General features: G+C 26.2%; 110 protein-coding genes, 3 tRNA genes, 2 rRNA genes, 1 other RNA gene and 2 pseudogenes (2 of these 118 only partly in view). 46 read left to right on the forward strand and 72 right to left on the reverse strand.

Going from position 1 to position 115,343, the window contains the following annotated elements; translation table 11 throughout:
* The 7 genes from cysN to mutS all read right to left on the reverse strand — a co-directional run.
* On the reverse strand, nt 1-1,069 hold the 5' portion of the coding sequence (gene cysN / locus AB4W64_RS02180) for a sulfate adenylyltransferase subunit CysN (protein WP_367677862.1). 353 nt of this gene lie to the left of the window's left edge; 1,069 of the gene's 1,422 nt are visible here — the first part of the coding sequence; its start codon is at nt 1,067-1,069; its stop codon lies beyond the left edge, outside the window.
* 21 nt (nt 1,070-1,090) lie between these two features.
* Nucleotides 1,091-1,999 carry a sulfate adenylyltransferase subunit CysD gene (gene cysD, locus AB4W64_RS02185; protein ID WP_367677863.1) on the reverse strand — a complete coding sequence of 303 codons (909 nt, stop codon included), beginning with the start codon at nt 1,997-1,999 and terminating at the stop codon, nt 1,091-1,093.
* A gap of 61 nt (nt 2,000-2,060) precedes the next feature.
* A complete protein-coding gene (cysG, locus tag AB4W64_RS02190; protein ID WP_367677864.1) occupies nt 2,061-3,437 on the reverse strand; it encodes a siroheme synthase CysG in 1,377 nt (458 codons plus the stop codon).
* A gap of 214 nt (nt 3,438-3,651) precedes the next feature.
* On the reverse strand, nt 3,652-4,392 hold the full coding sequence (locus tag AB4W64_RS02195) for a phosphoadenylyl-sulfate reductase (RefSeq protein ID WP_367677865.1): 741 nt from the start codon (nt 4,390-4,392) through the stop codon (nt 3,652-3,654).
* A gap of 15 nt (nt 4,393-4,407) precedes the next feature.
* A complete protein-coding gene (cysI, locus tag AB4W64_RS02200) occupies nt 4,408-6,117 on the reverse strand; it encodes an assimilatory sulfite reductase (NADPH) hemoprotein subunit (RefSeq protein WP_367677866.1) in 1,710 nt (569 codons plus the stop codon).
* Entirely contained in the window at nt 6,117-7,919 is a 1,803-nt protein-coding gene (locus AB4W64_RS02205; RefSeq protein ID WP_367677867.1) for an assimilatory sulfite reductase (NADPH) flavoprotein subunit, read from the reverse strand. The genes cysI and AB4W64_RS02205 overlap by 1 nt, the downstream gene beginning before the upstream one ends.
* Before the next feature lie 103 nt (nt 7,920-8,022).
* Nucleotides 8,023-10,437, reverse strand: a complete 2,415-nt coding sequence (gene mutS, locus AB4W64_RS02210; RefSeq protein ID WP_367678298.1) for a DNA mismatch repair protein MutS — start codon at nt 10,435-10,437, stop codon at nt 8,023-8,025.
* 151 nt (nt 10,438-10,588) lie between these two features.
* Here mutS and AB4W64_RS02215 point away from each other — a divergent pair, with 151 nt between their 5' ends.
* Together AB4W64_RS02215 and AB4W64_RS02220 are read left to right on the forward strand one after the other, a co-directional pair.
* Entirely contained in the window at nt 10,589-11,233 is a 645-nt protein-coding gene (locus AB4W64_RS02215) for a DsbA family protein (RefSeq protein ID WP_367677868.1), read from the forward strand.
* A 106-nt stretch (nt 11,234-11,339) separates the two neighbouring features.
* Entirely contained in the window at nt 11,340-12,197 is an 858-nt protein-coding gene (locus tag AB4W64_RS02220; RefSeq protein ID WP_367677869.1) for a 5'-3' exonuclease, read from the forward strand.
* Nucleotides 12,198-12,234: 37 nt separating this feature from the next.
* Here the strand turns inward: AB4W64_RS02220 and yihA are convergent, their stop codons facing one another.
* Entirely contained in the window at nt 12,235-12,846 is a 612-nt protein-coding gene (yihA, locus tag AB4W64_RS02225) for a ribosome biogenesis GTP-binding protein YihA/YsxC (protein WP_367677870.1), read from the reverse strand.
* A gap of 168 nt (nt 12,847-13,014) precedes the next feature.
* Between yihA and typA the strand changes: the two genes are divergently transcribed.
* Nucleotides 13,015-14,835: a translational GTPase TypA gene (gene typA, locus AB4W64_RS02230; protein ID WP_367677871.1), complete on the forward strand. Its 1,821-nt coding sequence runs from the start codon at nt 13,015-13,017 to the stop codon at nt 14,833-14,835.
* A 95-nt stretch (nt 14,836-14,930) separates the two neighbouring features.
* On the opposite strand, the gene gmk is transcribed toward typA, so the two are convergent.
* On the reverse strand, nt 14,931-15,554 hold the full coding sequence (gmk, locus tag AB4W64_RS02235; RefSeq protein ID WP_367677872.1) for a guanylate kinase: 624 nt from the start codon (nt 15,552-15,554) through the stop codon (nt 14,931-14,933).
* Nucleotides 15,555-15,701: 147 nt separating this feature from the next.
* Nucleotides 15,702-16,661 carry a tRNA-modifying protein YgfZ gene (gene ygfZ, locus AB4W64_RS02240; protein ID WP_367677873.1) on the reverse strand — a complete coding sequence of 320 codons (960 nt, stop codon included), beginning with the start codon at nt 16,659-16,661 and terminating at the stop codon, nt 15,702-15,704.
* 164 nt (nt 16,662-16,825) lie between these two features.
* On the opposite strand from ygfZ, the gene prfB reads away from it, so the two are divergent.
* The 12 genes and pseudogenes from prfB (at nt 16,826) to tusA (ending at nt 29,971) form a co-directional block, all read left to right on the forward strand.
* Nucleotides 16,826-17,924, forward strand: a protein-coding gene (gene prfB, locus AB4W64_RS02245; RefSeq protein ID WP_367677874.1) for a peptide chain release factor 2 whose coding sequence is annotated in 2 segments (ribosomal slippage) — nt 16,826-16,900 and nt 16,902-17,924 — 1,098 coding nt in all. Because the reading frame shifts where the segments join, the coding sequence is not laid out codon by codon here.
* 12 nt (nt 17,925-17,936) lie between these two features.
* Nucleotides 17,937-19,451: a lysine--tRNA ligase gene (lysS, locus tag AB4W64_RS02250; protein WP_367677875.1), complete on the forward strand. Its 1,515-nt coding sequence runs from the start codon at nt 17,937-17,939 to the stop codon at nt 19,449-19,451.
* Between the two features lie 54 nt (nt 19,452-19,505).
* Nucleotides 19,506-20,780, forward strand: coding sequence for a diaminopimelate decarboxylase (gene lysA / locus AB4W64_RS02255; protein WP_367677876.1), 1,275 nt, complete (start codon nt 19,506-19,508; stop codon nt 20,778-20,780).
* Nucleotides 20,781-20,818: 38 nt separating this feature from the next.
* Nucleotides 20,819-21,691 carry a prolipoprotein diacylglyceryl transferase gene (gene lgt, locus AB4W64_RS02260; RefSeq protein ID WP_367677877.1) on the forward strand — a complete coding sequence of 291 codons (873 nt, stop codon included), beginning with the start codon at nt 20,819-20,821 and terminating at the stop codon, nt 21,689-21,691.
* A complete protein-coding gene (gene thyA / locus AB4W64_RS02265) occupies nt 21,675-22,469 on the forward strand; it encodes a thymidylate synthase (RefSeq protein ID WP_367677878.1) in 795 nt (264 codons plus the stop codon). Before lgt ends, thyA begins: the two co-directional genes overlap by 17 nt.
* Nucleotides 22,470-22,527: 58 nt before the next feature.
* Complete coding sequence (miaB, locus tag AB4W64_RS02270) at nt 22,528-23,847, forward strand: tRNA (N6-isopentenyl adenosine(37)-C2)-methylthiotransferase MiaB (protein WP_367677879.1); 1,320 nt, start codon at nt 22,528-22,530, stop codon at nt 23,845-23,847.
* Nucleotides 23,848-23,862: 15 nt separating this feature from the next.
* Complete coding sequence (ybeY, locus tag AB4W64_RS02275) at nt 23,863-24,315, forward strand: rRNA maturation RNase YbeY (RefSeq protein ID WP_367677880.1); 453 nt, start codon at nt 23,863-23,865, stop codon at nt 24,313-24,315.
* A 92-nt stretch (nt 24,316-24,407) separates the two neighbouring features.
* Nucleotides 24,408-25,280: a CNNM family magnesium/cobalt transport protein CorC gene (gene corC, locus AB4W64_RS02280; RefSeq protein ID WP_367677881.1), complete on the forward strand. Its 873-nt coding sequence runs from the start codon at nt 24,408-24,410 to the stop codon at nt 25,278-25,280.
* 131 nt (nt 25,281-25,411) lie between these two features.
* Complete coding sequence (gene leuS, locus AB4W64_RS02285; protein ID WP_367677882.1) at nt 25,412-27,982, forward strand: leucine--tRNA ligase; 2,571 nt, start codon at nt 25,412-25,414, stop codon at nt 27,980-27,982.
* Between the two features lie 36 nt (nt 27,983-28,018).
* Nucleotides 28,019-29,041 carry a DNA polymerase III subunit delta gene (gene holA, locus AB4W64_RS02290; RefSeq protein WP_367677883.1) on the forward strand — a complete coding sequence of 341 codons (1,023 nt, stop codon included), beginning with the start codon at nt 28,019-28,021 and terminating at the stop codon, nt 29,039-29,041.
* Between the two features lie 3 nt (nt 29,042-29,044).
* Nucleotides 29,045-29,685, forward strand: a pseudogene (nadD, locus tag AB4W64_RS02295) (nicotinate-nucleotide adenylyltransferase).
* Nucleotides 29,686-29,734: 49 nt separating this feature from the next.
* On the forward strand, nt 29,735-29,971 hold the full coding sequence (gene tusA, locus AB4W64_RS02300) for a sulfurtransferase TusA (RefSeq protein WP_367677884.1): 237 nt from the start codon (nt 29,735-29,737) through the stop codon (nt 29,969-29,971).
* Between the two features lie 155 nt (nt 29,972-30,126).
* Here tusA and asd read toward each other — a convergent pair whose 3' ends face one another.
* Nucleotides 30,127-31,239 carry an aspartate-semialdehyde dehydrogenase gene (gene asd, locus AB4W64_RS02305; RefSeq protein ID WP_367677885.1) on the reverse strand — a complete coding sequence of 371 codons (1,113 nt, stop codon included), beginning with the start codon at nt 31,237-31,239 and terminating at the stop codon, nt 30,127-30,129.
* Between the two features lie 356 nt (nt 31,240-31,595).
* Between asd and AB4W64_RS02310 the strand changes: the two genes are divergently transcribed.
* The 7 genes from AB4W64_RS02310 (at nt 31,596) to recD (ending at nt 44,183) form a co-directional block, all read left to right on the forward strand.
* The gene (locus AB4W64_RS02310; protein WP_367677886.1) at nt 31,596-32,186 is read left to right on the forward strand and encodes a YhgN family NAAT transporter; all 591 of its coding nucleotides are present in this window, start codon (nt 31,596-31,598) and stop codon (nt 32,184-32,186) included.
* Between the two features lie 173 nt (nt 32,187-32,359).
* The gene (locus tag AB4W64_RS02315; RefSeq protein ID WP_367677887.1) at nt 32,360-33,538 is read left to right on the forward strand and encodes a phosphoglycerate kinase; all 1,179 of its coding nucleotides are present in this window, start codon (nt 32,360-32,362) and stop codon (nt 33,536-33,538) included.
* Nucleotides 33,539-33,574: 36 nt separating this feature from the next.
* Complete coding sequence (gene fbaA / locus AB4W64_RS02320) at nt 33,575-34,654, forward strand: class II fructose-bisphosphate aldolase (protein ID WP_367677888.1); 1,080 nt, start codon at nt 33,575-33,577, stop codon at nt 34,652-34,654.
* A 141-nt stretch (nt 34,655-34,795) separates the two neighbouring features.
* Nucleotides 34,796-35,665, forward strand: coding sequence for a small-conductance mechanosensitive channel MscS (gene mscS, locus AB4W64_RS02325; protein ID WP_367677889.1), 870 nt, complete (start codon nt 34,796-34,798; stop codon nt 35,663-35,665).
* Between the two features lie 43 nt (nt 35,666-35,708).
* On the forward strand, nt 35,709-38,861 hold the full coding sequence (locus tag AB4W64_RS02330; RefSeq protein ID WP_367677890.1) for an exodeoxyribonuclease V subunit gamma: 3,153 nt from the start codon (nt 35,709-35,711) through the stop codon (nt 38,859-38,861).
* Complete coding sequence (gene recB / locus AB4W64_RS02335; RefSeq protein ID WP_367677891.1) at nt 38,858-42,349, forward strand: exodeoxyribonuclease V subunit beta; 3,492 nt, start codon at nt 38,858-38,860, stop codon at nt 42,347-42,349. The genes AB4W64_RS02330 and recB overlap by 4 nt, the downstream gene beginning before the upstream one ends.
* Before the next feature lie 22 nt (nt 42,350-42,371).
* Nucleotides 42,372-44,183, forward strand: a complete 1,812-nt coding sequence (gene recD / locus AB4W64_RS02340; RefSeq protein ID WP_367677892.1) for an exodeoxyribonuclease V subunit alpha — start codon at nt 42,372-42,374, stop codon at nt 44,181-44,183.
* A gap of 55 nt (nt 44,184-44,238) precedes the next feature.
* Here recD and argA read toward each other — a convergent pair whose 3' ends face one another.
* Together argA and AB4W64_RS02350 are read right to left on the reverse strand one after the other, a co-directional pair.
* Nucleotides 44,239-45,567 (reverse strand): amino-acid N-acetyltransferase, encoded by a 1,329-nt coding sequence (gene argA, locus AB4W64_RS02345; protein ID WP_367677893.1) that lies wholly within the window; start codon nt 45,565-45,567, stop codon nt 44,239-44,241.
* A 182-nt stretch (nt 45,568-45,749) separates the two neighbouring features.
* Nucleotides 45,750-45,826: transfer RNA gene (locus AB4W64_RS02350), tRNA-Met, on the reverse strand.
* A 133-nt stretch (nt 45,827-45,959) separates the two neighbouring features.
* Here AB4W64_RS02350 and mltA point away from each other — a divergent pair.
* The 5 genes and pseudogenes from mltA to nusB all read left to right on the forward strand — a co-directional run bounded on the left by mltA (nt 45,960) and on the right by nusB (nt 50,170).
* The gene (mltA, locus tag AB4W64_RS02355) at nt 45,960-47,033 is read left to right on the forward strand and encodes a murein transglycosylase A (protein WP_367677894.1); all 1,074 of its coding nucleotides are present in this window, start codon (nt 45,960-45,962) and stop codon (nt 47,031-47,033) included.
* 33 nt (nt 47,034-47,066) lie between these two features.
* A complete protein-coding gene (gene ribE, locus AB4W64_RS02360; protein WP_367677895.1) occupies nt 47,067-47,543 on the forward strand; it encodes a 6,7-dimethyl-8-ribityllumazine synthase in 477 nt (158 codons plus the stop codon).
* A 50-nt stretch (nt 47,544-47,593) separates the two neighbouring features.
* Nucleotides 47,594-48,568 carry a thiamine-phosphate kinase gene (gene thiL / locus AB4W64_RS02365; protein ID WP_367677896.1) on the forward strand — a complete coding sequence of 325 codons (975 nt, stop codon included), beginning with the start codon at nt 47,594-47,596 and terminating at the stop codon, nt 48,566-48,568.
* Between the two features lie 53 nt (nt 48,569-48,621).
* A pseudogene (gene ribD, locus AB4W64_RS02370) lies at nt 48,622-49,725 on the forward strand (bifunctional diaminohydroxyphosphoribosylaminopyrimidine deaminase/5-amino-6-(5-phosphoribosylamino)uracil reductase RibD).
* Nucleotides 49,726-49,744: 19 nt separating this feature from the next.
* Complete coding sequence (gene nusB / locus AB4W64_RS02375; RefSeq protein ID WP_367677897.1) at nt 49,745-50,170, forward strand: transcription antitermination factor NusB; 426 nt, start codon at nt 49,745-49,747, stop codon at nt 50,168-50,170.
* Between the two features lie 45 nt (nt 50,171-50,215).
* On the opposite strand, the gene dxs is transcribed toward nusB, so the two are convergent.
* From dxs to AB4W64_RS02390, 3 genes are all read right to left on the reverse strand, one after another.
* Entirely contained in the window at nt 50,216-52,024 is a 1,809-nt protein-coding gene (dxs, locus tag AB4W64_RS02380) for a 1-deoxy-D-xylulose-5-phosphate synthase (protein ID WP_367677898.1), read from the reverse strand.
* Nucleotides 52,025-52,043: 19 nt separating this feature from the next.
* On the reverse strand, nt 52,044-52,937 hold the full coding sequence (gene ispA / locus AB4W64_RS02385) for a (2E,6E)-farnesyl diphosphate synthase (RefSeq protein WP_367677899.1): 894 nt from the start codon (nt 52,935-52,937) through the stop codon (nt 52,044-52,046).
* 83 nt (nt 52,938-53,020) lie between these two features.
* The gene (locus AB4W64_RS02390; protein ID WP_367677900.1) at nt 53,021-54,178 is read right to left on the reverse strand and encodes an MFS transporter; all 1,158 of its coding nucleotides are present in this window, start codon (nt 54,176-54,178) and stop codon (nt 53,021-53,023) included.
* Between the two features lie 71 nt (nt 54,179-54,249).
* Between AB4W64_RS02390 and AB4W64_RS02395 the strand changes: the two genes are divergently transcribed.
* Nucleotides 54,250-54,594, forward strand: a complete 345-nt coding sequence (locus AB4W64_RS02395) for a TusE/DsrC/DsvC family sulfur relay protein (RefSeq protein ID WP_367677901.1) — start codon at nt 54,250-54,252, stop codon at nt 54,592-54,594.
* Between the two features lie 20 nt (nt 54,595-54,614).
* Here AB4W64_RS02395 and cyoE read toward each other — a convergent pair whose 3' ends face one another.
* Genes cyoE through cyoA form a run of 5 tightly spaced genes read right to left on the reverse strand, consistent with a single transcriptional unit; the run spans nt 54,615 to nt 59,355 of the window.
* A complete protein-coding gene (cyoE, locus tag AB4W64_RS02400; RefSeq protein ID WP_367677902.1) occupies nt 54,615-55,472 on the reverse strand; it encodes a heme o synthase in 858 nt (285 codons plus the stop codon).
* Between the two features lie 17 nt (nt 55,473-55,489).
* Nucleotides 55,490-55,816 (reverse strand): cytochrome o ubiquinol oxidase subunit IV, encoded by a 327-nt coding sequence (gene cyoD, locus AB4W64_RS02405; RefSeq protein ID WP_367677903.1) that lies wholly within the window; start codon nt 55,814-55,816, stop codon nt 55,490-55,492.
* Nucleotides 55,816-56,433, reverse strand: a complete 618-nt coding sequence (gene cyoC, locus AB4W64_RS02410; protein WP_367677904.1) for a cytochrome o ubiquinol oxidase subunit III — start codon at nt 56,431-56,433, stop codon at nt 55,816-55,818. Before cyoC ends, cyoD begins: the two co-directional genes overlap by 1 nt.
* Entirely contained in the window at nt 56,430-58,430 is a 2,001-nt protein-coding gene (gene cyoB, locus AB4W64_RS02415) for a cytochrome o ubiquinol oxidase subunit I (RefSeq protein WP_367677905.1), read from the reverse strand. The genes cyoC and cyoB overlap by 4 nt, the downstream gene beginning before the upstream one ends.
* Before the next feature lie 4 nt (nt 58,431-58,434).
* Nucleotides 58,435-59,355: a ubiquinol oxidase subunit II gene (cyoA, locus tag AB4W64_RS02420; protein ID WP_367677906.1), complete on the reverse strand. Its 921-nt coding sequence runs from the start codon at nt 59,353-59,355 to the stop codon at nt 58,435-58,437.
* A gap of 259 nt (nt 59,356-59,614) precedes the next feature.
* Here cyoA and AB4W64_RS02425 point away from each other — a divergent pair, with 259 nt between their 5' ends.
* The 6 genes from AB4W64_RS02425 to AB4W64_RS02450 all read left to right on the forward strand — a co-directional run bounded on the left by AB4W64_RS02425 (nt 59,615) and on the right by AB4W64_RS02450 (nt 68,102).
* Nucleotides 59,615-59,917: a BolA family protein gene (locus AB4W64_RS02425; protein ID WP_367677907.1), complete on the forward strand. Its 303-nt coding sequence runs from the start codon at nt 59,615-59,617 to the stop codon at nt 59,915-59,917.
* A 170-nt stretch (nt 59,918-60,087) separates the two neighbouring features.
* Nucleotides 60,088-61,419, forward strand: coding sequence for a trigger factor (tig, locus tag AB4W64_RS02430; protein WP_367677908.1), 1,332 nt, complete (start codon nt 60,088-60,090; stop codon nt 61,417-61,419).
* Nucleotides 61,420-61,564: 145 nt separating this feature from the next.
* On the forward strand, nt 61,565-62,188 hold the full coding sequence (clpP, locus tag AB4W64_RS02435) for an ATP-dependent Clp endopeptidase proteolytic subunit ClpP (RefSeq protein ID WP_367677909.1): 624 nt from the start codon (nt 61,565-61,567) through the stop codon (nt 62,186-62,188).
* A gap of 120 nt (nt 62,189-62,308) precedes the next feature.
* Nucleotides 62,309-63,595: an ATP-dependent protease ATP-binding subunit ClpX gene (gene clpX, locus AB4W64_RS02440; RefSeq protein WP_367677910.1), complete on the forward strand. Its 1,287-nt coding sequence runs from the start codon at nt 62,309-62,311 to the stop codon at nt 63,593-63,595.
* A 183-nt stretch (nt 63,596-63,778) separates the two neighbouring features.
* Nucleotides 63,779-66,136, forward strand: a complete 2,358-nt coding sequence (gene lon / locus AB4W64_RS02445; RefSeq protein ID WP_367677911.1) for an endopeptidase La — start codon at nt 63,779-63,781, stop codon at nt 66,134-66,136.
* A 106-nt stretch (nt 66,137-66,242) separates the two neighbouring features.
* Entirely contained in the window at nt 66,243-68,102 is a 1,860-nt protein-coding gene (locus AB4W64_RS02450; protein ID WP_367677912.1) for a SurA N-terminal domain-containing protein, read from the forward strand.
* A gap of 84 nt (nt 68,103-68,186) precedes the next feature.
* Here the strand turns inward: AB4W64_RS02450 and queC are convergent, their stop codons facing one another.
* Nucleotides 68,187-68,882 (reverse strand): 7-cyano-7-deazaguanine synthase QueC, encoded by a 696-nt coding sequence (gene queC / locus AB4W64_RS02455; RefSeq protein ID WP_367677913.1) that lies wholly within the window; start codon nt 68,880-68,882, stop codon nt 68,187-68,189.
* Nucleotides 68,883-69,086: 204 nt separating this feature from the next.
* On the opposite strand from queC, the gene AB4W64_RS02460 reads away from it, so the two are divergent.
* Together AB4W64_RS02460 and AB4W64_RS02465 are read left to right on the forward strand one after the other, a co-directional pair.
* Nucleotides 69,087-70,832, forward strand: coding sequence for a SmdA family multidrug ABC transporter permease/ATP-binding protein (locus AB4W64_RS02460; RefSeq protein WP_367677914.1), 1,746 nt, complete (start codon nt 69,087-69,089; stop codon nt 70,830-70,832).
* Between the two features lie 23 nt (nt 70,833-70,855).
* A complete protein-coding gene (locus AB4W64_RS02465) occupies nt 70,856-72,598 on the forward strand; it encodes a SmdB family multidrug efflux ABC transporter permease/ATP-binding protein (protein ID WP_367677915.1) in 1,743 nt (580 codons plus the stop codon).
* Between the two features lie 4 nt (nt 72,599-72,602).
* Here the strand turns inward: AB4W64_RS02465 and ffs are convergent.
* An RNA gene (gene ffs / locus AB4W64_RS02470) (signal recognition particle sRNA small type) lies at nt 72,603-72,698 on the reverse strand.
* 164 nt (nt 72,699-72,862) lie between these two features.
* On the opposite strand from ffs, the gene dnaX reads away from it, so the two are divergent.
* The 5 genes from dnaX to adk all read left to right on the forward strand — a co-directional run bounded on the left by dnaX (nt 72,863) and on the right by adk (nt 77,781).
* Nucleotides 72,863-73,948 carry a DNA polymerase III subunit gamma/tau gene (gene dnaX, locus AB4W64_RS02475; RefSeq protein WP_367677916.1) on the forward strand — a complete coding sequence of 362 codons (1,086 nt, stop codon included), beginning with the start codon at nt 72,863-72,865 and terminating at the stop codon, nt 73,946-73,948.
* An 81-nt stretch (nt 73,949-74,029) separates the two neighbouring features.
* Nucleotides 74,030-74,659 (forward strand): DNA polymerase III subunit gamma/tau C-terminal domain-containing protein, encoded by a 630-nt coding sequence (locus AB4W64_RS02480; protein ID WP_367677917.1) that lies wholly within the window; start codon nt 74,030-74,032, stop codon nt 74,657-74,659.
* A 47-nt stretch (nt 74,660-74,706) separates the two neighbouring features.
* Nucleotides 74,707-75,039 carry a YbaB/EbfC family nucleoid-associated protein gene (locus AB4W64_RS02485; RefSeq protein ID WP_367677918.1) on the forward strand — a complete coding sequence of 111 codons (333 nt, stop codon included), beginning with the start codon at nt 74,707-74,709 and terminating at the stop codon, nt 75,037-75,039.
* Between the two features lie 127 nt (nt 75,040-75,166).
* Nucleotides 75,167-77,044: a molecular chaperone HtpG gene (htpG, locus tag AB4W64_RS02490; protein ID WP_367677919.1), complete on the forward strand. Its 1,878-nt coding sequence runs from the start codon at nt 75,167-75,169 to the stop codon at nt 77,042-77,044.
* Nucleotides 77,045-77,121: 77 nt separating this feature from the next.
* The gene (gene adk, locus AB4W64_RS02495) at nt 77,122-77,781 is read left to right on the forward strand and encodes an adenylate kinase (RefSeq protein WP_367677920.1); all 660 of its coding nucleotides are present in this window, start codon (nt 77,122-77,124) and stop codon (nt 77,779-77,781) included.
* A 16-nt stretch (nt 77,782-77,797) separates the two neighbouring features.
* On the opposite strand, the gene AB4W64_RS02500 is transcribed toward adk, so the two are convergent.
* A tRNA-Arg gene (locus AB4W64_RS02500) sits at nt 77,798-77,871 on the reverse strand.
* A gap of 150 nt (nt 77,872-78,021) precedes the next feature.
* On the opposite strand from AB4W64_RS02500, the gene folD reads away from it, so the two are divergent.
* Nucleotides 78,022-78,879 carry a bifunctional methylenetetrahydrofolate dehydrogenase/methenyltetrahydrofolate cyclohydrolase FolD gene (gene folD, locus AB4W64_RS02505; RefSeq protein WP_367677921.1) on the forward strand — a complete coding sequence of 286 codons (858 nt, stop codon included), beginning with the start codon at nt 78,022-78,024 and terminating at the stop codon, nt 78,877-78,879.
* 20 nt (nt 78,880-78,899) lie between these two features.
* Here the strand turns inward: folD and cysS are convergent, their stop codons facing one another.
* Nucleotides 78,900-80,288, reverse strand: coding sequence for a cysteine--tRNA ligase (gene cysS / locus AB4W64_RS02510; RefSeq protein ID WP_367677922.1), 1,389 nt, complete (start codon nt 80,286-80,288; stop codon nt 78,900-78,902).
* 253 nt (nt 80,289-80,541) lie between these two features.
* On the opposite strand from cysS, the gene ybeD reads away from it, so the two are divergent.
* Entirely contained in the window at nt 80,542-80,805 is a 264-nt protein-coding gene (gene ybeD / locus AB4W64_RS02515; protein ID WP_367677923.1) for a DUF493 family protein YbeD, read from the forward strand.
* A gap of 117 nt (nt 80,806-80,922) precedes the next feature.
* Here the strand turns inward: ybeD and cspE are convergent, their stop codons facing one another.
* The 7 genes from cspE to AB4W64_RS02550 all read right to left on the reverse strand — a co-directional run bounded on the left by cspE (nt 80,923) and on the right by AB4W64_RS02550 (nt 86,813).
* Nucleotides 80,923-81,132: a transcription antiterminator/RNA stability regulator CspE gene (cspE, locus tag AB4W64_RS02520; protein ID WP_025369112.1), complete on the reverse strand. Its 210-nt coding sequence runs from the start codon at nt 81,130-81,132 to the stop codon at nt 80,923-80,925.
* A 210-nt stretch (nt 81,133-81,342) separates the two neighbouring features.
* Nucleotides 81,343-81,458 (reverse strand): 5S ribosomal RNA (rrf, locus tag AB4W64_RS02525).
* 105 nt (nt 81,459-81,563) lie between these two features.
* Nucleotides 81,564-84,485, reverse strand: a 23S ribosomal RNA gene (locus tag AB4W64_RS02530).
* A gap of 169 nt (nt 84,486-84,654) precedes the next feature.
* Nucleotides 84,655-84,727: transfer RNA gene (locus AB4W64_RS02535), tRNA-Glu, on the reverse strand.
* A 159-nt stretch (nt 84,728-84,886) separates the two neighbouring features.
* On the reverse strand, nt 84,887-85,726 hold the full coding sequence (gene aroE / locus AB4W64_RS02540; protein WP_367677924.1) for a shikimate dehydrogenase: 840 nt from the start codon (nt 85,724-85,726) through the stop codon (nt 84,887-84,889).
* Nucleotides 85,719-86,246, reverse strand: coding sequence for a Sua5/YciO/YrdC/YwlC family protein (locus AB4W64_RS02545; protein ID WP_367678299.1), 528 nt, complete (start codon nt 86,244-86,246; stop codon nt 85,719-85,721). The genes aroE and AB4W64_RS02545 overlap by 8 nt, the downstream gene beginning before the upstream one ends.
* Before the next feature lie 93 nt (nt 86,247-86,339).
* Entirely contained in the window at nt 86,340-86,813 is a 474-nt protein-coding gene (locus tag AB4W64_RS02550) for a DUF494 family protein (RefSeq protein WP_367677925.1), read from the reverse strand.
* A 235-nt stretch (nt 86,814-87,048) separates the two neighbouring features.
* On the opposite strand from AB4W64_RS02550, the gene def reads away from it, so the two are divergent.
* On the forward strand, nt 87,049-87,555 hold the full coding sequence (gene def / locus AB4W64_RS02555; RefSeq protein ID WP_367677926.1) for a peptide deformylase: 507 nt from the start codon (nt 87,049-87,051) through the stop codon (nt 87,553-87,555).
* A gap of 19 nt (nt 87,556-87,574) precedes the next feature.
* Nucleotides 87,575-88,519 (forward strand): methionyl-tRNA formyltransferase, encoded by a 945-nt coding sequence (gene fmt / locus AB4W64_RS02560; RefSeq protein WP_367677927.1) that lies wholly within the window; start codon nt 87,575-87,577, stop codon nt 88,517-88,519.
* A 169-nt stretch (nt 88,520-88,688) separates the two neighbouring features.
* On the opposite strand, the gene rplQ is transcribed toward fmt, so the two are convergent.
* The 37 genes from rplQ to AB4W64_RS02745 all read right to left on the reverse strand — a co-directional run bounded on the left by rplQ (nt 88,689) and on the right by AB4W64_RS02745 (nt 110,494).
* Nucleotides 88,689-89,081, reverse strand: coding sequence for a 50S ribosomal protein L17 (gene rplQ, locus AB4W64_RS02565; RefSeq protein WP_367677928.1), 393 nt, complete (start codon nt 89,079-89,081; stop codon nt 88,689-88,691).
* A 40-nt stretch (nt 89,082-89,121) separates the two neighbouring features.
* Nucleotides 89,122-90,111: a DNA-directed RNA polymerase subunit alpha gene (gene rpoA, locus AB4W64_RS02570; RefSeq protein WP_367677929.1), complete on the reverse strand. Its 990-nt coding sequence runs from the start codon at nt 90,109-90,111 to the stop codon at nt 89,122-89,124.
* A 29-nt stretch (nt 90,112-90,140) separates the two neighbouring features.
* Nucleotides 90,141-90,761, reverse strand: a complete 621-nt coding sequence (rpsD, locus tag AB4W64_RS02575) for a 30S ribosomal protein S4 (protein WP_367677930.1) — start codon at nt 90,759-90,761, stop codon at nt 90,141-90,143.
* Nucleotides 90,762-90,786: 25 nt separating this feature from the next.
* Nucleotides 90,787-91,179, reverse strand: coding sequence for a 30S ribosomal protein S11 (gene rpsK / locus AB4W64_RS02580; protein ID WP_367677931.1), 393 nt, complete (start codon nt 91,177-91,179; stop codon nt 90,787-90,789).
* 17 nt (nt 91,180-91,196) lie between these two features.
* A complete protein-coding gene (gene rpsM, locus AB4W64_RS02585) occupies nt 91,197-91,553 on the reverse strand; it encodes a 30S ribosomal protein S13 (protein WP_367677932.1) in 357 nt (118 codons plus the stop codon).
* A gap of 95 nt (nt 91,554-91,648) precedes the next feature.
* A complete protein-coding gene (gene rpmJ / locus AB4W64_RS02590; RefSeq protein WP_367677933.1) occupies nt 91,649-91,765 on the reverse strand; it encodes a 50S ribosomal protein L36 in 117 nt (38 codons plus the stop codon).
* Nucleotides 91,766-91,803: 38 nt separating this feature from the next.
* The gene (gene secY / locus AB4W64_RS02595; RefSeq protein WP_367677934.1) at nt 91,804-93,123 is read right to left on the reverse strand and encodes a preprotein translocase subunit SecY; all 1,320 of its coding nucleotides are present in this window, start codon (nt 93,121-93,123) and stop codon (nt 91,804-91,806) included.
* 10 nt (nt 93,124-93,133) lie between these two features.
* The gene (rplO, locus tag AB4W64_RS02600) at nt 93,134-93,568 is read right to left on the reverse strand and encodes a 50S ribosomal protein L15 (RefSeq protein WP_367677935.1); all 435 of its coding nucleotides are present in this window, start codon (nt 93,566-93,568) and stop codon (nt 93,134-93,136) included.
* A gap of 4 nt (nt 93,569-93,572) precedes the next feature.
* Nucleotides 93,573-93,752, reverse strand: coding sequence for a 50S ribosomal protein L30 (gene rpmD / locus AB4W64_RS02605; protein ID WP_367677936.1), 180 nt, complete (start codon nt 93,750-93,752; stop codon nt 93,573-93,575).
* A 10-nt stretch (nt 93,753-93,762) separates the two neighbouring features.
* Complete coding sequence (gene rpsE, locus AB4W64_RS02610; RefSeq protein WP_367677937.1) at nt 93,763-94,266, reverse strand: 30S ribosomal protein S5; 504 nt, start codon at nt 94,264-94,266, stop codon at nt 93,763-93,765.
* Nucleotides 94,267-94,282: 16 nt separating this feature from the next.
* The gene (gene rplR / locus AB4W64_RS02615; protein WP_367677938.1) at nt 94,283-94,651 is read right to left on the reverse strand and encodes a 50S ribosomal protein L18; all 369 of its coding nucleotides are present in this window, start codon (nt 94,649-94,651) and stop codon (nt 94,283-94,285) included.
* A 1-nt stretch (nt 94,652) separates the two neighbouring features.
* Entirely contained in the window at nt 94,653-95,189 is a 537-nt protein-coding gene (rplF, locus tag AB4W64_RS02620) for a 50S ribosomal protein L6 (RefSeq protein WP_367677939.1), read from the reverse strand.
* A 20-nt stretch (nt 95,190-95,209) separates the two neighbouring features.
* Nucleotides 95,210-95,602, reverse strand: a complete 393-nt coding sequence (gene rpsH / locus AB4W64_RS02625) for a 30S ribosomal protein S8 (RefSeq protein WP_367677940.1) — start codon at nt 95,600-95,602, stop codon at nt 95,210-95,212.
* 30 nt (nt 95,603-95,632) lie between these two features.
* Entirely contained in the window at nt 95,633-95,938 is a 306-nt protein-coding gene (gene rpsN / locus AB4W64_RS02630; RefSeq protein WP_367677941.1) for a 30S ribosomal protein S14, read from the reverse strand.
* A gap of 15 nt (nt 95,939-95,953) precedes the next feature.
* Nucleotides 95,954-96,493, reverse strand: a complete 540-nt coding sequence (gene rplE / locus AB4W64_RS02635) for a 50S ribosomal protein L5 (RefSeq protein WP_367677942.1) — start codon at nt 96,491-96,493, stop codon at nt 95,954-95,956.
* A 14-nt stretch (nt 96,494-96,507) separates the two neighbouring features.
* Nucleotides 96,508-96,822 (reverse strand): 50S ribosomal protein L24, encoded by a 315-nt coding sequence (rplX, locus tag AB4W64_RS02640; RefSeq protein WP_367677943.1) that lies wholly within the window; start codon nt 96,820-96,822, stop codon nt 96,508-96,510.
* A 25-nt stretch (nt 96,823-96,847) separates the two neighbouring features.
* Nucleotides 96,848-97,216 (reverse strand): 50S ribosomal protein L14, encoded by a 369-nt coding sequence (gene rplN, locus AB4W64_RS02645; RefSeq protein ID WP_367677944.1) that lies wholly within the window; start codon nt 97,214-97,216, stop codon nt 96,848-96,850.
* Nucleotides 97,217-97,352: 136 nt separating this feature from the next.
* Nucleotides 97,353-97,607: a 30S ribosomal protein S17 gene (rpsQ, locus tag AB4W64_RS02650; RefSeq protein WP_367678300.1), complete on the reverse strand. Its 255-nt coding sequence runs from the start codon at nt 97,605-97,607 to the stop codon at nt 97,353-97,355.
* Nucleotides 97,604-97,801: a 50S ribosomal protein L29 gene (rpmC, locus tag AB4W64_RS02655; RefSeq protein WP_367677945.1), complete on the reverse strand. Its 198-nt coding sequence runs from the start codon at nt 97,799-97,801 to the stop codon at nt 97,604-97,606. Before rpmC ends, rpsQ begins: the two co-directional genes overlap by 4 nt.
* A complete protein-coding gene (gene rplP, locus AB4W64_RS02660; RefSeq protein WP_367677946.1) occupies nt 97,801-98,211 on the reverse strand; it encodes a 50S ribosomal protein L16 in 411 nt (136 codons plus the stop codon). The genes rpmC and rplP overlap by 1 nt, the downstream gene beginning before the upstream one ends.
* A gap of 19 nt (nt 98,212-98,230) precedes the next feature.
* Nucleotides 98,231-98,932: a 30S ribosomal protein S3 gene (gene rpsC, locus AB4W64_RS02665; RefSeq protein WP_367677947.1), complete on the reverse strand. Its 702-nt coding sequence runs from the start codon at nt 98,930-98,932 to the stop codon at nt 98,231-98,233.
* An 18-nt stretch (nt 98,933-98,950) separates the two neighbouring features.
* Nucleotides 98,951-99,283, reverse strand: coding sequence for a 50S ribosomal protein L22 (gene rplV / locus AB4W64_RS02670; RefSeq protein WP_367677948.1), 333 nt, complete (start codon nt 99,281-99,283; stop codon nt 98,951-98,953).
* 12 nt (nt 99,284-99,295) lie between these two features.
* Nucleotides 99,296-99,574, reverse strand: coding sequence for a 30S ribosomal protein S19 (gene rpsS, locus AB4W64_RS02675; RefSeq protein WP_367677949.1), 279 nt, complete (start codon nt 99,572-99,574; stop codon nt 99,296-99,298).
* A gap of 21 nt (nt 99,575-99,595) precedes the next feature.
* A complete protein-coding gene (gene rplB / locus AB4W64_RS02680) occupies nt 99,596-100,417 on the reverse strand; it encodes a 50S ribosomal protein L2 (protein WP_367677950.1) in 822 nt (273 codons plus the stop codon).
* A 15-nt stretch (nt 100,418-100,432) separates the two neighbouring features.
* Nucleotides 100,433-100,735 carry a 50S ribosomal protein L23 gene (gene rplW / locus AB4W64_RS02685; RefSeq protein ID WP_367677951.1) on the reverse strand — a complete coding sequence of 101 codons (303 nt, stop codon included), beginning with the start codon at nt 100,733-100,735 and terminating at the stop codon, nt 100,433-100,435.
* Nucleotides 100,732-101,337 carry a 50S ribosomal protein L4 gene (gene rplD, locus AB4W64_RS02690; protein ID WP_367677952.1) on the reverse strand — a complete coding sequence of 202 codons (606 nt, stop codon included), beginning with the start codon at nt 101,335-101,337 and terminating at the stop codon, nt 100,732-100,734. The genes rplW and rplD overlap by 4 nt, the downstream gene beginning before the upstream one ends.
* A 19-nt stretch (nt 101,338-101,356) precedes the next feature.
* Entirely contained in the window at nt 101,357-101,986 is a 630-nt protein-coding gene (gene rplC, locus AB4W64_RS02695) for a 50S ribosomal protein L3 (protein ID WP_367678301.1), read from the reverse strand.
* A gap of 35 nt (nt 101,987-102,021) precedes the next feature.
* Nucleotides 102,022-102,333 (reverse strand): 30S ribosomal protein S10, encoded by a 312-nt coding sequence (rpsJ, locus tag AB4W64_RS02700; RefSeq protein ID WP_009874476.1) that lies wholly within the window; start codon nt 102,331-102,333, stop codon nt 102,022-102,024.
* Nucleotides 102,334-102,669: 336 nt separating this feature from the next.
* The gene (tuf, locus tag AB4W64_RS02705; protein WP_367677953.1) at nt 102,670-103,854 is read right to left on the reverse strand and encodes an elongation factor Tu; all 1,185 of its coding nucleotides are present in this window, start codon (nt 103,852-103,854) and stop codon (nt 102,670-102,672) included.
* A 72-nt stretch (nt 103,855-103,926) separates the two neighbouring features.
* Nucleotides 103,927-106,035, reverse strand: coding sequence for an elongation factor G (fusA, locus tag AB4W64_RS02710; RefSeq protein ID WP_367677954.1), 2,109 nt, complete (start codon nt 106,033-106,035; stop codon nt 103,927-103,929).
* Between the two features lie 117 nt (nt 106,036-106,152).
* On the reverse strand, nt 106,153-106,623 hold the full coding sequence (gene rpsG / locus AB4W64_RS02715; RefSeq protein WP_367677955.1) for a 30S ribosomal protein S7: 471 nt from the start codon (nt 106,621-106,623) through the stop codon (nt 106,153-106,155).
* Nucleotides 106,624-106,683: 60 nt separating this feature from the next.
* Nucleotides 106,684-107,058 (reverse strand): 30S ribosomal protein S12, encoded by a 375-nt coding sequence (gene rpsL, locus AB4W64_RS02720; RefSeq protein ID WP_158359891.1) that lies wholly within the window; start codon nt 107,056-107,058, stop codon nt 106,684-106,686.
* 124 nt (nt 107,059-107,182) lie between these two features.
* Nucleotides 107,183-107,470, reverse strand: a complete 288-nt coding sequence (tusB, locus tag AB4W64_RS02725) for a sulfurtransferase complex subunit TusB (RefSeq protein WP_367677956.1) — start codon at nt 107,468-107,470, stop codon at nt 107,183-107,185.
* A gap of 11 nt (nt 107,471-107,481) precedes the next feature.
* Nucleotides 107,482-107,841 carry a sulfurtransferase complex subunit TusC gene (gene tusC / locus AB4W64_RS02730; RefSeq protein ID WP_367677957.1) on the reverse strand — a complete coding sequence of 120 codons (360 nt, stop codon included), beginning with the start codon at nt 107,839-107,841 and terminating at the stop codon, nt 107,482-107,484.
* Nucleotides 107,842-107,859: 18 nt separating this feature from the next.
* Nucleotides 107,860-108,246, reverse strand: coding sequence for a sulfurtransferase complex subunit TusD (tusD, locus tag AB4W64_RS02735; RefSeq protein WP_367677958.1), 387 nt, complete (start codon nt 108,244-108,246; stop codon nt 107,860-107,862).
* 57 nt (nt 108,247-108,303) lie between these two features.
* A complete protein-coding gene (gene fkpA / locus AB4W64_RS02740) occupies nt 108,304-109,065 on the reverse strand; it encodes an FKBP-type peptidyl-prolyl cis-trans isomerase (RefSeq protein WP_367677959.1) in 762 nt (253 codons plus the stop codon).
* A 211-nt stretch (nt 109,066-109,276) separates the two neighbouring features.
* Nucleotides 109,277-110,494, reverse strand: coding sequence for an aspartate aminotransferase family protein (locus AB4W64_RS02745; protein ID WP_367677960.1), 1,218 nt, complete (start codon nt 110,492-110,494; stop codon nt 109,277-109,279).
* A gap of 344 nt (nt 110,495-110,838) precedes the next feature.
* On the opposite strand from AB4W64_RS02745, the gene tsgA reads away from it, so the two are divergent.
* Entirely contained in the window at nt 110,839-112,005 is a 1,167-nt protein-coding gene (gene tsgA / locus AB4W64_RS02750; protein WP_367677961.1) for an MFS transporter TsgA, read from the forward strand.
* A gap of 80 nt (nt 112,006-112,085) precedes the next feature.
* Here tsgA and trpS read toward each other — a convergent pair whose 3' ends face one another.
* The 3 genes from trpS to aroB form a co-directional block, all read right to left on the reverse strand.
* Nucleotides 112,086-113,096: a tryptophan--tRNA ligase gene (gene trpS, locus AB4W64_RS02755; protein ID WP_367677962.1), complete on the reverse strand. Its 1,011-nt coding sequence runs from the start codon at nt 113,094-113,096 to the stop codon at nt 112,086-112,088.
* 21 nt (nt 113,097-113,117) lie between these two features.
* Nucleotides 113,118-113,804: a ribulose-phosphate 3-epimerase gene (rpe, locus tag AB4W64_RS02760; protein WP_367677963.1), complete on the reverse strand. Its 687-nt coding sequence runs from the start codon at nt 113,802-113,804 to the stop codon at nt 113,118-113,120.
* A gap of 498 nt (nt 113,805-114,302) precedes the next feature.
* Nucleotides 114,303-115,343, reverse strand: partial view of a 3-dehydroquinate synthase gene (gene aroB, locus AB4W64_RS02765; protein WP_367677964.1) — the 3' portion only. Its footprint extends 42 nt past the window's final position; 1,041 of the gene's 1,083 nt are visible here — the last part of the coding sequence; its start codon lies off the right edge, out of view — the gene reads right to left on this strand; its stop codon occupies nt 114,303-114,305.

The raw sequence follows: 115,343 nt of genomic DNA on the forward strand, positions 1-115,343 counted from the left end.
TTTTTCCAGACATCTTGACATTATATGATTCTCCTATTAATAATAGATTGTCTGTCATCCAAACTATATCAATAATAGCTTCTTGAGATGGACATAAAGAAGAATCAATATTTACAAAAAAATCTCCTCGATTAACGTCTATTTCATCTTTTAAAACTATTGTAATGGGTTCACCAATTTCAGCTTTATCTAAATTTTTATCAAAAGTAACGATTCTAGAAATAGAAGAATTTATATTAATAGGTAATATTTTAATGAATTGTCCAACATAAATTGTACCAGATAATAGCATCCCAGAATATCCCCGAAATTCTGAATTAGGACGATTGATATATTGAACTGGAAACCTTATTTCTTCTGAATTGTTTTTACGTTCAATTTTTATTGTTTCTAAAATTTTTAATAATGTTAAGCCATTATACCAAGGCAACAAATTATTTTTAAAAACAATATTTTCACCAACTAAAGCAGATATAGGAATAAAAAAAATATTTAAATCATCTGGAAGTTTTTTAGAAAAGAGAAGAAATTTTTTTTTTATATTAATAAATACTTCTTCTTTGTAGTTTACTAAATCCATTTTATTAATAGCAATAATTAAATATTTAATTCCCAGTAAAGTAGAAATAAAACTATGTCGGTAAGTTTGTTCTGATAAACCTTTTCTAGCATCAACTAACACAATAGATAAATCACAAGTAGACGCTCCAGTTACCATGTTACGAGTATATTGTTCATGACCAGGAGTATCTGCAATTATAAATTTTCTTTTGTTAGTAGAAAAATAGCGATAAGCTACATCAATTGTTATCCCTTGTTCTCGCTCAGATTGTAATCCATCAACTATAAGTGCTAAATCAATTTTATTTCCTTGTGTTCCATGACGTTTACTATCGCTCTTTAACGAAGATAATTGATCATCATAAATTTGTTGCGTATCATGTAATAAACGACCAATTAATGTACTTTTGCCATCATCTACACTTCCACATGTTAAGAATTTTAATAAAGTTTTCTTTTGATGCAAATCTAACCATTCTTGAAAATTATTTTTTTTGTTAATATTCATTTTTTAAATATATCCTCTTATTTAAAAATAACCTTGTCTTTTTTTAAATTCCATTGAACTTTTTTGATCATGATCAATAGCTCGTCCTGTTCTTTCACTAGTTTTAACTGTTAGAGTCTCTTTAATTACTTCTTCAAGAGTTTTAGCTTCTGATTCAATCGCACTAGTTAAAGGCCAACACCCTAAAGTACGAAATCTAACTAATTTTTCTTTTATTACTTCATTAGGAAGAATATTAATACGTTTATCGTCAACCATTATTAATGCCCCATTTCTTTCTAAAACTGAACGGATAGCAGCAAAATAAAGAGGAACAATTTCGATCTTCTCTATAAAAATATATTGCCAAATATCTAATTCAGTCCAATTAGAAAGTGGAAAAACACGAATATTTTCTCCTTTATTTATTTGACCATTATAATTCCACCATAACTCAGGACGTTGTTTTTTTGGATCCCATTGATGAAATGAATCACGAAAAGAATAAATTCGTTCCTTCGATCTTGATTTTTCTTCATCTCGTCTTGCTCCACCAAAAGCAGCATCAAAATTATATTTATTTATAGCTTCTTTTAAACTTTCTGTTTTCATGACATCAGTATATTTACTACCACCGTGTTCAAAAGGATTCAAACCTAATAATTTTCCTTTTAAATTACAATGTACTATTAATTCTACATTTGAAGTATTAGCAATATGATCTCTAAAAGTATACATCTCTTTAAACTTCCATCCAGTATCTATATGCAATAAAGGAAAAGGTACAGATCCAGGATAAAAAGCTTTTTTTGCAAGATGTAACATAACTGAAGAATCTTTTCCAATTGAATATAACATGACAGGATTTTGAAAATCTGCCATTACTTCTCGCATAATATAAATACTTTCTGATTCTAATTGACGTAAATGAGTAGTATTTTTTGTAAACATCAATTTTCCTTAAATAAATTTTATTATTATAAGATCTATTACACATATTTTTAAATACATTTTAATTTTGAAACCATGCAAATTTTTTATGTAAAAGTACGACCTCTCCAATAATTAAAAGAGACGGAGTTACACTGGGTGTAATCATTTTTTCAATATTATCTAAACGTCCTATCACAATTTTTTGATTAATTGTTGTACCTTCACTAATAATAGCTATTGGTGTTGATTTTAATCTCCCAAATTTAATAAGAGTTTTAGAAATTTCATTAGTTTGAAAGGTTCCCATATATATTACTAAAGTATAAGAAGCATCGCATAATATTTTCCAGTTATTTAAAAAACCATTAGTAGATTTATGACCTGTAATAAATATTACGCCCTGTGCATATTTACGATGTGTTAATGGTATTCCAGTATATGCTGCTATACCAATAGCAGAAGTAATACCTGGAACAATTTGAAAATCAATATTTGCATTCTTTACTGCTTCTATTTCTTCACCACCACGTCCAAAAATAAAAGGATCTCCACCTTTTAAACGTACTACTTTTTTGCCTTTTTGCGCTAAAGATATTAATAGTTTATTAATTTTATCTTGAGTAATATTTTTTAAACCAGCGCGTTTTCCAACACAAATACGTTTTGCATCACGACGAATTAAATCTAAAACTTCTTGGGAAATTAAATAATCGTATAAAACAACATCTGCTTGCTGTAATACTTGAAGACCTCTTAAAGTTAATAAACCACTATCTCCTGGACCAGCACCTACTAAGATAATTTCACCTTTTCGTGATGAAATGTCAATTTCATTTATACTTTTTTTTAAAACACTAATTGCTTGACTTTTTTTTCCGTTAAGTATATGTTCAACAAAAATACTCTTAAATAATTTTTCCCAAAAACGACGTCTATCTAAAAAATTAGTAAAATGTTTTTTAATTCTTTCTCTCCATTTACCTGCAATTTTAGCTACTTCTCCAATTCTTATTGGTAACATCGCTTCAATTTTTTCACGTAAGAAACGTAATAAAACAGGAGCTGTGCCTCCAGAAGAAATAGCTATAATTATTGGAGAACGATCAATAATAGAAGGAAAAATAAAAGAACATCTTATTTTTTCATCAACTACGTTTACTAATATAGAGGAATCATTACATACATTAAATATGTACTCATTTAATTGAATATTATTTGTAGCTGCAATGACTAAAAATATTTTATTTAAAAACAATGGTTTGAACTCTTTAGAGAGCCAAACTATTTTTTTTTGATCTAGAAGATGTTGTACTTCAGAAGACAATTCTTTTGCAATAACATTAACTATCGCTTTTGCTCGAAGCAATAGTGTAATCTTATTAAATGCCACTTCTCCAGCGCCAATAACTAAGATATTTTTATTTTTTAAATCTACAAAAATAGGAAGATAATTCACATTTACCTTATTAAAAAAATTTTGATAAATAGAAGGATGTTTAATTTATAAAAAATTTTTGTTATATCTAAAAAAATTGCAAACAAAAAATATTTTATTTTAAAACATAAATTAAAAAAATAGATATTTATAAAATATAGAAAAAAGTAAAAAAAAATAATTTAATATTTTAAAAAAATGAAAATATACTTATATTAAGAATTATTTTGAAATATTAAGGTTTATTTTCATGCAAACCACATTCACGTTTTAATCCAAAAAAACGAGTTTCCTCTTCTAGCATCCCAGATATATGCTTTGAAGTAGTATGTATATCTCCGAGAGAAGAGTATCCATCTTTTGACAACGGATGAACATCTAAATTTTTTGTTTTAAAATATTGATATATTTTATTATTAGACCAATCTAATATAGGTAATATTTTAAAAACTCCTTTTTGAATAGAAAGAAATGGTAACAATTTTCGACTTTTTGATTGATCACGACGTAATCCAGCAAACCATGTTTGTGCTGACAACTGCTTTAAAGCAAAATTCATTGGTTGTACTTTATTAATATCATTATAAAAATTAATACCTTTTATTCCTTTTGTCCATAATTTCCCATATCGTGCTTCTTGCCATGCTGGAGATATTGTTGATCTAAAAACTTGTATATTTAAATTAAATTTTTTGGTTAAAAAATCAATAAAATTATATGTTTGAGGAAATAAATAACCCGTATCAATTAAAATAATAGGAATATCAGGTTTTTGTGCGATTACTAAATCTAACAAAACTATTGATTGAATACCGAAACTAGATGACATAATATGTACAGAAGGTAAATTTTTTAATGCCCAAGAAATACGTTCTTCCGCAGAATAATTTGATATTAAACAATTCAATTCAGATAACATCTTATTTTTTTTTTGAGAATTTAATAATTCAATATTCTTAATATTCAATTTTGACATCACATTTTCTCCAAACTAATTCCAAAAATCATAAACGGGATTAATGATTTCTTTAACAACACCTTTTCTAATAACAAAATCTCCAAATGCTTCTTTTTTTATACGTTCTATAGACCATTCTTTAATTAAAGATTTTAAATAAATTAATATTTCTTTTTCAGTAATGTTTTCTTTATAAATTTTTGCAATACGGCTACCAATGCGATTGCCTCCTATATATAAATTATACCGACCCAGAGATTTTCCAATCAAACCAATTTCAGCCAATAAAGATCTTCCACAACCATTTGGACAGCCAGAAACACGTACAATGATACTTTCTTCTTCTAAACCACACTTAAACATAATATCTTCTAATTGACTAATAAAATGAGATAACATGCGTTCAGCTTCAGCCATGGCTAAAGGACAAGTAGGAAACGAAACACAAGACATAGAATTTTGACGTAAATTACTAATTTTATTAATTAATCCATATGATAAAGCTATTTTTTCAATTTTATCTTTTTTTTGTTCAAGTACTTCAGAAATAATAATATTTTGATTAGATGTGATTCTAAAATTACCGTCATGAATCTCTGCTATTTTAGATAATCCCGATTTTAATAATTGATTATCGTTGTCGTATATTCGTCCATTTTGAATAAATAATGTTAAGTTCCAATAATTATGAATATCTTTAATCCATCCAAATCTATCTCCTCTACTTAAAAAATGATAAGGACGAATCGGTTTAAAACTGACCTTAGCTCGTTTTTCCACTTCTTTTTTAAAAGATTCTAAACTGAATCTATTTATAGTGTATCTAGTTTTTGCATTAGATCGATCAGTACGATCACCCCAATCTCTTTGCGTTGTAACTATAGATTCAGCAAATAATAAAGTATTTTTTACAGATACATAACCCATTTCTGTCGCAAGAAATGGCCATGTGTTTTTATTCCCATGGATAAAAGACAATCCACCACCTATTAAAATGTTAAATCCTATTATTGTTTGATTTTTGACAATAGCAATAAAATTCATATCATTTGCATATAAATCTACATCATTATACGGCGGAACGACAACTGTTGTTTTAAATTTTCTTGGTAAATAAGTTTTTCCTAAAATAGGCTCTTTATCTGTTGTAGAAACTTTTTTTTTATCTAACCAAATTTCTGCATAAGCTTTAGTATGAGGCAACAATAACTCTGAAATTTTTCTAGCCCATTCATAAGCTTCTTTATGAATTAAAGATTCCATTGGATTAGAAGTGCAAAGCACATTTCTATTAACATCATTAGCTGTTGCCAATGAATCTAATTCTATGCGATGCAACATTTTGTGAACATCTTTTAATTTATTTTTTAAAATTCCATGAAATTGAAAAGTTTGACGATTTGTTAGTCTAATTGTACCATATAATGTATTTTTGCTTGCAAAATAATCAATATCCAACCATTTTTTTGCTTTAATAACACCTCCAGGTAACCGGCAACGAAGCATCATTGCATATCGGGGTTCTAATTTTTGTTCATGACGTTCTAAACGTAAATCTCGATCATCTTGCTGATACATACCATGAAATCGAATAAGAGAAAAATTATCTCCACTAAAACCATTAGTAATCTCATTTTTTAAATCTTCAACAATTGTCCCTCTAAGATAATTACTATTTTTTTTTATTCTCTCAGCATCAGTAAGTTTTTGAATAGGTTCTATTATTTTATTTTTTTTATTCATTAATATACATCTCTTTTATAACGTTGATTTAAACGTAAATTATTTAAAAATTCATCAGCATACTCAAGATTCATACCTGTATTTTTACTAATAACATCTAATAATGCTTTTTCCACATCTTTTGCCATTTTAGAAGCATTTCCGCAAACGTATATTTGAGCTCCATCTTGTATCCAAGACCATACTTCTTTACTATTTTCTTTAATTTTATCTTGTATATATACCTTATATTCTTGATCTTGTGACCAAGCCAAACTCATTTTAGTAAGAAGTCCTTTTTTCATATATTGTTGCCATTCTATTTGATATAAAAAATCTTCAGTAAAACAAGGATTTCCAAAAAAAATCCAATTTTTACCTTTAGATCCATCATTGTCTCTTTGTTGCATAAAAGCGCGAAACGGAGCAATACCTGTACCTGAACCAATCATAATAATCGGTGTATTCTGATCTATAGGTAAACGAAAATTATTGTTTTTTTCAATAAAAATTTTTATTGTATCGTCTGGTTTTAGAGACTGTGAAAGATAACCAGAAGCACCTCCTAAATACACATGACCAGAAATTACTTTTTTTACCACTCCAACTGTAATATGAATTTCTTCATCATTTTCATCTTGAGACGAAGAAATAGAATATAATCTAGGTGTTAATGGACGTAATAAATCGATTAATTCTTCTGAAGATATTTTGAATGGATGATCATAAAACATTTTAGATAAAGGAGTTTCAAGAACATAATTTTGAAAATAAATCTCGTTAGAAATAATATTTTTTAAAAATTTATTTTTTGTAAGAAACGCGTACTTTTTCACAATATTTTTAGTATTATTAGTTAATTCAAAATGATTTTTTAAAGCGTCAAAAATAGTGATAGTATTATTACTAATTGTAATTTTATTAAATTCTTTAATAGAAGTTAATTCTAGTATTTTCTTCACTAAATTAGTATCATTTTTATACCAAACACCAAGAGCATCACCTGGTTTATAGTGAATATTTAAATTACGGATATCAATTTCGATATGACGAATATCTTTATTAGAATTGCGACCAGTAATTTTTTGATTTATTGATATAATAGCCGTAGCAGGATTGTTTTTATTATAAACAGAATGTTTAGTTAAAGGATGAATTTCATGTTTTGAAGATGCAAAAGAAACATTATTATTTGAAATATATTTATTAATTGATGCCAGTAATTCTTTAGACCATTTAATATAATCATTTTCATATTCAATATCAGAATCAAATCGGTTAAGTAAAGATTTTCCTCCTAACTCTTGTAATCGTTTATCAAAATCTTTACCTGCTTGACAAAAAAAATTATAAGATGTATCTCCAAGACCAAAAATACTATAATACAAATTTTTTAATTGTGGAGCTTTTTTTGACATTAAAAATTTATATAAAGAAAATGCTTCTTCCGGAGGTTCACCTTCTCCTTGAGTTGAAATAATTAAAATTAATATTTTTTCATCTTGTATCTTTTTAAATTTATAATCAAGAGCATTAATTAAATTAACATTTTTATTGTTATTTTTTAAATATTCATACAGACGTTCAGATAATAACTTTGCATTACCAGTTTGAGAAGCGGATATAATAGTAATACGTTGTTCTGAATTATTTTGATTTATTTGAAGAGAAGGTAAATCAGGTAACTGATTTGCAATTTTCCAAAAATAACCTGACAACCAAGCACATTGAATATTTGAACATGTATTTTCAAGTTTTTTTAAATTATTTAATTGTTCTGAACTTAAGGGAAGTAAAATATCAAACATATTTTGATTTTTCATTGTACTAAATATCCAAATTTCATTTAATGAAACACTCAATGTTATTAATAAAATATAATCTTTTAAAAAATATTAAATTATTTATGAATTTTTTAATAAAAAATTACATATTTTTTTCCAGATCTATTAATTTTTCTTTTGCATGTTGTATGACAATATCAGGCAATCCAGACAATGAAGCTACAGATATACCATAACTTTTTCTTGATACTCCATTTTTAATTTTATATAAAAAAGCTATATGTGAATGATTTTCAAAAGCAGTAAAATGAAAATTTTTTACATATTTATTTGTCAATGACATTTTTGTCAATTCAAAAAAATGAGTGGACAATAATGTCATAGATTTAATTTTATCGATTAAATATTGCGTACACGACCACGCTAAAGATAATCCTTCATTTGTTGAAGTACCTCTACCTAGTTCATCTATTAAAACTAGACTATTACATGTTGCATTATGAAGAATGTTCGATATTTCTGTCATTTCCATCATAAATGTTGAATATCCATTACTTAAATCATCTGCAGAACCAATTCTCGTAAAAATTTTATCAATAACACCAATTAAAGCAAATTTAGCTGGAACGAAACTACCCATCCATGCCATTATTACAATAAGAGCGATTTGACGCATATAAGTACTTTTTCCACCCATATTTGGACCTGTGATCATAATCATTCTTTGATTTTTAGATAAAACAATAGAATTACTTATAAAAGGTGTATTTAAAAAACATTCTACAACAGGATGACGACTATCTAATAAAGAAATACCATATTTTTTAGTCATAATAGGACATACATAATTTAAAGATATAGAACGTTCTGATAAATTTGTTAATACATCTAATTCTGACAATGCTGATGCACTATCTTTTAACCTATCTAAAAACGGAGCTATAATATCAAAAATTTCTTCATATAATTTTCTTTCTAAAGATAGTGCTTGTGTTTCTGCATTCGCAACTTTTTCTTCATGTTTTTTTAATAATGGAATACTATAACGTTCTGTGTTTTTTAATGTTTGTATTCTAATATAATGCTTAGGAATTAAATTAATATGACGTTTATGAACTTGAATATAATATCCAATAATGTTATTAAATCTAATTTTAAACGACTCAATCATTAATTTATTTTTTTCTCGTTGTTCAAATTTTTTTATAAAATCTGCAGAACTTATCTTAATATCTCTTAATTTATCAAGATGAATATTATAATTAGAAGCTATTACACCTCCATCACGAATAAATCGAGATGGATTTATACTAATTGCTTTATTCAATAAAATCAAAATTTCGCTGAAATATCCAATAGATAAACGTATATTTTTAATATGCTTAAATTTTATTTTTTTTAAAATAACGTGTAATTTTGGTAAAATTTGCAATGTAGCACGCATGCGTATAAAATCATGAGGTGAAGCAGTACGTAAAGCCAAACGAGAATAAATTCTTTCTAAATCATTTACTTGACGCAAAATTGATTGAACTTCTTTGTAAAATAACTGTAAAATTTTTACACTTTCATGACGATTTCTTACAATTTTAAAATTTTTCAATGGAGAATGTAACCAACGATTTAACATTCTACTTCCCATAGAAGTCACTGTTTTATTTAATATAGAAGAAAGGGTATTTTTAGTTTCACCTGAAATATTTTGAGTAATTTCCAAACTTTTACGTGTACTAATATGCATGAAAATATTATCTTCCATGTAATTATTTTTTAAATTTCGAATATGAGGTAAAACATTCATGTGCATGAATTTAACATATTGTAGTAAGCATCCAGCAGGGCGTATGATAAAGTCACTTTTCTCTATTCCAAAGCCATTTAAACTACAAGTTTTAAACTGTAAGTTGAGTAACTTATATGCAGTTTCTAAATCAAATTCAAATAATGGACGTTGACGAATACACTTTCTATTCTTAATCAAAAAAACATCTGAAAAATTTTCAGGATACAGTATTTCTTTAGGATTCGTACGTTCAATTTCTGAAAGTAAAGAACTGGGATAAAAATGTCGGGATACACCAAAAAAACCCAAAGAAATATCTAAAATAGCATATGCAAATTGATTATTTTCTTTCCAAATCGCAGCTATAAAATTATCTTCATTTTCTTCTAAAAAAGCTTCATCTGTAATCGTTCCAGGAGTGATGACACGTACTATTTTTCGTGTAATCAATTTTTTTTTAGAAAAATCTTCTTTTACTTGATCACATACTGCAATAGATTCACCTAACTTTACAAGTTTTGATAAATAATATTCTGCCGTATGACATGGAATCCCGGCCATTGGTATAATATTTTTATTTGAATATCCTTTTTTTGTCAAAGTAATTTTTAATAGCTTAGAAATACGTTCTGCATCTTCATAAAACAATTCATAAAAATCCCCCATTTGATAAAACAATAACATATCCGGATATTGTGATTTTAAAGATAAATACTGTTTTATCATTGGTGTATGATTATTTAGATTAAGATCAATATTTATTTTTTTGTGCATCATATGCAATCCATATTTTTTATATGTATGTTTTTTTTTCAAAAAACATATGATATTTTATACAATGTATAAAACTCTATTAGTAATATAATATTTTTATTTTTAAAAACTGATAGTATAAAATCAATCAAAATACGCTTAGGTATAAAATATGAAAAAAATATTTATTATTTTATGGAGTATCTTTTTATCCTATAATGCTATAGCTCATGAATTTAATAATAGAAAAGAATACACTGTTAAAAATAAAAATATGACTCATGTTCCTTATGTAATGGAATTTTTTTCATTTTTTTGTCCATATTGCTATGAATTAGAAAAAACATACAACATAAATCAATTAATAAAAAAAAATATCCATCAAAATATTAAAATACAAAAATATCATGTTAATTTTTTAGGAGGAAAATTTAGTTATATTTTAACAAAATCTTGGATAATAGCACAACAAATAGGAATTGAAGAAAAAATTGTACTACCTCTTTTTAAAGGTATTCAAGAAACTCATACAATTAAAGATATAGATAGTATAAAAAAATTGTTTCAAAAAGAAGCTGGAATTAATCAAAATCAATTCAATAATTTTTGGAATAGTATAACTATAAATATACTAGTACAAAAAAAAAACCAATGTGTAGCTAAATCTCATTTAGATTATGTTCCCATAATGATTATTAATGGAAAATATGTCATTAACTATTCTACATTAGAAAAAAAATTTAAAAAAAATTTTTCTGAAAAATACATTAAACTTATTAAGTTTTTAATTAATAAAGACAGAAATAATAGTATATAATAATTATTTCTGTTAAATTTTTTTATATATAATCAAAAAAATATCTATAAAAAATTATTTTTAAAAAATACAAATATTAATTATTTTAAATTTCAAGAGAAAACATGTGCAGAAGAAAAAACATCCAATTATTATAATAGATGGAACTCTATATCTATATTATTATTATTATGGATTACGTCATTTTGATAATAACTCAGTTACACCATGTAGTGCTATATGGGGTATATTAAAAATGACAAGTAATCTTTTAAAAAAGTATAGTAGTTCAAAAAAAATTATTATTGTGTTTGATTCTTTTAAAAAAACTTTTAGAAACAAGCTGTTTGAAAAATATAAAAACAATAGACCTCCTATGCCAAATGCACTTTATATTCAAATTCAACCGCTTTTTAATATACTTAAAACGATTGGTATTAAAACACTTGCTATTCCAGGAATAGAAGCAGATGATATTATTGGAAGTTTAGCATATCAACTAGAAGAAAAAGGAGAAAAAATATTAATTGTTAGTCATGACAAAGATATGATACAACTTGTTACTAATAATATTAATATATTGCATAAAAAAAATAATTGTATTATTACTCCGGAGACAATAAAAAAAAAATATGGTATTCAACCTAAAGAATTTATTGATTTTCTAGCTTTAATGGGAGATTCTTCAGATAATATTCCAGGTGTTCCTAAAATTGGTATAAAAACTGCACTTTATTTATTAAGTCAATTTTCTAATATTAGAAACATTTATTATAATATTGAAAAAATACCATTTTTAAAATTACGAAATGCTAAAAATATTGCTATCCAATTAAAAAATAATAAAGAAATAGCTTTTCTATCATATCAATTAGCTACAATAAAATTAGATATTCCTATTCATATAACTTCAAAAGAAATGTTTTTAAAAAAATGTTCCATCCAAAATTTATTTAATTTTTTTAAAAACTTTAAACTTATGTAATAGAAGTATTTTTATAAAAAAATCATAATTTTCTCAACTAATTATTAAAATTTTGATTATACCAATCATTTAATTGCAACTCTAACTTTTTAATGCCTATCTTTTTAGTAGATGAAAATAATTCAATTTGAAAAAAATCTAATAATGAATCTAGTTGTTTATATACCATATGCAATTGAATTTTTTGCTGATTAACTGTAATTTTATCACATTTAGTTAAAAGAATTAAAATAGAAATTTTATTATTTTTCGCTATATTAATGATTTTTTGATCAAGTTTTTTTAAAGGATATCTAATATCCATTAATAATACCAAACTTTTTAATTGTATGCGTTGTTCTAAATAATTGTACACTTTTTTTTCCCATTTTTTTCTCACTAATATAGGTGCTTTAGCATAACCATATCCAGGAAGATCAACTATCCTAAAATCCGAAACTACTTTAAAGAAATTAATTAATTGTGTTCTACCAGGAGTTTTACTAAAACGAGCTAATTTTTTTTGACCAGTTAATGAATTAATAGCACTAGATTTTCCTGAATTAGAATAACCAACAAACGCAACTTCAAAACCATCTTGAGTTTCAATATCATGTATGTTGGAATAACTTTTAAAAAATTTTGTTTTTTTATAATCTAATGATTTCACAATTAAATCCTGTTTTCTGAATATTTTAAAAACTATTTTAAAAAATAAATTATTTTTTAAATGTAATATATATACTATTTCTTTAATAATTTATCTTTTTTCTAATTTTTCTATTTGAAAAATTATTTGTTTTATATCTTTTTATCTATAATATTTTAAGAGGAAAAAATGCATCAAAACATAAGAAATATTGCTATTATAGCACATGTAGATCACGGAAAAACTACATTACTTGATAAACTATTGCAACAATCAGGAACATTCCAAGATCATGAAGAAAAGACTGAAAGAGTTATGGACTCGAATGCTTTGGAAAAAGAACGAGGTATTACAATTTTATCTAAAAATACTTCTATAAAATGGGATAATTATAAAATAAATATAGTCGATACCCCTGGACATGCTGATTTTGGTGGTGAAGTCGAACGTGTAATGTCTATGGTAGATTCAGTGTTACTAGTGGTAGATGCATTAGATGGACCAATGCCACAAACACGATTTGTAACTAAAAAAGCATTTAAGTATGGCTTAAATCCTATTGTTGTAATAAATAAAATTGATAGAGTACATGCTCGTCCTGATTGGGTAGTAGACCAAGTTTTTGATCTTTTTGTTAATCTGGATGCTAATGATCAACAACTTGATTTTCCTATTATATATACTTCTGCTGTTCTTGGTACTTCAGGAACAGATTATCTTCATATGAAAGATAATATGATTCCATTATATGAAGCCATAATACAACATGCTCCAGCTCCTAATGTTGATCCTAACGAAAAATTTCAAATGCAAATTTCGCAACTAGATTATAATAATTATTTAGGAGTAATAGGAATTGGTCGTATTAAACAAGGATTTATCAAACCAAACGATCAAATAACTATTGTTGATAATAATGGAAAAAAACGTAATGGAAAAATTAGTAAAGTTTTAAATTACTTCGGATTAAAAAGAATAGAAATTGATAAAGGAGAAGCAGGAGATATTATTGCTATTACAGGGATTAATCAATTAAATATTTCTGATACTATTTGTCATCCTGAAAATTTAAAACCCCTGCCAGAATTAAGTATTGATGAACCTACTGTTAACATGTTTTTTTCTGTTAATACTTCACCTTTTTCAGGACAAGAAGGTAAATATATCACATCTCGTCAAATTTTAGATCGATTAAAAAAAGAACAAATTCACAATGTGGCTTTACAAATTAATGAAACAGAAGACGCAAATATTTTTTCTGTATCTGGACGCGGTGAATTACATTTATCTATATTAATTGAAAATATGCGTCGTGAAGGATTTGAATTAGAAGTATCTCGTCCTAAAATAATTTTTCGTGAGACAGATGGAATCAAAAAAGAACCTTTTGAAAACGTCACTTTAGATATTGAAGAAAAACATCAAGGAAATGTTATGCAGTTTATAGGAGTAAGAAAAGGTGAATTAAAAAATATGACTATGGACTCAAAGGGAAGAGTTCGTCTTGATTATATATTATCTAGTAGAGCGTTAATTGGTTTTCGAACAGAATTTATGAGTATTACTTCTGGAACAGGATTATGTTATTCGTCTTTCAATAAGTATGATGAAGCTCAAAAGAACGATATTGGACAGAGAAAAAATGGAGTTCTAGTATCTAATAATACGGGTGTAGCAGTTGGTTTTTCTTTATTTAATTTACAAGAAAGAGGAAAATTATTCATAGGACATGGTACAAAAGTATATGAAGGACAAATAATAGGGCTTCATAATCGAACTAATGACTTAACAGTAAATTGTTTGACCGGTAAAAAATTAACAAATATGAGAGCTTCTGGAACTGATGAAGCAATAGTTCTTACGACTCCTATTATTTTAACTCTAGAAGAATCATTAGGATTTATTAATGATGATGAACTTGTAGAAGTAACACCTTGTTCCATACGTTTACGTAAACGTTATTTGAAAGAAAATGAAAGAAAAAAAGCTAATCGTAATAAAAACATTTAATTTCAATAAAAAATTATAATATATTATATAATTCTATTTACTCAATAGAATTATATAAAATATATTTCTTTAATATTCTATATATTTCTAAAAAATTAACGTTCTAATAAATTAGAAATTAATATATGAAATTTATTTTTTTGGTGCATTAGACATAAATGCTCAGCAGAAATAATAGTTTTTAAATGCTTTATCGATTTTTTAAAATCATCATTAATGATCAAATAATCATATTCTGAATAATGTTGCATTTCATCTACTGCTTTTTCCATTCTTTTTGAAATTACTGTTTCGCTGTCTTGTCCTCTTGATTTTAACCTTTTATATAACGTATCTTTAGATGGTGGTAACAAAAAAATACTTTTTGATTCAGGCATTTTATATCGAATTTGCTTGGCCCCTTGCCAGTCAATATCGAGAAAAACATCAATTCCAGAAAATAACATTTTTTCAATAAATTGACGTGAAGTTCCATAATAATTATTAAAAACTTTAGCATATTCTAAAAAAGAATCTTTTTTGATCATTCTCTGAAACTCTTTTTTTGATATGAAATAATAATCTTTTCCATGTAATTCACCAGGCCGTATCATTCGAGTAGTATGAGAAATAGATACCTGACTATTATAGACAGACTTTAATTTTAATATTTCTTGAATTAAACTTGATTTTCCTGTTCCACTTGGTGCTGAAATAATAAAAAGAATACCTCGAGACATGATGTTTTAAAAATAATATTAGCTAAAAATTGTATAAAAACAAAAATCTACTTTTATAATTAAAAAAATATTTTATATATATAAAACATAAAATTTTTTTTTTACTTTTTATAAAAATATACACGTAAAAATATAATTTTTCTAAATTTAATTTTTTATTAAAAATATGTTTTCAAATCCATATATTCTAAATATATTATTTACATCTATAGATTGAGATAATACTGCTTGTATCCAAATCTCTTCTGATTTGATTTTCACTAAAGATAATAAAAAACCAATTTTATACCATTTATGCTCTACCTTAGTTTCAATAATAGAACCTATTTCAGGAGAAATATTACCTGTACCAGTTAAACAACATAAAAAACGTTTATTTAAATTTTTAAAAAATATTCGTGCTATAGTTTCTTGTCCATAATAACATCCTTTTTGAAAACTTATAGCTTTAAGCTTATCTAAATTGATTGCTTGAGGTGTAAATTTCTTAGAAGTGTTTATGTCAATCACAGGAAATCCGGCCTCAATATCTAATAGCAACCACTGTTCGCTATTATTTAAAAAAATTTTTTCATTAATTTTTTCTTTAAAAAATAAAAAATCTGATAAATTCAAAATTAATAAAAATCTTTCTGATGGTTCTGAAAACCATAATACTACTTTTTTATTTTCATAAACTACTGGACAATTTTTATCTGGTATTTTAATGAAAAATTTTAATAAAAACAATCTAGAATTTAATCCTGCAATTCCTATTAAATAAATATTCTTTAATTCAATTATTTTTATTTTTGAAAAAATAGAATACTTTTTTAATTCTTTGACTTGCATATTAGATATACTTTTTCTTTGAATGTAAGCGTATCCTTTATCATAATGAAATAAACGCATAGTACTCCATACCTTTCCATTAAAGTTACAATGAGCACAAAGTGTGTGATGTGCTTGAAACAATAAATTCATATCAATTGTCAATTGATTTTGAAGGTATTTTTTACTATCTGGACCCTCTATATAAATAAGAGACCACTCTTCTAATAATATCATTGTTAATGATAGTTCATTTGAAGGATAAACAATATTTTGAAACTTTATAAAAGATGACATTTTTTTTTCCTAAATTCTATTTAAAAATAATTTTTTATAAAACCAAAATAAATGCATCTAGGCAATATAAATATATATATAATAAAAAAATATATTTCATATATATCAAATATAAATCAAAATTATTATATTTTATATTAAATTAATAGAAGAATTATAAAGCTATGATAGAAAAAAAAATAATTATGAATCAAGTTAATAATTTAAAAAAACGAACACAATATCTTAAGAGGTATCTTTGACTATACTCAAAAAAAAATACGTCTTGCAGAAATTGATTTAGAATTATCATCACCTGAAATATGGAATAAAAAAATATTTTTAAAAAAACTAAACAAAGAAAAATATTTTTTAAATTCAATCGTTCAAAAAATTAACGACATAGAAAAAAATATTCAAGAAGTCATTATATTCTTTAAATTAGCGATAGAAACCTCAGATAAGGTAGTAATAAAAGATATTATTACAGATATAAAAAAAATAGAACAAGAAGTTAAAAAACTCGAATTTTATCGTATGTTTGCAAAAAAAAATGACCACTGTAATTGTTATATTGATATACAATCTGGATCAGGAGGAACAGAAGCACAAGATTGGGCTCAAATATTACTTAGAATGTATTTAAAATGGGCAGATAAAAAAGGTTTTAAAACAGAAATTATTCATGAATCAGTTGGAGATATAGTTGGAATTAAATCTTCTACTATAAAAGTATATGGTGAATATGCTTTCGGTTGGCTAAGAACAGAAACAGGGATACATCGTTTGATTAGAAAAAGTCCTTTTGATTCAGGAAAAAGAAGACATACTTCTTTTAGTTCAATTTTTATATATCCAGATATAGATGATAAAATTTGCATAGATATTAATCCTTCTGATTTAAGAATAGATGTTTATAGAGCTTCAGGTGCTGGAGGACAGCATGTAAATAGAACTGAATCAGCTGTTCGTATTACGCATTTACCTACTAAAATCGTCACTCAATGCCAAAATAATCGTTCTCAACACAAAAATAAAGAACAAGCAATACAACAAATGAAATCAAAATTATATGAAATGAAGGTAAGACAAAAACAAAAAGAAAAACAAAAACTAGAAAAAAGCAAATCGGATATTACCTGGGGCAATCAAATACGCTCATATATACTAGATAATTCAAAAGTTAAAGATTTACGTACTGGAATTGAAAAAAATCATGTGCAATCTGTCCTAGATGGTGACTTAGATGATTTTATTGAACAAAGCTTAATAATTGGATTATAAGGAAAAATAACATTGGAAACAAAAAATAATTATAAATATCAAAATATAGATCATAATGAATCAAAAATCAGAAAAATCAAACTTAATAATATGAAAAAAACAGGTTTTTCTTTTCCAAATAATTTTAAAAAAAACATTACTTTAAAAGAAATTCATGAAAAATACAGTAATAAAAATATCAGTGAACTTCAAGAATTAAATATTTCAGTTTCTATTGCTGGTCGTATGATGCAAAGACGCATTATGGGAAAAGCATCTTTCTTTAATCTACAAGATATAGAAGGAACAATACAAATTTATATACAAGAAAAAAAAATATCTTCTGATTTTTATAAAAATCATTTTAAAAAATGGGATATTGGAGATATTTTAGGTGTAGTAGGAACATTATTTAAGACTAAAACAGGAGAATTATCTATTTATTGTCATAATGTAGAAATACTTAATAAATCCTTAAAATCTTTACCGGATAAATTTCATGGATTGTCTAATCAAGAAATACGTTATCGACAAAGATATTTAGATTTAATTAGTAATAAAAAACTATATAATATTTTTAAAAATCGTTCTAATATTATTATGAAAATTCGCAATTTTATGGTAGAAAATCATTTCTTGGAAGTAGAAACTCCAATGTTACAAAACATTCCTGGAGGAGCTGATGCTCGTCCTTTCATTACTTACCATAATGAAATTAACACAGAAATGTATTTAAGAATAGCTCCTGAATTATATTTAAAAAAATTAATTATTGGTGGTTTCGAACGTATCTTTGAAATTAATAGAAATTTTCGCAATGAAGGGGTCTCTACTCGGCATAACCCAGAATTTACTATGATGGAAGCATATATTGCATATTCAAGTTATGAAGATATGATGGAATTAACAGAAAATCTTTTAAAAAACATTACAAAATTACTTTTTCAAGATACTAAAATTATATATGATACATATCATTTTGATTTTAGTAAACCTTTTCATAGAATAACTATGAAGGATGCTATCCTAAAATTCAATCCCACCGTTACATCATCTGATTTAGAAGATAAAAAAACAATTAAAAGCATTGCAAAGTCTATAGGTATAAAAATAAAAAAAAATTGGGAAAGTGGTAAAATAAAGACTGAAATTTTTGAAAAAACAGTAGAAAAAAAATTAATTCAACCCACTTTTATTACTGAATATCCAGTAGAAGTATCTCCTTTAGCCAGACGAAACGATATTAATCCAAACATAACTGATAGATTTGAATTTTTTATTGCCGGATATGAAATAGGAAATGGTTTTTCAGAATTAAATGATGCAAAAGATCAAAAAAATAGATTTTTAAATCAAATTAACAAAAAAGACAAAGAAAAAAATAAAAATACATTTTATGATGAAGATTATATCGAAGCATTAAAATATGGTCTACCACCCACATCAGGATTAGGTATTGGAATAGATCGTTTAGTGATGATATTAACTAATCAAATTAGTATTCGTGATGTGATTTTATTTCCAACACTTCGACCACACAAAAAATAATTTTTTATAAAAAATATATTTTTACATCGTTTATAATAACTCATAGGAAACACGATGTCACAATCTCAAACTAATACAAAAAATTTTGATATTAAAACTATCAAATATTTAATTAAAAAATATCAATCACCATTTTGGGTTTATGATTCTAATATTATTTATCAAAAAATAAAATTATTAAAAAATTTTGACGTCATTAGATTTGCTCAGAAATCTTGTTCAAATATTAATATATTACGTTTAATGAAAAACGAAAATATAAAAATAGATGCAGTTTCGTTAGGAGAAATTGAACGAGCATTATTATCTGGATTTCAACCTAATACAAATGAAATAATATTTACTGCTGATATTTTAGATAAAGAAACCTTATGTAAAGTTGTAAATTATAAAATACCAGTTAATGCTGGATCTTTAGATATGTTAAAACAACTAGGAAGCGCTTCTCCAGGTCATCATATTTGGTTACGTATCAATCCTAGATTCGGATATGGACATAGTCAAAAAACTAACACTGGAGGAGAAAATAGTAAACATGGAATCTGGGAGCCATCACTAGCAATACCTATTATAAAAAAATATAAACTCAAATTGATAGGTTTACATATGCATATTGGTTCTGGAGTAAATTATATACATTTAAAAAAAGTTTGTAAATCCATGATAGAAAATGTATATCAATTAAATCAAAAAATATCGTCCATTTCTGCTGGTGGTGGACTACCTGTACCTTATAAATTTAATGAAAAACCCATAAATATAAAAAAGTATTTTACTTTATGGGATGCAGCAAGACAAGAAATTTCTAAATTTTTAGGAAAAAAGATTGAATTAGAAATTGAACCAGGAAGATTTTTAGTTGCAGAATCAGGTATTTTAATTTCAAAAGTTTGGGCTGTAAAAAAAACAGGTAATAAAACTTTTGTTTTAATCGATGCTGGGTTTAATGATTTAATGAGACCTGCTATGTATGGTAGTTATCATCATATTTCAGTTATTTCTGGAGACAATAGAAATATAAACGAAAAAGAAACAATAGACACTGTGATTGCAGGTCCTTTATGTGAATCAGGAGATGTTTTTACACAAAAAGAAGGGGGAACAGTACAAACTAGAAAATTACCAATTATTGGTGTAGGAGACTATTTAATTTTCCACAACACAGGAGCTTATGGTGCTTCCATGTCATCTAACTATAATACGAGACCACTAATTCAAGAAATATTATTATATAAGAATAATTCTTTTATTATCCGAAGACGTCAAAAAATAGAAGAAATATTAAATTTAGAAAAACAATATTTTTTTAAAAAAACAATCTTAAATTAAGATAAAAATATTTTTACTTCACAGGATATGATCTAAAAATGTATATTATTTCCCCTAATTTTAATCCTATTCTTTTTTCTATTGGCCCCATATCTGCTCATTGGTATGGTCTAATGTATCTTGTTAGTTTTTTATTTGCGGTATGGTACGGAAAAAAAAATAACATTAAAAAACAAATATGGAATAAAAAAAAACTAGAAACATTATTATATGCGATTTTTATAGGATCTTGTATCGGAGGTAGAATAGGATATATCATATTTTATAATCTTTCATATTTTTCTCAAAATATATTATCTTCTTTTTACATATGGGAAGGTGGTATGTCATTTCATGGAGGTTTAATAGGTGCTATTATTACAATGTTATATTTTTCTTTAAAATATAAAAAAAAAATATTAGAAATATCCGATTTTATAACTCCATTGATACCTTTTGGATTAGGTGCTGGAAGATTAGGAAATTTTATTAATGGTGAATTATGGGGAAGAATATCAGTAAATTTTAAGTATGCAATGATTTTTCCTAACTCTCAATATCAAGATTTAGAAATAGTTAAAACAAATCCGCATTTAAAAACTTTATTAGATGAATACGGAGCATTACCACGTCATCCTTCTCAATTATATGAATTTTTCTTAGAGGGAGTTGTTTTATTTTTTATAATATATTTTTTTAAAAAAAAAGACAGACCAACAGGAAGTATTAGCGGTTTATTTTTAATTTTTTATGGTATTTTTAGAATAATTGTAGAGTTTTTTCGTGAACCTGATCCTCAAATAGGATTATTTAAAAATACAATTAGCATGGGTCAAATATTATCAATACCAATGATTATAGTTGGATTAATTATTATGTTTAAAGCTTTTTACGAAAAATGGATTACTGAAAAAAATGAAACAATATCTTAGATTAATTAAAAAAATAATAAAAACCGGAAATTTAAAAAAAGATCGTACAGGTACAGGTACATTATCTATTTTTGGTTACAATATGAGATTTAATTTAAAAAAAGGGTTTCCACTCCTTACAACAAAAAAATGTCATATTCCATCTATTATACATGAGCTTTTATGGTTTTTAAAAGGTGATACTAATATTCAATATCTAAAGGAAAATAAAATCTCTATTTGGGATAATTGGGCAGACGAATTTGGAAATCTTGGTCCAATATACGGGAAACAATGGAGAAGCTGGAGCACATTAGAAAAAAATAATATTGATCAAATTAAAAATATACTAATACAAATAAAAACAGATCCAAATTCTCGTAGAATTTTAGTTTCTAGTTGGAACGTTGGAGAAATAGATCAAATGAAGTTACCACCCTGTCATGTTCTTTTTCAATTTTATGTCTTTAAAAAAACATTAAGTTGTCAACTTTATCAGCGTTCTTGTGATGTATTTCTTGGATTACCTTTCAATATAGCTAGTTATGCAATATTGATACACATGATAGCGCAACAGTGTGATTTAGAAGTTGGAGAATTCTTATGGACAGGAGGTGATGTTCATTTATACAATAATCATATTGAATTAGCAAAAAAACAAATACTCAGAACACCTAAATCACTTCCTAAATTAATTATAACTCAAAAACCCCAATCACTATTTAAATATTCCTTTCAAGATTTTAAAATTATAGGATATCATCCGTATCCCTCTATAAAAGCGCAAATATCTATATAAAATTTACATTTAATACAAGATATTTATAAATCAACTCAAATTAATTATTGCTATAAAAATGAAATATATATATATAAAAACCTGGGGTTGTCAAATGAATGAATATGATTCATCTATGATAGCTACTTTGTTGCAAGAAAAAAATCAATATTTAATGACTACAGATCCAGAAAAAGCTGATGTTTTAATATTAAATACCTGTTCTATAAGAGAAAAGGCTCAAGAAAAAGTTTTTCATCAACTTGGAAGATGGAAAAAAATAAAAAACAAAAATCCAAAAGCTATTATTGCTGTAGGAGGTTGTGTAGCTACTCAAGAAGGTAAAGAAATTTATAAAAGAGCGAATTATGTAGATATAATATTTGGCACTCAAACTTTACATAGATTACCTAAAATGATATCTGAAGTAGAAAAATTTCGCAAATTATCTATAGATATTACTTTTCCTAAATTAGAAAAATTCAAACATTCCTTAAAAAATAGAAAAACAAAATGTACTGCAGCAATCTCTATCATGGAAGGATGTAATAAATACTGTTCATTTTGTGTAGTACCATACACAAGAGGAAATGAAATTAGTAGACCATGTGATGATGTTATATTTGAAATCTCAACATTAGCAGAACAAGGTGTAAGAGAGATTAATTTATTAGGTCAAAATGTCAACGCATATCAAGGTCCAACCTTTAATGGAAAAATTTGCTATTTTTCAGAATTAATAAGATTAGTTGCTGAAATAGATGGTATTGATAGAATTCGATTTACTACTAGCAATCCTTTAGAATTTACAGATGATATTATTGAGGTCTATCAAGATACACCGAAACTAGTTAGTTTTCTTCATCTTCCTATACAAAGTGGTTCTAATCGCATTCTTCAATTAATGAAACGTTCATATACAATAGAAGACTATCAGTCTATTGTCGAAAAACTTATTATTGCCAGACCAAATATTCAAATTAGTTCTGATTTTATTGTAGGTTTTCCAGGGGAAACAGAAGAAGATTTTCAAAAAACTATGATATTTATTAAAAAGATAAATTTTGATATGAGTTTTAGTTTTATATACTCAAGCCGACCAGGAACACCTGCATCTGAAATACAAGATAATCTTGATATAAAAGAAAAAAAGAAACGATTGCATATTTTACAAGAACGCATCAACATACAAGCTATGTTATGGAGCAGAAAAATGTTTGGAAGCATACAGTCTGTTCTAGTAGAAGGTATATCTAATAAAAACGCAATAGAATTATATGGTAGAACAGAAAATAATAGAATTGTAACATTTCAAGGACCACTTAATATGATTGGTCAATTTGTTGATTTAAAAATTGAAAAAGTACATACACATTCACTAAAAGGACGAATAATTTAAATAATTTTTAAATATATGAAAAAAATTATTGTCAATCTTCAAATATGTTGTATAAATAATCAACATATACCTGAGAAATATCTTTTTAAAAAATGGATTAAAAAAATTTTACACATAAAAACAAATAATATAATAACAATTAGAATTGTAGATAAATCAGAAATTAAACATCTAAATTTAATGTTTAGAGGACAAAATAAAGCAACAAATGTTTTATCATTTCCTTTTAATCAATATGTAACAATCAATTATAAATTATTAGGAGATTTAGTTTTATGTAAGCAAATAATAGAAAAAGAGGCTTATACATATAATAAAAAATTAGAATCACATTGGGCTCATATGACAATACATGGAGTTTTACATTTATTAGGATATGATCATAAAACTACTAAAGAAACCTACATTATGAAAAAAATAGAAAACAAAATTATGTTATCTTTAAATTATAAAAGACCATATATTTAAAATTACATTAATCTTTCATAAAAAATATTTTAACTCGCACTGTTATACCATAGAATAGTATAACATATTTTCAAAATAGACAATCTAATACCATGAGTGATAATCATTCACAAAAATGCGATAAAATAAATAGAAAAGGTTTTTTCTCTATTTTATTAAATCAAATTTTTCATGATGAACCTAAAAACAGAGAAGAACTATTAGTATTAATTCGTGATTCAGAACAAAATGAACTAATTGATCAAGACACTTGCGATATGCTAGAAGGAGTTATGCATATTGCAAAAAAAAGAATTAAAGAAATTATGATTCCAAGAACACAAATGATAACATTAAAATTAAATTATAATTTAAACAAGTGTCTAGATATTATTATTGAATCTGCACATTCACGATTTCCAGTAATGAGTAGTGATAAAAATTATGTTGAAGGATTTTTAATTGCTAAAGATTTATTACCTTTTATGAAAAATTCTACAAGTGTATTCTGTATAAAAAATATATTACGATCAGCAGTTGTAGTTCCAGAAAGTAAATATGTAGATAGAATGTTAAAAGAATTTCGATCAAAAAGAAATCATATGGCAATAGTAATAGATGAATTTGGAGCTGTTTCAGGTTTAGTAACTATAGAAGATATACTTGAATTAATCGTAGGTGAAATTCAAGATGAATATGATGATGAAGAAAAAATCAATATTAGAAAACTACAAAAATGTGTATTTTCTGTTAGAGCACTAACAGAAATCAAAGAATTTAATGAAACTTTTAATACTAATTTTAAAGATGATGAAGTAGACACTATAGGAGGATTGGTAATGAAAGAATTTGGTCATTTACCTAGTCGTGGTGAAAGTATTAATATTCATGATTACTCTTTTAAAATTTCTATGGCAGATAGTAGTAAAGTCATACAAATACATGTCACTGTTCCGGAGAATAAAATACCAATTTTAAAAGAATAATAATATTAATTATTGTCATTTACAATGTTAAAAAATAAAAAAAACATATAAAAATTAATTTTTAATCTATCATCTAATTAATATTATAAAAAAATTAGATTGATTAAATATTTTATTGTTGAGATAAAACCATGGAAAAAGAATATTTACCTGAAAAAATCGAATTTTATGTGCAAGAATTTTGGAAAAAAAACAAAACTTTTCAAGTAAACGAAGATTCTAAAAAAGAAAAATATTATTGCCTTCCAATGCTTCCATATCCTTCAGGAAAATTACATATAGGTCATGTTAGAAATTATACTATAAGCGATGTTATTGCACGACATCAAAGAATGTTAGGAAAAAATGTCTTACAACCTATGGGTTGGGATGCTTTTGGACTACCTGCTGAAGAAGCTGCTATAAAAAATAATACTGTTCCTGTATCTTGGACGAATGAAAATATAAAACACATGAAAAAACAATTGCAATCATTAGGTTTTAGTTATGATTGGAGTCGAGAAATAACAACATGTAAACCAGAATATTATCGATGGGAACAATGGTTTTTTACAAAATTATATGAAAAAAAACTAGTCTATAGAAAAAATAGTTTAGTGAACTGGTGTTCATACGATAAAACTGTTTTAGCTAATGAACAAGTTATTGATGGTTCCTGCTGGAGATGTCAAAACAAAATTAAAATAAAAAAAATACCTCAATGGTTTATAAAGATCAGAAAATATGCTGAATCTTTATATCAAGACTTAAAAAAATTGACTCATTGGCCTGAAAATGTAAAAAATATGCAACGAAACTGGATTGGAAGAACGAAGGGATATGAAATAACTTTGAATATTGTAAACAATGATCAACAATTAAAAGTATTTACGAATAGATTAGATCTTATAATGGGTGCTACATTTATTGTGATATCTCCTTGTCATAAATTATCTATAAATTTATCTAAAAAAAATATTTTAATTAAAAATTTTATAAAAAAATATAAATATTTCTCACAAGAAGAAATAGAACAAGTAAAGTATCAAGGCATTAATACAAATATGTTTACTATTCATCCAATTACAGAAAAAAAAATGCCGATTTGGATCGCTAATTTTACTCTACAAAAATATAGAACAAAATCAATATTATCTATTCCTGGACATAATGAAAATGATTGGAACTTTGCAATAAAATATAATTTAAAAATAAAACATGTAGTTATGAACTCTGAGACAAAAGAATACACACCATACACTTCTTTTATAGATAAAAAAGGAATATTATTTAATTCTAAACAATTTGATGGTTTAAATTTTAAAGATAGCACTGAAAAAATACAAAAAATACTTTTTGAAAAGAAAATATTGAAACCCAAAATTAATTATAAATTACAAGATTGGTGTGTATCAAGACAACGATACTGGGGAACACCTATTCCCATGGCAAAGCTCAAAAATGGAAAAATTATACCAATCCCTGAAGATAACCTGCCTGTTTGTTTACCAGATATTAATACCTCCAATAAACGTATTGATGCTGATTCTAAATGGGCTCAAATTTTTATTAACGGTCAGGCTGCTGTTAGAGAAACAGATACATTTGATACTTTTATAGAATCATCTTGGTACTATGCAAGATATACTTGTCCAAATTTTAATAAAGGCATGATTGATCCAACAGCATCTAAATATTGGCTACCTGTTGATCAATATGTTGGAGGTATAGAACATGCAACTATGCATTTAATGTATTTTCGTTTCTATCACAAACTACTACGTGATTTTAAACTAGTTGACTTTGATGAACCAGTCAAAAATTTATTATGTCAAGGTATGGTGCTTTCAGAAGCTTTTTATGAAATAGGACAAAACTCCCAAAGAAATTGGATTCATTCATCAAATGTATTAAAAAAACGTGATTTAAAAGGAAAAATTGTAAAATCCTACAATGCGCAAGGCAAAGAATTAATTTATGCAGGAATGATTAAAATGTCTAAATCTAAAAATAATGGAATTGAACCAGAATTAATAATTAAACGTTACGGTGCTGATACAATACGTTTATTTATCATGTTTGCTGCTCCTGTAGAATCATCTCTAGAATGGAAAGAATCAAGTGTAAAAGGAATTTATCGTTTTTTAAAAAAATTATGGATACTGATATTTAATTATCTTCAAATAAGCAAAACGCATAAAAATATAAACTTGACGTATTTAAATCATCAACAAACTGAATTACGCTATCAATTACACAAAACTATAAAAAAAGTTTCTGACGATATAAGTCGTCGAAAATCGTTCAATACTGCTATTTCTGCAATTATGGAACTAGTCAATCAACTGATAAAAGCTCCAATAAAAGAAGAAAAAGATAAATCTATTTTACGAGAATCTTTAATTTCTGTAATTAAAATGCTATATCCATTTACACCTCACTTTTGTTTTTTTGTTTGGAAATATTTTAATAAAAATGTTTCTATCGACAATGAAAAATGGCCTGTTTATGACAAAAAAATATTATTAAAAAAATATAACATTATTATTATTCAAATTGATGGAAAAAAAAGAAGTACTATAAAAATTTCTAATAACTTAAAAAAAGAAAAAATATTGTTAGATGCACAAAAACAAAATATTATTCAAAAATATTTAAGTAATAAAAAAATAAAAAAAACAATATATATTCCAAATAAAATTATAAATTTTGTAATATCATAATAAAATGATCTCTTTTAAAAAATATGATTATTTTAAATGAAAATTATACCCCCAGAACACCTTAAAGAATCTTTAATTAACAACTTAAATTCTTGTTATGTTCTTTTAGGAGAAGATTTATGTTTAATAAATAAAAATCAAAATTTGATTTTAAAGTATGCCAATCAAAAAGGATTTACAGAAATAATTATTATTGATATAAAACATGATACAGATTGGAAAAAAGTAATTAATTTTTGCAAAACAAGAAATTTATTTCTAAAAAAAACAAGTTTAATTGTTAATTTCATTACAAAAACGCTAAATATTAGTTTAGTCAAAAATATTAATAGAATATCTTTTTTATTAAATGTAGAAATTTTAATACTATTAAAATTAAATCACCTATCAGGTTGTATTCAAACAAAAAAAATACTAGATAAGTTGCAATTTTTTAGCAGTATAATTTCTTGTTTTACACCTTATAACATAAATTTTAATAGATGGATTAAACATGAAATTTATGAAAAAAATATCAATATAGAAAAACAAGCTTTTTTTTTGTTATGTAAATACTATGAAGGAGATACTTTATTTATACATAAAGTTTTAGATGTGTTATCAATGACATTTCCTAATACTGATATTACATTAGAAAAAATTAAAAAAGTGATTCTTGATTGCTTTAATTTTTCAGAATTACATTGGATTAATGCTATTTTTCAAGGACAAACAAAAAAAGCTATTTATATTTTAAATATCTTTCATCAACAAAAATACAATCCTTTAATTTTAATACGTCAACTGCAAAAAGATTTACTAATATTAATTTATATGAATCGTGATAAAAATATTAATGTCAATATGTTTTTAAAACAAAACAATGTTTGGAACACACGATATAAATTTTTTATAAATGCTCTTAATAAAATTAATAATCATATTTATTTAAAAGCAATAACAATTTTAGTCAATATAGAAATTAATATTAAACAAAAATATAACAATTCTGTATGGATTCAATTACAAGAACTAACTTTAATGATAAGTTCACTGATATTTTATAAATCAATAAACTAAAAAATGAAAAAATTACATGCAATATTTGGTGGAAATTTTGATCCAATTCATTATGGTCATATTTATTCTGCTGAAAAATTAGCACAAAGACTATCTATAGAAAAGATAATATTGTTACCGAATAATAATCCTCCACATCGAGCGCAAACAAAAACATCTATTATAGATAAAATTAATATGATTAAACTTGCAGTATATGATAATTCTTTATTTGAAGTAAGTTATTTAGAAATAGAAAGAAAACATGTATTTTTCACTGTAGATACATTAAAAAAAATTAGAAAAAAAATAGGTTTTTTACAATCTTTATGTTTTATAATAGGTGAAGATAACTTACAAAGTTTTAACTTATGGAAAGATTGGAAAAAAATATTATTATATTCTCACTTATTAATTTGTCCTAGAAAATATAAAAAAAAAATTATTCATTAACACAATGGATCAACTCTCATATTACAAGAGATGCTAATATTTTACATCAAAAACCATTTGGATATATTTTTTTTTCAGATATAGAAACTATCAACATTTCTTCCAGTCAAATAAGAGAGAACTATTTTTCTGGTAAAAGTTCATATGGACTCTTACCTCCAATGGTACATAAATATATTATATTAAAAAAATTATACTATAATCAATTATAGTTTTTTTATCTATTAAAAAAATATTTTTAACAATTAATTTTAAAATGTAATGAAAAAAAAAAATAATATTATATTAAATTTAATTGGACTTCGATGTCCAGAACCAATTATGATTATTCGGAAAACACTTCGAAATATGAAAAACAACGAAAAAATATTAGTATTAGCAGATGACCCTTCTACAAAAAGAGATATTCCATATTTCTGTCATTTTATGGAACATCAATTAATCGAACATAATATTAAAATTAAACCATATCGTTATTTATTAAAAAAAGGATTATAAATTAAAACATTTAAAACTAAAACATTTTTTCAACACTATGAAAATAGTTACTATTAATTATAAAATATTTAATATATACACCTAACATTTAATATATTAAGATATATTAAAATATAGTGTATATATTAGTAAAATATTGTTTAAAAATAAAAATATTATAAGTTAATCAATAGATTTAACATTCTTCTTAAAGGTTCTGCAGCACCCCATAATAATTGATCTCCGACAGTAAAAGCAGATAAATATTTTTCACCCATATTAAGTTTCCTTAAACGACCTATTGGTATATCTAATGAACCAGTTACAGCAGATGGAGTTAATTTTAATAACGTATCTTCTACATTGTTAGGAACAATATTCACCCAATCATTGTGATTTTCTATAATTTCTTTAATGTTTTCAAGAGATATATTTTTTGTTAATTTAATTACAAACGATTGACTATGACATCGAAGCGAACTAATGCGTACGCATATACCATCAATTAACACTTTATTTTTAAATCCTAAAATCTTGTTTGTTTCAAACTGACCTTTCCATTCTTCACGACTTTGTCCATTATCCATTTTTACATCAATCCAAGGTATTAAACTTCCAGCTAACGGTATGGTAAAATTTTTAACAGGAAAATCGGATCGACGAGATATTTGAGTTACTTTATGTTCAACATCTAAAACTGATAAAGATGGATTTAATAAATCTTGAGCAACAATATTATACAATGTTCCCATTTGCTGTAACAACTCAATAACGTGACGTGAACCAGCACCAGATGCTGCTTGATAAGTAGATACAGAAATCCATTCAATTAATTCTTTTTCAAATAAACCACCTAAAGACATAAGCATTAAACTTACTGTACAGTTTCCGCCTACAAAAGTTTTAATTCCTCTACTTATAGAATCTTGTATAAAATTGTAATTAACTGGATCTAATATAATTATAGAGTCATTTTCCATTCGTAAAAGAGAAGCAGCATCAATCCAATAACCTTTCCAGCCACATTTTCTTAATATTGGATATATTGATTTAGTATAAAGACTACCTTGACATGTGATAATAATATCCATTTCTTTTAACAAATCAATGTTATAAGCGTCTTGCAAGGTATTAGGTAATACATGTTTTATTCTAGGAGTATTTTGACCACATTGAGATGTAGAAAAAAAAATAGGATGAATTTTTAAAAAATCATTTTCTTCCTCCATACGTTTTAATAAAACTGATCCTACCATGCCACGCCAACCGATTAATCCAACAGATTTCATCATTAATACTTACACGGATTCTTTACATTAAAATATTGTTTTTTAATTTTAATAATTCATTTAAAGTAAAATTGTCCGGCTCCCAAAGATAATAAGTAAAAGAATATTAATTAAATACAAAATTTTATATCAGAAAAATATATACTCTATATACAAGATTTAAAAAATTTCACTAAAAAAATTCAAACATAAAATTCTATTTTAATTTTAAATATACTATAAAATTATAATTTTATATTAAAAAAAACATTTATATAATTAAATTTAAAAAAATTAGCAATACATTTATATATTAGTATCTATTTTATAACGTTTTATATAAAAAATTCTACTTTAAAAGGACACAATAAATTAAAATGACTGAAATAATTTCTACCACTATATTGTTGATTCTAATTATGGACCCTTTAGGGAATCTTCCAATATTTATGACAGTATTAAAACATCTGGAAGCAAAACGACAAAGAATTATAGTTATACGAGAAATGATTATAGCGTTAATCGTTATGCTATTGTTCTTGTTTGTTGGAGAAAAAATACTTATTATTTTAAATTTAAAAACTGAAACTGTTTCAATATCTGGTGGTATTATTTTATTTTTAATTGCGATTAAAATGATTTTTCCTTCTGAAGACAGTAATGGTGGAGCCGCTTCAAATGAAGAACCTTTTTTAGTACCTTTAGCTATTCCATTAGTTGCTGGTCCATCTCTACTGGCAACATTAATGTTATTATCGCATCAATATCTACATCACATGTCTTATTTAGTTATATCATTACTCATAGCATGGTGTTTCACAATTATAATATTATTATTATCTAGTTTATTTTTAAAATTATTTGGAGCAAAAGGTGTTAACGCTTTAGAACGTCTTATGGGCTTAATTTTAATAATGCTTTCAACTCAAATGTTTCTTGACGGAATCAGAGCATGGTTTAAAAATTAATAATTTTTTATATAAAAATATTTTTAACATAAATGTTTAATTAAGATTATATTCAACAACCTGTTATTAATGTGATGACAGGTTAAAATATTTTTTATTGAAATAAAAAAAATTATTTCAGTTATTATAAAATAATGATGTAAATATCATTGACTATAAAAAAGGTATTATATATGACTATAAAAAAAATGACTTCTTTAAATATAACAGGAAAAACAGTTTTAATAAGAAGTGATTTAAACGTTCCTATAAAAAATGGAATTATTCAATCTAAAGCTAGAATACTAGCTGCTCTTCCAACTATTCAACTAGCTATTAAAAACAATGCTAAAGTTATTATTATGTCTCATTTGGGAAGACCCAAAGAAGGATGCTATACAAAAAAATATTCTTTATTTCCTATCTTTGAATATTTAAAAAAAAAATTGAAACAAACAAATGTATATTTTTCTGACGATTATAAAAAAAGTATTAAAATTAACTCAGGAGAAGTAGTAGTTTTAGAAAATGTTCGTTTTAACAAAGGTGAATTAAGCAATAGTGATGAACTATCTAAAAAATATTCTGAGTTATGCGATATATTTATAATGGATGCTTTTGGTAGTGCACATAGAATGCAATCATCCACTTATGGTATTGGAAAATTTGTTAAAATTGCATGCGCTGGTCTACTTTTAATAAGTGAAATAAACGCTTTAAAAAAAGTATTAAAAAAACCAAAACGTCCTATGATAGCAATAGTCGGTGGATCAAAGGTATCTACTAAATTTAATATATTAAACAAATTATGTAAAATTGCAGATACTGTAATAGTTGGAGGTGGTATTGCTAATACTTTTTTAGCTATCGATTATAAAATTGGAAAATCATTATACGAACCAGATTTTGTATTTGAAGCTAAAAAATTACGTGATCAATACAATATTATTGTACCAATTGATTCCCGTGTTGGAAAAAATTTTCACAGAAATGAAAAATCTACGATTAAATTACCTATTAATATTCAAGAAGATGAAGAAATCATGGATTTTGGTGATGAATCTATTAAAAATGTTATTAAAATTATTAAAAAATCTCAAACAATTATTTGGAATGGTCCAGTTGGAGTATTTGAATTTCCATTTTTTCGACAAGGCACCGAAATGATTGCAAAAGAAATTGCAAAAAGTAATGCATTTTCGATAGCTGGAGGAGGCGATACATTGTCCGTTATTGATATGTTTGATATACAAAATAACATCTCTTACATTTCAACTGGAGGCGGGGCATTTTTAGAATTTATAGAAGGTAAAAAGCTACCTGCTATTGATATGTTAGAAAAAAACTTAAAACTAAATAATAGAATTAATTAATTTCAACTTGATAAATAAATAAAATAGGAAAAAAAATTGAATATTTTAAATATTATGAAATCTGGTGTTGTAACTGGTAACGAAGCTCAAATAATATTTCAATTCGCAAAAAAAAAGGGATTTGCAATACCAGCAGTGAATTGTATAGGAACTGATTCTATCAATACTGTATTAGAAACTTCTGCTAGAGTAAGATCTCCAGTCATAATACAATTTTCTCATGGAGGATCTGCTTTTATTGCAGGAGGCCTTCAAAAAAAATCTTCAATTGATCAAGAGCAATCAATTACAGGGGCTATATCTGGTGCTCAGCATGTACACTTAATGGCAAAATATTATAATGTCCCAGTAATACTTCATACAGATCACTGTGCAAAAGAAATATTATCATGGATCAATGGACTGTTAGAATTTGGAGAAAATTTTTATAAGAAAAATAGAAGACCCTTTTTTACTTCTCATATGATTGATTTATCAAAAGAAAGTTTAGAAGAAAATATATCTACCTGTAAAAAATACTTAAAAAGAATGAAAAAAATTAATATGATGTTAGAAATAGAATTAGGATGCACAGGAGGAGAAGAAGATGGTGTAGATAATACAAAAATAGATAAAAAATTACTTTATACACAACCAAAGGATGTTAATTATGCATATGAACAATTAAAAGAAATTAGTAATAATTTTAGCATTGCTGCTTCATTTGGTAATATACACGGTGTTTATCAACCTGGAAACGTTGATCTTCGACCTATTATTTTAAAAAATTCACAAGAATATGTCCGTGTAAAACATAATTTAAAAAAAAATCCATTAAATCTAGTATTTCATGGTGGTTCAGGTTCAAATTTAAAGGAAATAAAAGAATCTATTAAATATGGAATTGTTAAAATGAACATTGATACTGATATGCAATGGGCAACATGGCGCGGTGTTTTAAATTTTTATAAAAAAAATAAAGAATTTTTACAGAATCAATTAGGAAATCAAAATGATAAACATCAACCAAATAAAAAATATTATGATCCAAGATCATGGATAAGAGAAGCGCAAAAATCAATGTCTATAAGATTAGAACAATCATTTAAAGAACTCAATGCTTTTAATATATTATAAAAAAATATTTATACCAAACCTTTTTATTATGTTCCGGGGAATAGTTAAAAATATTCTCCGAAGAATTATTTAATCAAAAAATATATTTAATACATGAGAATATAAATATATTTTTTAAAAACATTGAAAATAGAGATAATAATGGATGAGTTAAACGTAGTAAATGATATTAATCATGCAGGAAACTGGTTAATACGAAACCAAGAATTATTAGTTGGATACATGATAAATCTTACATCTGCAATTGTTATTTTAATTGCCGGAATGTTTATATCTAAAATAATATCCAATGGCGTAAATCAAGTATTAATTACACGTCGTATTGACGCTACTATTGCTGGATTTCTTTCAGCATTAATGCGATATATTATTATTACGTTTACTTTAATTGCTGCATTAGGTAGGATTGGAGTACAAACAACGTCAGTAATTGCTATACTAGGAGCAGCTGGAATGGCAATAGGTTTGGCTTTACAAGGTTCTTTATCTAACTTCGCAGCTGGCGTTTTATTAGTAACACTAAGACCTTTGAAAACTGGAGAATATGTTGATTTAGGAAATGTATCAGGCACTGTATTAAATATTCATATTTTTTATACAACATTACGCACTTTGGATGGAAAAATTGTAGTTGTTCCTAACAATAAAATTATATCTGGTAACATTATCAATTATTCAAGAGAACCCGCACGACGTAATGAATTTATTATAAGTGTATCATATAATACTGATATTGATTTAGTTATTAAAGTTTTAAGAACAGTAATAGAAAATGAAGATAGAGTAATTAAAGATCGAGACATTATTGTTGGTTTAAGTGAATTAGCTCCGTCTTCTTTAAATTTTATAGTGCGTTGTTGGAGTAATACTAATGATTTAAATCCAGTATACTGGGATCTAATGGCTAGTTTTAAGAAAGCCTTAGATAAAAATAATATTAACATTCCTTATCCTCAAATAGATGTTCATCTTTATAAAAAAAATGAAAATATTATAAATAAAAATATGTAATATTTGATTTTTTTATGTTTCTCTTTCATAAAAATAGGTGATTATGTTTATCGTATATAGATCTAACAATCTTGATACACTATTATCAATAGCACTTGAAATTATCGAAAAAAAACCACTTCATAGTGTTTTTGAAAAAGAAATTTTTATCCATGATAATAAAATATTATTTCAATATTTAAATATATTTTTTGCTAATAAGACCGGTATTTCTTCTAATTTTAAAATCTTTCATCCTAAGGATTTTATATGGAAATTGTTTGAAAGTTTTTTATATAAAAAGAAATTAAAAAACACATTTAAAAAATCTATTATAACTTGGAAAATCATGCAAATTATAAATAAAAAAAAATTTTTTGAACATATTAATCTAAGAGGAAATAAAATAATAAAATTTAAATTTTCATTTTTAATGGCTAATATATTTGAAAAATATCTTTTTTATCGTCCTAATTGGATTAATTTATGGGAAAAAGGAAAAGATGTATCAATGCTTGAACCAAACGATCAATGGCAAATAAAATTATGGAAAGAAATTATGATACATTATCATAAGGATGATAGTTCATCTAAATATCATTTTTCTAATTTATTTTATTTTTTTCAGTCATTAAAAAATTTTAAAAAAATAAAAAAATATTTTCCTAATCGTTGTTTTATTATTTCTTCTTTTGCATTAAAACCCGCTTATATTAAAATATTAAAAAAAATTAGTATGTATATAAATATTTATTTTTTATATGTTACACCTTCTAAAAATCAAACATTAAAAAATTCTTTAATGACATTATGGGGACAATATGAATCATATTATAAATTATATATAACTAATCCTAAGAAAACAAAAGTCATTGATTGTTTTAAAAAAATTAAAAATAATAATAATTTATTAAATAATATTAAAAATAATTTAATTCAAGATAGAATCTCAAAAAAAAAAAAAAAAATAGAAGTAAATGATCAGTCAATTAATATAAATATTTGTTATAATAAAAAAAATGAAATTGAAATTTTATATGAAAAATTATTATTATTATTTAGCAATAATTCACATCTTAAACCTAGCGATATAGTTATTACTTCTTTTTCTATTCAAGATTATGTTTCATGGATTTATTCAATATTTACTTCATTTAAAAATAAAAAACAAATTCCTTTTTTTATTTCTAATCAATCTTCTAAAAAAACAGAACTAATAGTATTAGTTTTCAAAAAACTATTAAATTTGTCTAATAGTCGTTTTGAAAACAAAGAAATAATAGAATTATTTGATATACCCGAAATAGCAAATCATTTTAATATTTCTAAAGAAGAAATAAATATTTTATACCATTGGATAGAAGAAGCAAATATTCGATGGGCTATTGATGAAAAACATAAAAATAATTTGTTGTTTCCTGAAAACAAGCAAAATACTTGGTTATATGGTATTGAAAAATTACTTCTTAGTTACGCAATGAATGATACACAAAATATTTGGAATAATGTTTTATCCTGCAGTTTAATAAACGGTTCTAGAGCAGATTTAATAGGAAAATTAATTACATTTATAAACATTTTAAAAAAATGGCAAAAAAAATTATCAAAACCACGATATCTTAAATCTTGGCGCTCATTATCTAAAGATTTAATAGATGATTTTTTTTTCATCAATAAGGACATAAAAAATGTTGTTCAAATTATTCAAAAAAATTGGACAAAAATGATAGATGAAATTGTTTGTTCTAATTATAAAAATAAAATTTCTATTGAAATATTAAAAAAACATTTTATCTATCAATATAACTACATTGATAATAAAAAATTTTTACCAGGTGTAATAAATTTTTGCCATCCTTCTTCCATATGCTTTATTCCTTTTAAAATAATTTTCTTTATTGGAGCTGATAATAAAAATGTACCTAAAAAAAACAATCTAGATAATTTTAATTTATTAAATAAATACCCAGTTATTGGTGATGTTGATTTATATCAACAATATTCTTATTTATTCTTACAAAACCTTTCCTGTGCTCAAAAATGTTTTTATATAAGTTATGTTGGATATTCTGTTAAAGACGATAGTAAAATATATCCTTCAGTTTTAATTGATCAACTATTAAATTACATATCATTAAATTTTTATTTAACAGGATACAAATTTTTAAATATAAAAGAAAATAAAAAAAAAATAACTACACATTTATGCACAACATATAAAAAAGAATATTTTTATAAAAAAAAGAATATACCTAATTTTATAGATACGGTAGAAAACGTAAATTTAAAAAAAAATAATACTATACTATTAAATAGTAATCTTTTAAATTCAATTAATATATTAGATTTAATACATTTTTGGAAAAATCCAATACGTTATTTTTTTAATTATCATTTACAGATACAATTTGACTTAAAAAATCAAGAAATCAAAAAAACAGAACCTTTTTTAGTAAACACATTGGATACTTTTAAAATAAAAAATGTTTTATTAAATAAAATAATAAAAAACGAAGATATAAAAAAATTATTTGAATATTATGTTCTTTCTGGAAAATTGCCTCTGAACTTTTTTGGAACAGTATTTTGGAACAGTAAAGTTAACGAAATGCAGTTAATAGCAAAATCAGTTAATAAATACAGAACTTTTACTACAGAAAAAAAAATTAATGTACATATCGGAAAATATAAAATAAAAGGTATTTTACCTGAAATACAAAGAACAGGTTTATTGCGTTGGAAACCTACTATAATAAATTATAGTGATCGTATGGCTTTATGGATAGAACATTTAATTTATTCTATTACAGGTGGATTTGGAGAAAGTAAAATTATAGGAAATAAAAATCAAATGTGGTCATTTAATTCTTTAGATTCTAATTTAGCATATAATTATCTTTTACAATATATAGAAGGATATGTAACAAGTTTTAAAGAACCTTTACTTTTAATAAAATCAGGTGCATCTTGGCTAGATCAAATTTATGATATAAAAAATAATTTTATTAGAAACGACAATGATTCAAAAAAAAAAGCACATAAAATGTTATTATCAACATGGACAGGTAATAATTATATGCAAGGAGAAAAAGAAGATTTTTATATTAAAAACATAATCAAAAAATTAAATAAAAAAAACATAACAAAAATTTGTGAAACAGCTCAAGTATGGTTAATTCCCTTATTAAAAAATAAAAATATAAAAAAAATAGTATGAATACTCATAATATAAAAAAAATAAATATCTTTACAATGTCGATGACAGGTGTAAATTTAATCGAAGCTTCTGCTGGAACAGGAAAAACTTTTACAATAATACTGTTATATCTACGTTTACTCTTAGGTATTGGAAAAAAGCAAAAACATGTTAAAAATCTTTTAGTACATGAAATACTAGTAGTGACTTTTACCAATGCTGCCAAAGAAGAATTATATATACGCATTAAAAAGAGTATTGAAAAATTATATATATCTTGTATTAATCAAACAAGCACTGATCCTTTTTGTAATTTTTTTTTAAAAAAAATCAATGATACTAAAAAAGCTATTCACATATTAAAAACAGCGCAAAACAGTATTAATAATATTTCTATTTACACAATACATAGTTTTTGTCAACAAATATTACAATCACATACTTTTTATTTTCATTCTATTTTTAAAGAAAAAATAATTGAAAACGAAGATGAGTTATATTTAAAAGGGACACAAGATTTTTGGAGGCGTTATTTTTATAATTTACCAGAAAATATAATTAAAATAATTTATCAAAATTATAATAGTCCAGATTATCTTTTAAAAAAAATCAAACCCTTTTTAAATTTACAATCAATAAATTTTAAAAAAAATGTTACTAATGAAACATTAGTTTCTTTACATCAGAAAAATATTGAACAAATAAACTGTTTTAAAAAAATTTGGTTAAATTATTACAAAACAATATTAAAAACAATTAATCTCTTAAAAATTAATAAAAAAATATATAATAATTTTAATATTTCTAGATGGATTGATAATATTACAAAATGGTCAAAATCAATGACTAAAGATTATATAATTCCAAATTCTTTGAAATATTTTACAATAAAAAACATAAGAGAAAATATTTTAGAAAATCATTTCGTAAATCATATTCTTTTTGAAGAAACTGAAAAAATATTAAAAAAAAAATTTTCACTAAAAAATATTATTATGTTTTATGCTATTAAAAATATCCCTAAATTTGTACTAAAAGAAAAAGAAAAAAAATCATTATTAGGATTTAATGATTTATTAAATATTTTTTTAAAAACGATAAAAAAAGAAATATTTTTAAAAAATCTAATAAGTAAAAAATATCCTGCAGTCTTTATTGATGAGTTTCAAGATACAGATATTCAACAATATCAAATATTTAACACTATATACAAAAAAAATGAAAAAACGGTATTGTTTCTTATTGGAGATCCTAAACAAGCAATATATAGTTTTAGAGGAGCAGATATTTTTTCTTATTTATATGCAAAATCTAAAATAAAGAAACATTATTATCTTGATACTAATTGGCGGTCTTCAATTAACATGTCTGAAAGTATTAATGTTTTGTTTGCTCAAAGTAATAATCCGTTTATGTTTGAAAACATTCCATTTATGCCTATAATACCTGCTATAAAAAATTCAATAATGGATTTTACTATTGAAGGAAAATCACAAAAAGCACTAACATTTATTTTAAAAGATGAAAAAGAAGTTTTTTTAGATGATTATCAAGTTTGGATTTCTAAGCAATGTGCAAATGAAATCAACTATTGGCTAACTCATGCGAAAAAAGAAACAGCTAAAATTATAACGAAAAATGGAGAAAGAACTCTCAAAGCCAATGATATCGCTATATTAGTCAGAAACCAAAAAGAAGCAAGCCTTATTCAAGAAGAATTACAAAATGTTAATATACGTTCAATATATTCTTCATCTAAAAATAGTATATTTCAAACTTTTGATGCTCAAGAATTACTCTGGATATTAAAATCTGTTTTAGAACCAACTAATGAAAAATTATTAAAACAATCTAGTTCAACACATATTTTAAAAAAATTGTTATCAGAAACAAAAAATCAACTAAATAATGAACGTTTATACTTTTTAGTATCAAAATTATATGAATATTATAATATTTGGGAAAAAATAGGTATTTTTCCTATGATTCAAAAAATGATATTAGATTATCAAAAAAATTTTAATTTCACTAAAATAAATTTAGACTATCAAAAAAATTTTAATTTTTTACATATAGGAGAGTTATTACAAGAGCAATCTCAATATTTTCATGAAAAAAATTCTTTAATTCGTTGGTTCCAAGGTAAAATTTTAAAAAAAACACAATCTAACTATAATGAAAATGTTAGATATCTAGATGAATCACATGCAGTTAAAATTATTACTATACATAAATCAAAAGGTTTAGAATATCCTATTGTTTGGATACCTTTTGGTATAGATTTCAATCGAGTCAAAAATGTCATTTATCATAATAAAAATAATTTTAAAATATTTTTTGATGTAGGAGAAGATGCTGAAAAATTAAAAATAGCAGATGAAGAAAGATTAGCGGAAGATTTACGTTTTTTATATGTTGCACTTACTAGATCGACTCTTCATTGTAGTATTGGAATAGCATGCTTGTCAAAAAAAAAGATCAAAAATAGAAAATATAGTGATCTCCATCATAGTGCTTTAGGATATATAATACAAAATGGAAAAATGATGAATTACAAAAATTTATTTATTACATTAAGTAAATTAAGCAATAATAATTCAATAGAAATTAAAAATAAAACAATAAAATTAAAAACAGATATAAAGGAAAAAAATATTTATTTATCATCTAAATATAATTCTTTAAATATAAATAATATTTGGAATATCACGAGTTTTACTAAACTAAATGCAGAAAATAAATTTTTAACACATGTGAAAAATGAAAATATATCAAAAAATAAAATGATACAAAAAAACACAAAAATATTAACAATACATAATTTTCCTACAGGAAAAAAAATAGGATTATTAATTCATTACATATTAAAAAATACAAATTTTTTAAATCAAAACAATCATCATTGGTTTTCTGATGTTTTAGAAAAATATAACATACCTAAAAAATGGACTTTAACATTAAAAACATGGATTTATGATATTGTTAATACTCCATTAAAAGACAAAAAAATCTTCTTATCAAAATTAAAAAACAATACACATGTAAAAGAATTAGAATTTTTTCTATCCATTAAAAATGTTATTTCTAGTACAAAATTAAATAATATTATTCAATCTTTCGATACAATATCTATAATGTCTCCAAAGTTTTCTTTTAATCCTCTCACAGGAATATTAAAAGGAATTATTGATTTAGTTTTTTTCGCAAATAATAAATATTACATATTAGATTATAAATCTAATTGGTTAGGAAAAAACAATAGTTTTTATTCTACAAAATGTATAAGAAAAGAAATGATAAACCGTCGATATGATGTACAATATCAAATATATACCGTAGCTATACATAAATATTTGCAAAAAAAAATAAAAAATTATAATTATAAAAAAGATTTTGGTGGTGTTTTTTACATTTTTTTACGAGCTATAAAAAATCAAGAAAATAATGGAATATTTTACATTCTTCCTGATTATTCTCTAATAAAACAGTTAACAAATTTATTTTCATAAAAAATAATTAATAAAAATTAATATGATTACATTATTAAAAAAAGCTGTAAAAATAAAAATTCTTCGTCCAATTGATTTTTATTTTGCAGAATTTGTTGCGCAAAAAAATACTATTGTAATGTTAGTGGCAGCATGTGTTAGCTTTGAAAGTAAAAATGGTCATACTTTTTTACCAATTAAATATTTTGAAAAAAATTGTTTTTTTTCTAGTATGGATAAACAATTTATAAAAAAAATTTTAATTTCTTTAGAAAAAAAAATCAATTGGTCTGTAGAATTATTAAAACATGAATCTGTAAGCAATGGTTCTTACGTTACACCTCTAATCTTATCTAAAAATAAAATATATCTTTATAAAATGTGGAAAGCTGAAAACAGTATTGTAAAATATTTATATAAAAAAAATAAAGAAAATAAAGTCAATTTCAAAAAATGCTCAAAAATATTAGATGATTTATTTCCTGAAAATATTAGAAATACACAAAAAATAGCAGTAGCACTTACTTTAATTAATAATATAACATTTATTATGGGTGGACCAGGAACTGGAAAAACTACTACTATATTAAAAATAATTATTGCATTAATTAAAAGTTCAGAAAAATCAATTAAAATTCAATTATCTGCACCTACAGGAAAGGCAACAAGACGTTTAACTGAAATAATAAAAAATAACATTTTTGATACTCACCTTCTTCAAAAAGAAAAAAATTATCTTCCATCTAACGCTGTAACTATTCATCAATTGTTAGGAATTGAAAAAATATCACAAAAAAGTTTTTTTAATCAAAATAATTTACTCGATTTAGATGTATTAATTATTGATGAAACATCAATGATAGATATTTTAATGATTGAAAAAATATTTAACGCTGTATCAAAAAATACTAAATTAATTTTTATAGGAGATCACAATCAATTATGTCCAATAGAATCAGGATCTATTTTAAAAAATATTTTTTATTATACTAATAACGGATTCAATTATAAAACTCTATCAATCCTTAAAAAAATTACAGGATATAAAATATATGCTGAAAAAAATAAAATAACAACTGATATTATCAGCAATAATATATGTATATTAAATAAAAACTACAGATTTAATAAAAATTCAGGCATCTATATTTTATCGAACGCCATACATAATGAAAACCAAGACGTGATAAAAAATTTATTTAAAAATTCTATTAAAAATATTTTTTTTGACGAAACTAATACTATAAAACAATATCAACAAATGATTGAAAAAATCACTTTAGATTATACAAATTTTTGGAAGAAAATTAACACAAAATCGACAATGCAGGAAATAATAGAAACATTTCAAAATTATCAAGTATTGTGTATATTACATGATGGTCTATTTGGTGTAAAAACATTAAATAAAAAAATAGAAGAAAATATGCATCAAAAAAAAATGATTCAATATTTCCATATTAATAATCAATTATGGTATATAGGAAAACCTATTATGATTACTTCTAATGATACAATACTAGATGTATTTAATGGTAATGTAGGTATTACTAATGTCAATAATCAAGGTTTATTACAAGTTTCATTTTTAAAAGAAAAAAATGTAATTCAACATATTCCTATAAATGTTTTAAAAAATTATGAAACAGCTTGGGCTATTACTGTACATAAAGCACAAGGTTCTGAATTTATGAATACATCTTTAATACTACCAAATTTTTATTCAAATGTTTTAAATAAAGATATTTTATATACTGGTGTTACAAGATCTCGGAATAAATTAAATATTTTTTCTAATAAAGAAATTTTTATGAAAACTATTCTAAAAAATGCAAAAAAAAACAGATTTACATAATATTTTTTATTATATCTATATATATTTTAAAAAAAATAATTTATACTTATTTATATTAAAATATATCAATCATTAAAATTTTAGAGCGCCGTTGATAATTATACATTTTCTTTTTACTTTCAGGTAACATTTCCACGTCTACTAACATAAAACCTCGCTCTTGAAACCAATGAATACTTTTAGTTGTTAATACAAAAATTTTTCTTAAATTCATTTCTTGAGCATGAATTTTGATTCTTTTTAACAATACATCTCCTCTAGAAGAATTCCGATAATCAGGATGAACTGCTACACAAGCCATTTCCCCTATTTTTTCTTTTAAAAAAGGATATAATGCTGCACAAGCAATTGTTAAGTTATCACGTTCAATAATAGTAAACTTATCAACTTCTATTTCTAGTTGTTCTCTTGATCTACGAACTAAAATACCTTTTTTTTCTAAAGGTCGAATCAATTCTAATATCCCTCCAATGTCATTAATACTAGCTCTTCTTATTTTTTCTGCTGATTCCATTACCATTTGTGTACCAATACCATCACGAGAAAAAAGTTCTTGCAGTAAAGCTCCATTTTTATGGTAACTAATTAAATGACTACGATTAACTCCTCTTTTACAAGCTTTTATTGCCCCTCTTAAAAAACGAACAGTAGAAGAAATATAATCACCTTTTTGTTCTAATTCATTAATTTTATGTTTTATATCATCAGGAAGTAATTCAGAAATAATTTTACCTTCATGATCTATTACTCCTTGTTTGCTACAAAAACCTATCATTTTTTCTGCTTTTAATTCAATACTTACTTGAGTGGCAATTTCTTCAGAAGTTAAATTAAAACTTTCTCCTGTTACAGACACGGCTACTGGACCAATTAAAACTATAGCTCCATTTTTCAATTGACAATCAATTGCTCTTTTATCAATTCTTCTAATTCGACCACTATGACAATAGTCTATACCATCGTCTACACCTAATGGTTGTGCAATAATAAAATTACCACTTACTACATTAATATTAGCACCTTGCAGAGGAGTATTACTTAAACTCATTGATAAACGTGCTGTAATATCAAGTTGCAATCTTCCTGCTGCTTGCTTTACTTGTTCTAAAGACGCTAAATCAGTAATACGTGTATATTTATGATATATAATTTTAATATTTTTTTCATTTAAATTAGCATTTATTTGAGGGCAAGAACCGTAGACAACAACTAAACGAATACCTAAACTATGTAATAATCCTATATCATTAATAATACCATAAAAATTTCCATATTTAATTGCTTCACCACCTAACATTATTACAAATGTTTTTCCTCGATGAGCATTAATATAAGGAACACTGTGACGAAAACCCTGAACTAATTCAGTAGTACGTTCTTTCATGACAATCCTCTTGCATTTTTACTGCAACCTATATATTATTTTTTATACATGCTATTTATTATATTAAAAAATAAAATCAATAAAAAATGTTAATTAATATAAAATTTTGGAAGGTTTTTGAAAAAGATGGGATTTAAAAAATAAAAAAATTTAAATTTTTATTGAATGTGAAAAATTACAATTGGTTGCGGGGGCTGGATTTGAACCAACGACCTTCGGGTTATGAGCCCGACGAGCTACCAAGCTGCTCCACCCCGCGTCTGTAGTATTTTATAGTACACTGTTATTAAAAAAATAGCAACCCTTTTTTACTAGATTAAATATTTTTTATTCAAATATAGAAAATATAAAAAAATATCTGTAATTTAATTATTTATAATAAAGATAAAAAAATGAAAAAAAAAATAGTTATAATATTTTTAAGTATATTTTCTATATTTATAATTTCTTGTAAAAGTCAAACAACAAATCAAGGACAACAATATAAAAAAAAATTTAAAAATGATTTAACAGAAATACGAAAAATAAATATTAAAAACCAAATAATAAATTCAAAAGCGTTGCTTATTCAAATTAAAAAAATTAAAGTATCATCACCACGTTTGTATTTTAAAAATAAAATTATTTATCAAGCAATTGAAAATTGGTTAAAAACAAAATCTAATATCAATGACTTTTATAAATTTGGGATACATTTATTTCAAATGAAAGGTGTAGATAACTATGGAAATGTCAAAATAAGTGGATATTATACTCCCATAATAAAAGCTAAAAAACATCAACAAAATAATTTTATATATCCAATATATTCAACACCTTATAATGTTAAAAAACATAAACTCTTACCCAAAAGAAAAGAAATATACAATGGAATTTTAGATAAAAAATATATTTTAGCTTATAGTAATTCTTTAGTAGATAATTTTATAATGGAAATCCAAGGTAGTGCATTTATAGATTATGGAAATAATCAACCATTAACTTTTTTTAGTTATTCAGGCAACAATGGATGGCCTTATAAAGGAATCGGTCAAATTTTAATTAATCGTGGTGAAATACAAAAAAAAAATATGTCTATGCAAGCCATTAAAACCTGGTGCAAAAAACATACAATAAAAGAAATAAGAAATTTATTTGAAGAAAACAAATCTTTTGTTTTTTTTAAAGAAACTAAAAAAACAGAAGTATATGGTGCGAGTGCTGTCCCACTAATTGAAAAAACATCAATCGCAGTAGATAATTCTATAATAAAAAATGGTAGTATAATTTTATTACAAATACCTTTACTTAATAAAAATGGTATATTTATTAATAAATATGAAATGCGTCTAGTTATTGCTTTAGATGTAGGAGGTGCTATTACAGGTCAACATTTTGATGTTTATGAAGGAATCGGTGAAAAAGCTGGAATATTAGCTGGTTTTTACAATCACTACGGATATGCTTGGATATTGAACAAAAAATAATAAAAATTATAACTATTAAGACAATATAAAAAAATGAAAAAAATTGAATCAGGAATTGTAGCTAAAAACGCATCTATTGCTATTATTATTGCTAGATTTAATGAATTTATTAATAAAAATTTGTTATCAGGCGCATTAGATACATTAAAAAGAATAGGTCAAGTAAGTACAGAAAATATTTTAAAAATATATGTTCCTGGAACATATGAAATACCAGTTGTAGCGAGTTATATCGCCAATTCTAACAAATATGATGCTATTATTGTCATAGGAACTATTATTAAAGGCAAGACTGATCACTTTAAGTATATTGCTAGTGATACTACTAGTAATCTTTCAAAAATTAGCACTCAGTTTTTCATACCTATTACATTAGGAATATTAACAACAAATAGCATTGAACAATCAGTTGAAAGAGCTGGTACAAAAATGGGTAATAAAGGTTCTGAAGCGGCTTTAGCAGCATTAGAAATGATTAATATTATGCAAGATTTAAAAAAAACACTATAATGTTAAATATAGTGCATCAAAGATCTATCTCAAAAATTTGACTATAAATTATGAAATATACTGAATTTGAAATCATATCTAAATATTTTCAACGAAACCAAAAAAAAAATTTAAATGAAATAAAAAAAGGTATTGGAGATGATAGTGCTTTAATAAAAATAAAAAATAATAATATTCTTGCAATTAGTACAGATACATTAGTTGAAGGAACTCATTTTTTTAAAAATATTACCCCTAAAGATCTTGCCTATAAAACAGTAGCAGTAAATATTAGTGATCTAGCTGCAATGGGCGCTCATCCCAAATGGACAACATTGTCCATTACACTTCCTAAACCTAACAATATGTGGCTAGAAGAATTTAGTAACAGTTTTTTTAATACTTTAAAGCAGTATAACATTGAATTAATTGGTGGAGACACCAATCGTGGCCATTTAAGTATAACATTAAGCATTTATGGATTGATAGAAGAAAAAAATGCATTACTAAGAAGTAATGCTAACATAGGAGATTTGATTTACGTAACTGGAAATCTTGGTGAAAGCGCTGCAGGACTTTTTTTATTACAAAAAAAAATATTTATAAAAAATTTAAAAATACGCAATTATTTAATTAAAAAACATCTTCACCCTATTCCTAGAATTTATGAAGGAATAAAACTCAAAAAAATTGCTAATGCAGCAATCGATATATCAGATGGATTAATTTCTGATTTAAATCATATATTAAAAAATAGTCAATGTGGAGCAAACATTAATATTAATAAATTACCAATTTCTACAATTTTAAAAGAAAATTTTAAAAGAAAATATTACTTAAATTGGGCATTAAATATAGGGGAAGATTATGAGTTATGCTTTACAGTATCAAAAAAAAATGTTCCAAAATTAGATGTAGTGTTGAAAAAATTTTCAATAAATTGTACATGTATTGGGTACATTACACCCATTGAGCAAGGTTTCAATTTATTCTATAATAAAAGAAAAATCCTTTTTAAAAAAAAAGGATTCAATCATTTTAGTTAAAAATTTATAAAAAAATATATATATTTGGTTAAATAATGAACGATATATTTTACATGAAAAGAGCAATAGAAATTAGTAAATTAGGAGAATTTACGACGTCACCTAATCCAAATGTAGGATGTGTGATCGTAAAAAATAATATTATTGTTGGAGAAGGATGGCATGAAAAATCAGGGAAACACCATGCGGAAATTAATGCATTAATAATGGCTGGAACAAAAGCACAAGGAAGCACTGCTTATATTACGCTTGAACCATGTAATCATTTTGGAAAAACTCCTCCTTGTTGTAATGCGCTTATTAAAGCAGGTATAAATCGTGTTGTAATATCTAATATAGATCCTAATCCTAAGGTTTCTGGTAATGGAGTTTCATTTTTAAGAAAACACGGTCTTTCTGTAACAATAGGAATATTATCAAGAGAATCAAAAAAATATAACAAAGGTTTCTTTAAAAGAATGAAAAGTGGATTGCCATGAATAAAACTTAAATTAGCAATGTCAATAGATGGAAGAATAGCTATGAAAAATGGTGAAAGCAAATGGATTACTTCAAAATATGCACGACAAGATGTACAAAAATTTCGAGCAAAAAGTTCAGTAATTCTAAGTAGTAGCTCTACTGTTTTAACTGATAATTCTCTATTAAACGTAAGATATAAAGAATTTGATAAACATACATTATCTATTTTTCCCAAAAAGATTTTTCAACAACCTATAAGAGTAATTATAGATAGTAAAAATCGTATTACACCATCGCATAAAATCATTCAGACTAAAGGAAAAATTTGGTTAATACGAAAAAAATTAGATCAACATGTATGGCCTAAAAATATCACTCAAATTATAATGAAAGAAAGCAGTAAAAGAATTAATGTTTTATCTATTTTTAAATTATTAGGAAAATCTGAAATAAATAACGTATGGATAGAAGTTGGAAGCACTTTGTCTGGTTTTTTACTTAATAAAAATTTAATTGATGAACTTATTATATATGTCGCTCCTAAAATGTTAGGACATGAAGCAAAACCATTATGTATGCTTCATAAAAAACTAAAATTAGTTCATTCGCTTAAATTTAATTTTCACGATATTCGCAAAATAGGGCCTGATATACGATTAACATTATTACCTAAAAGAAATAAAACTATTATATAATCAAGAGAACTTTTATCTTATGAAACCATCTTCTCGACGAAAAGCTCGTGCATGTGCTTTACAAATGCTATATTCTTGGGAAATATCTCACAATAATATTAAAGAAAGTGCAATTCACTTTTTAAAAGAAAGAAACCAAAAAAATATTGATATTGTGTATTTTTATGAATTAATTATAGGTATTACATGTGATTGTAAAAATATAGATAATTTAATGAAACCTTACTTATTTAGATCATTAAAAGAACTAGGGCAAATTGAAAAAGCAATTCTTAGAATTTCATTCTATGAATTATATAAGAGAAGTGATATACCCTATAAAGTATCCATCAATGAAGGGATTGAATTAGCTAAATTATTTGGTTCTGAAGACAGTCATAAATTTATTAACGGTGTATTAGACAAAGCTGCGTTTAAAATAAAATATAATAAAAAAATATTATAATTTAATTTTTAAAAAATAGTTTATATACAAAATATATATATTTTATTACTTTTGCAACCAATAAAATATTTGATTATAAATACCCTCCTCATCTAATTGATAATCATGTCTAATTTCTTTCTGATTTCCTTGTGGAATAAATATGTCTGGTAATCCAATGTTTAAAACTGGTAAAAAAATTTTTTTCATCATAATAAATTCATTCACAGCACTTCCGGCTCCACCAGAAACAACACCTTCTTCGAGAGTAACAAAAAACTGATGATCAGAACATAATTTTAATATCATACATTGATCTAAAGGCTTAACAAAACGCATATCGATTAATGTTGCATTTAAATTATTTGCAGCAAAAAAAGCATTTTGTAATAAAACACCAAAATTTAAAATAGCTATTTTTTTTCCAAATCTTTTTATAAGCGACTTTCCTAAGGGAATTTTATTCATTGGTTTTAATAACACACCTATACCATTTCCTTTAGGATATCTGACTACACTGGGACCTTTATTATACATATAACCAGTATAAAGCATTTGTCGACATTCATTTTCATTACTAGGAGTCATAATTATGATACCAGGAATACACCTTAAATAAGCTAAATCAAATATTCCTTGATGAGTCTGTCCATCACTTCCAACAATCCCTCCTCTATCAATAGCAAATAAAACAGATAATTTTTGCAATGCAACATCATGTATAAGTTGATCATACGCTCGTTGTAAAAAAGTAGAATAAATAGACACAACTGGTTTATATCCACTAATTGCAAGACCAGCAGCAAAAGTAACAGCATGTTGTTCAGCAATAGCAACATCAAAATATTGATTGGGAAAGAGACGAGAAAATTCAACCATACCGGAACCTTCACACATTGCAGGAGTAATAGCTATTAATTTCTTATCAAATTTAGCAATTTCACAGAGCCAAGAACCAAAAACAGCTGAATAACTAAGTGATTTTGAAACAATTGAATTACATGAAGATACAGAATGCCATTTTATAGGATCTAATTCTGATGGAAGATGACCTTTCCCTTTTTTTGTTACAAGATGTAATAAATAAGCACCTTTTTCATCTTTTATTTTTTTTAATATATTAATAATAGAAAAAATATTATGCCCATCAAATGGGCCTAAATATATAAAACCTAAATTAGAAAAAATTGAATTAGACGCAATAAAATCATCTTTAATATTTTTATTTTTAAAAAAAAGATTTTTTTTTCTATTTTTTTTATTGTATTTTATTTCTCTTAAAACTTTTAAATGATTATTTAGCGCACCTACATTTTTTGAAATAGACATTTGATTATCATTTAATATAACCAATAAATTAGATTTAGCTGCTCCGGCATGATTCATTGCTTCAAAAGCCATACCTGCAGTCATAGCACCATCGCCAATAATACAAACAGTTTTCCTATTTTTACCTTCTTTTTCAGCTCCAATAGACATTCCTAAACCTGCACTAATAGAAGTAGAAGAATGACCAACACTTAATGCATCATATTCACTTTCTTCTCTACACGGAAAAGGATTTAATCCATTTTTTTTTCTAATATTTTTAATACATTCACTTCGTCCAGTCAATATTTTATGAGGATATGCTTGATGCCCTACATCCCATATTAAATTATCAAATGGTGTATCATAAATATAGTGTAATGCTACAGTAATCTCTACCACGCCTAATCCAGAAGCAAAATGTCCTTCAGAAATAGTTACAACATCTAATAAATATTCACGTAATTCAATGCATAATTGAGGTAACTGTTCAACCGATAAAAGTCGTAATTTTTCTACTGAATCAGCTAAGGATAAAATTGGATATTTTTTAAAATTAAAATTCATCAGACACTCATTCTTAAATTTATTCAATACGTTTAATTATAAATTGTGTTAATTTCTCTAATTTATTAATATTAAAATCTTTTTTTAAAACATCTAACATAAGAAATGCTTGTTCATATAATTCTTTTATTTTGTTTTTTGATTTTTTTAAATCTAAAATAGATAGATAATTTTTTTTTAATTTTCCATTATATTTTTGATGACTTTGTACTTTTTTAGTATCTTTTTTAAAATCTAATATATCATCTTGAATTTGAAATGCTAACCCAATAGAATTTGAGAAACGATCTAATATTGATAATACAGACTTAGAAGTATTATTTGAAGATAAATATGCTAAACGAACGGAAGATCGTATTAAAAATGCAGTTTTATATAAATTAATAGTTTCTAAATCACATAAATTAATTTCTTTTTTTTCTGATTCTAAATCTAATATTTGTCCCATACACATACCAGAAGCACCAATAGAATCAGATAACTCAGAAATCATTTTAACACGCTTAGAATCACATACCCCTGGCATAAAATTTTTTGATAAAATATAAAATGCAAGACTTTGTAAAGCATCCCCTGATAGTAAAGATATACTTTCATTATATTTTATATGACAAGAAATTTTTCCTCTTCTAAAATTATCATTATCCATGCATGGCAAATCGTCATGAATTAAAGAATACGCGTGAATACACTCAACTGCGATAGATATTGTATCTAGTGTAATCATATTTACTTTAAATATATCTCCAGTTGCATATACTAAACATGCACGTAATCTTTTTCCACCTGAAAATATACTATATTTCATAGCCTGTAAAAGATTAGATTCTTGAAAAGGTAATTTATTTAACGTATAAGATAATTTTTGATTTATACGATTTTTATAAATATTATATTGATTTAAAAAATCCATTTTTGAATACCTGTAAAATATGAGAATATTATAAAATATTAAATGTATTAAAAAAATAGTAAATCTGCACTACATATTAAATATTATCTTTTGCAAAAAAAACTAAATGTTAACCATAAAAAAATAACAAAAACTTCAAATAAAAACATCTCTGAACTTCTTAAAAAACTAAATAACCATCCACTAAAAATACCACCAAATGATATACCTAAAAACTGACTAGTAGAATAAATACTCATTATACTACCTTTAAAATTGTATAATTTTTGTTTATTTAAATGAGAGGGGAGAAAAATTTCAAGAAAATTAAAAGATATAAAAAAAACTTGTAAAGCAATGATTACAAATAATAAATTATTTTTAGCCTCTATAAAAATAATACTTGAAAGTAAAAGTAAAATAATACAAATTTCAATCATATTTTCTAAAATATATTTAAATCTACAGTAAAATATAAATAAAAATAAAATTAAAAAAGAAATTAATATGGTAATAAAATATAATTTCCAATGATTATTTAAAGGAAATCCAGATAGTTCTAATTGACCTGGTATAATCATAAAATTCATCATTAATAAAAAATGTAAAAAAAATATACCAAGATAAGATCTAAAAAACACTTTATTAAAAATAAATTTTAAGACTTGTGGATTTAAAATATTTTTATTATTCCGTGAAACAGAATTAACTCTATCAGGAAAAATAAAAAATACAATTATCATACAAATAATAGAAAAAAAAGAAGATATCCAAAAAATAGAAAAAAAATTAAAATATTCTACAATTAAAGGTCCAGCAATCATAGATATTAAAAAAGAAAAAGCAAAGCTTATACCTATTAAAGCAATAGCTTTAACACGATTTTTTTCTCGAATTAAATCAGATAAAAAAGCCATACATACACCAGAAATAGCTCCTGAACCCTGTAAAAATCTACCAACAATTAAACCCCAAATAGAGTGCACATTAGCAGATACAATATTACCTATAAAAAATATCAAAAGACCTAGTATAATAATTTTTTTTCGACTAAATTTATCAGATAAAATTCCGAATGGAATTTGAAATATTACTTGAGAAATACCATATATACCTATTGATATACCAATTAAAAATTTGTTTCCACCATCTAAAAGCATACCATATTTACTTAATATAGGAAGAATCATAAACATACCTAACATACGCAATAAAAATATTATGCAAAAACTTAATGTTACTTGTAATTCTAAAAAGTTCATTTTATAATTTTCCATATTCAATTTTTTATTAAATATTAATTTTTAATTTAAAATACATTTTTCAAAAAACAATGAATACTAAAAATAAACATTTATACACATATAATGAAATTGAAAAAGACAAAGAAGGATATTTAAAAAAAACAAAAGATTGGAATATAATTTTAGCAAAAGAAATTGCTATGAAAGAAAATATTAATTTAAATTCTGATCACTGGAAAGTAATCATCTTTGTAAGAAAATTTTATTTACAATTTAATATCACACCATCTATGAGATTGCTTATTAAAAGCATTAAAGAAGAGCTAGGAGAATCAAAAAGTAACAGCATTTATTTATTTAAACTTTTTCCTAAAGGACCAGCTCAACAAGCTAGTAAAATTGCAGGCATACCAAAACCTGTAAAATGTTTGTAAAAAAATTTTTTATAGAAAATTTAAAATAAAAAATCTATGGATAGAAAAAAATTAAATAAAACAACTACGACAATAGAAAAATAAAATAATTTACTTGCATTTTCTTTATTATTATATTTTTTAATATTTACACAGGCTAAAAACAGCCAATAAAAATGAATTATAGAAGATAAAAATAAAAAAGTATAACTTACATAATCTAAAAATGTTAATAACATACTAAAAAAAATAAAATTAATAATATAATAAAAAATATGTTTTTTAGTTTTTAAAATACCTTTAATTACAGGAAAAACAGGGATTTTAGCTTGTTTGTAATCTTCTATTCTTAATATAGCAATAGCATAAAAATGAGACATTTGCCAAAATATAAAAATAATAAATAATAAAAAAGAACATATATCTATGGCATCAGTAACAGCTGTGTATCCAATTAAAGATGGAGTAGAACCTGAAAAACTTCCAATCAATGTTGAATAAACTGTTCTACGCTTACATAGCAATGTATATATAATAACATAAACAAAAAAACCCAAAAATGATAAAATCATAGTGAGACTATTTACTAATATTCCTAATATAGATACACCGCACAATCCTATAAAAAAAGCAAAAATAAATACTGATACAGGAGAAAGTATTCTTTTTGATAATACTCTTTGACTTGTACGTTTCATTTTTTTATCTATATCGCAATCAATTAAATTATTAAAAACACAAGCAGAAGCAATAACTAAAGATGTACCTAAAAGAGTATAAAAAAATAAAAAAAAATTAAATATGTTATGACTTGATGCCAATAAAAAACTACCTGAAATTAAAATAATATTACCAATAATAATACCAGGTTTAGTTATCTCTAAATAATACTTGAACATGAGTAAAATATCTTGAATTAATGTAAAATCATATGATGATTTAAATTAAGCATGATCCATACAGAACCAAAAACTATAATAAAAATTATTATCATAATAAATAATAGCGTAATAATGTTCCATTGCCCTTCTATAGTATAAAAATTTAAATGTAAAAAAAATAGAAAATGAAGAATGATTTGAGCAATGGCGCATAAAAAAATAATAATATAATTTATTTCATTAGAAAATATTTTTTGCATAACTACAAAAAACGGTAAAACTGTTAATACTATAGACAACACAAAACCTAATAAATAAGATTTAATTTCTTTATCAATATTGAACATAATAAAATGTTGCATTAAAGAACTCCATTTAAATATACCAAAGTAAAAACACAAATCCATATAATATCTAAAAAATGCCAAAATAAACTAAAACATAAAATTCGAGTACAAACAGAATTAGTCAAACCTAATATTTTAATTTGATAAATAATTGATAGTATAAAAATTAAACCGAAAAAAATATGAATTCCATGAGTTCCTACAAGAGTAAAAAAAATAGAAAAAAATGCATTTTGATCAGGACCAAAACATTTTTTTATAAGTTCGTAAAATTCATTGATTTCCATAAATAAAAAAATAAATCCTAAACAAAAAGTTATTATTAAACATGAATATATCATCTTAATATTTTTTTTATTCATACTTATAATAATAAAACCACAGGATAAAGAACTTAACAATAACAAAAATGTTTCTAATAAAATAGAATGTAAATTAAAAATTTTACTACTAATTAAATCAATAGATATACTAGAAGAAATAATTGCATAAACAGCAAATAAAACTGCAAACATGATGCAATCACTCATCAAATATATCCAAAAACCAAATAATTTATTATTTCTTGATTTATAATTTTCTACATCAAAATCAACTTTTGAAAATATATTATTCTTTTTCTGATCTATCATTTTAAACCTGCTTTTCGAATATTTTCCCAATACTTACACTCAATTTTTTTTATATCTGCTACTGATATAGTATATTCATGATTTTCATTAATACTTTTTGCAATTAAAGTAATAACAATCGCAAAAAAAGATACAAAACATAACCAAGTAATATGCCATACTGCCGAAAAACCAAATAATAATGAAAAAATACTTATTAAAAAACCTAATCCTGTATTTTTAGGAACATGAATATCATGATAATTAGTATAATCAATCATTTTTTGTATGTGATGAACATCTTTGTTTTTTTGTTTGTTTTTCCAAAAGTGATCTCTATCCTTAATTAAAGGAATAATAGCAAAATTATATATTGGAGCAGGTGAAGAAACAGACCATTCTAAAGTTCTGCCATTCCAAGGATCTCCAGTTAAATCTAAATTATATTTTCGATCTCTGATTGAAATAAAAAATTGTATTATTTGGCATACTATTCCAATTCCAATTAAACAAGCTCCAATAGCAGCAATACATAGTAAAAAATGAAATTCAGAATCAATATTCTGACTTAAACGACGAGTCATACCCATTAAACCTAAAAAATATAAAGGTAAAAAAGCAATTAAAAAACCGATAATCCAAAACCAAAAAGCACGTTTTCCCCATTTTTCATTTAAAATAAATCCAAATAGTTTAGGAAACCAATAATTAATACCTGCAAAACAACCAAAAACTACTCCACCAATAATAACATTATGAAAATGTGCAACTAAAAATAAACTGTTATGTAAAATAAAATCAGCAGGAGGAACTGATAGCAATACACCCGTCATCCCACCAATAGAAAAAGTTACTAAAAAACCTAATGTCCATAACATGGAAGAATGCATAACAATACGACCTTGATACATTGTAAACAACCAATTAAAAATTTTTACTCCAGTAGGAATCGCTATAATCATAGTAGTGATTCCAAAAAAAGAATTAATATTTGCCCCAGCACCCATAGTAAAAAAATGATGAAGCCACACAATAAAAGATAAAATAGTAATTGAAAAAGTAGCCCATACTAAAGATACATAACCAAATAAACGTTTTTGAGAAAAAGTTGCTACTATTTCTGAAAATACTCCGAATACTGGCAGTACTAAAATATAAACTTCTGGATGACCCCAAATCCATATTAAATTGACATACATCATTGCATTTCCACCTAAATCGTTAGTAAAAAAATGAAAATTAAAATAACGATCTAAAGTTAATAATATTAAAGTCATAGTTAAAACTGGAAATGAAATAACAATAAGAATATTTGTACATAAAGAAGTCCAGGTAAAAACTGGCATTTTGAAAAAAGACATACCAGGAGCTCTCATATTTAAAATTGTTACTAAAAAATTAATTCCTGTTAATGTTGTTCCAATACCAGAAATTTGTAGGCTCCAAATCCAATAATCAACTCCCACACCCGAACTATATTGAATACCAGATAAAGGAGGATAAGCCAACCAACCTGTTTGTGCGAATTCTCCTATTCCTAAAGATAAAGTAAGTAACACTGCGCTACTAGCGTTTAACCAAAAACTTAAATTGTTTAAAAAAGGAAAAGCTACATCACGTGCTCCAATTTGAAGCGGTACAACTAAGTTCATTAAACCTATTACAAGAGGCATGGCTACAAAGAAAATCATTATTACACCATGTGCTGTAAATATTTGATCATAATGATGAGGTGGTAAAAATCCTTTATAACCAGATGATGCTATAACCTGTTGTGTACGCATAAGCATTGCGTCAACAAAACCTCGAAATAACATAATAAAAGCAAGTATCCCATACATAATAGATATTTTTTTATGATCTACTGTAGTGAACCATTCAGACCACAGATAATTCCATTTTCTATAATACGTAATACCTAATACAAGAGATAATGCAATAATAATAATACCAATATAAGTAACCATTATAATTGGTTCATGATAAGGTATAACGTCAAATGTCAATTTTCCAAACATTTTATTATTTCTCCACCTTAGCATTTTTTATTAAAATTTTATTAATAGGATATGAATGTATATTTTGAATAGTTTTTATAGAATATTTATTGATAATATGATTAAATAAATCTTCTTTAACATTAGAAAAATATTCTACAGGATGATTATCATTTGGCATAGATATTGTATTAAAAATCTTCATTGTATTTAATACTTTAGAAGACGTTTTAATTTTTTTCAACCAATTCAAAAAAATATCATTTTGTAGCACAGATATTGCAGAAAACTTCATGTTAGAAAACCCTCGACCACTGTAATTAGATGATATACCTTTATATTCTCCTGGACTATTAGAAATTAAATTTAAAGTTGTTGCCATACCAGGCATAGCATATATTTGACTTCCTAAAGCAGGAATAAAAAAAGAATTCATAACAGAATTAGAAGTAATGCGAAACAATACAGGTCTATTCACGGGAAACATAATTTCATTAATTGTTGCAACATGATAATCTGGATAAATAAATAACCATTTCCAATCTAAAGCAATAGCATCTATTTTAATAGGTTTATAAAAAGATGCTATAGATTTTTTTGGTTCTAATTTATGAGTATAATTCCAAGATAAAAATGCTAAAAAAGAAATAATTAAAATAGGAATCGTCCAAACAACTATTTCTATTTTTTTTGAATCACACCAATTAGGCTTATATATCTGATTTGTATTAGTTGCACGATACTTAATCGAAAAATAAATAGTCATAAAAATTACAGGAATAACAACTAATAACATCATAAAAAATGATATAGAAATTAAAGAACATTCTTCTATAGCAATTAATCCATGAGGTTTTAATAAAAAACTATCGCATCCATTCAGTCCAAAAAACGTTAAAATTAATAATAATATTTTAAAGAAATTGTTATAGTTTAAAAAACTCATTTAAAAAACCTCAATATATAATATATTATTAGATAATATTAATTAAAAGATTAAAAAAATACTGTAAAATATTTTTTAAAAATTATAATTTTTATTATATTTAATAATTTTTGAAACAATTGAATTATTTTTGAAAAATTGATAAAATTTAAAACATAAAACTATTTTTTTAAAATAAAATTTCTTGACAATATTAAAATTAAAAAAACTATAATATCACCTTAAAAAAATTCAATTAAACAGGAAACAATTCCATTTAATGATTCTAGATAAAATAAAAAAACGCTTAACTTCTGAAATGAATATAAGTTTTATTTCTATTCAAGACCATAGCTCACTTCATAAGCATTTACAACAAGGTTTAACACATTTACAGATAATCATTATTAGCGACGATTTTATTAATAAAACATTTATAAATAGACATCGTATTATTTTTTCAATTTTATCAAAAATAACAAAAGAAAAAATATATTCAATAACATTGTATACTTATACACTTATTGAATGGGATTACAAAAAAAATAAAAAAATCATTATTACTAATTGTTTAAAAAAATAAGATAAATATCTAAAACCTACTAATAATAATTTATAAAAATATATTTTCGCAAAAAAAATCAAGAATAACTGTTTGGTATAAAACATTAATATAAAAAAATATTGCTAAAAATTTTTAAAATATAGAATCTCTAAAAGATATTGATAAAAATAATTTTTGAGGTAATAAAAATGAAATTTTTTATGGAAAAAAACAAAGATGCAGGTCATCGTGTTACAATTAACATTCCTAAAGATACTGTTAATTATGCAATGATTACAGAACTGACAAAAATTAGTAAAAAAACGAACATTAATGGATTTAGAAAAGGAAAAATTCCCCTTAAAATCGTACAAGAAAAATATGGTGAAACAGTTTATTATGATGTATTTAAAGAACTAATGCAAAAATTTTTTTATGAATTTATTAAAAAAGAAAAAATAAAAATTATTGGTTTTCCAAAATATTATATGCATCAACAGCAAGATAAAAAAAAAGAAGATTTTGAGTATTCTGTGGTCTATGAACTATATCCAAAATTTGAAATAAAAGATATTAAATTCATCAAAGCAACAAAAATCAATGTAAAAATTACCGATGATGATATCAAAAAAAAAATAGCAGAATATACAACAAATAATAGTCTTTGGAAAACAGTTAATGGACCAATTAAAGCCTATGATCGTATAACTATTGACTATAGTGTTTATGAAAAAAGAAAAAAAATAGATAAATTTGATAGAAAGAACACAATATTTATTGCATCTAATAACACACTTTTATCTATTTTAAATCATAAGATAATAAATCATTATATTAATGATATTATATTTTTTAAAATAAAATTTCATTCATTTCATCCAGAAAAAGAATTACAAAATAAAGACATAACATTTAAAATTAAAATAATACGCATTGAGAAAAAAGAACCAACAGAATTAGAAAAGACTCAAACAAGCAATCAAAAAAAAGTATTAAGCGAACTATATTATAAAAATATAAAAGATAATATTAACGCTCAGATCAATAAAACAACTCAAACATACTTAGAAAAACAAATCATAGAAGAAATAATCAAAAAAAAATCTATATTAATACCTCCAATTTTGTTAACAGAAGAAGTAGAAATTTTATATCAACAAAAAAAAGAAGAATACAAAAAATACAATCATAATATCTTAGAAAGAGAATATTATAGAAATCTTCATGTACAAGCGAAAAAAAGATTATATATTAAAATAATTATAGAAAAAATTATTTCTGAAAATCAATTTATAGAAAATGAAAAAAATATGCAAAAATTAATTAAAGAAATATCTTTAAACTATAAAAAACCATTAGAAATTATTCATTTATATAATAAAAATAAAAATTTAAAGAATACAATAAAAAGCATTGACTTAGAAAATCAAGCTATACGTTGGCTTATAAAAAATATTGAAATCACTAAAAAAAATTGGACTTTTGACGAATATATAAATTATAAATGGGAAAATAATGAAGAAGATTTTATAGAATGTTAAAAGTATTCACTTCGAATGTTTTCCTTAAAAACTTAAAATTTTTTTAATATATTCATATTTTCATTTAAAATTGTCATATAATATAAAAAAATCATTAAATAAAATATTTATTTTTCAAAAAAATAAGTATTTTTGGGAATAAAAAATGTTACATAGTCATAGTAAAAAAAATATTAAAAATTCTTATTCAACGTTAATTCCAATGGTCATCGAACAACATTCCAGAGGAGAGCGTTCATATGACATATATTCACGACTATTAAAAGAGCGAATCATTTTTATAACAGGTACCATTGAAGATGGTATGGCAAATAATATTGTAGCTCAAATATTATTTTTAGAAGCTGAAAACCCAAAAAAAGATATATTTTTATATATTAATTCTCCAGGAGGTGTTATTACATCAGGCATGTCTATTTATGACACGATGCAATTTGTTAAACCAGATATTAGTACTATTTGTATAGGACAAGCATGTTCTATGGCAGCTTTATTATTAACATCTGGCAAAAAAGGAAAAAGATTTTGTTTGCCGAATTCAAAAGTTATGATCCATCAGCCATTAGGTGGATATCAAGGACAAGCTTCAGATATTGCAATTCACGCACGAGAAATAACGAAAACGAAAAAAAAATTAAATAAATTAATGTCATATCACACTGGTCAATCTATAAAAAAAATAAATAAAGATACGGAACGTGATTGTTTTTTATCATCAGATGAATCTATTAAATACGGATTAATTGATTCTCTTTTAACTCATCGTTAATAAAATATCGAAGTCATATATCTTTTATAGCATATTCTATTTTTTAAAAAATACATAGAAAAATCTATTTACTCAAAAAATATAAAAAAATTGTAATCAGCGTACAAAAGAGGTTAAAGCATGACAGATAAGAGTAAAGATGATTCTAAAAAACTTCTTTATTGCTCTTTTTGTGGAAAAAATCAAAAAGAAGTAAAAAAATTAATAGCTGGTCCAACAGTGTATATATGTGATGAATGTATAAGATTATGTAATGATATTATCACTGAAGAAACTATCACAAATAGAACAACAGAACAAGATAATAAAATCAATTATTTACCTACACCACAAGAAATTAAAAAACATCTTGATAATTATGTAGTTGGACAAGATTATACAAAAAAAGTATTGTCTGTGGCTGTTTATAATCATTATAAGCGTCTTCGCAACTTTAATAAAAATACAGATTCAGTTGAACTAGGTAAAAGTAACATTTTATTAATCGGACCCACTGGTAGTGGTAAAACATTATTAGCCCAAACTTTAGCTAAATTATTAGATGTACCATTTACTATTGCTGATGCAACTACTCTAACTGAAGCAGGATATGTAGGAGAAGATGTTGAAAACGTTATACAAAAACTATTACAAAAATGCAAGTATAATGTAAAAAAAGCAGAATTAGGTATTATTTATATAGATGAAATAGATAAAATTTCAAGAAAATCTGATAATCCTTCTATTACTAGAGATGTATCTGGAGAAGGAGTTCAACAAGCTTTATTAAAATTAATTGAAGGAACGCTAGCGTCTGTCCCCCCTCAAGGAGGTCGAAAACATCCACAACAAGAATTTTTACAAGTCAATACTTCAAATATTTTATTTATCTGTGCAGGTGCATTTTCAGAATTATCTAAAATTATTTCTAAAAGGCTTAGTACGCGAACAGAAATAGGTTTTAACGCTACTATTAAGAAATCCAAACAAGAAATATCAGAAGATTCATTATTAAAAAAAGTACAGCCTAAAGATTTAATAAAATTTGGATTAATTCCAGAGTTTATTGGTCGTTTACCAATTATTGCTATATTAAATGAATTAACCGAAGATGCATTAGTTAAAATACTCTGCCAACCTAAAAACGCTTTAATTAAACAATATCAAACATTATTTCATTTAGAAAAAGTAGAACTTGAATTTGACAAAAAATCTATCACAGCCATTGCAAAAAAAGCACTGAATAAAAAAACAGGTGCAAGAGGACTAAGATCTATTATTGAAAATGTTTTATTAGATATTATGTATGAATTACCATCTATGATTAATGTAGAAAAAGTATCAATTAACGAATCAGTAATTCATTCTAATACATCGCCAAAAATAATATATGGAAAAAACAAATCAAAAAAAGCATCAGGTGAATAAAAAAAGACATCCGATGATCTAAAAAATAAAAAAACACTTTTTTTATTTTGTCAAACACTTAACATTAAATATTAAGCGACTATCCCGATATACTTGACTAATGATAGATGTAACTGCATTTTTTATTACATCTTGCAGTTTTAAATAAATAATAGCGGAAATTTTCAACTAAGAGAGAGCTCTATGAATTCTGAGCGTTCTGAACGCATTAAAATCCCCGTCTTACCATTAAGAGATGTAGTTATATATCCTCATATGGTAATTCCATTATTTGTAGGTCGTAAAAAATCAATTAAATGCATTGAAACCTCTATGGATAATGATAAAAAAATTATGCTAATTGCACAAAAAGAAGCATCTAAAGATGAACCTACTGCAAATGATTTATTTAATATTGGAACTATTAGTTCAATTTTGCAAATGTTAAAATTACCAGATGGTACGGTAAAGGTACTGGTGGAAGGATTACAACGTGCTTTTATTAAAAACTTAACAAATAATGGAGAACATTTTATTGCAGAAGTAGAATTAATTATTTCCCCTACGATTTTAGACAAAGAGCAAGAAGTATTAATTCGTACAACAATCAATCAATTTGAATCGTACATTAAACTTAATAAAAAAATTCCATCAGAGATATTAAACACTCTAAATAATATTACAAGCTCAGAAAAACTAGCAGATACTATTGCTGCACACATGCCATTAAAATTAAATGATAAGCAATCAGTTTTGGAAATACATAATATAAACGAAAGATTAGAATTTTTAATGGCTATTATGGAAACAGAAATAGATTTACTACAGGTAGAAAAAAGAATTAGAAATCGTGTCAAAAAACAAATGGAAAAAAGTCAAAGAGAATACTATTTGAATGAGCAAATGAAAGCTATTCAAAAAGAACTTGGCGATATGGATGAAATTCCTGATGAAAATAAAATATTGAAAAGAAAAATCAAAGCATCAAAAATGCCAAAAGAAGCAAAAGAAAAAACAGAATCAGAACTTAAAAAATTAAAAATGATGTCGCCTATGTCAGCAGAAGCAACAGTAGTACGTAGTTATATTGACTGGATGATACAAGTGCCTTGGCATATTAGGACAAAAATAAAAAAAGATATTCGACAAGCTAAAAAAATTCTTGATATCGATCATTTTGGATTAGAAAAAGTTAAAGATAGAATCTTAGAATATTTAGCAGTACAAAGTCGAAAAAATAAAGTTAAAGGTCCTATTTTATGTTTGATTGGCCCACCAGGTGTTGGAAAAACATCATTAGGAAAATCTATTGCCAGATCTACAGGTAGAAAATATGTAAGAATGGCTTTAGGAGGCATAAGAGATGAAGCAGAAATCAGAGGTCATAGACGTACATACATAGGATCTATGCCCGGAAAATTAATTCAAAAAATGGCTAAAGCAAAAGTAAAAAATCCATTATTTTTATTAGATGAAATTGATAAAATGTCTTGCGATATAAGAGTAGATCCAGCTTCTGCTTTATTAGAAGTATTAGATCCAGAACAAAATGTAACTTTTAACGATCATTATCTAGAAGTAGACTATGATTTGTCAGACGTTATGTTCGTAGCAACATCAAATTCTATGAATATACCAGCACCATTACTAGATCGCATGGAAATAATTCGTCTTTCTGGTTATACTGAAAATGAAAAATTAAATATAGCAAAACGCTATTTGTATCCTAAACAAATAGAAAGAAATGCATTAAAAGAAGATGAATTAACCATTACTGATTCTGCAATAATTAGTATTATTCAGTATTATACTCGTGAAGCAGGAGTACGTAGCCTAGAACGTGAAATTTCTAAAATATGTCGAAAAGTAGTAAAAAATTTATTATTAGACAAATCTTTAAAAAAAATTGAAATAAACAGCTTAAATTTAAAAAAATATTTAGGAGTTAAACGTTTTGATTACGGAAAAATTAATATTCAAAATCAAATTGGACAAGTTATTGGATTAGCATGGACAGAAGTTGGCGGAGAATTACTGACAATTGAAACAGCATGCGTCTCAGGAAAAGGAAAACTTACTTATACAGGTTCTTTAGGTGAAGTAATGCAAGAATCGATTCAGGCAGCACTTACTGTAGTACGATCTCAAGCTGAAAAATTAGGTATTAAAAAAGATTTTTATGAAAAACATGATATTCATGTTCATGTTCCTGAAGGTGCAACACCAAAAGATGGGCCTAGTGCTGGTGTAGCCATGTGTACAGCTATTGTTTCATCATTGACAAAAAATCCTGTTAAATCCAATGTTGCAATGACAGGAGAAATAACATTACGTGGACAAGTTCTACCTATTGGAGGACTAAAAGAAAAACTATTAGCAGCACACCGTGGAGGCATTAAAATTGTCTTAATACCATATGAAAACAAACGTAATTTAGAAGAAATACCTCAAAATATTATCGAAGGATTGATGATACATCCGGTAAAACATATTGAAGAAGTGTTAAGTTTAGCATTAGAAAAAATTCCTTATGTTTTAAAAAGAACAAACGATATTATATAGATAAAAAAATTTGGCTGACAAAGACATTGTCAGCCTTTATATTTAGAAATCATTGATAATATTTCTTATATTATATAATATCAAAAATATCTAGGATCATCATATGATGACAAAATATTTAAAATTAGCACCAAAAAAAATAATAGTAAAATGTATTCTGGGTGTAATTATTTTATCCTTAATATTTAGTACTATGAACATTTATTTTAATCAAGATTCAGAAAAATATATAGCAACAGTAAATGGTGAAAAAATTAGTTTTGAACTTTTACAAAAAATGTATTTAATAGAAAAAGAAAGACAAAAAACAATATTAGGAAAACATTTTTTTGAGTTAAGTCATAAAAAAAAATTTATTAAGGAAACATATAATTATGTTTTATCTCAAATAATTAATAATATTCTTTTAGAGCAGTATGTAAAAAAAATGCAACTTCAAGCCAATGAATTCCAAATAAAAGAAATAATATTAAATTCACCTATGTTTCAAAAAAATAAAACGTTTAATAAAGAAAAATATTTTAATTATCTTGCTTCTATGAATTTAACTAATTATGAATATATCAATATAATTAAAACAAAAATCAATACTGAAAATTTAATAAAAATAATTTCCAATACTAATTTTATTTTAAAAGATGAACAGAAAAAAATTATAGAATTATTATCGCAAAAAAGAACAATTAAAAAAGCTATATTAAAAATTGATTCTGCTGTTGACAAGCAAAAGGTCAGTAATATAGAAACAGAAACATATTTCAATCAACACAGAAACGATTTTTATATTCCAGAAAAGTTTAAAATTAGTTTTGTACAATTAAATCCAAAAAATTTTAAAACTGATTGTAGCAAAGAAGAAATTCATGAATGGTATCTAAAAAATATTAATAGATATTCAACAAAAGAAAAAAGAAGATATAGTATTATTCAAATAAAAGATAAACATAAAGCAGAATTACTATTATCTCAAATAAATAAAAAACCTGAAGATTTTTCAAAAATAGCTAAGGAGCAATCTACGGATCCCGTTTCATCAGAAAAAGGCGGAGACATTGGATGGATTTCTACAGATTTAATACCAGATGAAATTAAAAACATCAATTTAAATAAAAAAAATGCTTTATCTGGCATAATACCATTTAAAAATGAATTTTTAATTATTAAATTAGAAGAAATTTCAATTGGCAAGAAAAAAAAAATAAAAGAAGTATATAACATCATTAAACAAGAAATAAAAAATCAAAAATCATTAAATTTATATTATAAATTAAAAAATAAAATATCTAGTCTGATTAAAAAAAATCCCAATCAATTTAATTTAATACTGAAAAAAAGTAATATTTCTGCAGAAAAAACTGATTGGTTTGACAAATATTCTGTTCCTAAAGAATTAAATATCGCTCCTTTAAAAAAAGTAATTTTTAATACAAAATTAATTAAAAAAAATAATAAAATACAATCATACGTATATTTTATTGTTTTAAAAAACAATAAATCTTTTTTAATTAATATTAAAGATTTTCAAAATAAAAAAATTCAAGAATTTAAATATGCTAAAAACAATATTATAAAAAAAATAAAAATTATAAAAGCAATAAAAGAAACTAAAAAAATAGCAGAAAATATCATTTTAGATCTTAAAAAAGATAATACAAATTTATTTAAAAAATCACATTTATATTTTGAAAAAACAGAAAATCTATCTCGTTACGATGAAACACCTATTACATCAATAGTTTTTTCTTTACCACATCCACAAAAGGGAAAAAAAATATATACTTTATATCAAGATCAAAACAAAAATTTTGTAATTATATGTCTTGAAAAAATTTATAATAAAGATTTCTCTGAAAAAGAAAAAAATATTATTATTGAATATTTAGAAAAAAACAATACTGAAAACATTTTTAATTCTCTTCTTCATAGCTTACATAAGAAATCAATAATTAAATATAAAAAAAATTAAAGCAATATAAATTTATTAAACAAAGTTATTCGATGTATTTTTTTAATAAAAACGAATAACTTTATAAAAAAATATAAAAGATATTTACAATAATTTTATTTTTTTCTTAAGAGTTTCCATATAATAAGAAGGATTTAATTTCCATGTATCAAAACCTTTTTTTCGAATTATACAAGAACGACATTTTTTACAACCTTGTCCTTGAATACCATTATAACAAGTAACAGTATCATTTAAAATGATATCAACTGCATTCCAATAATCTGATAAGGCCCATATTTCTGATTTATTAAGATTAATTAGAGGTGTGATAAAATTAATATTACAATTTATACCTATTCTAACAACTTTATTTATTTTTTTAATAAAACTTTCTGTGCAATCTGGATAACCAGAAAAATCAACTTCATTAACACCTAAAGCTATATTATTGATGTTATGAGTATAAGCATATATAGAAGATAAAATTAAAAACAAAATATTACGACCAGGAACAAATGTACTAGGAAGAAAAGAGTTTAATGGATGCATACTATTAATTGAAATATTTTTGTTCATTAAGCTGCTTATAGATATATCTTGTAAATACTTAATATCTAGAACTACATGATTTGTAATTCCTAGTTTTTTTGATATCAAAAGAGAAGATTCAATTTCAGTTTTATGTAATTGTTCGTAATCAAATGTTATGCAATGAACTTCTTCACATATATGCGTATAATGTATTAAACAAGTTGTTGAATCTTGTCCACCACTGAAAACTACTAATATTTTTTTCATTTTTTTATAAGTTACGACTTTTAAATATTATATTTTTTTACTAAATTAAATTTAGTATCGAATGTAGATAAGAAAGTCTGTTGTAAAAATATTTTTTATATTATCACATAAAATACAATTATTTTTTACTAAAATTTTTTGTAGTTTATAAAAAATATAGTATTAAAAATAATTTTATAAAACTTTAACTTTTAGGATTTTTTTGTGAAATTGTTCAATCAATTAAAATGGTTTTTTACACGGGAATGGAAACGATATTCAGGAGCAGTTTTATTATTAATAATAATTGCTATTTTACAATTATTACCACCAAAGATAGTTGGCATTTTAATAGATTTAATTATTAAGGAAAAAATGCATGGAATTCAAATATTACCTTGGATTTCAATTATTCTCTTAGTAGCCATTATTGTATATATATTACGTTATTTATGGAGAATACTCTTATTTGGTGCTTCTTACCAATTAGCAACAGAACTTCGCGTTAAATTTTATTCTTACTTAAGTCAACAGAGTGAAAAATTTTTTTTAAAAAATAGAACTGGAGATCTAATTGCAAGAGCAACAAATGATGTTGATCGAGTAGTTTTTGCAGCAGGAGAAGGCGTTTTAACATTTGTAGATTCATTAGTTATGGGGTGTTCTGTTTTAATAGTCATGAGCACTCAAATTAGTTTGTTATTAACAGTTGTTTCTTTAATACCAATGCCTATCATGGCTATTTTAATTAAAAAATACGGAAAAGAACTACATGATACTTTTCGTCATGCTCAATCTGCCTTCGCTACATTAAATAATCAAACACAAGAGATATTAACTAGTATTCGTATGATTAGAGCATTTGGATTAGAAAAAAATCAATCTAATAAATTTAATATTGTTGTAAAAAATACAGGAAAAAAAAATATGGAAGTAGCAAAAATAGATGCTCGTTTTGATCCAGTAATTTATTTAGCAGTAGCTTTTTCTAATTTATTGGCTGTTATGGAAGGGAGTTGGTTAGTATGGAATAATCAAATCACCATAGGTCAATTAACTAGTTTTATTATGTATCTTGGATTAATGATTTGGCCAATGTTAGCACTGGCATGGATGTTTAATATAGTTGAAAGAGGCAGTGCTGCTTGGGACAGAATATACTCAATCATCAATAAAAAATTATATATTCAAGATGGAAATAAAACACTTCCATCTTCTCCTAGTACATTAAAAGTTAATATTAACACGTTTTTTTATCCGAAAAACAACATTCCATCTTTAAAAAATATAAATATTATTTTAGAACCAGGAAAAACTTTAGGTGTTTGCGGCCCTACAGGGTCTGGAAAAAGCACTTTGTTGAAAATTATCCAACGACAATTTAATATTACAAAAGGTAATATTATTTATCATTCTGTACCGTTATCAGAATTAAAAATTGATACTTGGAGAAGTCGAATATCAGTTGTTAATCAAAGTTCTTTTTTATTTTCAGAAAGTATTGCAAATAATATTTCTTTAGGAAATCCTAATGCATCTCAGAAAGAAATTGAAAAAATGGCAAAATTAGCTGATATACACAAAGACATTATACAGTTTAAAAAAGGATATGACACTCAAGTAGGAGAGCGTGGAGTAATGCTATCTGGAGGTCAAAAACAACGAATTTCTATTGCACGCGCATTATTATTAAATTCAGAAATATTAATACTAGATGATGCACTATCTGCAGTGGATAGTCAAACAGCAAACAATATATTAAAAAACATTAATAAATGGCAAAAGAATGGACATTCTTTAATTGTTACAGCGCATCGTTTATCTACATTAATGAATTCAGATGAAATTATAGTTATAAAAAATGGTTTAATTATACAAAGAGGAACACATTTACAATTAATCAAAGAAGAAAATTGGTATAAATCTATGTATTTTTGTCAAAAATTAGCAATAGAACTTAAGGACAACTAAAAAACAGGTGAAAAATTTATAACATGGATCATTTAATTGAGTTTTGGCCAATTTTGAAAAGATTGCTATTGTACGTTTTTCCTTTTAAAAAATCATTAATATTAGCATTTGTTTTACTTGTAAGTGGATCAATATCAGAAGTTTTAGGACCTGTTCTAATAAGTTATTTTATTAATAATGTTTTATCTAAGCATCAATTAAATTTTAAAATAATATTTATTATCATTGTGATATATATAACATTACAAATATTATCAGTATTTTTTAATTATTTTCAAAGTGTTTTATTTAATAAAATAGCAGTAAAAATTATTAATAAATTGCGTCAAGATGTAATGTATGCTGCATTAAGACAACCTATCAGTCAATTTGATTCTCAACCTATTGGTCAAATGATTTCAAAAGTAACAAATGATACTGAAGCAGTAAAAGAATTATATGATACAGTGGCACCTACTTTATTTCGTAGTATTACACTAATTTTAATTATATTGTTCGCGATGTTTAGTTTAGAATGGCATATGGCAATAATAGCTTTTCTTATTATACCATTAGTTATTACAGTGATGTTAATTTATCAATATTATAGTACTCCACTTTTAAGAAAAGTTCGATATTATCTAGCTGACATAAATAATAAATTTAATGAAAACATTAATGGAATTAATGTCATTCAGCAATTTCGACAACAAAATAGATTTAAAGAACACATAAAAAAAAGCAGTGAATTACATTATATAGCACGTATGAAAATATTAAAACTAGATGGTTTTTTATTAAGACCATTATTAAGCTTATTATCTGCTTTTGCATTATGTAATTTTATATTTTTATTTAGTTATATTTCTATTGGGGCTTTTGAAGTAGGTATACTATATGCATTTATTACCTATCTTGGAAGACTTAATGAACCTTTGATTGCTATTACTATCCAACAAGCTGTATTGCAACAATCTATTGTTGCAGGAGAAAGAATATTCTCACTTATAGATTCACCAAAACAAAAATATGGAATAAATAAAAAAACATTAACAAGTGGTAAAATATATATTAAAAATGTTAGTTTTAGTTATAAAAAATCAACAAAAAATATACTGGAAAATATTAATCTCAATATTCCCTCTAAAAATTTTGTTGCGTTTGTAGGACAGACCGGTAGCGGGAAAAGTACTTTAGCAAATTTGTTAATGGGATATTATCCTATAAAAACAGGTAAAATATATTTAGATGAAAAATCTATTGATTCAATAAGTCATTCTGTTTTAAGAAAGAACATACTTATGGTACAACAAGATCCAATCATTCTTTCAGATACTATATTTGAAAATATAACATTAGGAAGAAAAATTTCTGAAGAACAAGTGTGGAAAATATTAGACACCGTATCTCTTACATCTTTGGTAAAATCTATGCCAAAAGGAATTTATTCTATATTAAGAGAAGAAGGTAATAATTTATCTGTAGGTCAAAAACAATTATTAGCGATTGCTAGAACATTAGTTGTACGTCCTAAAATACTTATTTTAGATGAAGCAACTGCTAATATTGATTCTGGAACAGAACAACTAATTCAAAAGACATTATTTTCTATACGAAAAAATTCTACATTAGTTGTTATTGCTCATAGACTTTCAACAATTATTGCAGCAGACTTAATTGTAGTATTAAAAAATGGAAGAATTATTGAACTTGGTACACATGAACAATTACTTAAAAAAAGAGATGTTTATTGGAAAATGTATAAATTTCAATTATATAAAATTTAGGAGAATCTGTTAGCTTTATCAAAACACCTGTATTAGCTGATGTGGCTGCTTCTTTCCAGATCTGACCAAATATTCAATTTTACAGTGTTTGGAGCTAACAGAAAACTCCATTTTATACATTAAAATCAGAATTTATATTTTATAGATAAAACTAGAAATTTACAACTAATATTTATAAAATAAATAACAGTACTTTCATAATACTACGAATATTGATAGCATAGTCTTTTTATAAAAAAAATACATTATCTTATATGAGTCATCATGAATTATCAAATATTAGCAAGAAAATGGCGTCCACAATCCTTTCAAGAAGTAATTGGTCAAAAACATATTGTCACTGCTATATCTAATGAATTATCTTTACTCCGTATTCATCATGCATGGTTGTTATCTGGCACTAGAGGAATTGGAAAAACAACTATTGCTCGATTATTGGCTAAAAGTTTAAATTGTCAAAAAGGTATTACATCAAATCCTTGTAGGAAGTGTATTATTTGTCAAGAAATAGAAAAAGGATTATGTCTAGACTTCATTGAAATAGATGCAGCTTCTCGGACAAAAGTAGAAGATATGCGAGAAATGTTAGATAATATTTATTATGCTCCGACTAAAAGTCGCTTTAAAATATATTTAATCGATGAAGTTCATATGCTTTCGCGTCATAGTTTCAATGCGCTACTTAAGACACTGGAAGAACCTCCTAAGCATATTAAATTTATTTTAGCAACTACAGATCTGGAAAAAATACCTAAAACTATAACTTCTCGTTGTTTATCTTTTCAATTAAAAATTCTTTCTGAAGAAAATATTTTCAATCTATTAAAATATATTCTAACAATAGAATCAATTAAGTTTGATATAGATTCGTTAAAAAAAATATCCCATCATGCTAAAGGAAGTATAAGAGATGCACTTAATTTATTAGAACATGCTATAAATTTAGGAAATGGAAAAATTAATATAAAAGATATTGTAGAAATGTTAGGTCTTCCTTCTGAAGGATACTCTTTTTTATTAACTCATGCAATTCTAACAAAAAATGCAAAAAAAACAATGTATATATTAAATAAAATAAGTAATATAGGAGTAGAATGGGAAGAAGTTTTAATAGAAATTTTGCATTTTTTATATCATATTTCTATGTCACAATCTTTTCCATTAACATGGCAAGAAAGTATTACTGGAAATTATAAAAATAAAATTCAAAAAATAGCAAAAAGTATAGATAAAAATCAAATCCAATTGTGTTATCAGATCATAATAAATGGAAGAAGAGAATTAAAATTTTCTCCCAGTCAAAAAATAGGAGTAGAAATGACTTTACTACGTGCTATCAATGTAATATAAAAAAATATTCCAGAAAAATAAAGAAAAAATGTATAAATAATATAAGAAACACATTCATTCTACATTTTATATACAACAAAAATGACAAATAAAAATATCAAAAATAAAACATATCAAAAAACAATCAGTCAAAATAATATTTCACCAGAAACAATTGTTTTATTAAAAAACAGATATGAATTATTAATAAAAAAAAATAAAAATATGTCAATTAAAAAAGACATAAAAACAATGAAATGTAAAAAAGTAGATTTTGAATCCAAAAATTTTTTTTATAAATTAAATATATTTAAAGATACTAATAATATAAAAATTTTAAAAAAAATTAAAGAAATAGATCCTTGGTATGCAAAAATATGTCAATTAAACAAGTTATCAAAAATAGCTGAGCAGTTAGCAATCAATACTTTTTTTAAAAATACCTTATCATGTTGGTACCTATATTTAATTAATACTAATAATCATTTAATCAAACATAATGCATGGACTATATTAAAAGAAAATCTTCACAGTATTACTAAAAAAAGAGTTAAATTAATTATTAAAAAAAAAGATGTACAAGACAGATTAACTCCTTATCAATGGTTTAAAAAAATATACACAGAAAAAATATCAAAAGAATATTTATTATTAATAAATGATCCTAATGTCCAATTCTTAAAAAAACAATTTGATATAGAATGTCAACAAAAAAATATTGATTTTATTTAGTTTTAAATCAAAATAAAAAAATTAATGTTAATAACAGTGAGAATAATATGTTTACTAAAAATGGATTAGGAAATTTAATGAAACAAGCACAACAAATGCAAGAAAAAATGACTAAAATACAAGAAGAAATAGCAAAAATGGAAGTTACAGGAGAAGCTGGTGCTGGATTAGTTAAAGTGACTATTAATGGTGCACATAATTGCAGACGTGTCGAAGTAGATCCTAGTTTACTTCGCGATGACGATAAAGATATGCTAGAAGATTTAGCAGCTGCTGCTTTTAATGATGCAGCACGAAGAATATCTGAAGTTCAAAAAAAGAAAATGTCCGCTATATCTACAGGAATGCAACTTCCAAATGGTTTTAATATACCTGTATGAAAGTGAAAAAAAAATAATATAAAATTATGAAAATATTTTTTTATATAAAAACATCAAAATTTATATTATTTTGAAAAAATCGTTTTAATCTAAAAATATTATTATCATAATAAAAGAGGTATTTTATATGCAAACACAAAAAAAAGAAGTGTATAGTTTTCAATCCGAGGTAAAACAATTACTACATTTAATGATTCATTCATTATATTCTAATAAAGAAATTTTTCTACGAGAACTAATATCAAATGCATCAGATGCAATAGATAAACTACGATTTGAATCTATGTCCTCGCCAGAACTATATGAAAATGATAGTAATATGAAGATTCAAATATCTATTAACAAAGCTCAAAAAACACTTATCATTAGCGATAATGGTATCGGTATGACTCGAAAAGAGACGATTGATAATCTTGGTACAATTGCAAAATCAGGAACGAAGTCTTTTCTTCAATCTTTAGAAAAAAAACAGCATCAAAAAAATGAACTAATTGGAGAATTTGGAGTAGGATTCTATTCATCTTTTATTGTATCGGAAAAAGTTTCTGTAAGAACAAGATTTGCTGGAGCGAAACACAATGAAGGAACATTGTGGGAATCTTCAGGCGAAGGAGAATATAATATTACAAATATTATAAAAAAAACAAGGGGAACAGAAATTACTTTATTTTTAAAAAAAGGGGAAGAAGAATTTCTAGAAACCTGGCGTATTAAAAATATAATTAGCAAATATTCTGATCATATTACTGTACCAGTACATATTCAAAATTATGATGAAAAAAATAAAACTTACTTTTGGGAACAAATTAATAAAGCTAAGGCATTATGGACAATCAATAAATCTGATATTACAGAAGATGAATACAAAGATTTCTATAAAAATTTAACTAACGATCAAAATGGCCCTCTTGTATGGAGTCATAATAGAGTAGAAGGAAATCAAGAATATATTAGTCTATTATTTGTTCCTAAAAAAGCAGCATGGGATATATGGAATAGAGATAATAAACACGGTTTAAAGTTATATGTAAAACGCGTTTATATAATGGATAATTATCAAGAGTTTCTTCCTAATTATTTACGTTTTATAAGAGGATTAATTGATTCTAACGATTTACCTTTAAATATTTCTCGTGAAATACTACAAGACAATTCTATCACAGAAAATTTAAAAAAAGCATTAACTAAAAGATCGTTAAACATGCTTGAAAAATTATCAAAAAGTTCTAACGAAAAATATCAAACTTTCTGGGACCAATTTGGACTTATTTTAAAAGAAGGACCTGCAGAAGATCACGAAAACATAGAAAAAATTGCTAATCTTTTACGATTTGCATCTATGAAAAATAATAGTTCTAAACAAAATACATCGTTAAAAGAATACATAAAGAATATGGATTTAAAACAAGAAAAAATATATTATATTACTGCAGATAGTTATAAATCTGCAAAAAGTAGTCCTCATTTAGAACTATTTAACAAAAAAAATATTGATGTTCTGTTACTATCAGATCGAATTGATGAATGGATGATGAATTATCTTGTTGAATTTGAAGGAAAGAAATTTCAATCTATTAGCAAAGAAGATTTATCACTGAACAAACTAACAGAAGATAAAAAAATAAATAATAATGAACTTTCAACAGAAATAATTGAATTTTTAAAAAAAGCAAAAAAAATACTTGGAAATAAAGTAAAAGACGTAAGATTAACACATCGATTAACAGAAACGCCATGTGTTTTGTTAAGTGATTCTAATGAAATGACTACACAAATGGCTAAACTGTTTTCTGCAGCAGGACAATCTGTTCCTGAATTAAAATATATTTTTGAAATTAATCCAGAACATATATTAATAAAAAAAATTTCCTTAATTAATGATGAAAAACAATTACATGAATGGATTAAATTATTATTAGATCAAGCCTTATTAGCTGAAAAAGGTAATTTAGAAAATCCACATAAATTTATTTCTAGAATGAATAAATTACTTCTTGCACAATAAAAAATATGATTACTACTATTATAGTAGTAATCTTAAAACGAATTAACATATATTAAAAAATAAAATAAGAAATTATTATGCGAATTGTTTTATTAGGTGCACCTGGTACAGGTAAAGGAACGCAAGGAAAGTTTATTACAGAAAAATATAATATTCCAAAAATATCTACAGGTGATATATTACGAGAAAGTATATATTCTAAAGATGGAATAGGAAAAAAGATACAAAAAATAGTTCAAGAAGGAAAATTAGTTCCTGATAGAATAGTATGTAATTTAATAAGAAAAAGAATTCAAAAAAAAGACTGTGGTAATGGATTCTTACTAGATGGATTTCCAAGAACTATTGAACAAGCGTATTATTTAGAAACAAATAAAACAAACATAGATTGTGCTATAGAATTTATAGTACCATACCAATTAATATTAGAACGCATATCCGGCAGAAGAATACATATGCAATCAGGACGAATATATCATATAAAATTCTATCCACCAAAAACAAAAGATAAAGATGATATAACAGGAGAACCATTAATTATAAGAAAAGATGATCAAATAGAAAGTGTCAAAAAAAGATTAAAAGAATATAAAATAATGACTTATCCAGTAATCAAATATTATAAAAATAAAAAAAGATTAGGGAAACTTAAATTTTTTAAAATTGACGCTACTGATTCATCCTTAATTATTAAGAAAAAAATAGATATAATATTAAAAAATAATTTTATTTTATAAAATAGAGTCATTTTTTTGCGTTCTACAGGATTTGAACCTGTGACCTACGGCTTAGAAGGCCGTTGCTCTATCCAACTGAGCTAAGAACGCATAATAACAATTATATATCAAATAAAATTTAACATTAAAATAATATATATGCAACTAAAATAATATTTTTATAATGTTTACATATATTAAAATAATTTTTTATACTTTATTATTAAATAACACATTAAAAATTAATCGAGTTACTCAATAATGTCAGCAATAATTATAGATGGTAATAAAATAGCAAAAAAAATACAATTAAATATTTTAGAAAAAGTTAATCAAAGAAAAAAAAATGGAAAAAAAATACCTGGATTAGCAATGATTTTAGTTGGGGAAAATACACCTTCTAAAATTTATGTAGACAAAAAAAAAATAGCTTGTAAAAATGTTGGTTTTTTTTCAGAATGCTGGACTTTTCCAGAAAATGTTCATGAGATAGAAATATTAAATTTAATTAATCAATTAAATCAAGATAAAAAAATAGATGGAATTTTAATACAATTACCGCTTCCTAAGAAAATAAACTCTATAAAAATTTTGAGTAGCATTACACCGGATAAAGATGTAGACGGTTTTCATCCATACAATACAGGTTCTTTATGTCAAAGAACACCAAAATTGAGAGCATGCACACCGAAAGGTATTATAACAATGTTAAAATATAACAATATCAAAACTCATGGATTACATGCAGTAATGGTAGGAGCATCTAATATAGTAGGAAGACCAATGAGTCTAGAACTTTTATTAGCAGGTTGCACAACAACTGTAACACATCGATTTACTACCAATTTGAAAAAACATGTAGCACATGCAGATTTATTAATTGTAGCAGTTGGCAAACCTAAATTTTTAAAAGGAGAATGGATTAAAGATAAATCTATCGTGATAGACGTTGGAATCAACAGATTAAAAAATGGACGTATAGTAGGTGACGTAGATTTTGAAACAGCTTGTTTAAAAGCATCTTATATTACTCCTGTACCAGGAGGAGTTGGTCCGATGACTGTTGCAACTTTACTTCAAAATACATTAGAAGCATGTGAAAACTATCATGATATTTAAAATTATTACATAATTTTTAATTATTTTTTACGCCATATTGTTTTATGAGGTAAATCTTCTAAAACTATGTCTAAAGAAAGTAGTGTTTCTCTTAACTTATCTGCTTTTTCCCATGATTGGAATTTTCTTGCAATGTTTCGTTCAAAAATTAAAGATTCAATTTTTTTTACTATTGATTTATTTAATGTAGATTTTTTTTGTAAAAAATATTCTGGATCTTGTGATAATAAACCTAAAAAATTAGCTAAAGTCCGCAATACAAAAGACAGTTTATTTGTCATAGATATATTTTTTTGTATTTTTAAAATATTAATCGTGCTAGCTAGTTTAAAAAAAATAGAAAAAACCTTTGGAGTATTAAAATCATCATTCATTGCATTATAAAATTCTAATACAAAATCATTACCTTCTTCAACATTAGAATATGGATTAGTATTATATAATGCTGTATATAAATATTTTAATGAATTGTATGCTTGCTGCACACTCTTTTCAGAATAATAAATAGGATGTCGATAATGTGTTGAGAGAAAAAAATAACGCAATACTTCAGCATTATAATCTTTTAAAATATTTCTTAAAAGACAAGCATTACCTAGAGACTTAGACATTTTTTGTTTATTTACAATTACTACACCTGTATGCATCCAAAAATTTATTTTTGATTTATTATTTAAAGATATAGATTGAGATCTTTCATTTTCATGATGAGGAAAAAGAAGATCAGAACCACCTCCATGAATATCTATAAAATTATCAAAAAAAATATTAGTCATAGTACTACATTCAATATGCCAACCAGGACGACCTTTCCCCCATGGAGAATCCCAAGAATATTCTTCTTTTTTAGATTTTTTCCAAAGCATAAAATCTAAAGGATTATTTTTCATTTTATTCAATGGAACACGAAAACCAGATTGCAGTTTTTTTAAAGTTTGTCGAGATAAAGATCCATAACTATGATCACTATCTACAGAAAATATAACATCGCCATTACAATTGATATATGCATGTTTATTTTTTATTAGTTTCATAATTACTATAATAATATCATTAACATAATCTGTAACACGAGGTTCTTGATCAGGAGGTAAAATACCTAATGAAAAAAAATCTTGATTCATTTCTTTTATCATCGAATCAGTAAAAACATTAACATCAATATTATTTTCTATTGATTTCGAAATAATTTTATCATCAATGTCAGTAATATTACGAATATATTTTACGTGAAAACCAGAATGACGTAAATAACGAACCATCATGTCAAAAGCAACAAAAGTACGCCCGTGTCCAATATGACAAAAATCGTATACAGTGACACCACATACATATAAATTGATTTTGTTTTTTTTAATGGGTTTAAAAACTTCTTTTTTTCTAGTCAGCGTATTAAAAATTTTTAACATGATTTATATCCTAAAAAAAATATATTTTAAGAAAATAACATGAAATATGTTATTTTCTATATTATCAATGTGCTAAACTGATAAATTATTATGATTTATTAGAAGTTTGAATAAAAAAATGTCTTAAATATTTTTTAATATATTTTATAAATAAAAAAACTTATTTTTTTTTAAAAAAATAGAGTTTTTATTCACGTAATTATATAATATTTTAAAATTTCATCTAAAATTATGAAAAAATCTGGAATTAATGATGAAAACAAAATTAAGAGAAATGTTAACATTCCCTTGTTTTTTTACTTATAAGATTATTGGGTTAGCGCAACCCGAACTTATAGACCAAATAATAAAAGTCATTCAAATTCAGATTCCTGGAGATTATACACCTCAAGTTAAATCGAGCAACAGAGGCAACTATCTTTCTGTTTCTATTACAATATGTGCTAAAAATTTTGAACAAATCGAAATTCTATATCATGAAATTAGTAAAATTAATATAGTTAGAATGGTTTTATGAGAAAAACGTTTATTTTAATATAGTACAGCCCTATTAAAGAGCCGTACTATAAAGAACATAATTATGTTTATTAAAAACCATATTTATGCCCATATTTTTATAACATTAAATAATTTTTTACAAACTAACAACGTTAGCAGCAGATGGTCCTTTTGCTCCTTCAGTAATTTCAAACTCAACACTTTGACCTTCTGCTAAAGTTTTAAATCCATTACTTTGTATAGCTGAAAAATGTACAAATACATCTTTACTTCCATCTTCTGGAGTAATAAATCCAAAACCTTTAGATTCATTAAACCACTTAACATTACCTTTAATCTTGGACATCTAAATTACCTTCACATGAAAAAATATACTAAATTAAAAAAAAGATTAATACATAATTATTAATGATTTTTTATTTTAAAAACAAATATAAAAAATCATAATTTAAAAAAAAATTAAATTCTAAATAGATTAACATGTAAATCTATTGTTAGCTAGAAAGTAATTTATTTTAAATACAAAAAAACCCGAAAAAAATTTCGGGTTTTTTTTGCCTGGATTTTACCTACTCTCACACGGGGAGGCCCCGTACTACCATTGGCGTTGAAGCGTTTCACTTCTGAGTTCGGAATGGATTCAGGTGGTACCACTACACTATTTTTACCAGGCATTTTAATAAATTTAGTGTTATTAAAATACATTTATACAGTAATAAATTCAGTAAAACAAGCTTTTTTTATTAAATTTATTTTAAAAAACACCTCTGGTGTTGTAAGGTTAAGCCTCTCGGGTCATTAGTACTAGTTAGCTCAACATATCACTATGCTTACACACCTAGCCTATCAACGTCGTAGTCTTCAACGTCCCTTCAGTAAACATTTCTGTTTCAGGGAAGATTTATCTTGGGGCAAGTTTCGTGCTTATATGCGTTCAGCGCTTATCTTTTCCGCATTTAGCTACCGGGCAATGCCATTGGCATGACAACCCGAACACCAGTGATGCGTCCACTTCGGTCCTCTCGTACTAGAAGCAGCCCCCCTCAATCTTCCAACGCCCACGGCAGATAGGGACCGAACTGTCTCACGACGTTCTAAACCCAGCTCGCGTACCACTTTAAATGGCGAACAGCCATACCCTTGGGACCTGCTTCAGCCCCAGGATGTGATGAGCCGACATCGAGGTGCCAAACACCGCCGTCGATATGAACTCTTGGGCGGTATCAGCCTGTTATCCCCGGAGTACCTTTTATCCGTTGAGCGATGGCCCTTCCATTCAGAACCACCGGATCACTAAGACCTGCTTTCGCACCTGCTCGCGTTATCACGCTCACAGTCAAACTGGCTTATGCCTTTGCACTAACCTCACGATGTCCGACCGTGATTAGCCAATCTTCGTACTCCTCCGTTACTCTTTGGGAGGAGACCGCCCCAGTCAAACTACCCACCAGACACTGTCTCTGTACCGGATTACGGCACTAGGTTAGAATACCGAATTTTAAAGGGTGGTATTTCAAGTTTGGCTCCATTAAAACTAGCGATTTAATTTCATAGCCTCCCACCTATCCTACACATTAAAATTTAGAATTCAGTGTCAAGCTATAGTAAAGGTTCACGGGGTCTTTCCGTCTTGCCGCGGATATACTGCATCTTCACAGCAATTTCAATTTCACTGAGTCCCAGGTGGAGACAGCCTGGCCATCATTACGCCATTCGTGCAGGTCGGAACTTACCCGACAAGGAATTTCGCTACCTTAGGACCGTTATAGTTACGGCCGCCGTTTACCGGGGCTTCAGTCTAGAGCTTTAAGTTTCCTTTGACTCCTTCGATTAACCTTCCGGCACCGGGCAGGCGTCACACCGTATACTTCCACTTTCGTGTTTGCACAGTGCTGTGTTTTTAATAAACAGTTGCAGCCAGCTGGTATCTTCGACTAGTTTCAGCTATAGAAGTTAATTCTTTCACTTAATACTAGCGTGCCTTCTCCCGAAGTTACGGCACTATTTTGCCTAGTTCCTTCACCTGGGTTCTCTCAAGCGCCTTAGTATTCTCTACCTAACCACCTGTGTCGGTTTAGGGTACGATTTAATTTTACCTGATGCTTAGAGGCTTTTCTTGGAAGCGTGGTATTAGTTACTTCATCACCTTAGTGATTCGTCATCATGCCTCAGATTAAAGATAACCGGATTTGCCTAATTATCATACCTACACATTTAAACCAGGACGACCGTCGCCTGGATAACTTAACCTTCTTCGTCCCCACTTCGCAGTAATATTAAGCACAGGAATATTAACCTGTTGTCCATCGACTACGCTTTTCAGCCTCGCCTTAGGGGTCGGCTTACCCTGCCCCGATTAACGTTGGACAGGAAACCTTGGTTTTTCGGCGAGCAGGTTTTTCACCTGCTTTATCGTTACTCATGTCAGCATTCGCACTTCTGATACCTCCAATATATTTTACAATATATCTTCGTTGGCTTACAGAACGCTCCCCTACCCAGCAAAAACAAAATGTTTATGCTGCCGCAGCTTCGGTGCATAGTTTGAGCCCCGTTACATCTTCCGCGCAGGCCGACTTGACCAGTGAGCTATTACGCTTTCTTTAAATGATGGCTGCTTCTAAGCCAACATCCTGGCTGTTTATGCCTTCCCACATCGTTTCCCACTTAACTATGACTTTGGGACCTTAGCTGGCGGTCTGGGTTGTTTCCCTTTCCACAACGAACGTTAGCACCCGCTGTGTGTCTCCCGTGATAGCATTCTACGGTATTCGGAGTTTGCATCGGGTTGGTAAGCCGGGATGGCCCCCTAGCCGAAACAGTGCTCTACCCCCGTAGATGAATTCACGAGGCGCTACCTAAATAGCTTTCGGGGAGAACCAGCTATCTCCCGGTTTGATTGGCCTTTCACCCCTAGCCATAGGTCATCCGCTGATTTTTCAACATCAGTCGGTTCGGTCCTCCAGTTGGTTTTACCCAACCTTCAACCTGCCCGTGGCTAGATCACCGGGTTTCGGGTCTGTACCCTGAAACTTAACGCCTATTTAGGACTCGGTTTCCCTTCGGCTCCCCTATTTGGTTAACCTTGCTACAGAGTACAAGTCGCTGACCCATTATACAAAAGGTACGCAGTCACAAATTATTTTTAAAAAAAATATGCTCCCACTGCTTGTACGTACACGGTTTCAGGTTCTATTTCACTCCCCTCGCCGGGGTTCTTTTCGCCTTTCCCTTACGGTACTAGTTCACTATCGGTCAGTCAGGAGTATTTAGCCTTGGAGGATGGTCCCCCCATATTCAAACAGGATTTCTCGTGTCCCGCTCTACTTTTCGAACTCACAATGTAAATTATTTTGTATACTGGGCTATCACCTTGTATCGCTGAATTTTCCAAATCATTTTACTATAATTTAAATTGATTGTAGTTCTGGGCTGTTCCCCTTTCGCTCGCCACTACTAAGGGAATCTCGGTTGATTTCTTTTCCTCAAGGTACTTAGATGTTTCAGTTCCCTTGGTTTGCTTTATTAACTTATTTAATTCAGTTAATAATGATGCATTTTATTGCATCGGGTTTCCCCATTCGGATATCGACGGTTATTGCGCTTCATATCAGCTTACCGACGCTTTTCGCAGATTTGCACGTCCTTCATCGCCTCTGACTGCCAAGGCATTCACCATGTACGCTTATTTGCTTAACCTTACAACCCACAGGTGTTTTTCTTAAAAAAATAAGTTATTTATGCTTGTTTTCCGAATTTTTAAAGAGCTTTTTATTAATTAAAATTTAATTTAATTTTACAAGTTATTTTGAGGATAACACAATAATTTAAATTAGTATATATTATTTTAAAATAATTTTTTATTTATCGTCCCCTAGGGGATTTGAACCCCTGTTGTCGCCGTGAAAGGGCGATGTCCTAGACCTCTAGACGAAGGGGACTATTTATCGTAAAAATTTTTATTGTTTCTAAAATACTACTGCTAAATAATACAGATCACAAAAACAAGAGTCAAGTATTTTCTTTAGTATCTTTATTTTTAATCACACAAACAAAACTTTTATAAAAAAATACTTGTTAAAAAGTGAAGATCAAAAATATTAAATATCATTTAATTTCTTCTTACTTAAAAAATTAATAATATAATCTGTTTTTGGAAACTGATTATGCCACAATAAAAAAGAATGAGCAGCTTGAAAAACTAACATACCAATTCCATTAGAAACAAATGTGTGCCCTGTTTTAATACACCAATTTATAAAAGGTGTATTATCAATTTGATAATTCATATCATAAAAAAAAGTTTTAGAAGAAACAAAAGATAAAGGAAAAAAATATTCTGTTTTTGTAATATTTTTAGATGTAGCATTAATGACTAAATCAAATTTTTTTTCACCTAATAAAAATTCATTAAAAATATTTATTTTTCCATATTTATGGAATTGAGTCACTATTTTTTGAGCATTTGCAACAGTTCTATTTAAAATAAATATTGAACATCCAAAAGATAAAAGAGGGGAAATTACACCTTTAACTGCACCACCAGCACCAAGTATTAATACTGAATATTTTTTTTTTATAAAATTTAATCTTATTAAATCAGATAACAAACCAATCCCATCAGTATTATCGCCTAAAATACATGTATTATTTATTTTTTTTAATGTATTAACAGATTGAGCAATTTTAGCTCTTTCTGTTAATTTATTACATAAAAAAAAAGCTTCTTCTTTAAATGGTGCGGTAATATTTGCTCCGCATCCCTCTTGTTTAAAAAAATCAGATAAAAAAGAAAAAAGATTACTTAATGGTACATTAAAAGCTGTGTAATTATGAACAAGACCTGTTTGTTTTGAAAAAAAATTATGAATGTAAGGAGATTTACTATGATTTATAGGATTACCAAATAAAGCATAATTAAATTTTTTGTTTTTAAACATTTCTAATTAACTTTCCATTAATAATATTAATAATTTTAGAAGGATACTTATTACAACCTATTTTCCCATGTAATAATGGAAAATCTTTTCCAAAAACTTTAAAAAGTTCCTCACAAGTCACACATGGATTCATATTAGTAATATTGGCACTTGTAGATATCAAGGCTTTTCCAAAAGCATTACATAATTTTATTATTTCAATATGAGCACTTATTCTGACAGCTATAGTATTAAATTTACCAGTCAACCAATAAGGCGCTTTAGGATGTGCTGGTAGTAAAAACGTAAATGGTCCTGGCCAATGTAAAAACATTTTTTTTCTTTGTTTCTTTAATAAACATTTTTCATTAATATACATTTTGATTTGATCAAAATTAGAAGCTACTAATATTAAACCCTTTTCTATACTTCTTTTTTTTAAATTTAATAATTTTTTTACAGCTATTTCACTGCTAGGGTCACAACCCAATGCAAACATTGATTCTGTCGGATATGCAATTACATTTTCACTATTTAATATCTTTATACAATGAAGTAACGAAGTTGAAAAATAATATTTTTCCATCAATACTTTCTCACTATAAAAAAATTATATTATTTTTTATTAAGATATTTAATGAATTACTTCTTCTTTGAAATTAAACAATAAATTTTCAAGTTTTTGATAAACTACTTCACATCCAGGAACATTAAATAACACAATTAATATAATCCATTTTAAATCTTCAAGATGTAATTCGTTAATATCTAAATCCATAATTCTTTCGATAATCATTTCTCGTGTATCTAATGTTAATATCTCTAACTGTTCTAAAAAAAGTATAAAACCACGACAATCAGCATTTAACTTAAAAGATTCTTCTTTTGTGTAAATTCGCATAGAAATTTGTTTTGATAATGTATTTATAGATGAAATAATATTCTTTTTATAAGAAGATAAATTTTTTAACCAACGTAAAGCATTATAAATATCTTTTTGTTTAAATCCTATATTTGATAAATCATTTGTTAGGCTATCATAATCAATAGAAATTTTTGATTCACTATGCACATAAGTTTCAAATAAATATATTAATATATCAAACATTACATCCTCAATCACATATTAAACAATTTAAATGTTTAGTAATATACATTTTACATATAACTTTATTATTAGTATTGTTAATACATAATATGTAAATTATTATAATCTACTGTAAATAAATTTTCATAAATAGAATTATTAAAAAATTTATAAAAATAATATCAGTAAACTTTAAATTATAATAAAAAAGTCTATACTAATATATAAAATTCAATAATTTTATATTTAAATACATATGTCTTTTTTAAAAATACTATATTATCCAGATGAACGTTTACGACTTATAGCTAAACCTGTAAATAAAATTAACAAAAAAATAAAAAATATTGCAAGTAATATGATTGATACAATGCAGAAAGAAGAAGGAATTGGTTTAGCAGCGACTCAAGTAAATATTCAATTACAAATTATAGTTATCAATAAAATGGAAAAAAATAAAAACAATCTGGTATTAATTAATCCTAAAATTATCAAAAAATCAGGTAATATAAGCATTGAAGAAGGATGTTTGTCAATCCCAGAATATCGCGCTTCTGTTCCAAGAGCAAATTATATAAAAGTTCAAGCTATCAATTTAGATGGTGAAAAAATAGAAATAGAAACAGATTCAATTATATCTATTTGCATACAACATGAAATAGATCACCTTAAAGGCAAGCTATTTATTGATTATTTATCAAAATTTAAACAAGAAAGACTCAAAAAGAAATTTGAAAAAATAGAAAAAAGAAAAACTTTTTAATTACAGGAATTAAATCAATTTGAAAAAATTAAAAATTATTTTTGCTGGTACTGCATATTTTTCTGCAGAACATCTCAAAGCATTAATTAATGCTTCATATCAAATAATCTTAGTAATTAGCCAGCCAGATGTTCCGTCTGGAAGAGGACAAAAAATTACTTTTTCTCCTGTAAAAAAAATATCCATCATAAATAATATTCCTATATTACAACCTATAGACTTAAATAATAAAATATTTCAACAAAAACTCTTATTATTTAATGCAGATATAATGATTGTAGTATCTTATGGTAAGATTATACCAAAAAAAATTCTTACTATGTTTCCAAAAGGATGTATTAATGTACATGCTTCGCTATTACCACGATGGAGAGGTGCTACTCCAATTCAATCAGCAATTTTACATGGCGATAAAAAAACAGGTATTAGTATCATTACTATGAATGAAAAAATTGATTCTGGAACAATTATATATGCAATAAAATGTGATATCTCAATAAAAGATACGACTTATAGTTTGTCATTAAAATTAATAAAAATTGGAATAAAAGCGTTATTAAAAGTTTTAGAAAAAATTAATAATCATACGATTATCGAAAGAAAACAAGATGAAAAAAATGCAGTTTTTTCAAAAAAAATATATAAAAAAGACGGTCTTTTAAACTGGAATACAAAAGCTACAGAATTAGAGCGTTTAATACGTGCATTTAATCCATGGCCTACCTGTTATTTTATAATAGAAAACAAGATGATAAAAGTATGGCAAGCAACAGTAATTCCTTGTACAAAAAAAAATGCTTGCATAGGAGAAATTATATTATCTAATAATAATGGCATACAAGTAAATACATCTGATCAAATATTAAATATTGAAAAATTACAATTACCTGGAAAAAAAATAATGGATGCAAAACACATTCTTCTTTCAAAAAAAAGTTTATTTAAAACTGGTAACATTATATAAAAAAATTATTAATATCTTTAGAGTAGTATTTTTTACTTGAAAAAAAATATTTTTTATGCTAGGTAAGCAAACGGTATCTTTCCGTTTGCTATATATATATATAAAAACAAACATTTTTTATAATTTAGAAAATATATAAAAAAATTTTATTATAATTATCAATTATATTTTATTTTTCTATTATCTCTTTTTTCTTATCTTTTTTAACGCGATCTACTAATTCTATATAAGCCATTGGAGCCTTATCACCAGATCGAAATCCACATTTTAAAATACGTGTGTAACCTCCTAATCTATTTAAAAAACTAGGCCCTAATGTTTTGAATAATTTAGACACTACCTCATTGTCACGAATACGAGAAAATAATAATCTTCTATGTGCAACTGTATCTATTTTAGATAAAGTGATCATTGGTTCAACAATTCGACGGAGTTCTTTTGCTTTAGCCAATGTTGTTTTTATAATTTCATGCATAAATAATGAGCACGCCATATTTTTTAACATAGCATTAAGATGGCTACGATTACGATTTAATTGACGACCACTTTTTCGATGACGCATAAATTTATTCCTTTTATTAAAATATCAATATAAATAGATATTATTCATCTATAATGCTTGATGGTGGCCAATTTTCTAATCTCATACCAAGAGATAAACTGCGAGAAGCTAATATATCTTTAATTTCAGTTAAAGATTTTTTACCTAAATTAGGAGTTTTTAAAAGTTCCACTTCAGTTCTCTGTACTAAATCACCAATATAGTGTATTGATTCAGCTTTAAGACAATTAGCAGAACGAACTGTAAGTTCTAAATCATCTACTGGACGCAATAGAATCGGTTCAAACTCAGGTTTTTCTTCTTTAACCTCAGGTTCACTAACATCTCTTAAATCAACAAATGCTTCTAATTGTTCTGATAAAATAGTAGCAGCACGTCGAATCGCTTCTTCTGGATCAATTGTACCATTAGTCTCCATCTCAATTATTAATTTATCTAAATCAGTTCTTTGTTCTACACGTGCAGCTTCTACATTATAAGAGATTCTATCTATAGGACTATAACAAGCGTCAACTAGTAAACAACCGATCGGTCGCACATCATCTTCTGAATGCACTCTAGCAGCAGCAGGAATATAGCCTCTTCCACGTTGTACTTTTATTCTCATTTTAATAGAAGAATTTTCGTATGTTAAATTACAAATAACATGTTCTGGTTTAATAATTTCAACATCACCATCATGTACGATATCTGCAGCAGTAACAGAACCAATACCAGATTTATGCAATGTAAGAATAACCTCATCTTTACCATATACTTTTACAGCTAATCCTTTTAAATTCAATAAAATTTCTAAAACATCTTCTTGAATTCCTTCTTTAGTACTATATTCATGAAGTACCCCATCAATTTCAACTTCAGTAACTGCACATCCAGGCATAGAAGAAAGAAGAATTCTGCGAAGTGCGTTTCCAAGTGTATGACCAAAACCTCTTTCTAATGGCTCTAAAGTAACTTTAGTATGAGTTGTACTAATTTGTTCAATATCAACTAATCTTGGTTTTAAAAAACCAATACTAGAATTATGCATATAATCCTCTCTTTGAATAGCAAACTTTATTACTTGGAATAAAGTTCAACAATCAAATGTTCATTGATTTCTGCAGATAAATCAGAACGTTCAGGAAAACGCTTAAAAATACCTTCCATTTTATTTAAATCTACTTCTAACCAAATTGGTTTTTCTCTTTGTTCAACTAATTCTAAAGACGCTTTGATTCGTGATTGATTTTTAGATTTATCTCTAATAGATATACGATCATTAGGAGATATTTGATATGAAGCAATATTAACAATTTTATTATTCACTAAAATAGATTTATGATTGATTAATTGTCTTGATTCAGCTCGCGTACAACCAAAACCCATACGATAAACTACATTATCTAATCTTCTTTCTAAGAAAAGTAATAAATTTTCTCCAGTATTACCTTTATAACTAGCAGCCATTTTATAATATATTTTAAATTGACGTTCTAAAACACCATATAAACGTCGTACTTTTTGTTTTTCACGTAACTGCACAGCATAGTCAGACAATCTAGGTTTTCGAATACCATGTTGTCCTGGAGGTTGTTCTAATTTACATTTTGATTCTATAGAACGCAGTCCTGATTTTAAAAACAAATCAGTACCTTCACGTCGACTTAATTTTAATTTTGGACCTAAATATTTTGCCATTTTCTTCTCCAGTAATTCCTAAAAATCAAACACGACGCTTTTTAGGAGGACGGCAACCATTATGAGGAATCGGTGTTACATCAGTAATATTTGTAATACGAAATCCAGCAGCATTTAAAGCTCGAATAGTAGATTCTCTACCTGGACCAGGGCCCTTAACCATCACTTCTAAATTTTTTATACCATAATCTTTTACTATTTCAGCACAACGTTCAGCCGCAATTTGAGCAGCAAAGGGAGTAGATTTTCGAGATCCTCTAAAACCAGAACCACCAGAAGTAGCCCAACCCAAGGCATTTCCTTGTCTATCTGTAATAGTAACAATAGTATTATTAAAAGATGCATGTACATGGGCTATGCCATCTAAAATTTGTTTTTTTACACGTTTACGTGTACGAGCTGTTGAATTTTTTACCATGATAACATTTACCTAAATTATTTTTTTATTGGTTTTCGAGGACCTTTACAAGTTCTAGCATTAGTTTTAGTTCTTTGTCCATGTACAGGAAGATTCCTACGATGACGTAAACCACGATAACAACTGAGATCAATTAAACGTTTAATATTTAAAGTTCTTTCTCTTCTTAAATCACCTTCAATAACATATTTTGCAACATTTATCCTTAATAGTTCAATTTGTTCTTCGTTTAAATCAGTAATTTTAGAATTTTCAGGAATATTAGCAAGAAGACAAATTAATTTAGAACGTTTTTTACCAATTCCGTATATTGCAGTTAATGCAATTATAGTATGTTTATTTTCAGGAATATTAATACCTGCAATACGTGCCATATGATCTAATCCTATGTGAGTGCTATCAAATATAAAAATAAAAATTAAGTATAATAAAATATTAGTACAAAATTTTTTGTATAATTGATAAAAAATTATCCTTGACGTTGTTTGTGTTTAGGATCATTACTACAAATGACTCTTATAACATTATTTCTTCGTATTATTTTACATTTTCGACAAAGTATTTTTACAGAAGCTTGTACTTTCACTTTTTTCCCTTGATATTTTATTGTAATATTCTAAATATTTAATTTAGATTAGCTTTTTTTAAAATAGAGTCATATTGACTAGACATTATTAATGTTTGAATTTGAGCAATAAAATCTATAACAACTACAACAACAATTAATAATGAAGTTCCACCAAAATAAAATGGAACATTCATAACACTTCTCATAAATTCAGGCATTAAACAAATAAATGTAATATATATAGAGCCTACCAACGTCAATCTTAACATAATTTTATTAATATATTTTGCTGTCTGTTCACCAGGTCTTATACCTGAAATAAATGCACCTGATTTTTTTAAATTATCTGCTGTTTCACGAGGATTAAATACTAACTCGGTATAAAAAAAACAAAAAAATACTATCGCTGATACATATAAAATTAAATACAACGGTTGATTAGGTTGTAAATAAAATGATATGGTTTGTAACCATGAATAATTATGACTGATTTTAAACCATGATATAACTGTTACTGGAAAAAGAACTATACTAGAAGCAAAAATTGCTGGTATTACACCCGACATATTTACTTTTAAAGGTAAATGAGTACTTTGAGAAGCATAAATACGTCGACCTTTTTGTCGCTGTGCATAATGTACAACAATTTTTCTTTGACCACGCTCAACAAACACTACAAGAAAAATAACTAAAAAAATTAATGCTAAAATTAATAAAAAAAATAAAATATGCAAACTACCTTGTCTTGTTTGTTCAATAGTGTTACTGATTGCTGATGGCAAACCAGCTATTATTCCTATAAAAATAATAATTGAAATACCATTTCCAATGCCACACTCTGTGATTAATTCCCCTAACCACATTAAAAAAATAGTACCGGCTACTAAACTAATTACTGCTGTTAAATAAAAATAAAAATCAGCATGTACTATAATAGTATGAATGCCTATTATATTAGGAAGACTAGTAGAAATTCCAATCGATTGAATAATGGCTAATATTAAAGTAGCATATCTAGTATATTGATTTATTTTATGACGTCCCGATTCCCCTTCTTTTTTTATTTCAGATAAAGTTGGATATACCAATGTTAATAATTGAATAATAATAGAAGCTGATATATACGGCATAATACCTAAAGAAAAAATAGAAGCGCGACTCAAGGCACCACCAGAAAACATATTAAACATATCAACAATAGTACCTTTTTGATTATTTAATATTGTTGATAAAATTGTAGTATCAATTCCAGGAATAGGAATAAAAGAGCCAATACGAAAAATAATTAAAGCTATGATAACAAAAACAACCCTTTGTTTTAGCTCACTGATATTTTTTTTAGTATTCTTTATATTTGATCCTAATTGCTTTACCATTATTTATCATTTATCCTTCAATTTTACCACCAATATTTTCAATATTAGCACGAGCGCCCTTTGTTACAAGTAAACCTCGTATTGTCAAAGCAATTGTTAATTTTCCAGAAAGAATTATTTTGACTTGTTTAATATTTTTTTTAATAATGTTTTCTTTTTTTAATATATCAATATCAATGATATTAGTAGATAAATTTGAGATGTCTGACAAACGAACTTCTGCTTTTATATTCTTTTTTCGAGAATTAAATCCAAATTTTGGTAGTCTTCTATACAAAGGCATTTGGCCTCCTTCAAAACCACGACGAATACTACTTCCTGATCTAGATTTTTGACCTTTGTGACCACGACCAGATGTTTTTCCAAAACCTGATCCAATACCTCGTCCTAATCGTTTTCGATTTAAACGCGCTCCAAAAGCTGGAGAAAGAGTATTTAAATACATTTTTTTATTCCTCTTGTACTTTTAAAATATAAGAAATCTTTTTTATCATACCTTGAATGGCAGATGTATTTTCACGTATTACAGTATGTCCGACATAACGTAATCCAAGTCCGATTAATGTTTTTTTATGTTTTGGTATTCTGCCTATAGAACTTTTTATTTGAGTAATTTTTATATTTTTCATTAGATAAAATTTATCCTAATATGTCTTCAAGACGTTTGTTTCTTTTAGCAGCTACCATTTCTGGAGACTTCATATTGACTAAACCATTCATTGTAGCTCGAACTACATTGATTGGATTAGTAGAACCGTAAGTTTTAGCTAATACATTATGTATACCTGCCACTTCCAATACTGCACGCATTGCTCCTCCTGCAATAATTCCAGTTCCATCAGAAGCAGGTTTCATAAAAACATTTGATCCAGTATGAGATCCTTTTAATGAATGTTGTAAAGTTTTATTAACTAATGGTATAGTAATCATATTACGTCGAGCTTTTTCCATTGCTTTCTGAATAGCAGCAGGTACTTCACGTGCTTTACCATATCCAAAACCAACTCGACCGTCTCCATTCCCTACCACAGTTAATGCTGTAAAGGAAAATATACGACCACCTTTAACAGTTTTTGAAACACGGTTAACTGTAATTAACTTTTCTTGTAAATCACTATTATTTTTTTTTTCAAAATTAGCCATTCTATTATTTTTCACCTTAAAACTTTAATCCAAATTTACGTGCAGATTCTGCTAAAACTTGTATACGACCATGATACTTAAAACCAGATCGATCAAAAGAAACATTATATATTCCTTTTGACAAGGCTCGTTCTGCAATAATTTTACCCACTATTTGCGCCGCTTCTTTATTTCCTGTATATTTTATATTAGAACTTATGTTTTTTTCTAAAGTGGAAGCAAATACTAAAACTTTTGATTCTGTAGAGGAAATTATTTGAGCATATATATGACGTGAAGTTCGATGTACTACTAATCGAACAGCTTTTAAAGCTTTAATTTTAAGACGTGCTTTCATAGATCGACGTATACGAGAATTGATTTTATTTTTTCTAGAAAAAGTCATTTTATTTCTTCTTTGCCTCTTTTATACGTACCACTTCATCTGAATAACGAATTCCTTTTCCTTTATAAGGTTCCGGTATACGATAAGAACGTAAATTTGCAGCAATTTGTCCAACTAGTTGTTTATCTATTCCTTTAACAATAATCTCTGTTGGAGATGGATTTTCTACAGCAATATTTTTAGGTAAACAATATGTAATAACATGAGAATAACCTAATGACATGTTAATTGTATTTTCTTTTGTGATTGAAACACGATATCCCACCCCAGAAAAATGCAATTTTTTACTAAATCTTTTTGAAACACCTATAATCATGGAATTTATAAGAGCTCTTGCAGTTCCAGCCTGCGCCCAAGCATCAGAAAAAGACAAACGTGGTGAAAAAACTATTTGATTATTTAAATATTGTATTTTAACTGATCGATGAATAGTACGTGAAAGATGTCCATATTTCCCTTTAATCAATACTACTTGTGAATCTAATTGAACGTCAATATCAGAAGGAACAAAAATAGGACATTTAGCAACACGAGACATTCTTCCTCCAATCATTATTTCTAAGCTACATAACAAATGACTTCACCGCCAAGACCTTCTTGACGAGCCATACGATCTGTCATAACTCCTTGAGAAGTAGAAATTACTGCTATTCCCAAACCAGCCATGACTTTAGGTAAATTATTCTTTTTTTTGTATATTCTTAAACTAGGACGACTGACACGTTGAATCGTTTCTATTACAGATTTTCCTTTAAAATATTTTAAAATTACTTTTAATATTAGTTTAGAATCACCTGTAATATTAAAATCTTTAATATAACCTTCCTGTTTTAACAATTTAACAATTGATTTTTTTAATTTCGAGGAAGGCATTGTAACAGAATATTTGTTAGCTGATTGACCGTTTCGAATACGAGTTAACATATCTGATACTGGATCTTGCATACTCATTTTAAACTCCAAAATATGAAAAATTATTTTTTACCAACTAGCTTTTTTTAAACCAGGTATTTCACCTTTCATAGCTGCTTCTCTAACTTTAATGCGACTTAATCCAAATTTACGTAAAAAAGCATGCGGCCGACCAGTTTGACGACATCTATTTCTTTGACGTGATGGACTAGAATCACGAGGAAAAGATTGTAATTTCAAAACAGCATTCCAACGTTCTTCTTCTGGAAGAAGCATGTTAGAAATAATATTTTTTAATTCAACACGCTGTATGTAAAACTTATTAGCTAATTTTACACGTTTAACTTCTCTTGCCTTCATTGATTGTTTAGCCATTGAATTACCTTTTTATTATTTACGAAAAGGAAAATTAAAAGCAGATAATAATAAACGACCCTCATGATCAGATGTAGCAGTAGTAGTTATCGTTACATCTAAGCCACGAACTCGATCTACTTTATCATAATCAATCTCAGGGAAAATGATCTGCTCACGTATTCCTAAACTATAATTTCCGTGACCATCAAAAGAATTGATTGATAAACCACGAAAATCACGAATTCTTGGAACTGCAATAATAATTAAACGTTCAAAAAAATCCCATTTCCTCTGACCACGTAATGTAACTTTGCAGCCAATAGGATAACCTTGACGAATTTTAAAACCAGCAACAGATTTACGAGCTTTAGTGATTAGCGGTTTTTGTCCAGATATTGCTGTAAGATCCGAAACAGCATAATCTAAAACTTTTTTATCAGAAGCAGCAGCGCCTACACCCATATTTAAGGTAATTTTATCAATTTTAGGAACCTGCATAATAGAACTATAATTTAGTTCAAGCATAAGTTTTTTTGTTACTTTTAATTTATAATAATCATACAATGTTGCCATTATATTACTCCATTCTATTTAATCGTTTTACTATTAGATTTGAAAAAACGAACTTTTTTTCCTTCTTCAAATCTAAAACCAACACGATCTGCTTTTTTAGATTCAGGATTAAAAATAGCAATATTTGATATTTGAATAGGTGCTTCTTTTTCTATGATACCACCGCTTTTATTTTGAGATGGAACTGGTTTTTGATGTTTTTTAATTATATTTACACCATTAACAATTGCTTTATGTGTAGATAAAATATTTTTAATAACACCTTTTTTCCCTTTATCTTTACCAGTTAATATAATAACTTCATCATTACGACGTAACTTTGATGCCATTTTTTATTCCTTGAAAATGTTATTATTAAAGAACTTCTGGTGCTAATGAAATAATTTTCATAAATTTTTCTGTTCTCAATTCGCGAGTAACAGGCCCAAAGATACGAGTACCTATAGGTTGTTCATTATTGTTCAGTACAACACAAGCGTTTCTATCAAAACGAATTACTGATCCATCAGATCGCCTTACTCCTTTTTTGGTCCTTACTACTACTGCTTTAAGAACTTCTCCTTTTTTTACTTTACCTCTTGGAATTGCTTCTTTAATTGTTATCTTAATTATATCTCCAATACCTGCATATCGTCGGCGAGAACCACCTAATACTTTAATACACATAGCAGAACGTGCTCCAGAGTTATCAGCTACATATAAAATTGTTTGTTCTTGAACCATAATTTTAAACACCTTAACTTTGCAATTTTAAATAGCTATAAAATTACTAATGTAAAATAATTTTATTATAACACTGCTTTTTTTATATGAACAGAAACATGAGCAGACGTGAGTTTGTTCATGTTTTTAAAAATATTTAAAAAATAGTTTTTTCAATAATACGCACCAAAACCCAAGACTTTGTTTTAGAAATTGGACGAGATTCTCTAATTTCTATTAAATCACCAATAGCACATTCATTTTTTTCATCATGAATATGTAATTTCGTAGTACGTTTAATGAATTTTCCATAAATAGCATGTTTTACAAAACGCTCAATAGCAACAACCGCAGATTTTTGCATCTTGTTACTGATTACTCGACCTTGTAAAGTTCGAATATTTTCCATTATTTTATGATGTCCTTTTCAGTTAATAAAGTTTTTAATTGTGCAATATTTCGTCGAACTTTCCGTAATAAATGAGGTTGTTTTAATTTTCCAGATACAGATTGCATACGTAGATTAAATTTCTCACGTAATAATTCTAACAGCTCTATTTTAAGATCTTTTTTATTTTTTTTTCGAAATACTGTTATAACTTTCATTACATCACCATTTTATTTACAAAAGTAGTTTTAATTGGCAATTTTGAAGCGGCTAATTTAAATGCTTCACGAGATTCTTCTTCAGTAACACCATCTAATTCATAAAGAATTTTACCCGGTTGTATTAAAGCAACCCAATACTCAACATTTCCTTTTCCTTTACCCATTCTTACTTCCAATGGTTTCTGAGTTATAGGTTTATCAGGAAATATACGTATCCACATCTTGCCTTGTCTTTTAATACAACGAGTTATAGCTCTTCTTGCAGATTCGATTTGACGAGCCGTTAAACGTCCTCGACTAGTGGCTTTTAGACCAAAAGAACCAAAATCAACACTAGTACCAGAAGCTAGTCCACGATTGCGACCTTTATGCATTTTTCGAAATTTAGTACGTTTTGGTTGCAACATTGGTAGACTCTCTTTGTTCTTATTTACGATTTTTACGATGTTGTTTTTTTGTTTGGATAGAAGGTTTTTCTAATTTTTCCATTGCAGACATACCACCTAAGATTTCACCTTTAAAAATCCAGACTTTTACACCTATCACGCCATATGTTGTATGAGCTTCTGAAGTACTATAATCAATATTCGCACGCAACGTATGTAAAGGCACTCTACCTTCTCTATACCACTCTCGACGAGCTATTTCTGCTCCTCCTAAGCGACCACTAACTTCAACCTTGATACCTTTAGCGCCTTGACGCATTGCGTTTTGTACAGATCTTTTCATAGCACGTCTAAACATAACTCTTCTTTCTAATTGAGAAGTAATACTATCCGATACAAGTTTTGCATCTAGTTCAGGTTTACGTATTTCAGAAATATTTATTTGAACAGGTACACCTGTAATTTTTGCAATATTAATTCTTAATTTCTCTACATCTTCACCTTTTTTACCAATGACAATACCAGGTCTTGCTGTATAGATAGTAACTCGAATACTCTTTGCTGGTCTTTCAATAATAATTCGAGAAATAGATGCTTTGATCAATGATTTCATTAAAAATTGACGCACTTTATAATCACTATCTAAATGATCTGCAAAATCTTTAGTATTAGCAAACCAAACAGAATTCCATTTTTTTATTATTCCTAGTCGCATTCCATTAGGATGTACTTTCTGACCCATTATTATTTCTCCTCAATATTAACGATCAGATACCACCACAGTAATATGACTAGTTCGCTTTAAAATACGATCTGCACGTCCTTTAGCACGTGGCATCATTCTTTTCATTGTTGAACCTTCATTAATAAATATTTTTTTTATTCTCAATTTATCTATATCAGCACCATCATTATGTTCAGCATTTGCTACAGCCGATTCAAGTACTTTTTTTACTAAAATAGCCGCTTTTTTATTACTATAAGTTAAAATATTTAATGCTTGCGGAACTTTTTTACCGCGTATTAAATCTGCAATCAAACGAACTTTTTGTGCAGAAGATCGTGCTTGACGATGATGAGCTAAAGTTTCCATTTATTCCTCTCTTTAACGTTTTTTTACTTTTTTATCTGCAGTATGTCCTCTATAAGTACGAGTTAAAGAAAATTCACCTAACTTATGCCCTACCATTTCTTCTGTTATAAAAACAGGAATATGATGACGACCATTATGAATGGATATGGTTAAACCAACCATGTTTGGAAATATTGTCGAACGTCTTGACCAAGTTTTAATTGGTTTTTTATCATTTGTTTTTACTGATTTTTCTACTTTTTTTAATAAACTGAGATCAATAAAAGGACCTTTCTTAAGAGAACGTGGCATAAAGTAATTTTCTCTCTACAATTATTTAGTACGATGACGTAAAATAAATTTTTCAGTACGTTTATTTTTACGAGTTTTTTTTCCTTTCGTTTGCACACCCCATGGAGTAACCGGATGTTTACCAAAATTTCTTCCTTCACCACCTCCATGAGGATGATCAACAGGATTCATTGCTGTACCACGGACAGTAGGACGTATTCCTACCCAACGGGATGCACCTGCTTTACCTAAAACTTTTAACATATGTTCAGAATTTCCAACTTCACCAATAGTTGCTCTACAATGAGAGGGTGTTTTTCTCATTTCACCTGAACGCAAACGTAATGTCGCATATTCTTTATCACATGCTACTAACTGTACATAACTTCCTGCAGAACGAGCTATTTGACCACCTTTTCCAGGTTTCATTTCTACGTTATGAATCAATGTACCAACTGGAATATTTTTAATGGGTAAAGTATTGCCAATTTTTATCGGAGCATTTAAACCAGATACTATAACATCTCCTATTTTTAAATCTTTAGGGGCTAAAATATAATTTCTTTCACCATCTTTATATAATATTAAAGCAATATTAGAAGAACGATTAGGATCATATTCAAATCTTTCTATAATAGCTTCTACATTATCTTTCTTTCTTTTAAAATCTATAATGCGATATGCTCTTTTATGTCCACCGCCAATATGGCGAGTTGTAATTCTACCATTATTATTACGTCCTCCACTTTTACTTTTTTTCTTTAAAAGTAATGAGTATGGTTTTCCTTTATATAATTCTGAATTAACAACTTTAACAACATGGCGACGACCAGGAGATGTCGGTTTGCATTTAACAATTGCCATTGTGTTGTCCTCCGACTACTCTCTATTGCCGATAAAATCTAAATTATACCCTTTTTTTACCTTAATATAGGCTTTTTTCCAATTACTTTTTTGAATAATACGATTAGATTGACGTTTCACTTTCCCCTTAATTTTTAATGTTTTTATACTTTCAACTTCTATATTAAATATTTTTTTTACAGCACATTTTATTTCATATTTAGTAGAATTATTTAAAACTTTTAAAACAACAGTATTAAATTTTTCTATAGATATAGATGCTTTTTCAGATACATGTGGAGCAAGTAGTATTTTCAGCAAACGTTCCTCAGAAATCATGAAAGTATTTCCTCTACTTTTTTGACTGCTTCAACCGTAATAATAACGTGCTCAAAAGCAATTAAACTAACCGGATCTATTGAACGTACATCCTTTACATCTACTGAATATAAATTTCTAGATGCAAGAAACAAATTATTATCTATTTTATCAGTAATAATAAGAACATTTTTTAAATCTATCTCTTGTAGTTTTTTCACTAAAAGTTTAGTTTTAGGCACATTCAATGAGAAATCTTTAAAAATTATTAATCTTTTTTGACGTATTAATTCAGAAAAAATACTTTTTAACGCACCACGATACATTTTTTTGTTAACTTTTTGACTATATTCTTGCGGTTTTGCAGCAAATGTAACACCACCAGAACGCCAAATTGGACTTCTAAAAGATCCTGCTCGTGCACGACCTGTACCTTTTTGACGCCATGGTTTTCTACCTGATCCAGATACTTCAGCACGACTTTTTTGTGCTCTAGTACCTTGACGGGTAGATGCTGAATAAGCAACAACAACTTGATGAATTAGAGCTTTATTAAAATCACGACCAAAAATGACTTCAGAAACACTAAGAACACTTTGTATGTCTTTAACTACTAATTCCATGCTTTACTCCTCACTGCTCTCAAACCTTGATAGCTGGTTTAACGATAAGATCACTGCCGGTAGCACCGGGAACCGCACCTTTTACTAAAAGAAGATTTTTATCTTCATCAACATGTACTATATTTAAATTTTGTATGGTAACGCGACTATTTCCTAGTTGTCCTGCCATTTTTTTACCTTTAAATACTCTACCAGGAGTTTGATTTTGTCCGATAGAACCGGGTACTCTATGAGACAAAGAATTCCCGTGTGTAGCATCTTGAGTATGAAAATTCCAACGTTTAACTGTACCGCAAAAACCTTTTCCTTTGGAAACACCTGTTACATCTACCTTTTTAATATTGTTAAAAATATTAATATTAATTTTTTGTCCTACTTGAAAAGTTTCATTTTGATTCGTTTTAAATTCCCATAAACCGCGACCAGGCATGACACCTGACTTTAAAAAATGTCCTGCTTTTGGTTTTGTTAATCTATTTGTTTTTTTTATACCAGTAGTTACTTGAATAGCGCAATAGAAATCAGTATTTATATTTTTTACTTGTGTAACTCGATTTTCTTGAAGTTCAATTACTGTTACTGGAATTGAAGATCCTTCTTTAGTAAAAATACGAGTCATACCTAGTTTTTTACCGACTAAACCAATCATTCTTTTTAATACCTTAATCATATATGTCTATTGAATTAACCTAAACTAATTTGTACATCTACACCAGCGGCAAGATCCAGACGCATTAGTGCATCAACAGTTTTTTCAGTAGGTTCTACTATATCAATTAAACGCTTGTGTGTGCGAATTTCATATTGATCGCGTGCATCCTTATTGACATGAGGAGAAACTAAAATAGTAAATCGTTCTTTACGAGTGGGAAGAGGAATTGGGCCACGTACTTGAGCACCAGTTCTTTTTGCTGTTTCAACAATTTCTGTAGTTGATTGATCAATTAATCTATGATCAAAAGCTTTTAAACGAATACGAATTCTTTGGTTCTGCATTAGACCAGAACTCCAATTTATATACACAGTAAAAAATTTAACCTTCTCTGAATTGATTTATATCATTCAGAAGTAGATGTAATTAATAACACTATATAACTCCTATATTAGGAGTATTTTTTAAATACATAAAATGATTTATTTAAAGAAATTTAATTTTTTTTTTATAACATATTCTTCATCTTTTTTAAAATATTAAACAATATTATATATCAAAAATAAAAAAAAATAATAACATATTATTAAGTATATAATCAAGAAAAGAGCATTTTATACTCTTTTCTTAATAAACTCAACTATATAATTATAAAAAAATACATTTTAAATATAAAATCATCAGATTAAAACTTTAGAAACTACACCAGCTCCAACAGTACGTCCACCTTCACGTATAGCAAATCTTAATCCATCAGCCATAGCAATAGGATTAATTAAAGTAACAGTCATTTTTATATTATCTCCCGGCATAACCATTTCAACACCTTCTGGCAACTCGATAGCACCGGTTACATCAGTAGTTCTAAAATAAAACTGAGGACGATATCCCTTAAAAAATGGAGTATGACGCCCACCTTCTTCTTTGGATAAAACATAAACTTCAGACTCGAATGTTGTATGTGGATGAATACTACCTGGTTTTGCTAAAACTTGACCTCTTTCAATTTCATCGCGTTTTGTACCACGTAGTAAAACACCTACGTTTTCTCCAGCGCGGCCTTCATCTAACAATTTTCTAAACATTTCTACACCAGTGCAAGTAGTTTTTGTTGTTTTTTTTATTCCTACAATTTCTACTTCTTCACCAACTTTGATTACACCTTTTTCTACTCTTCCTGTTACTACAGTACCTCTTCCTGATATAGAAAAAACATCTTCTATAGGTAATAAAAAATCTTGATCTATTGCTCGTTTTGGTTCAGGAATGTAACTATCTAAAAATTTAGATAAATCAATAATTTTTGATTCCCATTCAGGATCTCCTTCTAAAGCTTTAAGAGCTGAACCACGCACAATAGGAGTATCGTCTCCGGGAAAATCATACTGTGTTAATAAATCACGTACTTCCATTTCTACTAATTCAAGTAGTTCTTCATCATCTACCATATCACATTTATTAAGAAAGACAACAATATACGGTACACCAACTTGTCTACCGAGTAAAATATGTTCACGAGTTTGTGGCATCGGACCATCAGTAGCAGCAACAACTAGAATAGCACCATCCATCTGAGCTGCACCAGTAATCATATTTTTTATATAATCAGCGTGACCTGGGCAATCAACATGAGCATAATGCCTGAATTCAGTATCATATTCTACATGAGAAGTGTTAATTGTAATACCTCTTGCTTTTTCTTCAGGTGCATTATCAATCTGATCAAAAGCACGCGCAGAACCACCATATTTTTTTGATAAAACAGTTGTAATAGCTGCAGTTAACGTTGTTTTTCCATGGTCTACATGACCAATAGTACCTACATTTATATGAGGTTTTAATCGTTGAAATTTTTCTTTAGACATTATTTTTTTATTCCCTAGATGATATATTTTTTATAAATCAAAAAATATTGTATACATTATATAAAAAAACTTCTACTTTTCTCTTCTTTCAATAATAGCTGTAGAAATATTAGATGGTGCTTCTACATACTTTAAAAACTCCATAGAATAAGAAGCCCTACCTTGTGTTTGAGAACGTAAATCAGTAGCGTATCCAAACATTTCAGATAAAGGAACGCATGCATTAATAATTTTACCAATCGATAAATCTTTCATTCCCTCAATCACACCTCTTCTACGATTTAAATCACCTATAACATCTCCCATATAATCATCTGGAGTTTCTACTTCAACTTTCATAATAGGTTCTAATAAAACTGGTTTAGCTTTTTTAAAACCATTTTTAAATGCTATAGAAGCAGCTAATTTAAATGCCAATTCAGATGAATCAACATCATGATAAGAACCAAAGTAAAGTCGTACGCCAATATCTACTACAGGATAACCAGCTAATGGTCCATATTTTAATTGTTCTTGAATGCCTTTATCAATAGCAGAAATATATTCACCAGGTATAACACCTCCTTTTATATCATTGATAAATATGTATCCTTCACCTCCTGGATCTAATGGAAATAATTCTATAACAACATGACCATATTGACCTCTGCCACCTGATTGTTTAATATGTTTTCCTTCAATATCTTCTACTTTATTGAGAATGGTTTCACGATATGCTACTTGAGGCTTTCCAACATTAGCATCAACACTAAATTCTCGTTTCATCCGATCAATAATAATTTCTAAATGCAATTCTCCCATCCCAGAAATTATTGTTTGATTAGATTCTTGATCAGTTTTAACTCGAAAAGATGGATCTTCTTTTGCTAATCGACTTAAAGCTAATCCCATTTTTTCTTGATCGACTTTAGTCTTTGGTTCTACAGAAATCGAAATAACTGGTTCTGGAAATTCCATACGCTCTAATATAATAGGTTGATTTAAATCACATAAAGTATCACCAGTAGTGACATCTTTTAATCCAATAGCTGCAGCTATATCACCTGCATATACTTCTTTAATTTCTTCTCTTTTATTAGCATGCATTTGAACAATTCTACCAAATCTTTCTCGTTGAGATTTTACTGAATTAAATACAGTATCTCCAGATTTGACAACTCCAGAATACACGCGAAAAAAAGTCAGATTCCCTACAAATGGATCATTAGCAATTTTAAAAGCTAAAGCAGAAAAAGGAGCTGTATCATTTGAATTTCTAATAGCTGGAGTATTTGCATTATTATTTAAAATACCTTTAATATCTTGAACATCATCAGGAGCTGGTAAATATTCAATTATTGCATCTAATAAAGCTTGAACTCCCTTATTTTTAAATGCAGAACCACAAGTAATTAAAACAATCTCATCATTTAATGAACGTTTTCGTAATGAAGATTTAATTTCACTTTCAGATAATTGAACTCCATTTAAATATTTTTCTAGAAGATCTTCATTAGACTCAACTGCAGATTCAATTAAATTTTGATGCCATTTTTCTGCTAATGAAATCATTTCTGTAGGAATTTCATTATAAGTAAATGTCAAACCTTGATCAGAGTCAGTCCAATGAATAGCTTTCATTTTAATTAAATCCACAATTCCTACAAAACTATCTTCTGCACCAATAGCTAAATGTAACGGAACAGGATTAGCACCTAAACGTGTTTTAATTTGTTCAACTACCTTTAAAAAATTTGCTCCCATACGATCCATTTTATTTACAAATGCTATACGAGGAACATTATATTTATTTGCTTGACGCCATACAGTTTCTGATTGAGGTTGTACACCGCCTACTGCACAATAAACCATAACAGCACCATCTAAAACACGCATAGAACGCTCGACTTCTATAGTAAAATCTACATGTCCTGGCGTATCAATAATATTAATTCTATGTGGTTCAAATTGTTTTGCCATACCACTCCAAAAAGTGGTGGTAGCTGCTGATGTAATAGTAATCCCTCTTTCTTGTTCTTGTTCCATCCAATCCATGGTAGCAGCACCATCATGAACTTCACCGATTTTATGATTAATTCCTGTATAAAATAAGATTCTTTCAGTCGTAGTTGTTTTACCTGCATCTATATGTGCACTAATACCAATATTACGATAACGAGAAATAGGTGTTGTACGAGACATTATCTTGCTCTTGTGTTTAATTTTTAGAAAGTTAGACCTTATGAGTCCAATTAAGATAATTGTCTCAATATAATTTAAAGCATGACATATAACAAAAATAAAAAAATGTAATAATTTTTACCAACGATAGTGAGCAAACGCTTTATTAGCTTCTGCCATACGATGTACTTCTTCTCTTTTTTTAACCGCTGCGCCTTTATTTTCTAATGCATCATAAAGTTCATTAGATAACCGTAAAGACATAGATTTATCTGCACGTTTACGTGCGGATTCTACAATCCAACGCATAGCTAATGCGTTACGTCGTACTGGACGTACTTCAACAGGTACTTGATATGTAGATCCACCCACTCGACGAGACTTTACTTCTACTGTTGGACGTACATGTTCTAAAGCTATTTCGAATGCTTCTAATTCTTTTTTATCTGTACGTTTAGATAAATTTTTTAATGCAGTATAAACAATTACTTCAGCAATCGATTTTTTACCATCTATCATGAGAATATTAATAAACTTAGCCAGCAATTCTGAAGAAAACTTTGGATCTGGTAAGATTTTACGAACACTAATAATGCGACGACGAGGCATAAAAACTCCCTTTAAATAAGTATAAAAAATAGTATAAATTATAATACACATAGTGGTTTTTTATAATTTTGGTTTTTTAACTCCATATTTAGAACGACCTTTTTTTCGTTCTTTAACACCAGCACAATCTAATGAACCTCTAACAATATGATATCTAACCCCTGGCAAATCTTTAACACGACCACCTCGTATTAAAATTACAGAATGCTCTTGTAAATTATGACCTTCACCTCCAATATAAGCAGTAACTTCAAAACCATTAGTTAATCTTACACGACACACTTTACGTAATGCTGAATTCGGTTTTTTAGGTGTAGTAGTATAGACTCTTGTACAAACACCTCTTTTTTGAGGACTGCCACCTAAAGCAGGAACATTACTTTTAATAACTTTACGTAAACGAGGTTTACGGACCAATTGATTTACTGTGGCCATAAAAACTCCTATTCTTAAATTGATTTAATGAAAAATTACCAACATAATATAAATACAAAAATATTTCTATCATGAAGATTTTTTAGGATTGGATATACCACTTAACTGTAACTTAGTGCTATTTTTACCAAGTCATTTGTTTTTTATGTTTAAGTGTCAATGAAACGAAATGAATATAACTTATTAGGACAAATTCACTGGAAATGTGTTTATGAATACCTCGAGCATAAACATCTTCTTTTATAATATACAATTTTGCTGAAGACAAAATTATACTTTTTAAAAAGATATTATTTTTTAATGCAATAAGTACACCGTCTTGAAGTGCTAAAAAATCGTCTGATTTCTTTAACATGCTTACAATAAGAGAAATATTAGTATCAAAAGGAGATTTCATTAAAGTATGCAGCATATTAATGCGCCTTAAAAATTAATAATTCCATCATAATTATCTAGTTTCAAACGTAAAAAAAATGAATTTAATATATCTATTTTTAATATAAAATCTTCATTATGATTAAAACCTCTATCAATTAATGATGTTTCACAACAATAAAAATTTTTAATGTCATAAAAAGATAATATTGAAAAAGCAGACGTATAATTCCGTGCTAAAATATGTTCTGATTGATAATTTTTAATTAATTGTAAAACGCCATCGCCAATAAAAAATAAACTTATTTTTTTTAAAACTGAAGATGTACTAAAAATAGCATCTAATCCTTCTCTACCAAAACTTGTTCCGTGTGGAGCATGAGAAAAAACAAAAGCAATTTTTTTCATTGAAGTAAAAATGCCCATTTAAAATTGTATTATGCGATCACATATATTTATAGAATTAGCCAATTCTATGAGCCCACTTGTTTGAAAAAAAAGTGCTAAGTTTCCTTTTTTAATGTTTGAATGATCTGTATTATCATTTTCCAAAATCCCTCTTCTAAGAGCTGCACTATAACAAACATATAAATTGACTTGATATTTTTTGTTTAATTTTTGCCATGCTTTAATTAAATTAAATTCATCAATAGCGGGTGTGATCATACTATTAGCATTCGAAACACCATCGCAATAAAAAAAAATACTATGTAGTATATGTGTTGTTTTTACTAAAGCTTGACAAAAAAGAAAAGCAGTACTTGCATTTTGTGTTCCATAAGCAGAACCTGTCACTAATATTGTATAATTCATGTTTAAAATTTTATACCTGATTATATTTTTTTAAATAAATCATCTTGTATAAATACACTATACTGTATTTATAGCATCTAATAATTCTATATCAAAAATTAAAGTAGAATTACTTGGAATACCATTAATTTCTCTATCTCCATATCCTAAATGAGGCGGAATTACTAATTTTATCCTACCACCTTTTTTAATGTATTTTAAGCCTTCCTGCCAACCTAATATTACATCCTTTAAAACAAATGAAACAGGGTTTCCTCTTATATAAGAATTATCAAATTCTACACCATTAATCAATGTACCTTTATAATGTACAGTAATTTTTGTACTATTTGTTAATAATGCACCACTACCTTCCTTTTCTATAAGATAAAAAAGACCACTAGATGTCTTTTTAACTCCTTTTATTTTAGAAAAATTTTTCATATACAATTGACCTTGTATTAAATTTTCCTTAGAATTCTTTTCAACTTCAACTTTATTGGCGTTTGTTAATTTTTCTTCTAATTCTTTTAGAATTACAGAAATTTCTTGACGGGATAACTTTAAATCACCAGAAATTGCATCTTGGACTCCATTTAAAATACTGTTTTTATCTAATGTTATACCTATTTTTTTTTGTTTTTTAAAAGATTGATTTACATATTCTCCGAGTGAAACACCCAAAGAATAACTCAATTTTTCATTATTGTTGAATATATTATTTTTTTTTAAAGAAGATTCCATGCTTACATTATGTAACATAAGTGATTCTGAAAACGATTTTGGAATATATAATATTAGACATAATAATATAGCCCTTTTTAAAAGAAAAAAAATCATTTATTACTCCAAAACAACATTTAGTAAAATATTATTTTTTAAGATCAATACTATTTGATTAAAATATAGGTAGATTATTTTTTTAGAAAATAAATATATCTAATAGAAAACAAATATTTACTAATTTTTATACTTTTTATAAAATATTCTTAAATCAAATATAGTTTGCCTTAAAATTATCAAAACATATAAAAAAAATAAAACGTATTTTTTAAAATAAAATTTTTTCTAAAGCACGGTAAAAACGTTGCATACCTTCAGTAATATCGATCTTACTAATAATTAATGATGGCGCCAGACGAATTACATTATTTCCTGCTGTTAAAAGAATAACTCCTTCTAATAAGGCATAATGTAATATTTCACGTATTTTATTAGAAAATTTAGATTTTAATACAATACCAATTAATAAACCACGACCTCGTATCTCTTTAAACAATTTAAAACGTGTATTAATAATATTTAATTCAAATTTTATTTGTTTAAATTTGTCTTCAACTCCAGATAAAATTTTTTTTGTATCAATAATATTAATCACAGATTCTGCTACAGCACAAGCTAGAGGATTCCCACCATACGTGGTACCATGAATTCCAGGCGTTGCTATTGATGCAACTTTATTAGTAGTTAACATAGCACTAATTGGAAAACCTCCACCTAAAGACTTGGCAAGTGTTAAAATGTCTGGAATAACATCATAGTGTTCGTAAGAAAACAATTTTCCAGTTCTGCCGATCCCTGTTTGTATTTCATCAAAAATTAGTAATGCATTATATTGATGACACAATATCCTTAATTCTTTAATAAAAGAAACAGTTGCTGGTATTATTCCTCCTTCTCCTTGTATTAATTCTACAACTATCGCACAAGTATTATTATCAATAAGCGTTTTTACAGTTTCAATATTATTGAATGAAGCATGTATTATTCCTGGAGGTTTTGGACCAAAATCATTAGAATATTTTGATTGTCCTCCAACTGAAACAGTGAAAAATGTACGTCCATGAAATGAATTATAAAAAGAAATAATTTTATTTTTTTGAGCACTATATCTTTGAGATGAATAGTAACGTGCTAGTTTAAAAGCAGCTTCATTTGCTTCTGCACCAGAGTTTGCAAAAAAAACTCTTGATGCAAAACTAGAAGATACTAATTTTTGAGCTAATCTAAGAGCTGGTTCATTAGTAAAGACATTACTTAAATGCCATAATTTTTCACTTTGTTTTTTTAATATTTTATTTAATAAAGGATGACAATGACCTAAAGATGTTACAGCAATCCCTCCAGAAAAATCAATATATTCTTTTCCTCTCTGATCCCAAATACGACTTCCTATTCCTCTTACTGGAATAAAAGATAAAGGATTATAAACAGGTAAAATGAACTTGTCAAAACTATCTCGTGTAATGCATGTTTTTTTTGATATCATTAAATTTCCTAAGAGGATTTGTTATAATAAAAAACTTTTAGAAAACTATTTTAATAAATAAAGAATTTTAAACATCGTTTAAAACATATAAATTTTTTATTACATAATTAATTTTTATATTAATAAACAATTAAAATAATATTGTATATTTTAAAAATAAAATATACATCATATTCAAGCAAAATTAAACTTATTTTATTAATAATTTTCTTTTTCAAAAAAAGAAAAAATATAAAAAAATTTTAAACAAAAAATTTTAGATAATATAAAATCATATATTTAAAATAAAAAAATAGTAAACTTTGCTTTTATAAATGTTTAAATTTATAAAAAAGGTGATAAAAATGACAGAAAAAAATCGAATAGGATTAACATGGATAAGTTTTTTTTCATATGCATTTACAGGTGCATTAATTGTTGTTACTGGAATTATTATGGGAAACATTGCTAATTATTTTCATTTATCTATATCCCAAATGAGTAATACATTTACTTTTTTAAATGGAGGTATATTAATAGCAATTTTACTAAATTCTTGGTTAATAGAAATGATATCTCTAAAAAAACAACTGATATTTGGTTTTATACTGACAGTTATTTCTATAACAGGAATAGTTTCCTTTCATAGCATATTTTTATTTTCAATAAATATTTTTATACTTGGATTAGTAAGTGGAATTACAATGTCGATTGGTACATTCCTGATTACTCACTTATATTCAGAATCACAAAGAGGTTCTAAATTATTATTAACTGACTCTTTTTTTAGTATGTCAGGTATGATTTTTCCTATTATTAGCGCTTATCTTTTAGAAAAAAAAATTATTTGGTATTGGTCTTATATATGTATAGGAGGAATTTATTTATTCATTGTTATTTTAGCAATCAACTTACATTTTCCAATATTAAAAAATCACAATAAAAATTGCGAAACACAAAAAGAAATATGGAATATAAATGTAATTTTATTATCCATTTCAGCATTGCTATATATATTAGGACAGCTAGGCTTTATTTCTTGGGTCCCACAGTATACTACTGAAATAATGCATATTAATATACAAAATGCAGGTAATCTAGTTAGTAATTTTTGGATGTCTTATATGATAGGAATGTGGTTTTTTAGTTTGATAATTAAGTTTTTTAATTTACATCGTATGTTCATTTTTCTCACGGGCGCTTCTACGATACTTATGTATTGTTTTATAAACAGTAAAAATTATTTATTACTACAGTATATGATTATTAGTTTAGGATTTTTTTCTAGTGCAATTTACACTATTATTATAACATTAGCTTCATTACAAACAAAAAAACCTTCTCCTCAATTAATAAATTTAATTTTATTGTTTGGAACTATCGGAACTTTACTGACATTTATTGTAACTAGCCCTATTGTTAAATACAAAGGAATATATGCAACATTAATGAGTTCAAATATACTTTATGGTATAGTATTTTTACTATCTATATTCATTTATATTTATACTAAAAATAAAAAATATATATAAAAAAATATTATAAAATTATTTCTATATTCTTTGAATATTACAAATAAACTAGAAGAAAAATTTCTGGTTTATTTAAAAGATTAAACCAATCCTAATTTTAAATTTATTTTATTTAAAGTTTGTTTAGCTTTCAATTGAGCTTTAAACGCTCCTTCATAAGCGACTTTTTTCAAGTAAGACTCATTACAACGATATTTAAAATAAGATTTTTGTAACTGTAATAAAAATTTAGATAAATGATCGGAAACTATGCTTTTAAATTCAGAATATGTAATACCTTTCAACTCTTCTGATAAAATGTGAACTTCTTTATTAGTGATAGAAGAAAAAATTTCTAACAAATTCGAAATTCCTGGCTTTTTTTCAAGATCGAAACAAATTCTTGACAATTTTTCTGAATCAGTAACAGCATTTTTTATTTTTAAAACAACACTTGGTATATCATCTAGTAAAAAAATTACATTTTTTTTATTAATATCCGACTTTGACATCTTTTTCCTAGGTTCTAATAAACTCATTATTTTAGAACCATATTTACTAATCAAAGGCACAGGTAATGTAAATATATTGCCATATAAAGCATTTATACGATTAGCGATATTACGAGTTAATTCTATATGTTGTTTTTGATCACGACCAACTGGAACAAAATTAGTTTGATATAGTAAAATATCTGATGCCATTAAAATTGGATAATTAAATAAGCCTACGTTTGTATTTTTAATATAATTATTTTTTATTGTTTTTTTTATTTTAAATTGTGTCATACGCAGCAATTCTGAAAATTGACTAAAACAATTTAAAATCCAATTCAATTGACTATGTTGAGGAACATGAGATTGAATAAAAATAATACTTTTATTTGGATCTACTCCACAAGCTAAATAAAAAGATATTGTATCTAATATTGATTCTCGTAAGGAAAAATTTTTATCTTGTATAGTAAGAGAATGCAAATCAGCAACGCAATATAAACAATGATAGTCATTTTGCATTTTAGACCAATGACGCATAGTTCCTATATAATTTCCAATAGTTAATTTTCCAGAAGGTTGTACTGCACTAAACAAAATAGATTTAGAAAGAATCATTTGATATCCTGCATAAAAATATTAATGAATAGATTTAGAATGAGCATGATTTAGTTCTTTTCGAATTTCTTTAATAATATTATCATAATTAGAATGTTTAAATAGTCCTGATCCTATAACAAAAGAATTGGCACCAGAAAATGCTATTTCGGCAATATTATCTAATTTAACACCACCATCTACTTGTAAAATAATGTCTAAAAAATTATCATCAATTATTTTTCTTGCTTTTCGTAATTTATTAAACGTAGATGGTAAAAAAGATTGATTTCCAAATCCTGGATTTACTGACATTATCAAAATTAAATCTAATTTTTCTAAAACATAATCAAGAAAACAAAGTGGTGTAGCTGGATTAAATGCTAATCCTGCTTTACACCCATGCTCTTTAATTAAATGCAGTGTTCTTTCAACATGTTTCGTTGCTTCTGGATGAAAAGTAATAAAAGTAGCTCCTGCTCTAGCAAATTGCGGAATTAAACTATCTACTGGCTCTATCATCAAATGTACATCAATAGGTGCTGTAATATTATACTTACGAAGTGATTCTAGAATCATAGGACCCATACTTAAATTAGGTACATAATGATTATCCATAACATCAAAATGTATTAAATCACTGCCTGCATCTATTACTTTTTGCGTATCTTCTCCTAAACGAGCAAAATCAGCAGATAAAATCGATGGAGCTAAAAAAAAATTCTTCATCTTGATATTCCTATCTTTTTTCTATATTAATTAAGTCTATAATCTCAAAAAGATAATATCTTTTATTATATAAATCTAATGATTTATTAATATTTTTTTAATTCTAAAAAATGTAATTAATCAAACCTTTATATCTTAAAATATATATTTTAATAAAAATTGTTATATAAATATTTTTAAAATAAATAAAAAAATTTTTATCGAGCTAAAAAAATATTAAACAATTTGAGATTATATTAACATAATCTATTATAAAAACATTTATTCTAATTAAAATAAAAAAATTTTATAAGATCATTAAAAAAATTACTATTAGTAGACTAAAAAAATTATTATTATATATTTTTTCACTTCCTATAGTTTTATTCTTATAACTTTAAATATATTAATTAAAAATATAAAATATGTGATTTTTTTAAACAAAAACTAGTAAGAGCAAAAAAATATTATAATAAAAGAATATATAAAATAAATTTATTAGTTTATATAATAAAAAAATTATTGAGAATCTTTAATAGCTGTTAAAATAATATTTTTATCTATATTTGTATAGATTTCTGCCTTTCCGATAGACAGCGGTAAAACTAATCTAATTTCTCCTGAAATTACCTTTTTATCTCGCATCATATAAGGAATATATGAAGCAGCCGACATGTTTTTAGGTCCTTTAACAGGCAAACCAATTCTTTTTAACAATATTAGTATTCTTTTAAAATCTTCTGTTTTTAAATATCCAAGTATTTCTGCAGTACGAGCAGCCATAACCATACCTGCTGATATTGCCTCTCCATGTAACCAATTTCCATAACCAGCATGAACTTCGATAGCATGACCATAAGTATGACCAAAATTTAGTAATGCTCGAAAATTTTTTTCTCTTTCATCAAGAGAAATTATTTTTGATTTGAGTTCGCAACACTTCCTTATACAATAAGATATTGTTTTATAATCTAGTGATAAAATAGTTTCAACGTTATCTTCTAACCAAGTAAAAAAGTTTTCATCAAAAATAATAGCATATTTAATAACTTCAGCCATACCAGATACAAGTTCATTGTAAGGAAGTGTTTTCAAACAATCCACATCAATAATTACAGAAGACGGTTGCCAAAAAGTACCAATCATATTTTTACCAAGTAAATGATTAACAGATGTTTTTCCGCCAACAGAAGCATCAACTTGAGATAAAAGTGTAGTTGGAATTTGAATAAAACGAACACCTCTCTGATAAACAGATGCAGCAAAACCAGTTAAGTCACCTATGACACCTCCACCTAATGCAATCAAAGTTGTATCACGAGCATGTTTTTTTTCTAATAAAGCAGAAATAATTAATTCCATTTCATTTAATGTTTTATACTGCTCACCATCTGAAAGAATTACTTGATCTACTTTTATACCAGATTTTCTTAAATGATAAAAAACTTGATCCTTTAAAAGATTAGCTAATGTTTTATTAGTTACTAACATAGCTTGATCTCCTGGCTTTAAAGGCCAAAAGATGTTATCTTCTTTAATAATGCCTGCACCTATACTAAT

The sequence above is a fragment of the Buchnera aphidicola (Brachycaudus tragopogonis) genome (genome assembly GCF_964059175.1).
GTDB lineage: Bacteria > Pseudomonadota > Gammaproteobacteria > Enterobacterales > Enterobacteriaceae > Buchnera > Buchnera aphidicola_BM.

Coding starts and splice junctions, on each gene's coding strand:
- fkpA (WP_367677959.1), bottom strand. CDS start 109,065: ATGATTTTTTTTCTTTTAAAAAGGGCTATATTATTATGTCTAATATTA.
- ribE (WP_367677895.1), top strand. CDS start 47,067: ATGAAAAAAATTGAATCAGGAATTGTAGCTAAAAACGCATCTATTGCT.
- AB4W64_RS02425 (WP_367677907.1), top strand. CDS start 59,615: ATGATTCTAGATAAAATAAAAAAACGCTTAACTTCTGAAATGAATATA.
- rplP (WP_367677946.1), bottom strand. CDS start 98,211: ATGTTGCAACCAAAACGTACTAAATTTCGAAAAATGCATAAAGGTCGC.
- tuf (WP_367677953.1), bottom strand. CDS start 103,854: ATGTCTAAAGAAAAATTTCAACGATTAAAACCTCATATAAATGTAGGT.
- rplW (WP_367677951.1), bottom strand. CDS start 100,735: ATGATTTCTGAGGAACGTTTGCTGAAAATACTACTTGCTCCACATGTA.
- AB4W64_RS02485 (WP_367677918.1), top strand. CDS start 74,707: ATGTTTACTAAAAATGGATTAGGAAATTTAATGAAACAAGCACAACAA.
- rplD (WP_367677952.1), bottom strand. CDS start 101,337: ATGGAATTAGTAGTTAAAGACATACAAAGTGTTCTTAGTGTTTCTGAA.
- cyoA (WP_367677906.1), bottom strand. CDS start 59,355: ATGAGTTTTTTAAACTATAACAATTTCTTTAAAATATTATTATTAATT.
- AB4W64_RS02330 (WP_367677890.1), top strand. CDS start 35,709: ATGTTTATCGTATATAGATCTAACAATCTTGATACACTATTATCAATA.
- ygfZ (WP_367677873.1), bottom strand. CDS start 16,661: ATGTCATCTTTTATAAAGTTTCAAAATATTGTTTATCCTTCAAATGAA.
- tusD (WP_367677958.1), bottom strand. CDS start 108,246: ATGAATTATACAATATTAGTGACAGGTTCTGCTTATGGAACACAAAAT.
- lon (WP_367677911.1), top strand. CDS start 63,779: ATGAATTCTGAGCGTTCTGAACGCATTAAAATCCCCGTCTTACCATTA.
- trpS (WP_367677962.1), bottom strand. CDS start 113,096: ATGATTCTTTCTAAATCTATTTTGTTTAGTGCAGTACAACCTTCTGGA.
- rpsG (WP_367677955.1), bottom strand. CDS start 106,623: ATGCCTCGTCGTCGCATTATTAGTGTTCGTAAAATCTTACCAGATCCA.
- AB4W64_RS02745 (WP_367677960.1), bottom strand. CDS start 110,494: ATGATATCAAAAAAAACATGCATTACACGAGATAGTTTTGACAAGTTC.
- cyoC (WP_367677904.1), bottom strand. CDS start 56,433: ATGATAGATCAGAAAAAGAATAATATATTTTCAAAAGTTGATTTTGAT.
- rplX (WP_367677943.1), bottom strand. CDS start 96,822: ATGGCATCAAAGTTACGTCGTAATGATGAAGTTATTATATTAACTGGT.
- AB4W64_RS02205 (WP_367677867.1), bottom strand. CDS start 7,919: ATGAAAAATCAAAATATGTTTGATATTTTACTTCCCTTAAGTTCAGAA.
- cysD (WP_367677863.1), bottom strand. CDS start 1,999: ATGTTTACAAAAAATACTACTCATTTACGTCAATTAGAATCAGAAAGT.
- tusA (WP_367677884.1), top strand. CDS start 29,735: ATGAAAAAAAAAAATAATATTATATTAAATTTAATTGGACTTCGATGT.
- tsgA (WP_367677961.1), top strand. CDS start 110,839: ATGACAGAAAAAAATCGAATAGGATTAACATGGATAAGTTTTTTTTCA.
- AB4W64_RS02315 (WP_367677887.1), top strand. CDS start 32,360: ATGACTATAAAAAAAATGACTTCTTTAAATATAACAGGAAAAACAGTT.
- rpmD (WP_367677936.1), bottom strand. CDS start 93,752: ATGAAAAATATAAAAATTACTCAAATAAAAAGTTCTATAGGCAGAATA.
- rpsH (WP_367677940.1), bottom strand. CDS start 95,602: ATGAGTATGCAAGATCCAGTATCAGATATGTTAACTCGTATTCGAAAC.
- rpe (WP_367677963.1), bottom strand. CDS start 113,804: ATGAAGAATTTTTTTTTAGCTCCATCGATTTTATCTGCTGATTTTGCT.
- queC (WP_367677913.1), bottom strand. CDS start 68,882: ATGAAAAAAATATTAGTAGTTTTCAGTGGTGGACAAGATTCAACAACT.
- cyoD (WP_367677903.1), bottom strand. CDS start 55,816: ATGCAACATTTTATTATGTTCAATATTGATAAAGAAATTAAATCTTAT.
- fusA (WP_367677954.1), bottom strand. CDS start 106,035: ATGTCTCGTACAACACCTATTTCTCGTTATCGTAATATTGGTATTAGT.
- argA (WP_367677893.1), bottom strand. CDS start 45,567: ATGAAAGAACGTACTACTGAATTAGTTCAGGGTTTTCGTCACAGTGTT.
- rplF (WP_367677939.1), bottom strand. CDS start 95,189: ATGTCTCGTGTTGCTAAATGTCCTATTTTTGTTCCTTCTGATATTGAC.
- rpoA (WP_367677929.1), bottom strand. CDS start 90,111: ATGCATAATTCTAGTATTGGTTTTTTAAAACCAAGATTAGTTGATATT.
- secY (WP_367677934.1), bottom strand. CDS start 93,123: ATGGTAAAGCAATTAGGATCAAATATAAAGAATACTAAAAAAAATATC.
- rpsN (WP_367677941.1), bottom strand. CDS start 95,938: ATGGCTAAACAATCAATGAAGGCAAGAGAAGTTAAACGTGTAAAATTA.
- recD (WP_367677892.1), top strand. CDS start 42,372: ATGATTACATTATTAAAAAAAGCTGTAAAAATAAAAATTCTTCGTCCA.
- dxs (WP_367677898.1), bottom strand. CDS start 52,024: ATGAATTTTAATTTTAAAAAATATCCAATTTTATCCTTAGCTGATTCA.
- recB (WP_367677891.1), top strand. CDS start 38,858: ATGAATACTCATAATATAAAAAAAATAAATATCTTTACAATGTCGATG.
- thyA (WP_367677878.1), top strand. CDS start 21,675: ATGAAACAATATCTTAGATTAATTAAAAAAATAATAAAAACCGGAAAT.
- def (WP_367677926.1), top strand. CDS start 87,049: ATGTCTTTTTTAAAAATACTATATTATCCAGATGAACGTTTACGACTT.
- AB4W64_RS02465 (WP_367677915.1), top strand. CDS start 70,856: ATGGATCATTTAATTGAGTTTTGGCCAATTTTGAAAAGATTGCTATTG.
- miaB (WP_367677879.1), top strand. CDS start 22,528: ATGAAATATATATATATAAAAACCTGGGGTTGTCAAATGAATGAATAT.
- clpP (WP_367677909.1), top strand. CDS start 61,565: ATGTTACATAGTCATAGTAAAAAAAATATTAAAAATTCTTATTCAACG.
- rplC (WP_367678301.1), bottom strand. CDS start 101,986: ATGATTGGTTTAGTCGGTAAAAAACTAGGTATGACTCGTATTTTTACT.
- tig (WP_367677908.1), top strand. CDS start 60,088: ATGAAATTTTTTATGGAAAAAAACAAAGATGCAGGTCATCGTGTTACA.
- AB4W64_RS02390 (WP_367677900.1), bottom strand. CDS start 54,178: ATGAACTTTTTAGAATTACAAGTAACATTAAGTTTTTGCATAATATTT.
- nusB (WP_367677897.1), top strand. CDS start 49,745: ATGAAACCATCTTCTCGACGAAAAGCTCGTGCATGTGCTTTACAAATG.
- ybeY (WP_367677880.1), top strand. CDS start 23,863: ATGAAAAAAATTATTGTCAATCTTCAAATATGTTGTATAAATAATCAA.
- AB4W64_RS02215 (WP_367677868.1), top strand. CDS start 10,589: ATGAAAAAAATATTTATTATTTTATGGAGTATCTTTTTATCCTATAAT.
- lysA (WP_367677876.1), top strand. CDS start 19,506: ATGTCACAATCTCAAACTAATACAAAAAATTTTGATATTAAAACTATC.
- mutS (WP_367678298.1), bottom strand. CDS start 10,437: ATGCACAAAAAAATAAATATTGATCTTAATCTAAATAATCATACACCA.
- mscS (WP_367677889.1), top strand. CDS start 34,796: ATGGATGAGTTAAACGTAGTAAATGATATTAATCATGCAGGAAACTGG.
- mltA (WP_367677894.1), top strand. CDS start 45,960: ATGAAAAAAAAAATAGTTATAATATTTTTAAGTATATTTTCTATATTT.
- tusC (WP_367677957.1), bottom strand. CDS start 107,841: ATGAAAAAAATTGCTTTTGTTTTTTCTCATGCTCCACACGGAACAAGT.
- rpsE (WP_367677937.1), bottom strand. CDS start 94,266: ATGGCTAATTTTGAAAAAAAAAATAATAGTGATTTACAAGAAAAGTTA.
- lgt (WP_367677877.1), top strand. CDS start 20,819: ATGTATATTATTTCCCCTAATTTTAATCCTATTCTTTTTTCTATTGGC.
- rpmC (WP_367677945.1), bottom strand. CDS start 97,801: ATGAAAGTTATAACAGTATTTCGAAAAAAAAATAAAAAAGATCTTAAA.
- clpX (WP_367677910.1), top strand. CDS start 62,309: ATGACAGATAAGAGTAAAGATGATTCTAAAAAACTTCTTTATTGCTCT.
- rplV (WP_367677948.1), bottom strand. CDS start 99,283: ATGGAAACTTTAGCTCATCATCGTCAAGCACGATCTTCTGCACAAAAA.
- AB4W64_RS02450 (WP_367677912.1), top strand. CDS start 66,243: ATGACAAAATATTTAAAATTAGCACCAAAAAAAATAATAGTAAAATGT.
- typA (WP_367677871.1), top strand. CDS start 13,015: ATGCATCAAAACATAAGAAATATTGCTATTATAGCACATGTAGATCAC.
- cyoB (WP_367677905.1), bottom strand. CDS start 58,430: ATGTTTGGAAAATTGACATTTGACGTTATACCTTATCATGAACCAATT.
- AB4W64_RS02550 (WP_367677925.1), bottom strand. CDS start 86,813: ATGTTTGATATATTAATATATTTATTTGAAACTTATGTGCATAGTGAA.
- rplB (WP_367677950.1), bottom strand. CDS start 100,417: ATGGCAATTGTTAAATGCAAACCGACATCTCCTGGTCGTCGCCATGTT.
- cspE (WP_025369112.1), bottom strand. CDS start 81,132: ATGTCCAAGATTAAAGGTAATGTTAAGTGGTTTAATGAATCTAAAGGT.
- dnaX (WP_367677916.1), top strand. CDS start 72,863: ATGAATTATCAAATATTAGCAAGAAAATGGCGTCCACAATCCTTTCAA.
- AB4W64_RS02480 (WP_367677917.1), top strand. CDS start 74,030: ATGACAAATAAAAATATCAAAAATAAAACATATCAAAAAACAATCAGT.
- ispA (WP_367677899.1), bottom strand. CDS start 52,937: ATGGATTTTTTAAATCAATATAATATTTATAAAAATCGTATAAATCAA.
- rplE (WP_367677942.1), bottom strand. CDS start 96,493: ATGGCAACATTGTATGATTATTATAAATTAAAAGTAACAAAAAAACTT.
- adk (WP_367677920.1), top strand. CDS start 77,122: ATGCGAATTGTTTTATTAGGTGCACCTGGTACAGGTAAAGGAACGCAA.
- cysS (WP_367677922.1), bottom strand. CDS start 80,288: ATGTTAAAAATTTTTAATACGCTGACTAGAAAAAAAGAAGTTTTTAAA.
- thiL (WP_367677896.1), top strand. CDS start 47,594: ATGAAATATACTGAATTTGAAATCATATCTAAATATTTTCAACGAAAC.
- holA (WP_367677883.1), top strand. CDS start 28,019: ATGAAAATTATACCCCCAGAACACCTTAAAGAATCTTTAATTAACAAC.
- rpsC (WP_367677947.1), bottom strand. CDS start 98,932: ATGGGTCAGAAAGTACATCCTAATGGAATGCGACTAGGAATAATAAAA.
- ybeD (WP_367677923.1), top strand. CDS start 80,542: ATGAAAACAAAATTAAGAGAAATGTTAACATTCCCTTGTTTTTTTACT.
- htpG (WP_367677919.1), top strand. CDS start 75,167: ATGCAAACACAAAAAAAAGAAGTGTATAGTTTTCAATCCGAGGTAAAA.
- cysI (WP_367677866.1), bottom strand. CDS start 6,117: ATGAATAAAAAAAATAAAATAATAGAACCTATTCAAAAACTTACTGAT.
- AB4W64_RS02310 (WP_367677886.1), top strand. CDS start 31,596: ATGACTGAAATAATTTCTACCACTATATTGTTGATTCTAATTATGGAC.
- rpsK (WP_367677931.1), bottom strand. CDS start 91,179: ATGGTAAAAAATTCAACAGCTCGTACACGTAAACGTGTAAAAAAACAA.
- rplQ (WP_367677928.1), bottom strand. CDS start 89,081: ATGCGTCATCGAAAAAGTGGTCGTCAATTAAATCGTAATCGTAGCCAT.
- leuS (WP_367677882.1), top strand. CDS start 25,412: ATGGAAAAAGAATATTTACCTGAAAAAATCGAATTTTATGTGCAAGAA.
- rplN (WP_367677944.1), bottom strand. CDS start 97,216: ATGGTTCAAGAACAAACAATTTTATATGTAGCTGATAACTCTGGAGCA.
- rpsJ (WP_009874476.1), bottom strand. CDS start 102,333: ATGCAGAACCAAAGAATTCGTATTCGTTTAAAAGCTTTTGATCATAGA.
- AB4W64_RS02395 (WP_367677901.1), top strand. CDS start 54,250: ATGAATACTAAAAATAAACATTTATACACATATAATGAAATTGAAAAA.
- rpsD (WP_367677930.1), bottom strand. CDS start 90,761: ATGGCAAAATATTTAGGTCCAAAATTAAAATTAAGTCGACGTGAAGGT.
- rpsS (WP_367677949.1), bottom strand. CDS start 99,574: ATGCCACGTTCTCTTAAGAAAGGTCCTTTTATTGATCTCAGTTTATTA.
- rpsL (WP_158359891.1), bottom strand. CDS start 107,058: ATGGCCACAGTAAATCAATTGGTCCGTAAACCTCGTTTACGTAAAGTT.
- gmk (WP_367677872.1), bottom strand. CDS start 15,554: ATGTCTCGAGGTATTCTTTTTATTATTTCAGCACCAAGTGGAACAGGA.
- cyoE (WP_367677902.1), bottom strand. CDS start 55,472: ATGTTCAAGTATTATTTAGAGATAACTAAACCTGGTATTATTATTGGT.
- AB4W64_RS02195 (WP_367677865.1), bottom strand. CDS start 4,392: ATGTCAAAATTGAATATTAAGAATATTGAATTATTAAATTCTCAAAAA.
- rpsM (WP_367677932.1), bottom strand. CDS start 91,553: ATGGCACGTATTGCAGGTATTAATATTCCTGAAAATAAACATACTATA.
- tusB (WP_367677956.1), bottom strand. CDS start 107,470: ATGCTGCATACTTTAATGAAATCTCCTTTTGATACTAATATTTCTCTT.
- aroE (WP_367677924.1), bottom strand. CDS start 85,726: ATGTTTAAAAACAAAAAATTTAATTATGCTTTATTTGGTAATCCTATA.
- rplR (WP_367677938.1), bottom strand. CDS start 94,651: ATGACTTTTTCTAGAAAAAATAAAATCAATTCTCGTATACGTCGATCT.
- corC (WP_367677881.1), top strand. CDS start 24,408: ATGAGTGATAATCATTCACAAAAATGCGATAAAATAAATAGAAAAGGT.
- folD (WP_367677921.1), top strand. CDS start 78,022: ATGTCAGCAATAATTATAGATGGTAATAAAATAGCAAAAAAAATACAA.
- asd (WP_367677885.1), bottom strand. CDS start 31,239: ATGAAATCTGTTGGATTAATCGGTTGGCGTGGCATGGTAGGATCAGTT.
- rplO (WP_367677935.1), bottom strand. CDS start 93,568: ATGTATTTAAATACTCTTTCTCCAGCTTTTGGAGCGCGTTTAAATCGA.